The 112,069-nt window shown below is 69.3% G+C and carries 122 protein-coding genes and 1 tRNA gene (1 of these 123 running past the window's edge); 55 read left to right on the top strand and 68 right to left on the bottom strand.

The features are described from left to right. The 3 genes in view from ABT324_RS01185 to ABT324_RS01175 are tightly spaced (at most 27 nt apart) and all read right to left on the bottom strand, a layout consistent with a single transcriptional unit that may run on beyond the window. Positions 1-1,635: the 5' portion of a helix-turn-helix domain-containing protein gene (locus ABT324_RS01185; protein WP_351169602.1), read on the bottom strand. 147 nt of this gene lie to the left of the window's left edge; only the first 1,635 of its 1,782 coding nucleotides appear in the window; it begins with the start codon at positions 1,633-1,635; the stop codon falls past the left edge of the window. Positions 1,636-1,639: 4 nt separating this feature from the next. Next, complete coding sequence (locus ABT324_RS01180; RefSeq protein ID WP_351169599.1) at positions 1,640-2,977, bottom strand: MFS transporter; 1,338 nt, start codon at positions 2,975-2,977, stop codon at positions 1,640-1,642. A gap of 27 nt (positions 2,978-3,004) precedes the next feature. Beyond that, a complete protein-coding gene (locus ABT324_RS01175; RefSeq protein ID WP_351169596.1) occupies positions 3,005-3,769 on the bottom strand; it encodes a 3-hydroxybutyrate dehydrogenase in 765 nt (254 codons plus the stop codon). Between the two features lie 175 nt (positions 3,770-3,944). Here ABT324_RS01175 and ABT324_RS01170 point away from each other — a divergent pair, with 175 nt between their 5' ends. Next, a complete protein-coding gene (locus ABT324_RS01170; RefSeq protein ID WP_351169593.1) occupies positions 3,945-4,466 on the top strand; it encodes a GNAT family N-acetyltransferase in 522 nt (173 codons plus the stop codon). A gap of 74 nt (positions 4,467-4,540) precedes the next feature. Continuing rightward, on the top strand, positions 4,541-5,050 hold the full coding sequence (locus ABT324_RS01165) for a GNAT family N-acetyltransferase (protein WP_351169590.1): 510 nt from the start codon (positions 4,541-4,543) through the stop codon (positions 5,048-5,050). A gap of 42 nt (positions 5,051-5,092) precedes the next feature. Here ABT324_RS01165 and ABT324_RS01160 read toward each other — a convergent pair whose 3' ends face one another. From ABT324_RS01160 to ABT324_RS01115, 10 genes are all read right to left on the bottom strand, one after another. Then, positions 5,093-5,842, bottom strand: coding sequence for an alpha/beta hydrolase (locus ABT324_RS01160; protein ID WP_351169587.1), 750 nt, complete (start codon positions 5,840-5,842; stop codon positions 5,093-5,095). A gap of 46 nt (positions 5,843-5,888) precedes the next feature. Beyond that, the gene (locus ABT324_RS01155; RefSeq protein ID WP_351169584.1) at positions 5,889-6,197 is read right to left on the bottom strand and encodes an Rv1322 family protein; all 309 of its coding nucleotides are present in this window, start codon (positions 6,195-6,197) and stop codon (positions 5,889-5,891) included. A gap of 22 nt (positions 6,198-6,219) precedes the next feature. Further along, entirely contained in the window at positions 6,220-7,191 is a 972-nt protein-coding gene (locus ABT324_RS01150) for a DUF3558 domain-containing protein (protein WP_351169581.1), read from the bottom strand. A gap of 135 nt (positions 7,192-7,326) precedes the next feature. Beyond that, positions 7,327-8,004 carry a dihydroxyacetone kinase phosphoryl donor subunit DhaM gene (gene dhaM, locus ABT324_RS01145; protein ID WP_351169578.1) on the bottom strand — a complete coding sequence of 226 codons (678 nt, stop codon included), beginning with the start codon at positions 8,002-8,004 and terminating at the stop codon, positions 7,327-7,329. Further along, complete coding sequence (dhaL, locus tag ABT324_RS01140) at positions 8,001-8,639, bottom strand: dihydroxyacetone kinase subunit DhaL (RefSeq protein WP_351169575.1); 639 nt, start codon at positions 8,637-8,639, stop codon at positions 8,001-8,003. Before dhaL ends, dhaM begins: the two co-directional genes overlap by 4 nt. Before the next feature lie 14 nt (positions 8,640-8,653). Further along, positions 8,654-9,649: a dihydroxyacetone kinase subunit DhaK gene (dhaK, locus tag ABT324_RS01135; protein ID WP_351169572.1), complete on the bottom strand. Its 996-nt coding sequence runs from the start codon at positions 9,647-9,649 to the stop codon at positions 8,654-8,656. A 137-nt stretch (positions 9,650-9,786) separates the two neighbouring features. Then, positions 9,787-11,301 carry an aldehyde dehydrogenase family protein gene (locus ABT324_RS01130; protein WP_351169569.1) on the bottom strand — a complete coding sequence of 505 codons (1,515 nt, stop codon included), beginning with the start codon at positions 11,299-11,301 and terminating at the stop codon, positions 9,787-9,789. A gap of 72 nt (positions 11,302-11,373) precedes the next feature. Then, entirely contained in the window at positions 11,374-12,363 is a 990-nt protein-coding gene (locus tag ABT324_RS01125) for a hypothetical protein (RefSeq protein ID WP_351169566.1), read from the bottom strand. Between the two features lie 64 nt (positions 12,364-12,427). Then, positions 12,428-12,685 (bottom strand): hypothetical protein, encoded by a 258-nt coding sequence (locus ABT324_RS01120; RefSeq protein WP_351169563.1) that lies wholly within the window; start codon positions 12,683-12,685, stop codon positions 12,428-12,430. 18 nt (positions 12,686-12,703) lie between these two features. Beyond that, entirely contained in the window at positions 12,704-14,386 is a 1,683-nt protein-coding gene (locus tag ABT324_RS01115) for a sodium:solute symporter family protein (RefSeq protein WP_351170031.1), read from the bottom strand. A gap of 253 nt (positions 14,387-14,639) precedes the next feature. On the opposite strand from ABT324_RS01115, the gene ABT324_RS01110 reads away from it, so the two are divergent. Continuing rightward, a complete protein-coding gene (locus ABT324_RS01110) occupies positions 14,640-14,828 on the top strand; it encodes a hypothetical protein (RefSeq protein WP_351169560.1) in 189 nt (62 codons plus the stop codon). Positions 14,829-14,830: 2 nt separating this feature from the next. On the opposite strand, the gene ABT324_RS01105 is transcribed toward ABT324_RS01110, so the two are convergent. After that, positions 14,831-15,382, bottom strand: coding sequence for a TetR/AcrR family transcriptional regulator (locus tag ABT324_RS01105; protein WP_351169557.1), 552 nt, complete (start codon positions 15,380-15,382; stop codon positions 14,831-14,833). A gap of 105 nt (positions 15,383-15,487) precedes the next feature. On the opposite strand from ABT324_RS01105, the gene ABT324_RS01100 reads away from it, so the two are divergent. After that, on the top strand, positions 15,488-16,270 hold the full coding sequence (locus ABT324_RS01100) for an SDR family NAD(P)-dependent oxidoreductase (protein WP_351169554.1): 783 nt from the start codon (positions 15,488-15,490) through the stop codon (positions 16,268-16,270). 65 nt (positions 16,271-16,335) lie between these two features. On the opposite strand, the gene nucS is transcribed toward ABT324_RS01100, so the two are convergent. Further along, on the bottom strand, positions 16,336-16,995 hold the full coding sequence (gene nucS, locus ABT324_RS01095) for an endonuclease NucS (RefSeq protein ID WP_351169551.1): 660 nt from the start codon (positions 16,993-16,995) through the stop codon (positions 16,336-16,338). A gap of 110 nt (positions 16,996-17,105) precedes the next feature. Here nucS and ABT324_RS01090 point away from each other — a divergent pair, with 110 nt between their 5' ends. After that, positions 17,106-18,506, top strand: coding sequence for an amino acid permease (locus tag ABT324_RS01090; RefSeq protein WP_351169548.1), 1,401 nt, complete (start codon positions 17,106-17,108; stop codon positions 18,504-18,506). A 59-nt stretch (positions 18,507-18,565) separates the two neighbouring features. Here the strand turns inward: ABT324_RS01090 and ABT324_RS01085 are convergent, their stop codons facing one another. Beyond that, positions 18,566-20,188, bottom strand: a complete 1,623-nt coding sequence (locus ABT324_RS01085; RefSeq protein ID WP_351169546.1) for a glycoside hydrolase family 13 protein — start codon at positions 20,186-20,188, stop codon at positions 18,566-18,568. Between the two features lie 172 nt (positions 20,189-20,360). On the opposite strand from ABT324_RS01085, the gene ABT324_RS01080 reads away from it, so the two are divergent. Then, a complete protein-coding gene (locus ABT324_RS01080) occupies positions 20,361-21,725 on the top strand; it encodes an HNH endonuclease signature motif containing protein (protein WP_351169543.1) in 1,365 nt (454 codons plus the stop codon). A gap of 47 nt (positions 21,726-21,772) precedes the next feature. Beyond that, positions 21,773-22,309, top strand: a complete 537-nt coding sequence (locus tag ABT324_RS01075; RefSeq protein WP_351169540.1) for an NUDIX domain-containing protein — start codon at positions 21,773-21,775, stop codon at positions 22,307-22,309. Positions 22,310-22,312: 3 nt separating this feature from the next. Here the strand turns inward: ABT324_RS01075 and ehuA are convergent, their stop codons facing one another. From ehuA to murA, 5 genes are all read right to left on the bottom strand, one after another. After that, positions 22,313-23,077, bottom strand: coding sequence for an ectoine/hydroxyectoine ABC transporter ATP-binding protein EhuA (gene ehuA / locus ABT324_RS01070; RefSeq protein ID WP_351170028.1), 765 nt, complete (start codon positions 23,075-23,077; stop codon positions 22,313-22,315). Positions 23,078-23,081: 4 nt separating this feature from the next. Continuing rightward, positions 23,082-23,732, bottom strand: a complete 651-nt coding sequence (gene ehuD, locus ABT324_RS01065; protein WP_351169537.1) for an ectoine/hydroxyectoine ABC transporter permease subunit EhuD — start codon at positions 23,730-23,732, stop codon at positions 23,082-23,084. Further along, a complete protein-coding gene (gene ehuC / locus ABT324_RS01060) occupies positions 23,733-24,446 on the bottom strand; it encodes an ectoine/hydroxyectoine ABC transporter permease subunit EhuC (protein ID WP_351169534.1) in 714 nt (237 codons plus the stop codon). A gap of 12 nt (positions 24,447-24,458) precedes the next feature. Then, positions 24,459-25,349: an ectoine/hydroxyectoine ABC transporter substrate-binding protein EhuB gene (gene ehuB / locus ABT324_RS01055; RefSeq protein ID WP_351169531.1), complete on the bottom strand. Its 891-nt coding sequence runs from the start codon at positions 25,347-25,349 to the stop codon at positions 24,459-24,461. Between the two features lie 96 nt (positions 25,350-25,445). Beyond that, complete coding sequence (gene murA / locus ABT324_RS01050; RefSeq protein WP_351169528.1) at positions 25,446-26,702, bottom strand: UDP-N-acetylglucosamine 1-carboxyvinyltransferase; 1,257 nt, start codon at positions 26,700-26,702, stop codon at positions 25,446-25,448. A gap of 135 nt (positions 26,703-26,837) precedes the next feature. Between murA and ABT324_RS01045 the strand changes: the two genes are divergently transcribed. Further along, positions 26,838-27,410, top strand: coding sequence for a cob(I)yrinic acid a,c-diamide adenosyltransferase (locus ABT324_RS01045; RefSeq protein WP_351169525.1), 573 nt, complete (start codon positions 26,838-26,840; stop codon positions 27,408-27,410). Positions 27,411-27,414: 4 nt separating this feature from the next. Here ABT324_RS01045 and ABT324_RS01040 read toward each other — a convergent pair whose 3' ends face one another. The 13 genes from ABT324_RS01040 to ABT324_RS00980 form a co-directional block, all read right to left on the bottom strand. Next, the gene (locus tag ABT324_RS01040; RefSeq protein WP_351169522.1) at positions 27,415-27,891 is read right to left on the bottom strand and encodes a GNAT family N-acetyltransferase; all 477 of its coding nucleotides are present in this window, start codon (positions 27,889-27,891) and stop codon (positions 27,415-27,417) included. Positions 27,892-28,050: 159 nt separating this feature from the next. Then, positions 28,051-28,485: a DUF2550 domain-containing protein gene (locus ABT324_RS01035; RefSeq protein WP_351169519.1), complete on the bottom strand. Its 435-nt coding sequence runs from the start codon at positions 28,483-28,485 to the stop codon at positions 28,051-28,053. 12 nt (positions 28,486-28,497) lie between these two features. Beyond that, positions 28,498-28,863, bottom strand: coding sequence for a F0F1 ATP synthase subunit epsilon (locus tag ABT324_RS01030; protein ID WP_351169517.1), 366 nt, complete (start codon positions 28,861-28,863; stop codon positions 28,498-28,500). 163 nt (positions 28,864-29,026) lie between these two features. Further along, positions 29,027-30,457, bottom strand: coding sequence for a F0F1 ATP synthase subunit beta (gene atpD / locus ABT324_RS01025; protein ID WP_351169514.1), 1,431 nt, complete (start codon positions 30,455-30,457; stop codon positions 29,027-29,029). A 1-nt stretch (position 30,458) separates the two neighbouring features. Continuing rightward, positions 30,459-31,388, bottom strand: coding sequence for a F0F1 ATP synthase subunit gamma (locus ABT324_RS01020; RefSeq protein WP_351169511.1), 930 nt, complete (start codon positions 31,386-31,388; stop codon positions 30,459-30,461). Between the two features lie 4 nt (positions 31,389-31,392). Then, complete coding sequence (atpA, locus tag ABT324_RS01015; protein WP_351169508.1) at positions 31,393-33,039, bottom strand: F0F1 ATP synthase subunit alpha; 1,647 nt, start codon at positions 33,037-33,039, stop codon at positions 31,393-31,395. A gap of 72 nt (positions 33,040-33,111) precedes the next feature. Beyond that, a complete protein-coding gene (locus ABT324_RS01010) occupies positions 33,112-33,942 on the bottom strand; it encodes a F0F1 ATP synthase subunit delta (protein WP_351169505.1) in 831 nt (276 codons plus the stop codon). A gap of 21 nt (positions 33,943-33,963) precedes the next feature. Further along, entirely contained in the window at positions 33,964-34,521 is a 558-nt protein-coding gene (locus ABT324_RS01005) for a F0F1 ATP synthase subunit B (protein ID WP_351169502.1), read from the bottom strand. Between the two features lie 32 nt (positions 34,522-34,553). Beyond that, positions 34,554-34,811 carry an ATP synthase subunit C-like protein gene (locus ABT324_RS01000; protein WP_150067739.1) on the bottom strand — a complete coding sequence of 86 codons (258 nt, stop codon included), beginning with the start codon at positions 34,809-34,811 and terminating at the stop codon, positions 34,554-34,556. 73 nt (positions 34,812-34,884) lie between these two features. Beyond that, positions 34,885-35,664 (bottom strand): F0F1 ATP synthase subunit A, encoded by a 780-nt coding sequence (gene atpB, locus ABT324_RS00995; RefSeq protein ID WP_351169499.1) that lies wholly within the window; start codon positions 35,662-35,664, stop codon positions 34,885-34,887. 260 nt (positions 35,665-35,924) lie between these two features. Next, on the bottom strand, positions 35,925-36,371 hold the full coding sequence (locus tag ABT324_RS00990) for a Cg1360 family ATP-synthase-associated protein (RefSeq protein ID WP_351169496.1): 447 nt from the start codon (positions 36,369-36,371) through the stop codon (positions 35,925-35,927). Next, positions 36,371-37,537 carry a glycosyltransferase family 4 protein gene (locus tag ABT324_RS00985; RefSeq protein WP_351169493.1) on the bottom strand — a complete coding sequence of 389 codons (1,167 nt, stop codon included), beginning with the start codon at positions 37,535-37,537 and terminating at the stop codon, positions 36,371-36,373. The genes ABT324_RS00990 and ABT324_RS00985 overlap by 1 nt, the downstream gene beginning before the upstream one ends. 151 nt (positions 37,538-37,688) lie before the next feature. Further along, complete coding sequence (locus tag ABT324_RS00980; RefSeq protein WP_351169490.1) at positions 37,689-38,339, bottom strand: L-threonylcarbamoyladenylate synthase; 651 nt, start codon at positions 38,337-38,339, stop codon at positions 37,689-37,691. Positions 38,340-38,551: 212 nt separating this feature from the next. Between ABT324_RS00980 and ABT324_RS00975 the strand changes: the two genes are divergently transcribed. Beyond that, positions 38,552-39,421 (top strand): alpha/beta fold hydrolase, encoded by an 870-nt coding sequence (locus ABT324_RS00975; RefSeq protein ID WP_351169487.1) that lies wholly within the window; start codon positions 38,552-38,554, stop codon positions 39,419-39,421. Positions 39,422-39,484: 63 nt separating this feature from the next. Here the strand turns inward: ABT324_RS00975 and prmC are convergent, their stop codons facing one another. The 3 genes from prmC to rpmE all read right to left on the bottom strand — a co-directional run bounded on the left by prmC (position 39,485) and on the right by rpmE (position 41,790). After that, a complete protein-coding gene (prmC, locus tag ABT324_RS00970; RefSeq protein WP_351169484.1) occupies positions 39,485-40,357 on the bottom strand; it encodes a peptide chain release factor N(5)-glutamine methyltransferase in 873 nt (290 codons plus the stop codon). A gap of 62 nt (positions 40,358-40,419) precedes the next feature. Next, the gene (gene prfA, locus ABT324_RS00965) at positions 40,420-41,487 is read right to left on the bottom strand and encodes a peptide chain release factor 1 (RefSeq protein ID WP_351169481.1); all 1,068 of its coding nucleotides are present in this window, start codon (positions 41,485-41,487) and stop codon (positions 40,420-40,422) included. Positions 41,488-41,577: 90 nt separating this feature from the next. Next, positions 41,578-41,790, bottom strand: a complete 213-nt coding sequence (rpmE, locus tag ABT324_RS00960; RefSeq protein ID WP_150067747.1) for a 50S ribosomal protein L31 — start codon at positions 41,788-41,790, stop codon at positions 41,578-41,580. A gap of 267 nt (positions 41,791-42,057) precedes the next feature. Here rpmE and ABT324_RS00955 point away from each other — a divergent pair, with 267 nt between their 5' ends. After that, the gene (locus ABT324_RS00955) at positions 42,058-42,459 is read left to right on the top strand and encodes a hypothetical protein (protein ID WP_351169478.1); all 402 of its coding nucleotides are present in this window, start codon (positions 42,058-42,060) and stop codon (positions 42,457-42,459) included. 141 nt (positions 42,460-42,600) lie between these two features. Here ABT324_RS00955 and rho read toward each other — a convergent pair whose 3' ends face one another. From rho to argS, 6 genes are all read right to left on the bottom strand, one after another. Then, a complete protein-coding gene (gene rho / locus ABT324_RS00950) occupies positions 42,601-44,454 on the bottom strand; it encodes a transcription termination factor Rho (RefSeq protein WP_351169475.1) in 1,854 nt (617 codons plus the stop codon). 735 nt (positions 44,455-45,189) lie between these two features. Next, positions 45,190-46,104: a homoserine kinase gene (gene thrB, locus ABT324_RS00945; RefSeq protein ID WP_351169472.1), complete on the bottom strand. Its 915-nt coding sequence runs from the start codon at positions 46,102-46,104 to the stop codon at positions 45,190-45,192. Next, positions 46,101-47,183 carry a threonine synthase gene (thrC, locus tag ABT324_RS00940; RefSeq protein WP_351169469.1) on the bottom strand — a complete coding sequence of 361 codons (1,083 nt, stop codon included), beginning with the start codon at positions 47,181-47,183 and terminating at the stop codon, positions 46,101-46,103. Before thrC ends, thrB begins: the two co-directional genes overlap by 4 nt. After that, entirely contained in the window at positions 47,180-48,484 is a 1,305-nt protein-coding gene (locus ABT324_RS00935) for a homoserine dehydrogenase (RefSeq protein WP_351169466.1), read from the bottom strand. The genes thrC and ABT324_RS00935 overlap by 4 nt, the downstream gene beginning before the upstream one ends. Continuing rightward, positions 48,485-49,903, bottom strand: a complete 1,419-nt coding sequence (lysA, locus tag ABT324_RS00930) for a diaminopimelate decarboxylase (RefSeq protein ID WP_351169463.1) — start codon at positions 49,901-49,903, stop codon at positions 48,485-48,487. It lies immediately after the preceding gene. Between the two features lie 69 nt (positions 49,904-49,972). Then, positions 49,973-51,634, bottom strand: a complete 1,662-nt coding sequence (gene argS / locus ABT324_RS00925) for an arginine--tRNA ligase (protein WP_351169460.1) — start codon at positions 51,632-51,634, stop codon at positions 49,973-49,975. A gap of 210 nt (positions 51,635-51,844) precedes the next feature. On the opposite strand from argS, the gene ABT324_RS00920 reads away from it, so the two are divergent. Both ABT324_RS00920 and ABT324_RS00915 read left to right on the top strand, forming a co-directional pair. Beyond that, positions 51,845-52,633, top strand: a complete 789-nt coding sequence (locus ABT324_RS00920; protein WP_351169457.1) for a thioredoxin-like domain-containing protein — start codon at positions 51,845-51,847, stop codon at positions 52,631-52,633. Beyond that, positions 52,630-53,280, top strand: coding sequence for a DUF305 domain-containing protein (locus ABT324_RS00915; protein WP_351169454.1), 651 nt, complete (start codon positions 52,630-52,632; stop codon positions 53,278-53,280). Before ABT324_RS00920 ends, ABT324_RS00915 begins: the two co-directional genes overlap by 4 nt. Before the next feature lie 39 nt (positions 53,281-53,319). On the opposite strand, the gene ABT324_RS00910 is transcribed toward ABT324_RS00915, so the two are convergent. Next, positions 53,320-54,237 carry a cation diffusion facilitator family transporter gene (locus ABT324_RS00910; RefSeq protein WP_351169451.1) on the bottom strand — a complete coding sequence of 306 codons (918 nt, stop codon included), beginning with the start codon at positions 54,235-54,237 and terminating at the stop codon, positions 53,320-53,322. A 194-nt stretch (positions 54,238-54,431) separates the two neighbouring features. On the opposite strand from ABT324_RS00910, the gene ABT324_RS00905 reads away from it, so the two are divergent. Further along, a tRNA-Arg gene (locus ABT324_RS00905) sits at positions 54,432-54,504 on the top strand. A gap of 148 nt (positions 54,505-54,652) precedes the next feature. Here ABT324_RS00905 and ABT324_RS00900 read toward each other — a convergent pair. The 3 genes from ABT324_RS00900 to ABT324_RS00890 all read right to left on the bottom strand — a co-directional run bounded on the left by ABT324_RS00900 (position 54,653) and on the right by ABT324_RS00890 (position 59,016). After that, entirely contained in the window at positions 54,653-56,773 is a 2,121-nt protein-coding gene (locus ABT324_RS00900) for an NACHT domain-containing protein (protein ID WP_351169448.1), read from the bottom strand. Between the two features lie 264 nt (positions 56,774-57,037). Continuing rightward, the gene (locus ABT324_RS00895) at positions 57,038-58,606 is read right to left on the bottom strand and encodes a monocarboxylic acid transporter (protein WP_351169445.1); all 1,569 of its coding nucleotides are present in this window, start codon (positions 58,604-58,606) and stop codon (positions 57,038-57,040) included. Further along, on the bottom strand, positions 58,603-59,016 hold the full coding sequence (locus tag ABT324_RS00890) for a DUF485 domain-containing protein (protein ID WP_351169442.1): 414 nt from the start codon (positions 59,014-59,016) through the stop codon (positions 58,603-58,605). Before ABT324_RS00890 ends, ABT324_RS00895 begins: the two co-directional genes overlap by 4 nt. Before the next feature lie 803 nt (positions 59,017-59,819). On the opposite strand from ABT324_RS00890, the gene ABT324_RS00885 reads away from it, so the two are divergent. The 4 genes from ABT324_RS00885 to ABT324_RS00870 all read left to right on the top strand — a co-directional run bounded on the left by ABT324_RS00885 (position 59,820) and on the right by ABT324_RS00870 (position 64,491). Next, positions 59,820-62,753 (top strand): sensor histidine kinase, encoded by a 2,934-nt coding sequence (locus ABT324_RS00885; RefSeq protein WP_351169439.1) that lies wholly within the window; start codon positions 59,820-59,822, stop codon positions 62,751-62,753. Between the two features lie 34 nt (positions 62,754-62,787). Beyond that, positions 62,788-63,228 (top strand): roadblock/LC7 domain-containing protein, encoded by a 441-nt coding sequence (locus ABT324_RS00880; RefSeq protein WP_351169436.1) that lies wholly within the window; start codon positions 62,788-62,790, stop codon positions 63,226-63,228. A gap of 76 nt (positions 63,229-63,304) precedes the next feature. Beyond that, positions 63,305-63,817, top strand: coding sequence for a DUF742 domain-containing protein (locus ABT324_RS00875; RefSeq protein ID WP_351169433.1), 513 nt, complete (start codon positions 63,305-63,307; stop codon positions 63,815-63,817). 68 nt (positions 63,818-63,885) lie between these two features. Beyond that, positions 63,886-64,491, top strand: coding sequence for a GTP-binding protein (locus ABT324_RS00870; RefSeq protein WP_351169430.1), 606 nt, complete (start codon positions 63,886-63,888; stop codon positions 64,489-64,491). A 62-nt stretch (positions 64,492-64,553) separates the two neighbouring features. Here ABT324_RS00870 and ABT324_RS00865 read toward each other — a convergent pair whose 3' ends face one another. After that, complete coding sequence (locus tag ABT324_RS00865; protein ID WP_351169427.1) at positions 64,554-65,849, bottom strand: S1C family serine protease; 1,296 nt, start codon at positions 65,847-65,849, stop codon at positions 64,554-64,556. A 232-nt stretch (positions 65,850-66,081) separates the two neighbouring features. Here ABT324_RS00865 and ABT324_RS00860 point away from each other — a divergent pair, with 232 nt between their 5' ends. From ABT324_RS00860 to ABT324_RS00850, 3 genes are all read left to right on the top strand, one after another. Beyond that, the gene (locus ABT324_RS00860) at positions 66,082-66,738 is read left to right on the top strand and encodes a hypothetical protein (RefSeq protein WP_351169424.1); all 657 of its coding nucleotides are present in this window, start codon (positions 66,082-66,084) and stop codon (positions 66,736-66,738) included. A 474-nt stretch (positions 66,739-67,212) separates the two neighbouring features. Beyond that, the gene (locus ABT324_RS00855; RefSeq protein WP_351169421.1) at positions 67,213-67,440 is read left to right on the top strand and encodes a DUF3311 domain-containing protein; all 228 of its coding nucleotides are present in this window, start codon (positions 67,213-67,215) and stop codon (positions 67,438-67,440) included. Beyond that, positions 67,437-68,915: a sodium:solute symporter family protein gene (locus tag ABT324_RS00850; protein ID WP_351169418.1), complete on the top strand. Its 1,479-nt coding sequence runs from the start codon at positions 67,437-67,439 to the stop codon at positions 68,913-68,915. Before ABT324_RS00855 ends, ABT324_RS00850 begins: the two co-directional genes overlap by 4 nt. A 68-nt stretch (positions 68,916-68,983) precedes the next feature. On the opposite strand, the gene ABT324_RS00845 is transcribed toward ABT324_RS00850, so the two are convergent. The 5 genes from ABT324_RS00845 to ABT324_RS00825 all read right to left on the bottom strand — a co-directional run bounded on the left by ABT324_RS00845 (position 68,984) and on the right by ABT324_RS00825 (position 75,478). Beyond that, on the bottom strand, positions 68,984-69,928 hold the full coding sequence (locus ABT324_RS00845) for a patatin-like phospholipase family protein (protein ID WP_351169415.1): 945 nt from the start codon (positions 69,926-69,928) through the stop codon (positions 68,984-68,986). 63 nt (positions 69,929-69,991) lie between these two features. Beyond that, positions 69,992-70,426 carry an alternative ribosome rescue aminoacyl-tRNA hydrolase ArfB gene (gene arfB, locus ABT324_RS00840; protein WP_351169412.1) on the bottom strand — a complete coding sequence of 145 codons (435 nt, stop codon included), beginning with the start codon at positions 70,424-70,426 and terminating at the stop codon, positions 69,992-69,994. Positions 70,427-70,550: 124 nt separating this feature from the next. Continuing rightward, positions 70,551-71,912, bottom strand: coding sequence for a serine hydrolase domain-containing protein (locus ABT324_RS00835; protein WP_351169409.1), 1,362 nt, complete (start codon positions 71,910-71,912; stop codon positions 70,551-70,553). Between the two features lie 81 nt (positions 71,913-71,993). Then, positions 71,994-72,950, bottom strand: a complete 957-nt coding sequence (locus ABT324_RS00830) for a CPBP family intramembrane glutamic endopeptidase (RefSeq protein ID WP_351169406.1) — start codon at positions 72,948-72,950, stop codon at positions 71,994-71,996. Between the two features lie 422 nt (positions 72,951-73,372). Then, positions 73,373-75,478, bottom strand: coding sequence for a transglycosylase domain-containing protein (locus ABT324_RS00825; protein WP_351169403.1), 2,106 nt, complete (start codon positions 75,476-75,478; stop codon positions 73,373-73,375). A 277-nt stretch (positions 75,479-75,755) separates the two neighbouring features. Here ABT324_RS00825 and ABT324_RS00820 point away from each other — a divergent pair, with 277 nt between their 5' ends. Then, complete coding sequence (locus ABT324_RS00820) at positions 75,756-76,136, top strand: hypothetical protein (protein ID WP_351169400.1); 381 nt, start codon at positions 75,756-75,758, stop codon at positions 76,134-76,136. Here ABT324_RS00820 and ABT324_RS00815 read toward each other — a convergent pair. Together ABT324_RS00815 and ABT324_RS00810 are read right to left on the bottom strand one after the other, a co-directional pair. Then, a complete protein-coding gene (locus tag ABT324_RS00815) occupies positions 76,129-76,545 on the bottom strand; it encodes a hypothetical protein (protein WP_502949663.1) in 417 nt (138 codons plus the stop codon). The genes ABT324_RS00820 and ABT324_RS00815 overlap by 8 nt on opposite strands. Positions 76,546-76,830: 285 nt before the next feature. Beyond that, positions 76,831-77,979 (bottom strand): MFS transporter, encoded by a 1,149-nt coding sequence (locus tag ABT324_RS00810; RefSeq protein WP_351169398.1) that lies wholly within the window; start codon positions 77,977-77,979, stop codon positions 76,831-76,833. A 133-nt stretch (positions 77,980-78,112) separates the two neighbouring features. Here ABT324_RS00810 and ABT324_RS00805 point away from each other — a divergent pair, with 133 nt between their 5' ends. Then, positions 78,113-79,357 carry a M14 family zinc carboxypeptidase gene (locus ABT324_RS00805; protein WP_351169395.1) on the top strand — a complete coding sequence of 415 codons (1,245 nt, stop codon included), beginning with the start codon at positions 78,113-78,115 and terminating at the stop codon, positions 79,355-79,357. Positions 79,358-79,547: 190 nt separating this feature from the next. On the opposite strand, the gene ABT324_RS00800 is transcribed toward ABT324_RS00805, so the two are convergent. Both ABT324_RS00800 and ABT324_RS00795 read right to left on the bottom strand, forming a co-directional pair. Continuing rightward, positions 79,548-80,273, bottom strand: a complete 726-nt coding sequence (locus ABT324_RS00800; RefSeq protein ID WP_351169392.1) for a DUF6319 family protein — start codon at positions 80,271-80,273, stop codon at positions 79,548-79,550. 82 nt (positions 80,274-80,355) lie between these two features. Then, a complete protein-coding gene (locus tag ABT324_RS00795) occupies positions 80,356-81,852 on the bottom strand; it encodes a flavin-containing monooxygenase (RefSeq protein WP_351169389.1) in 1,497 nt (498 codons plus the stop codon). 82 nt (positions 81,853-81,934) lie between these two features. On the opposite strand from ABT324_RS00795, the gene ABT324_RS00790 reads away from it, so the two are divergent. The 19 genes from ABT324_RS00790 (at position 81,935) to ABT324_RS00700 (ending at position 93,793) form a co-directional block, all read left to right on the top strand. Continuing rightward, a complete protein-coding gene (locus tag ABT324_RS00790) occupies positions 81,935-82,546 on the top strand; it encodes a TetR/AcrR family transcriptional regulator (RefSeq protein WP_351169386.1) in 612 nt (203 codons plus the stop codon). 116 nt (positions 82,547-82,662) lie between these two features. Beyond that, the gene (locus ABT324_RS00785; RefSeq protein ID WP_351169383.1) at positions 82,663-83,502 is read left to right on the top strand and encodes a hypothetical protein; all 840 of its coding nucleotides are present in this window, start codon (positions 82,663-82,665) and stop codon (positions 83,500-83,502) included. Between the two features lie 437 nt (positions 83,503-83,939). After that, positions 83,940-85,136 carry a tyrosine-type recombinase/integrase gene (locus tag ABT324_RS00780; protein WP_351169380.1) on the top strand — a complete coding sequence of 399 codons (1,197 nt, stop codon included), beginning with the start codon at positions 83,940-83,942 and terminating at the stop codon, positions 85,134-85,136. 411 nt (positions 85,137-85,547) lie between these two features. Next, positions 85,548-85,883, top strand: a complete 336-nt coding sequence (locus tag ABT324_RS00775) for a helix-turn-helix domain-containing protein (RefSeq protein WP_351169377.1) — start codon at positions 85,548-85,550, stop codon at positions 85,881-85,883. A 108-nt stretch (positions 85,884-85,991) separates the two neighbouring features. Beyond that, positions 85,992-86,150 (top strand): hypothetical protein, encoded by a 159-nt coding sequence (locus ABT324_RS00770; RefSeq protein ID WP_351169374.1) that lies wholly within the window; start codon positions 85,992-85,994, stop codon positions 86,148-86,150. Positions 86,151-86,158: 8 nt separating this feature from the next. Beyond that, entirely contained in the window at positions 86,159-86,764 is a 606-nt protein-coding gene (locus ABT324_RS00765) for a hypothetical protein (protein ID WP_351169371.1), read from the top strand. Next, a complete protein-coding gene (locus ABT324_RS00760; protein WP_351169368.1) occupies positions 86,761-87,258 on the top strand; it encodes a hypothetical protein in 498 nt (165 codons plus the stop codon). The genes ABT324_RS00765 and ABT324_RS00760 overlap by 4 nt, the downstream gene beginning before the upstream one ends. Next, complete coding sequence (locus ABT324_RS00755; RefSeq protein WP_351169365.1) at positions 87,255-87,779, top strand: hypothetical protein; 525 nt, start codon at positions 87,255-87,257, stop codon at positions 87,777-87,779. The genes ABT324_RS00760 and ABT324_RS00755 overlap by 4 nt, the downstream gene beginning before the upstream one ends. Continuing rightward, positions 87,776-88,132, top strand: a complete 357-nt coding sequence (locus tag ABT324_RS00750) for a hypothetical protein (RefSeq protein ID WP_351169362.1) — start codon at positions 87,776-87,778, stop codon at positions 88,130-88,132. Before ABT324_RS00755 ends, ABT324_RS00750 begins: the two co-directional genes overlap by 4 nt. Continuing rightward, positions 88,129-88,473: a hypothetical protein gene (locus ABT324_RS00745; protein WP_351169359.1), complete on the top strand. Its 345-nt coding sequence runs from the start codon at positions 88,129-88,131 to the stop codon at positions 88,471-88,473. Before ABT324_RS00750 ends, ABT324_RS00745 begins: the two co-directional genes overlap by 4 nt. Next, positions 88,458-88,838 (top strand): hypothetical protein, encoded by a 381-nt coding sequence (locus ABT324_RS00740; RefSeq protein WP_351169356.1) that lies wholly within the window; start codon positions 88,458-88,460, stop codon positions 88,836-88,838. The genes ABT324_RS00745 and ABT324_RS00740 overlap by 16 nt, the downstream gene beginning before the upstream one ends. Further along, positions 88,831-89,157 (top strand): hypothetical protein, encoded by a 327-nt coding sequence (locus ABT324_RS00735; RefSeq protein WP_351169353.1) that lies wholly within the window; start codon positions 88,831-88,833, stop codon positions 89,155-89,157. Before ABT324_RS00740 ends, ABT324_RS00735 begins: the two co-directional genes overlap by 8 nt. Continuing rightward, the gene (locus tag ABT324_RS00730) at positions 89,154-89,333 is read left to right on the top strand and encodes a hypothetical protein (RefSeq protein WP_351169350.1); all 180 of its coding nucleotides are present in this window, start codon (positions 89,154-89,156) and stop codon (positions 89,331-89,333) included. The genes ABT324_RS00735 and ABT324_RS00730 overlap by 4 nt, the downstream gene beginning before the upstream one ends. Continuing rightward, positions 89,330-89,599, top strand: coding sequence for a hypothetical protein (locus tag ABT324_RS00725; protein WP_351169347.1), 270 nt, complete (start codon positions 89,330-89,332; stop codon positions 89,597-89,599). Before ABT324_RS00730 ends, ABT324_RS00725 begins: the two co-directional genes overlap by 4 nt. After that, complete coding sequence (locus tag ABT324_RS00720) at positions 89,596-90,327, top strand: hypothetical protein (protein ID WP_351169344.1); 732 nt, start codon at positions 89,596-89,598, stop codon at positions 90,325-90,327. Before ABT324_RS00725 ends, ABT324_RS00720 begins: the two co-directional genes overlap by 4 nt. A gap of 135 nt (positions 90,328-90,462) precedes the next feature. Beyond that, positions 90,463-91,650, top strand: a complete 1,188-nt coding sequence (locus ABT324_RS00715; protein WP_351169341.1) for an AAA family ATPase — start codon at positions 90,463-90,465, stop codon at positions 91,648-91,650. Between the two features lies 1 nt (position 91,651). Then, positions 91,652-92,110, top strand: coding sequence for a single-stranded DNA-binding protein (locus tag ABT324_RS00710; protein WP_351169338.1), 459 nt, complete (start codon positions 91,652-91,654; stop codon positions 92,108-92,110). A 275-nt stretch (positions 92,111-92,385) separates the two neighbouring features. Continuing rightward, entirely contained in the window at positions 92,386-92,898 is a 513-nt protein-coding gene (locus ABT324_RS00705; RefSeq protein WP_351169335.1) for a hypothetical protein, read from the top strand. 79 nt (positions 92,899-92,977) lie between these two features. Beyond that, positions 92,978-93,793 (top strand): hypothetical protein, encoded by an 816-nt coding sequence (locus ABT324_RS00700; protein ID WP_351169332.1) that lies wholly within the window; start codon positions 92,978-92,980, stop codon positions 93,791-93,793. Between the two features lie 97 nt (positions 93,794-93,890). On the opposite strand, the gene ABT324_RS00695 is transcribed toward ABT324_RS00700, so the two are convergent. Genes ABT324_RS00695 through ABT324_RS00665 form a run of 7 tightly spaced genes read right to left on the bottom strand, consistent with a single transcriptional unit; the run spans position 93,891 to position 96,185 of the window. Continuing rightward, complete coding sequence (locus tag ABT324_RS00695; protein ID WP_351169329.1) at positions 93,891-94,361, bottom strand: helix-turn-helix domain-containing protein; 471 nt, start codon at positions 94,359-94,361, stop codon at positions 93,891-93,893. An 11-nt stretch (positions 94,362-94,372) separates the two neighbouring features. Further along, a complete protein-coding gene (locus ABT324_RS00690) occupies positions 94,373-94,783 on the bottom strand; it encodes a hypothetical protein (RefSeq protein ID WP_351169326.1) in 411 nt (136 codons plus the stop codon). Continuing rightward, positions 94,780-95,238 carry a hypothetical protein gene (locus ABT324_RS00685; protein WP_351169323.1) on the bottom strand — a complete coding sequence of 153 codons (459 nt, stop codon included), beginning with the start codon at positions 95,236-95,238 and terminating at the stop codon, positions 94,780-94,782. The genes ABT324_RS00690 and ABT324_RS00685 overlap by 4 nt, the downstream gene beginning before the upstream one ends. After that, the gene (locus ABT324_RS00680) at positions 95,235-95,459 is read right to left on the bottom strand and encodes a M14 family metallopeptidase (RefSeq protein WP_351169320.1); all 225 of its coding nucleotides are present in this window, start codon (positions 95,457-95,459) and stop codon (positions 95,235-95,237) included. Before ABT324_RS00680 ends, ABT324_RS00685 begins: the two co-directional genes overlap by 4 nt. Further along, positions 95,456-95,629, bottom strand: coding sequence for a hypothetical protein (locus tag ABT324_RS00675; protein ID WP_351169317.1), 174 nt, complete (start codon positions 95,627-95,629; stop codon positions 95,456-95,458). The genes ABT324_RS00680 and ABT324_RS00675 overlap by 4 nt, the downstream gene beginning before the upstream one ends. An 8-nt stretch (positions 95,630-95,637) precedes the next feature. Next, positions 95,638-95,904 (bottom strand): hypothetical protein, encoded by a 267-nt coding sequence (locus ABT324_RS00670; protein WP_351169314.1) that lies wholly within the window; start codon positions 95,902-95,904, stop codon positions 95,638-95,640. Positions 95,905-95,930: 26 nt separating this feature from the next. Further along, complete coding sequence (locus ABT324_RS00665; protein WP_351169311.1) at positions 95,931-96,185, bottom strand: hypothetical protein; 255 nt, start codon at positions 96,183-96,185, stop codon at positions 95,931-95,933. Between the two features lie 176 nt (positions 96,186-96,361). Here ABT324_RS00665 and ABT324_RS00660 point away from each other — a divergent pair, with 176 nt between their 5' ends. From ABT324_RS00660 to ABT324_RS00645, 4 genes are all read left to right on the top strand, one after another. Continuing rightward, the gene (locus ABT324_RS00660; protein WP_351169308.1) at positions 96,362-97,498 is read left to right on the top strand and encodes a DUF932 domain-containing protein; all 1,137 of its coding nucleotides are present in this window, start codon (positions 96,362-96,364) and stop codon (positions 97,496-97,498) included. 748 nt (positions 97,499-98,246) lie between these two features. After that, the gene (locus tag ABT324_RS00655; RefSeq protein ID WP_351169305.1) at positions 98,247-98,501 is read left to right on the top strand and encodes a hypothetical protein; all 255 of its coding nucleotides are present in this window, start codon (positions 98,247-98,249) and stop codon (positions 98,499-98,501) included. A 98-nt stretch (positions 98,502-98,599) separates the two neighbouring features. Continuing rightward, the gene (locus tag ABT324_RS00650; RefSeq protein WP_351169302.1) at positions 98,600-99,217 is read left to right on the top strand and encodes a hypothetical protein; all 618 of its coding nucleotides are present in this window, start codon (positions 98,600-98,602) and stop codon (positions 99,215-99,217) included. After that, positions 99,201-99,587, top strand: a complete 387-nt coding sequence (locus ABT324_RS00645) for a hypothetical protein (protein ID WP_351169299.1) — start codon at positions 99,201-99,203, stop codon at positions 99,585-99,587. The genes ABT324_RS00650 and ABT324_RS00645 overlap by 17 nt, the downstream gene beginning before the upstream one ends. Before the next feature lie 353 nt (positions 99,588-99,940). On the opposite strand, the gene ABT324_RS00640 is transcribed toward ABT324_RS00645, so the two are convergent. Next, positions 99,941-100,489: a hypothetical protein gene (locus ABT324_RS00640; protein WP_351169296.1), complete on the bottom strand. Its 549-nt coding sequence runs from the start codon at positions 100,487-100,489 to the stop codon at positions 99,941-99,943. 28 nt (positions 100,490-100,517) lie between these two features. Here ABT324_RS00640 and ABT324_RS00635 point away from each other — a divergent pair, with 28 nt between their 5' ends. From ABT324_RS00635 to ABT324_RS00600, 8 genes are all read left to right on the top strand, one after another. After that, on the top strand, positions 100,518-100,976 hold the full coding sequence (locus ABT324_RS00635; protein WP_351169293.1) for a phage terminase small subunit P27 family: 459 nt from the start codon (positions 100,518-100,520) through the stop codon (positions 100,974-100,976). After that, entirely contained in the window at positions 100,954-102,621 is a 1,668-nt protein-coding gene (locus ABT324_RS00630; protein WP_351169290.1) for a terminase large subunit, read from the top strand. The genes ABT324_RS00635 and ABT324_RS00630 overlap by 23 nt, the downstream gene beginning before the upstream one ends. 162 nt (positions 102,622-102,783) lie before the next feature. Continuing rightward, complete coding sequence (locus ABT324_RS00625) at positions 102,784-103,293, top strand: hypothetical protein (RefSeq protein WP_351169287.1); 510 nt, start codon at positions 102,784-102,786, stop codon at positions 103,291-103,293. A 166-nt stretch (positions 103,294-103,459) separates the two neighbouring features. Beyond that, positions 103,460-103,990, top strand: coding sequence for a hypothetical protein (locus ABT324_RS00620; RefSeq protein ID WP_351169284.1), 531 nt, complete (start codon positions 103,460-103,462; stop codon positions 103,988-103,990). Between the two features lie 504 nt (positions 103,991-104,494). After that, positions 104,495-104,890 (top strand): hypothetical protein, encoded by a 396-nt coding sequence (locus tag ABT324_RS00615; RefSeq protein ID WP_351169281.1) that lies wholly within the window; start codon positions 104,495-104,497, stop codon positions 104,888-104,890. Further along, entirely contained in the window at positions 104,883-105,500 is a 618-nt protein-coding gene (locus ABT324_RS00610; protein WP_351169278.1) for a 3'-5' exonuclease, read from the top strand. Before ABT324_RS00615 ends, ABT324_RS00610 begins: the two co-directional genes overlap by 8 nt. 10 nt (positions 105,501-105,510) lie before the next feature. Continuing rightward, positions 105,511-106,155, top strand: a complete 645-nt coding sequence (locus ABT324_RS00605; RefSeq protein WP_351169275.1) for a dTMP kinase — start codon at positions 105,511-105,513, stop codon at positions 106,153-106,155. Further along, positions 106,152-106,943, top strand: a complete 792-nt coding sequence (locus tag ABT324_RS00600; protein ID WP_351169272.1) for an aldo/keto reductase — start codon at positions 106,152-106,154, stop codon at positions 106,941-106,943. The genes ABT324_RS00605 and ABT324_RS00600 overlap by 4 nt, the downstream gene beginning before the upstream one ends. 287 nt (positions 106,944-107,230) lie before the next feature. On the opposite strand, the gene ABT324_RS00595 is transcribed toward ABT324_RS00600, so the two are convergent. After that, positions 107,231-109,447: a 3-hydroxyacyl-CoA dehydrogenase NAD-binding domain-containing protein gene (locus tag ABT324_RS00595; protein WP_351169269.1), complete on the bottom strand. Its 2,217-nt coding sequence runs from the start codon at positions 109,445-109,447 to the stop codon at positions 107,231-107,233. Positions 109,448-109,462: 15 nt separating this feature from the next. Then, a complete protein-coding gene (locus ABT324_RS00590) occupies positions 109,463-110,677 on the bottom strand; it encodes an acetyl-CoA C-acetyltransferase (protein WP_351169266.1) in 1,215 nt (404 codons plus the stop codon). 279 nt (positions 110,678-110,956) lie between these two features. Here ABT324_RS00590 and ABT324_RS00585 point away from each other — a divergent pair, with 279 nt between their 5' ends. Next, entirely contained in the window at positions 110,957-111,172 is a 216-nt protein-coding gene (locus ABT324_RS00585; RefSeq protein ID WP_351169263.1) for a hypothetical protein, read from the top strand. Positions 111,173-111,237: 65 nt separating this feature from the next. Then, the gene (locus tag ABT324_RS00580; RefSeq protein WP_351169262.1) at positions 111,238-111,372 is read left to right on the top strand and encodes a hypothetical protein; all 135 of its coding nucleotides are present in this window, start codon (positions 111,238-111,240) and stop codon (positions 111,370-111,372) included. Between the two features lie 144 nt (positions 111,373-111,516). On the opposite strand, the gene ABT324_RS00575 is transcribed toward ABT324_RS00580, so the two are convergent. Continuing rightward, positions 111,517-111,987: an HIT family protein gene (locus tag ABT324_RS00575; RefSeq protein ID WP_351169260.1), complete on the bottom strand. Its 471-nt coding sequence runs from the start codon at positions 111,985-111,987 to the stop codon at positions 111,517-111,519. Between the last annotated feature and the right edge of the window lie 82 nt (positions 111,988-112,069).

Here is a 112,069-nt window from a genome sequence, read left to right as displayed (position 1 = left end):
GGAGAGGTTCGCGCCGGAGCCGAAGTACGCGTGCAGCGTGGCGAGCAGTTCGGTGCCCCGGCGGGCGTCGTAGTCGAGCACGGGACCGATCGTGCGCTGCACGAACCCGTGCAGGTCGGTCTGCTCGCCGAGCAGCACCCCCAGGAAGCCCAAGCCGTCCATCGACGCGCCCTCGCCGATCCGCCCCAACGCGAGCAGCGCGCGCAGGCACCGAGCGGCTTCAGCGTGCGCCGACGCGATCTCCGGTGGGCCGTGCGCGGGGCCCGAGGCGCCCACCGTGACCGGACCGTCCACTGCGGACCGCAAGGTTTCGGCGATGCGAGCGGCGAGCGGTCCGGGGTCGGTGGCCGGGACCAGGAGGACGACTTCCTCGGCGTGGATCCCGGCGAGCGCCGCGCAGCGACCAGCCGCCACGACCAGCCGGGTGCGCGGGACCCGCTCGGCGTGGGCGACGAGCACGGCGTGCGGTTGAGCCAGGTCCAGGCCCAGCCGCTCGGCCCTGGCCAGCAGCGCACCGGGGTTGCGCTCGGGCGCGGTGAGCAAGTCGGTGAGCAGCTCGCCACGCACCTCGTCCTCGGCCTTGGCGACCGAGCGGCGCAGCATCAGCAGCAGCGCCGTGACCACCGCGGCGCGCTCGAAGAGTCGGCGGTCGGCGTCCACCAGGTCGCCGCGACCGGACAGCACCATGCTGCCGAGCAGTTCCGGCCCGGCCTGCACCGCGCACACCCATCCGTCCGCTGTGGACATGGCACGGCCGCTGGCCCGGGAGGCGGCGACCGCCTCCGCCGCCGGAACCGGGGGCACCGGGTCGGCGTTGGTCAGCTCCGCGCCGTCAGCGTCGAACAAGTTGATCTCGCCGCGCAGGACGTCGGCGACCGCGGCCGCCACCTCCGGCACGTCAGCACCCCGCAGCACCAGGTCCATCAGCCGGTCGTGGGCTTCCTCCGCGCGGTGCAGGGCCTCGCTCTGCTCGCTGACCTCCTCCAGCAGCGCGGCGTTGTCCAGCGCGATCGCGGCGTGGTCGGCCAGCGAGGACAGCAGCGCGATCTCGTCCGGGGTGAACTCGCGGCGGGTGCGGTCCGAGGCGTAGAGCACGCCGATGACCTGGTCGCCGAGCGCCAGCGGCACCCCCAGGATCGCGGTCAGGCCCTCGTCGCGGACCGCCGAGTCGATCGGACCGGTGTGCCGGAACCGCTCGTCACCGAAGTAGTCCCGGGTCGCGTACGGCTGGGCGGTCTGCGCCACCAGCCCGCCCAGCCCCTCCCCCATGCCCAGCGTGACCTTCTGGAACAGCGCCGACACCGAACCGTCGGTGACCCGCATGTAGGTGCGGCCCGCGGCTTCGTCGTTGAGGCTCAGGTACGACACGTCCGCGCCGAGCAACGTGCGGGCCCGGCGCACGATCGACCGCAGCACCGCGTCGGTGTCGCGCAACCGGGCCAGGTCGCTGGCGGTGTCGAACAGCGCGCTGAGCTCGGCCTCCCGGCGGCGGTGCGCGCTGAGCGTGCTGTGGATCCGCAGCGCCAGCGCGCTCGCCCGGCCCAGCTCCGGGTTCTCGACCGCGACGTGCGCCAGCTGCTCGCTGCCCGCGCCGGTGGCGAGCAGTTCGAGCAGCCGGACCACGTCGTCGTTCATCCGCTCATCTTGGCACCGCGGCCTGCTCGCGCGAGGCACCGTCGTGCAACGAACTGCCCGCGGTCTCCCGCGAGACCAGCACCGCCACCACGGTCAGCGCGCACATCGCCAGCACGTACACCGACACCGCCACGGTGCTGCCGGTGGCCTGCAGCAGCGCCACCGCGATGATCGGCGCCAACCCACCCGCCGCGATCGAGGACAGCTGCCCGCCGACCGACAGCCCGGTGTAGCGGACCCAGGTGGCGAACTGCTCGGCGAAAAACGCCGCCTGCGGCCCGTACATCGCGCCGTGCAGCAGCAGGCCGACGGTGGTGGCCAGCGTGATCACCCACGGCGACCGGCTGTCCAGCAGCGCGAAGAACGCGAAGCCCCAGCCCGCCATCACCACCGCGCCGAACAGGTACACCGGTTTGCGGCCCAGCCGGTCCGACAGCGCACCCCACAGCGGGATGGCCACGAAGTGCAGCGCGGAACCGATCAGCACCGCGTTCAGGCCGACCGACTTCGGCATCTCCAGCGGGCCGGTCACGTAGACCAGGATGAACGCGGTCAGCACGTAGTAGGAGACGTTCTCCGCCATCCGCGCCCCGATGGTGATCAGCACCTCGCGCCAGTGGTTCCGGAACACTCCCACCACCGGCACGTGCTCGCTGCGCTGCTCGGCCTTGCGCTGGGCGTCGAGGAACACCGGCGACTCGCTGACCGCGATGCGGATCCACAACCCGATCACCACCAGCACCCCGGACAGCAGGAACGGGATGCGCCAACCCCAGGCCAGGAACTGCTCGTCGGACTGCGTCGCGGCCAGCACCGCGAGCACCGCGGTGGCCAGCAGGTTGCCGCCCGGCGCACCGCACTGCGGCCACGACGCCCACAACCCGCGGCGGCGGTCGTCGCCGTGCTCGGACACGATCAGCACCGCACCACCCCACTCGCCGCCGAGCGCGAAGCCCTGCACCAGGCGCAGCAGCGTGAGCAGGATCGGCGCGAAGACGCCCACCGCGGCGTAGGTGGGCAGCAGCCCCATCGCGCAGGTGGCACCGCCCATCATCAGCAGGCTCACCACCAGCAGCTTCTTGCGCCCCACCCGGTCGCCGAAGTGGCCGAACACCAGCCCGCCCAGCGGCCGGGCCAGGAACCCGATCGCGTAGGTGGTGAAGGCCAGCAGGGTGCCGGTGAGCGGATCGGCCTCCGGGAAGAACAGCTGGTTGAACACCAGCGCGGCGGCCGAGCCGTAGAGGAAGAAGTCGTACCACTCGACCGTGGTGCCGATCAGGCTGGCGCCGACGACCCTCGCGATCGAACCGCCCCGCGAGTTGCCGGGTCTGTTGCTGGCCAAGGCGAACACTCCTTCGTGTCAGGCCGTTCAGGCGGCGGTCCAGCCGCCGTCCATCGGAAGCGAAACTCCGGTGATGTGGTCCGCGTGATCCCCGCACAGCCAGCGCACGAGCTCAGCGACCCGCGCGGGGTCGATCAGCTCCTTGAGCGCGGCGCGCCGCAGCAGCACGTCCGAGACCACTTCGGACTCCTCGATGCCGTGCGCGTCCGCCTGGTCGGCGATCTGCGCCCGCACCAGCGGCGTGTCGACGTACCCAGGGTTGACGCAGTTGCTCGTCACGCCGTGCGCCGCCCCCTCCAGGGCGACCACTTTGGACAGCCCTTCGAGGGCGTGCTTGGCGGTCACGTACCCGGCCTTGTACGCACTGGCGCGCAGCCCGTGCACGCTGGAGACGTGCACGACGCGCCCCCAACCCCGCTGGTACATGTGCGGCAGCGCGTTGCGCACGAGCTGGAACGGGGCGGTCACCATCACCTGCTGCATGCGGGTGAAGGTGTCCAGCGGGAACTCCGGCAACGGCGCGACGTGCTGGAACCCGGCGTTGTTGACCAGGACGTCGACCTGCGCGGGCAGCGCGGCGACAGCCTCGAGGTCAGCGAGGTCCACCGCGTGCGCCCGCCCACCGACCTCCGCGGCGACCCGCTCGGCCGACGCCGCGTCGAGGTCGACGACGTGCACCTCAGCCCCATCGGCCGCGAGCGCCCGGGCGCAGGCCCGGCCGATCCCGCTGCCCGCACCGGTCACCATGGCCACCCGCCCGCCCAGCGCCCCGTCGTGCCCGTTGTCACTCATGCCGTAGGACGTTAAGCCGCAGCACGCCGTTGGCCTATGTGCACAAGCACCACAAGTCCGCACCATCCAGTGGTGCTGTCGCCCATCCGCCGGGTTGCGAGGAAGGGAACCTTCCTGTCACCGAACACCGGAAAGGAGCTGATCAGCGACGGCGGGTCGGACTACCGTCCACGTCATGGTCGAGCCGGAAGAAATTCGCACCGAGCGCCTCGTGCTGAGCCGCGTCCAACCCACCGACGCCGACGCCTACCTGGCCCTGAACGCCACCGCGGACGCCTACCCCCACGACAGCCGGTTCCAGCGCCCGCCGGAGCAGGCGCGCGAAGAGCTGGACTGGTACTGCGCGAAGTGGGAGGCGGACGGAATCGGCTACTGGACGATCCGGCTCGCCGGCACCGGCGAGGTGATCGGCTTCGGCGGCCTCCAGGCCAAGGAGGCGGACGACGACCCGGTGCTCAACCTCTTCTACCGCTTCTTCCCCACCGCCTGGGGCAACGGCTACGCGACGGAGATGACCCGGGCCGCGCTCAGCTGGGCACGCGACCACCGGCCCGACCACACCGTGGTGATCACAACCGACGTCGGCAACACCGCGTCGATCCGGCTCGCCGAGAAGCTCGGCTTCGCCCCGCACGGGCAGCGCGAGCGCGACGGCCACCCCGAGCTGGTGTTCCGGCTCGCACCCGCGGCGACGTGAGCATGGGAACCTTCCTGTCACCCCCGCCGCAGAACAGCTGCTCAGCGGCGGGGCGGTGCAGTACCGTCCACGGGATGGTCGAGCCAGCAGAAATTCACACCGACCGGCTGGTGATGAGCCGCCTGACGACCGCCGACTCGGACGCCTTCATCGCGGTGCACAGCGCGCCGGAGGCCTACCCGCACGACGACTGGTCGCGGCGGTCCCCGGAGCAGGCCCGCGAGCTGCTCGACTGGTTCCTGGACGACTGGAGCACCGACGGCATCGGGTACTGGACGATCCGGCTCGCCGACACCGGTGAGGTGATCGGCTTCGGCGGCATGCGGCACGCGTGGGAGGTCGGCGAGCACGTACTGAACCTCGCCTACCGGCTCTGGCCGAGCGCGTGGGGCAACGGCTACGCGCCGGAAATGGCCCGAGCGGCGCTGCACTGGGCTCGCCAGCACCGCCCCGAGCGCCCCGTGGTGATCGTGACGGACACCGGCAACGCGCCCTCGGCGCGCGTCGCCGAGAAGCTCGGCTTCACGCTGCACCGGGAGCGGCACCGCGACGGCCGACCGGAGCTGGTGTTCCGCTCGACGTGAGCATGGGAACCTTCCTGTCACCCGCCGCGCCCGGCGACCGGGTCAGGAGTTGACGATGGTGACCTGCCGGGTCTCCGACGGCCCGTCCCAGGTGCGCGGCAGCGGGGTCGCGACGTCCGGGGCGACCGTGCGCACGATCGCGTCGAGCGCTTCCTCGGCCTTGCCGACCCACAGGTGCTTGGTGTCCGGGAACCCGGTCACCTCCGCCTGCGGGATGGCGGCGAAGCGCTCGCGGGCCTCTTCGGGGCGCAGGTAGTCGTCGAACTCCGGGATCAGCGCGTGCACCGGCTTGCCCGAGTCCGCCCAGGCGCGCAGGTGCTCCTCGGTGCTCCAGCGCAGCGGCGGGGAGATCAGCACCGCACCCTCCACCAGCGGGTCCAGGCCGTGCACCAGGGTCAGGTCGGTGCCGAACGACCAGCCCACCAGCCACACGTTCGGCAGATCGTGGAACTCGGCGTACTCCAGGGCCGCCGCCACGTCGAACCGCTCGGCGTCGCCGCTGTCGAAGCTGCCCTCGCTGCGGCCCGCCTCGCTGGCCGTGCCGCGCGTGTTGAACCGGAGCACCGCGAGGTCGGCCAGCGCGGGCAGCCGGAACGCCGCCTTGCGGTAGATGTGCGAGTCCATCATGCCGCCGTGGGTGGGCAGCGGGTGCAGGCAGACCAGCGTGGCCCGCGGCGGCCGCGATTCCGGCAGCGCGAGCTCGCCGACCAGCCGCAGGTCGTCGGCGGTGTGCAGGGTGATCTGCTCGCGGCGGGCAGGCAGCATCGTGTTGGCGCGGATCTCGGTGCTCATCGCCCCCGATCCTGCCACGAACGGGTGGTGGGCACGGTGTGACGTGCTACGACCAGCGTCGCGTCGGCCCGCGGCGGGACCGCGCGTTCCAGCAGCCGTTGTGCCAGTGGCGCCGCTCCTCGACGCCGCCGTGCGCCGCGCTCGGCCACGCCACCACGTGCGCGACGCCGGGCCGGATCTCGTGGTCGCAGCCGGGGCACCGGTAGACCTTGGTGGCCTGCGCGGCGGGCACGGTGCGCACCATCCACTCACCGTCCGGACCGTGCTCGACGCGGGACGCGCCGAAAGCAGTGCCCATCGCGCGGTGGCTGGTGTCAGCCGTGGGGCGGCGCTGCGGGCGATTGCGTCTGGGCACGCCAACAACCGTAACGGTCCGGCTACGGGGCGGGCGGTGGCAGGTGCGGCCAAGCCTGCCCGGCCAGGCCGCGGGCGAACTCGCAGGCGTCGATCCCGGTCATCCCCGGCACGGCCACCACCAGCTGCGCGACCTCGACCTGCCCGCCGCGGCCGAACGGCAGGTGGGCGGTCTCGGCCGAGCACAGCGGGACCTGCGGGTCGCCGCCGACCACGCTGATGACGGTGCGGCGCCCCGCGACCTCCTCCTCGACGGCCGCCCCGTGCAGCACCCTCGGCGGCTCGCCCGCGGTGTGGGTGAGCTGCACGCGCGGCGACTCGACGACCGGCTCACCCCAGGAGCACTGGTGCCCGGCGGGGCTCGGCTGCCCTTCGGCCCCCTCCAGCCCCGGGACCTGCTGCACCGCGGCGGAGTCCAAGACGTTGCACGGGTCGACCAGGGCCAGCGAATCCGCCGGGAACTCGCGGTGCCCGACCCGATGCTGCTCGATCGCGGCGGCGGCCGCGTCCGCGCCGGCCTCGGCGATGCCGCACAGCCCGGACGCCGGATCACCCGCCAGCAGGGTGGCGCTGACCCGCAGCGCGATGTCGTCGGCGAACAGGACCTGCCGGGTGCAGTGCCCGGGCAGCGGCGCGTTCCGCACGATCCGCAGCGAACCGCGCGGCACGACCGGATCGCCCTGCGGCCCCTGGGCCCGGCCCAGCTCACCGACCGCGAGCTGCACCAGCGAGCCGTTCGCCAGCTCGACGTGCAGCAGGCAGTAGTCGAGCGAAACGGTGCCGGCGTCCGCGGCGGAACCGAACTCCCGCAGCGCGGCGGGGTCGGTCAGCGTGCAGGGGTCCACTGTGCGCAGGTCGCCGAGCAGGGCCCGCGCGGTGCCGTCCAGCTGCGACGCGGCGGGCGCGTGCGGTGCACCGCCCGGAGTGCACCCCGCCACCAGCAGCACCCAGAACAACAGCAGCGGCAGGCCTCGGTGGCGGAGACGCGGCGACATCGATCCACCCTAACCCGGCGCGGCGGCCAGGAGCCGCGAGCAAGGGAACCTTCCTGTCACCCACACCCGCCAGGTGCTGCGAGCAAGGGAACCTTCCTGTCACCGAAGGCCGGAAGGCTCCCACCGCTCGTCGAGCTATTCGTCGAAGTTGCGCTTGGCCAGGTCGAAGATGCGGTCGATCGCCTGGGCCGCGTCGGGGCCGGTGGCGTGCAGGACGACCCGGTCGCCCTTCCGGGCGCCCAGCCCCATCAGGCCCAGGACGCTGGCCGCGTCGGCCTCGTGGTCGCCGAGGGTGATCCTGACGTTGGCCTGCAGGCCGGTCAGGCTGCGCGCCAGCAGCGCCGCCGGGCGCGCGTGCAGGCCGACCTCGTTGGTCAGCTCCAGCTCCTCGCGGATCTCCTGCTCAGCCTCCGCCGCACCCGCTTCGGCGGGTTCGCCGCCTTCGGCCGCCGCTTCCGCGGCCCGGGCGACCGCCGCCATCGGTTCGCCGCCCTGGGCGGCGACGGCCGCGGCGACCGCGCCTTCGACCAGCGGCGCGTCCGCGACCAGGGCCGTGCTCGGGTCGCCGAGCGATTCCACCGCGAGCTCGGCGATCATCTGGGCGCTGCCCAGGTCGTAGAGCACCACCGCGCCCGAGCCGGTGTTGGCGTCCGACAGGGCCGCCGAGACCTTCTCGAAGTCCGTGCCGACGTTGCCGTCCGGCAGCCCGCCAGCCGCGACCACCCGCACGTCGGGTGCCATCTGCTGGGCGAGCTCCACGACCCCTTCGGCGAGCCGGGTGCTGTGCGAGACGATGACCAGTCCGACGCTCATGAGCGGGCTCCCGAGGCTTCAGCGAATGCGGACAGCAGCAGCGCGGTCGAGCGCGCGCCCGGGTCGATGTGCCCGGCGCTGCGCTCCCCGAGGTAGGAGGCGCGGCCCTTGCGGGCCACCAGCGGTTCGGTGGCCTGCGCACCTCGGTGGGCGGCTTCGGCGGCCGCGGCCAGCACCTTCGCCGGGCTCTCCCCGGACTCCGCGGCGCTCTTGGCCGCCTCCACCGCCGGGGTCAGCGCGTCGACCATGGTCTTGTCCCCGGCCGCCGCGCGCCCGCGGGCGACCACGCCTTCCAGCCCGGCCTGCACCGCCTTGGCGACCGCCGCCCCGTCCAGCTCCGAGGCGTCGCCGACGGCGGCCGCCGCGCGCAGGAACGCCGTGCCGTACAGCGGGCCCGAGGCGCCGCCGACGGTGGAGATCAGGACGGTGGCGCACAACTTCAGCACCCCGCCGGGCGTCTCCGGGGCGGCGGTCTCCGCCTTGGCCACCACCGCGCGGAAGCCGCGGTCCATGTTCTCCCCGTGGTCGGCGTCGCCGATCACGCGGTCCAGCTCGATCAGTTCGTCCCGGTGCTCGGCGACGGTGGCCGCCCCCGCCCGCAGCGCCGCGATCACGTCTTGTGCAGTGCAACCCATCCGGTGCTTCCCCCTCACCAGTGCAGCGCGGCGGTGTGCACCGGCGCGTCCCAGAGCTCGGTGAGCTCGTCGTCCAGCTTCAGCAGGGTCAGGCTCATGCCCTGCATCTCCAGGCTCGTGATGTACGGGCCGACCAGGCGCCGGCGCACGCGGATGCCGCGCTCGGCCAGCAGCCGCTCCGCGATGCCGTGCGCCAAGTAGAGCTCCAGCAGCGGGGTTCCGCCCATCGAGTTGGTGAACAGCAGCACCTCGTCGCCGGAGCTGAACGGCAGGTCCTCCAGGATCGGCTCCAGCAGCTGCCGCACGATCTCGTCCGCCGAGGTCAGCGGCACCCGGGCCCGGCCGGGTTCGCCGTGGATGCCGATGCCGACCTCCACCTCGTCGGGGCCGAGGTCGAAGCTGGGCTGCCCGGCGTGCGGCACGGTCGGCGCGGTCAGCGCCATGCCCATCGACCGCGCCCGGGCCACCACCCGCCGGGCCAGCTCCTCGCAGCGGTCCAGGTCGGCGCCCTGCTCGGCGGCCGCGCCGACGATCTTCTCCAGCAGCACCGTGCCGCCCACCCCGCGCCGACCGGCGGTGTGGGTGGAGTCCTTGACCGCCACGTCGTCGTCCACGATGACGCTGCGCACCGGGACGCCGTCGAGCCCGGCCAGCTCCGCGGCGGTCTCGAAGTTGAGCACGTCGCCGGTGTAGTTCTTGACCACCAGCAGCACGCCAGCCCCGGCGTTGGTCTCCTCGATCGCCGCCTGCACCGCGTCCGGGGTCGGCGAGGTGAACACCGCGCCCGGCACGGCGGCGGCCAGCATCCCGGGCCCGACGAACCCGCTGTGCAGCGGTTCGTGCCCGGAACCGCCGCCGGACACCACCGCGACCTTGCCCGGCACGGGCGCGTCCGCGCGCACCACGACCGCCGGGTCGGTGCGGACCCGCAGCAGGTCGGGGTGCGCCGCGGCCATGCCCTGCAGCGACTCCGCGACCACCGCCGCCGGATCGTTGATGATCTTCTTCACCCGCTGGCCTCCTTGCCTGCGCCGCTCACCGCCGCGCCGTGTGCTCTCCGGAGCGCCCCCGAGCCCGGCCGGGGGTGCGAGAGCAAGGGAACCTTCCTGTCACCCACGGCGCAAGCCCAGCGGAAACGGCGAGTCGATCAGCGCCCGCGCACCAACTTGATCAGCCGCACCATGCGCCGGATGGTGCCCTTGGAGCGGCCGAAGTTCATCGGGTTCAGCGGGATCCGGTACCGGAGGCGGGTGACCGACTGGGGGCGGGTGAACTCGCGCAGCCCGTCGGCGCCGTGGATCCGGCCGAAGCCGGAGTCGCCGACCCCGCCGAACGGCAGCGCGGGCACCCCGGCGAAGGCGACGACCGAGTTCACCGCGACCATGCCGGTGCGCAGCCGCCGCGCCAGCTCCGCGCCCCGGGAGCGGGAGAACACCGTCGCGCCCAGCCCGTAGCGGGTGCTGTTGGTGCGGGTCACCGCCTCGTCGACGTCGCGGACCCGCTGCACCACGATGGTGGGCCCGAAGGTCTCCTCGGTGATCGCGAGGGAGTCCTCCGGCACGTCGGCGAGCACCACCGGCTCCACGAACGGCGGGCGCACCGAGTGCTGGCCGCCGACCAGCGCGCGGCCGCCGCGCTCCAGCGCGTCGTCGATGTGCCGGCGGATCACGTCCACCTGCGCGGGCATCGTGATGGGCCCGAAGTTCGCGCTCGGCTCGCCGCCCGGCCGCAGCTTCTCGGCGCGTTCCCGGACCATCTCGGTGAACCGGTCGGCGACCGCGTCCACCACGTAGACCCGCTCCACGCCGATGCAGGTCTGCCCGGCGTTGGACATCGCGCCCCACACCGCGGCGTCGGCGGCCGCGGCCAGGTCCGCGTCGGCGTCGACGATCAGCGCGTCCTTGCCGCCGCACTCGACCAGCACCGGGACCAAATCCTGCGCGCAGGAGGCCATCACCCGCTTGCCGGTGGCGGTGGAACCGGTGAAGGCGACCTTGTCGACGCCGGACCGGCACAGCGCCGCCCCGGTCTCCCCGAAGCCGGTCACCAACCGCAGGACCGGGTGCTCCGGGACCGCCTCGGCAAAGCTGTCGACCAGCCACTGCCCGACGCCTGGGGTGAGCTCGCTGGGCTTGAACACGACCGAGTTGCCCGCGGCCAGCGCGTAGGCGATGGAACCCATCGGCGTGAACGCCGGGTAGTTCCACGGGCCGATCACGCCGACCACGCCGAACGGCAGGTATTCGACGGTGGCGGTCTGGTTGGCCATGAGCACGCCGGAGGAGACCTTTCGGCGCTTGAGCACCTTCTCCGCGTTGCTGGCTGCCCAGTGCAGGTGGTCGATCACCAGCACCAGTTCCAGCCGGGCGTCGTCGAGCGGTTTGCCGGTCTCCGCGCAGATCACCCCGGCCAGCTCGTCCACGCGCTTGGCCAGCAGCTTGCGCCACGCGTCGAGCCGCTGCTTGCGGCCGGTGAAACCGAGTTCGGCCCAGGCCTCCTGGGCCTCGCGGGCGGCCGCTGCGCTGGCCTCGACCTCGGCCGCGGAGTGGATCGGATGGCTCCCCACGACCTCACCGGTGCGGGGGTCGATCGAGTCGAACGTCGTGGTCTCCGCGCTGGTCGCGGGCGGAACTGCGACGTCTCCTCGGGCGGTCTGGGTCATGGCCGGCCTCCCACCTCTACATCGGTCGTTGTCATCGTGCAGCCTACGGAATCCGGGGGCCGACCGGGACCGTCAAGCTGCGGGCAGCTTGCCCCGCACCTGCCGGGCCAGGTTCGCCGCGCTGACGCAGGGGTCCATCGGGATGCGCCGTAGGTTGGCGGTCTCGACCTGCACGTACTCGGTGCCCTCCACGGTCCTGCGGTGCTGCCACTGGACCGCGCAGGCCGGTGGGTCGGTGCGGACCTGGACCGTGGTCGGGACGCCGCCGAGGTCGATCGGCGGCAGCGGCGGCGCACCCGGCGGGATGTCGGTGCGGTCCATCTGGCCGAGTTCGAACTTGACCTTCGCCACGACACCGTTCTCCGCGACCCACGAGCACTCGTACAGGCCGCGGCCGCCCTCGTCGTCCGGGACGCCGCCCGCCATGGCGTCGCGCAGCACGGCGGGGTCGGCGATCTGGCACGGGTCGAAACCGGCCAGCCCGCCCGAGGTCCGCGCGTTGACCGGCGGCGCGGTCCGCACCACCTCGATCGCGTCGGTGAGCATCTGCACCGCTGGCGAGCAGACGTCGGCCTGGGTGCCGGAGAGCTGGATCGCCACGCCGCGCGCGATGCCGAAGGACTTCAGGTCGGCACCGGTGTGGGCGGCGCTGGCGAAGCAGGTGCCGGAGCTCTCGCTGAGCTGCGCGGGCAGCCCGCCGATCCGGTGACGGCTCGGGTCCTGCACCCCGTGGTCGAAGTGCAGCGTGACGCTGAAATCCTCGCCGTCGTGGTCCTTCATGTAGTTCGAGCAGGTCCCGAGCCCGCTCGGGCTGAACTCCGGGCTCGGCTGGCCGTACTGCTCCAGGCCGGTGGCCCGCAGCGTGCCGCACACGTCGACCCCGCGCAGCCGCTCCGGCGCGAACGCCGGGTCCAGTAGGGCTCCCGCGCGGTCCACCGGGAGCTCGGGCAGGTCGACGGTCCGCCGCTCGGAGGCGGTCGGCTCGATCCCGGGCGCCGCAGCGCAGCCGGCCACGGCCAGCACGCTGAGCAGCGCGGCGATCAGGGGCGCGGGTCGGAACACGCCGATCACACTAGCGATCGACCTGCGGGCCCGGGACGGGAACCGGTCGTTCGACCGGCGGTCCTCACTGCTCGGCGGTCTCCGCGGGTTCGTCGGGGACCCTGATCGGGCGCAGCCGGGCCCAGGCGATGAACACCGCGGCGAACACGAGCATGCCGACGCCCGCCCACAGGTTGATGTTCACCCCCGCGGACTTGTCGACCTCGGTGTGCGGCTGCACCAGGCTGACGACGACGAGCACCGCGCCGTAGATGACGAACAGCAGCGCGATGACGGTGCGGATGTCGAAGGCACCCGCGGTGTGGCCGGAACGACCTGACATCTCAAGGACCTCCTGGGCTCAGGCGAAGATGATGTTGAGGACGATGACCAGCAGCAGGGCGATGCCGGCCAGCAGGCCCGGACGCCGGTACCAGCCCGCGTCCTCACCGCTGGTGGCCGCCTGCCGCGCCGACCGCGGGGTCAACCCGTACACCAGCCCGGTCAGCTCGGCTTCCGGCTTGGGCCGGGTGACCAGGCTGACCACGACGCTGACGATGATGTCGACCACGAAGGCCACCCCGGCGCCGACGAAGCTCGCGCCCTGGCCCGGCAGGTCCAGCACCCCGGTCTCCGACATCGCGAACACCACCACCGCCGAGATGGTGCCCAGCACCAGGCCCGCCCACCCGGCGTGCGGGGTCATCCGCTTCCAGAACATGCCCAGGATGAACGTGGCGAACAGCGGCGCGTTGAAGAACGAGAACAGCTGCTGCAGGTAGTCCATCAGGTTCGAGTAGCCCGACGCGATGAACGCGGTGCCCACCGCGGCGAGGGTCGCCCCGACGGTCACCCACCGGCCCATGTTCAGGTAGTAGCGGTCCGCCCGGTCCCGCACCACGTAGGCCTGCCAGATGTCGTAGGTGAACACCGTGTTGAACGACGACAGGTTCGCCGCCATGCCCGCCATGAACGACGCCAGCAACCCGGCGAGCGCGATTCCCAGGATCCCGTTGGGCAGCAGGTCCCGCATCAGCAGCAGGATCGCGTCGTTGTAGTCGACCGGGGCGCCTTCCGGCCCGCCCGCTTCCTTGAACGCCCCGAGTTCCGGGATCACCACGGCCGCGATCATGCCGGGGATGATCACGATGAACGGGATGAACATCTTCGGGAAAGCACCGATGATCGGGGTGCGCTGCGCGGCCGACATGCTCTTGGACGCCATTGCCCGCTGCACCTCGACGAAGTTCGTCGTCCAGTACCCGAACGAGAGCACGAAGCCCAGGCCGAACACCAACCCCACGACGCTCCACACCGGGTTGGCGAAGCCGGTCAGCTCGGTGCCCGGCCACGTCGACAGCTGCTCAGCGCCCCCGGGACCACCCGAGACCTTCTCGACCAGGCCCTGCACGCCGCCGACCTTCACCAGGCCCACGATGGTCAGCGGCAACAGCGCCGCCACGATCACAAAGAACTGCAGCACCTCGTTGTAGATCGCCGCCGACAAGCCGCCCAGCGCCGTGTAGGAAAGCACGATCGCCGCCGCCACCAACACCGAAATCCACAACGGCCAACCCAACAACGCATTCACGATGCTGGCCAGCAAATACAAATTGACCCCGGCGATGAGCACCTGCGCCACCGCGAACGAAATGCCGTTCACCAAATGCGCGGCCTTGCCGAACCGCCGCAGCATGAATTCCGGAACACTGCGCACCTTCGAGCCGTAGTAGAACGGCATCATGACCACGCCCAGGAACAGCATGGCGGGCACCGCACCGACCCAGAAGTAATGCATCGTCGGCATCCCGTACTGCGCGCCGTTCGCCGACATGCCGATGATCTCGATCGCGCCCAGGTTCGCCGAGATGAACGCCAACCCCGTCACCCACGCGGGCAGTGCCCGGCCGGACAGGAAGAAGTCCAGGCTCGTCGACACCGCGCGCCGCGCCAAATACCCGATCCCCAGCACGAACGCGAAGTACAGCGCCAACAGCGCGTAATCGACGGCATTCGCGTCCAACAACCGTCCCTGGGCTAGCAGCACCGCTGCCCCACCTCCAGACCCAACAAAGTCCAACGACAACCACCACTGGACAACCGCAGCCGGACAGTACCGCACAGTGCCCCAGCTCACACCGGGCCGATATCAATTCGTTGGATCCGCAGCTGAATCGATCACCCGCGGCCCCGCGCGCGGCCATGCGAGTGATATTGCGGAGCGCGACACCCGTGCAACGGATTGTGACCGGTACCGTCGGAGCAGGCACACGCGCAGCGGCCGAGGGGGAGGAGCTGTGAACGCCCGAATCGACCTGGCGATCGCGACCTGTCTCACCGACGACTCGATCGACCCCACCGCCGAGTCCGACCCGGGAGCCGAGCGGCCAACCGGATTCCTGCGGCACCTGAGCGACCTGGTCGCCCCGTGGTCGGCGTTCCACCTGAACACCTGCCGCGCCCACCACGGCCCCGACCACACCTGAGCTCAGGCGCCGACACCCTCCAGCAGGGTGCCGACGACGCGCGCCGCCAGCTCGTCGACGTCGCCACCGGCCCGCCCGACCTCGGCAGCCTCGGAGATCAGCGCGTAGTAGACCCGTCGCGCCCATTCCACGTCCACGTCCGGGCGCAGCGCACCTGAATCCTTGGCGCGCTGGAAGAGCCGCACGCACGCCTGGCGCACCTCGTCATGGATGCGGGCGACCTCGCCGGTGGCGGCCCGGCTCATCGCGAACCCCCAGTCGACCTTCACCCGCAGCACGTTGGCGGCGGCCTGGTGCAGCGCGACCAGCGGCGGGGCGGCGTCCGGACGGGCCGCCGCGACCGCGTCGCGGAACTGCTCGGCGGCCCAGGCGGCCATCGCCTCCACCAGCGCTTCCCGGCTGGCGAACCTGCGGTGCACCGTGGTGCGCGCGACCCCCGCGGCTTCGGCGATCCGCCCCATGGACGCGGCTGGGTCCGCCCGCAGCACTCGCTCAGCGGCCTCCAGGATCACCTGGATCGTCCGCTCCGAGTCAACCCGCATCGCTCGCGTCACGGCCGCGAACACTACCTCAGCGTCCCAACTCTCCGCTCAGTTGCCACAATTGTGTCGCATCTATATCGTCTGATGCATCAACCAAGATGCAACAGGGAGGCAGGCGTGGACCTGCAACTGTCCGGGAAGACCGCTCTCGTGACCGGCGCCAGCCGCGGGATCGGCCTGGCCACCACCGCCGCGCTCACCGCAGAAGGCATGCGCGTGATCGCCGCGGCGCGCACCACCTCGCCGGAACTGGCGGCCACCGGCGCCACCGTGGTCCCCGCGGACCTGTCCAGCCCAGGCGCACCGCAGCGCCTGGTCGACCAGGCGGTCGCCGAAGTCGGGCCGCTCGACCTGCTCGTGAACAACGTCGGCGGGGGCGACGACGACCTGGTCGCCGGATTCGCCGACCTCACCGACGAGCAGTGGCAGCGCACCTTCGAGCTGAACTTCTTCAGCGCGGTCCGCACCACCCGCGCGGCGCTGCCGAGCCTGCTGAGCCGCGGCGGCACCATCATCACCATCTCGTCGAACGGAGCGCGGCAGCCGCACACCGGACCGATGCCCTACACCACCGCCAAAGCAGCGCTGACCGCCTTCAGCAAAGCGCTGGCCACCGAGGTCGGACCGCACGGCGTCCGGGTCAACACCATCTCCCCCGGCCCGACCCGCACCGCGCTCTGGGAGAGCCCCGACGGGCACGGCGCGAAGGTCGCGCAGGCCCTCGGCATCCCGCAGCAGGAACTGCTCGCCCGGCTCCCGGCCGAAGCGGGCATGACCACCGGGCGACTGGTCGAGCCGACCGAAGTCGCGGCGCTGGTGGCCTTCCTCGCCTCACCGCACGCCGCGAGCACCGCGGGCGCCGACCATCTCGTCGACGGCAACGCCGTCAAGACGGCCTGACGTGAGCATGGGAACCTTCCTGTCACCGACGGCCGGGAGGTTCCCGCTCAGCCAGGCCGGGAAGCTCAGAACAGCCGGTACTCGTCCGGCTCGATGCCCCGCAGCTGGTCGTAGTCCAGGACCACGCAGCGGATGCCGCGGTCCTCGGCCAGGGTGCGGGCCTGCGGCTTGATCTGCTGCGCCGCGAACACCCCGGTGACCGGCGCCAGCAGCGGGTCCCGGTTGAGCAGCTCCAGGTAGCGGGTCAGCTGCTCGACGCCGTCGATCTCGCCGCGCCGCTTGATCTCCACCGCCACGCTCGCGCCGTCGGAGTCCCGGCACATCAGGTCGACCGGGCCGATCGCCGTCGGGTACTCGCGGCGCACCAGCGACCAGCCCTCGCCCAAGGTCGTCACGTGCTCGGCCAGCAGCTCCTGCAGGTGCGCCTCGACGCCGTCCTTGACCAACCCCGGTTCGACACCCAGTTCGTGCTTGGAGTCGTGCAGGACCTCTTCGATGCTGATCACCAGCTTCTCGCCGGCCTTGTTCTGCACCGTCCACACGCCGGGGTCCTCGATCAGCCAGCACGGCGGGCTCATCCAGTTCAACGGCTTGTAGGCCCGGTCGTCGGAGTGCACCGACACCGAACCATCGGCCTTCACCAGCAGCAGGCGCTGCGCCATGGGCAGGTGCGCGGTGAGTCGGCCGACGTAGTCCACCTGGCAGCGGGCAATGACGAGTCGCACCCGGCACAGCGTACGGGCGTCGATCGACGAGCCGAGCACCCCGGGGCAACCCGCCGGTAGGGCAAGGGCGGACCTCGCGGTTCCCACTGGCCGAGATACCGTTACCGCTCGTGTCATTCGCCCGAACGCTGCTGCGCGTCAAACCCGCTGAGCAAATCGCCGACGAGGGCTCGCACACCCAGCTGCGCCGCACCCTCGGCCTGGTGCCCCTGGTGGCCCTCTCGGTCGGTGCGACGCTCGGAACCGGAATCTTCGTGGTGCTGGCCGAAGCCGCCCCGGCCGCCGGTCCCGCAGTGGTCGTGTCGTTCGTGCTCGCCGGGCTGGCGGCGCTGTGCTCGGCCCTGTCCTACGCCGAACTCGCGGGCAGCGTCCCGGTCTCCGGCTCGGCCTACTCCTACACCTACGCCACCCTCGGCGAACTAGTCGCCTGGATCTGCGGCTGGTGCCTGCTGCTGGAGTACGGCGTGTCGGTCGCAGCGGTCGCGGTCGGCTGGGGCGGCTACCTCAACGAGTTCCTGCAGGGCACCATCGGGGTCACCATCCCGGACGTGCTGTCCGCGCCGCCCGGCGAAGGCGGCATCATCAACATCCCGGCAGCGCTGATCGTGCTGCTGGCCATGTCCGTGCTGCTGCGGGGCGTGCGGGAGAGCGCGCGGGCCACCACGATCACCACGCTGCTCAAAATCGCGGTGCTGGTGTTCTTCGTCGCCGTGGCGATCACCGCGTTCAACTCCGAGAACATGACGCCGTTCGCCCCGTACGGGTTCGCCGGGATCTCAGTGGGCGCCTCGGCCGTCTTCTTCTCCTTCATCGGCTTCGACGCGGCCTCCACCGCGGGTGAGGAAGCCCGCAACCCGAAGCGGGACCTGCCGCGCGCGATCATCCTGTCGCTGGCCATCGTGACCGCGATCTACGTGCTGGTCGCCTTCGCCGCGGTGGGCGCGGTCGGCGTCGACGTGCTCTCCGGCTCCAACGCGTCGTTGGCCACCGCGCTGCGCATCGTCACCGGCCAGGGTTGGGCGTCGGTGGTGCTCGCCTTCGGCGCGGTGATCGCCATCGCCTCGGTGGTCCTCACCGTGCTGTACGGGCAGACCCGAATCCTGGTCTCGATGTCCCGCGACGGCCTGATGCCGAGCATGCTGTCGAAGGTCAACCAGCGCGCGGTCCCGGCCCGCAACACGCTCGTCGTCGGGGTCGTGGTGGCGCTGCTGGCCGCGGTGGTGCCGCTCAACCAGCTCGCCGAGGCGACCAGCATCGGCACCCTGGTCGCGTTCAGCCTGGTCAACGTCGGTGTCCTGGTGCTGCGGCGGACCCGGCCGGAGCTGCCGCGCAGCTTCCGGACGCCGCTGATGCCGTGGATCCCACTGCTGGGCCTGGCGCTGTGCGTGTACCTGATCTTCGGCTTGGACGCGATCACCTGGCTGACCTTCGCGGTCTGGACGGTCATCGGCCTGGTGGTGTACTTCGGCTACGGCCGCCGCAGGTCCAAGCTGAACGGCTCCGCGGGCTGAGCGGAAGGGAACCTTCCTGCCACTGCCACGCGCCCGGGGTGACAGGAAGGTTCCCATCCTCACGTCCCCGAGGGGCGCAACCAGACCGCGGCGTCGCCGGGCAGCGCGCCGCCCTCCAGCGGGCAGCTGGCCAGCAGCACCGGGCCGGGTGGCAGCGGCACGGCGGCGGGACCGGTGTTCACCACGACCAGCACGTCGCCCCGCCAGAACGCGAGCACGTCGCCGGTGTTGCGGTCGGTGTCCCAGCAGAACGCCTCGTCACCGCCGAGCCCCCGGCGCAGCCGCAGCGCGGAGCGGTACAGCTCCAGCACCGAGCCCGGATCTCCGCGCTGGGCTTCGACCGAGTAGTCGCCCCAGCCAGCGGGCTGGGGGAGCCACGGCGAGCCGCTGCTGAACCCGAAGGAGGCACCGCCCCGGGTCCACGGCAGCGGTACCCGGCAACCCTCCCGGCCCCGGTCCTTGCCACCGTTGCGCTTGGGGTCCCGCAGCACCGCCGCCGGCAGGTCGGCCACCTCCGGCAGCCCCAGCTCCTCACCCTGGTACAGGTACGCGGAGCCGGGCAGCGCGAGCGCCAGCATGATCAACGCCCGCGCCCGCCGGGTGCCCAGCGCCAGGTCGGTGGCCGGTTCGGTACCGCCGGTGGCCAGCCAGACCCCGGTGTCGACGTCGCGGGGCAGGCCGAGCACCGACACCTGCCGCACCGAGTCGTGGTTGGCCAGCACCCACGTCGCCGCCCGCCCCACCGACCGCGCCGCCGCGGTGGACTCCGACACCACCCGCCGGTAGTCCGCGGCGCGCCAGCGCACCCGCAGGAACTCGAACTCGAACGCCTGCTGCAGCTCGCCGGGCCGCAGGTAGCGAGCCCGCTGCTCGCCGCGCACCCACGTCTCGGCGACGCCGATCAGCGGCGGGTCGAACTCGTGGAACACCCGGTTCCAGCCGCGGTAGACGTCGTGCACCTCGGGCCGGTCCAGGAACGGGTGGTCCGGGTTGGCCGCGAAGTCGTCCAGCCCCGTGCTGCCCTCCCCGCCCACCACGTCGCGCAGCGGTTCCCGCAGGTCCTTGACCAGCGCGGCGGCCACGTCGATCCGGAACCCGTCGACGCCCCGGCGCCCCCAGAAGCGCAGGATCTCGGCGAACTCCGCGCGCACCCGCGGGTCGCGCCAGTTCAGGTCGGGCTGCTCGGGCGCGAACAGGTGCAGGTACCACTGCCCGTCCGGGACCTGGCTCCAGGCCGGCCCGCCGAAGCGGGACTCCCAGTTGCTCGGCGGGCGTCCCGGGGCCCGCCCGGCGCGGAAGACGTAGCGCTCGCGCTCGGCTGAGCCCGGACCGGCCGCCAGTGCTCGCTGGAACCATTCGTGCTGGTCGGAGGTGTGGTTCGGGACCACGTCGAGCAGGACGCGGAGCCTGCGGTCGTGCGCGGCGGAGACCATCCGGTCGAAGTCGGCCAGCGTGCCCAGCTCCGGGTCGATGGCGCGGTGGTCGGTGATGTCGTAGCCCGCGTCGCGCCACGGCGACCGGTAGCAGGGGGTGAGCCAGAGCGCGTCCACGCCGAGGTCGACGAGGTGGTCCAGCCTGGCGGTCAGGCCCGGGAGGTCGCCGAGGCCGTCGCCGTCGGAGTCGGCGAAGCTGCGCGGCAGGACCTGGTAGACGACCGCGTTGCGCCACCACGGGGTTGGCACGGTTCCCCCCTTCGACTCCGCGTCCGGTGCAGCCACAGGATGGCCCGGGATCGCCGGGGTGGCTCGTTCAGCGTTGTCGTGCAGTGTTTTTCGCGTTCCACTCCGGAGTTTCACCTGATCAAGCGACCCCGAAACACGTGCGAACGGGTGTTCGACCCTGGATCATGGAGACATGGCACCGCTGATCAGCACCTACGACGCAGCCGAGGGCACCGCCGCCAGTGCCCGGTCGGCAGCGGTGTCCTGGACCGATGCCGACGTGGTCGCCCGGATCCAGGCCCTGGAGGAGTCCATGCGGGCGGACATGTTCGAGCAGCTCCAGCTGATCGCCGAAGCCGAGCACCGGGGCCTCTTCGGCGCCGAGGGCGCGCGGTCGATGCCCGCCTGGCTGCAGGGGTTGCTCAACATCGACCACCGCGACGCCAAGGGGCGCGTCACCGTGGCGCGCGCCGTCGAGGACCGCATGACGCTGTACGGCGAGCCGGTCAGCGCCGACCTGCCCGCCACCGCGGCCGCCATGGCCGAGGGCGCAATCGGCCTGGACCACGCGAGGGTGATCGTCACCGGCGCCAAGAAGCTCCCGGAGCACGCGCGGGGCACCATGCTGGCCGAGGTCGACCAGGCGCTGGCCGGGTGGGCCAGGGAAATGCCGCCGCGCGAGCTGGCGGTCCTCGCCGAGCGCCTCCGCTACCTGCTGGACCAGGACGGCGCCTACCGGGACGAGGAGGTCCAGCACGAGGCGCGCGAACTGCACCACGCCACCGCGCGCGACGGCATGCTGGTCATCAAGGCACGCCTGGACCGCGAAACCGGCGCGAAGTTCACCGCGCTCATGGAGCCGCTGGCCGCGCCCCGCCCGGAAGCCGACGGGGAGAAGGACCCCCGCACCGCGGGCCAGCGCAACGCCGACGCGCTCGCCGCGATCCTGGACCTGGCCGCGGGTTCCGAAGCGGTGCCACGCGCTGGCGGCCAGCGCCCCCACCTGTCGATCACCATCGACTTCGACGACCTCAGGCGCGGCCTCGACCGCGCCGACGAGGACGGCATGCCGGGCACCCTGGACGCCACCGACCAGCCGATCACCGCCGAGAACATCCGCCGGATCGCCTGCGACTGCGAGGTGCTGCCGATGGTCCTCGGCGGCGACGGCCTCCCCCTCGACGTTGGCCGGACCAAGCGAACCGCGCCCACCCACATCCGCGCCGCGCTGCTGCAGCGGGACGGCGTCTGCGCCTTTCCCGGTTGCGACCGCCCACCCGGCACGCCCGACGCGCACCACATCGTCTCCTGGGTGGACGGCGGCCCGACCGAACTGTCCAACCTGGTCATGCTGTGCGGGCACCACCACCGCACGGTGCACTCCCAGCGCTGGGGAGTCGCGGTGCAGGACGGCCGCCCCACCTTCACCCCACCATCCACAGTGGACCTCTCACGCACCCCGCGACCAGGTGGCCGCGCAACACCGGTCGAGCACCGCGCGCTCATCGAGCGGCAGCTGCGAAGACCGCGGGGTGGGGCGAACGCGCTCGCGTGCTGAGCGAGCGCGTCGCCCCCGCGCGCCCGCGGTCCGGCACCATGGGCCACATGGAGCAGACGAGCAGCCACGAGGTGTACGCGAATCCCTGGATGTCGGTGCGCGAGGACGGGGTGCGCCGGGCCGACGGGACCGAAGGGATCTACGGGGTCGTCGACAAACCCCACTACGCGCTGGTGATCCCGCTGGACGGGGACCGGCTCCACCTGGTCGAGCAGTTCCGCTACCCGCTGGGCCTGCGGCGCTGGGAGTTCCCGCAGGGCACCGCACCGGACCGGCTGGAGGTCGAGCCCACCGAACTCGCCGCCCGCGAACTGCGGGAGGAAACCGGCCTGCGGGCGGCGAACCTCGTCGAGCTCGGCACCCTCGACGTGGCACCGGGCATGTCCAGCCAGCGCGGGCGGGTGTTCCTGGCGACCGGCCTGACCCCCGGCGAGCACGAGCGCGAGCTCGAGGAGCAGGACATGCGCACCGCCTGGTTCCCGCGCGTGGAGTTCGAGAAGATGATCGCCACCTCGGAGATCACCGATGCGCAGACCATCGCCGCCTACACCCTCCTGCTCCTGCACGAGCGCCAACAGGCGTGAGCCTCAGGTCTCGTCCAGCACCGACCGCAGGAACCGGCGGGTCCGCTCGTGCTCCGGGCGCTCGAAGAGCTCCTGCGGCGGCTTGTCCTCCAAGATCCGCCCCCGGTCGAACATCAGCACCCGGTGCGAGACGTCGCGGGCGAACTTCATCGCGTGCGTCACGCACAACATCGTGATGTCGCTGGACCGGGCCACATCGCGCAGCACGTCGAGCACCTCGGCGGCCAACTCCGGGTCCAGCGCCGAGGTGATCTCGTCCAGCAGCAGCACATCTGGGCGCATCGCCAACGCGCGGGCGATCGCCACCCGCTGCTGCTGGCCGCCGGACAACTGCGTCGGGTAGGCCTCCAGCTTGTCCGCCAGGCCCACCAGCTCCAACAGCTCCCGTGCCCGCTGCTGCGCTTCCTCCACCGGCACGCCCAGCACGTGCACCGGCGCCTCCGTGACGTTGCGCAGCACCCGCATGTTCGGGAACAGGTTGTACTGCTGGAACACCATGCCGATGTGCTTGCGCACCTCGCGCAGGTGCTTCTCGTCCGCGGGCACCAGGCGGTCGCCCCGACGCACGTGCGTCAGGCATTCGTCCCCGACGTGGATGGTGCCGCCATCGACCCGTTCCAGCGTCATCAGCAGCCGCAGGATCGTCGTCTTGCCCGACCCGCTCGGCCCGATCAGGGTGACGCGCTCCCCGGGCCGGACCGCGAAGTCGAGCTCGTCGAGCACCACGTTGTCGCCGAACCGCTTGACCACCCGGTCGAAGCGGATCATCTCCTCAGCTCCCGACACGGCGTTCCAACCTCCGCACCAGCAACGACGCCGGATAGCTCACCAGCAGGAAGCAGATGCCGGCCAGCGTCAGCGGCTCGACGTAGCGGTAGGCGTCGGACCCGGCTTCCTGCGCCGCACCCACCAGGTCGAGCACGCCGATCGCCAGCAGCAGCGGTGTTTCCTTGAACATCGAGATCGTGTAGTTGCCCAGCGCGGGCAGCACACGCGGAATCGCTTGCGGGAGCACCACGCTCATCCACACCCGGTGGGTCGGCAGGCTCAGCGCCGTCGCCGCCTCCCACTGCCCGCGCGGCACCCCGTCGATGCCCGCTCGGTAGACCTCGGCCGTGTAGCAGGCGTAGTGCACGCCCAGACCGATCACCCCGGTGACCAGCGACGAGAACCGCAGACCGATGCCCGGCAGCACGTTGAACAGGAAGTACAGCTGGACCAGCAGTGGGGTGCTGCGCACGAACTCGATGAACAGCCAGGTCGCGCCGCGCACCGCCCGGATCCGCGAGCGCCGCAGCAGGGCCAGCAGCAGGCCCAGCGCGAACGCCACGACCGAACCGAGCACGGTGGCCTCGAAGGTCACCAGCAGACCGCGCAGAACGTCCGGGACCACCCGGCCGGTGAACTCCCAGTCCCAGATCATCTACGCCGCCCCACCCGTGCCCCGGCCGAGCGCTTGCCCCGGTTCGACGGGCTGACGCCCGACACCGGCCGCCGCCCACCGCTCCAGCACCCGCATCACCGCAGTGATCAGCACTGAAAGCACCAGGTACAGCGCCAGCATCATCGAGTAGATCAGCGCGGTCTGGCCGGTGAAGTTGGGTTCCAGGACATCGCGGCCCTGGTAGGTGATGTCGTGCACGAAGATCAGCGACAGCAGGGCGCTGCTCTTCAGCAGCTGGATGAACAGGTTGTTGAACGGCGGGATCATTTCCACCACCGCCTGCGGCAGGACCACCCGCCACATCCGCTGGGCCGGGGTGAAGCTCAACGCGACCGCGCACTCGTGCTGCTCCCGCGGCACCGCCTGCACCGCACCCCGCACGATCTCGCCGCCGTACGCGCCGTGGTTGAGGCCGAGCACCAAGATCCCCGCCCACAACGGCAGCAGCTCGAACCCGACCAGCAGCGGCAGCGCGAAGAAGATCCAGAAAAGCTGCACCACTTCCGAGGTGCCACGCCAGACCTCGACGTAGCAGCGCGCGACCGCCCGCACCCACCGCCGCCGCGAGAGCATCCCGAGCCCCGCTACCACCGACAGCACGATGCACAGGGCGACGCCACCCAACGTCGCGATCACCGTCGCCGGGACGCCCTGCACCAGCACCCGCAGGAAGTGCGAGGAGTTCTCGAACATGGCGCCTCCCGGTCAGCTACCGGCGCACAACGCCTCCGTGGTGACCCCGGGCGGCGGCACGTTCTCCTGGGTGAACCCGAACGGGCTCGCGATGCGCACCCATTCGCCGCTGTCGTGCAGCTTCTTGAGCTCGACGTTGAACGCGTCGCGCAACCCGGTGTCGGCCGAACGGAACACGAACGCCCCGGCCTGCACCTCCGGCTTCCCGTCGACCACCGGCGTGAAGCCCTTGGTGACCTCGACCGGGGCCTCGGGGTTCTTCCGCACCAGGTCGTTGAGCGAGATGTTGGTCAGCGCGGCGCAGTAGGCGCGCTGGTTGACCACGGCCTGCAACAGCGAGTTCTGCGAGTCGAAGGACTGCACCTGCGAGTCGGGCACGCCCAAGCGCTGGGCGTAGTCCTTCTCCACGGCACCGCTGAGGACCGCGACGTTGAGCTTCTCGCGCACGACGTCCTCGAAGGTGGCGACACCTTCCGGGTTCCCGCGCGGCACCAGAAACGCCGTGGGCGCGATGTAGTCGGGGATGGAGAACGCCGCGTTCTTGCAGCGCTCCGGGGTGATGAACATGCCAGCGGCGACCACGCTGAACTTGTTCGCGTTCAGCGCCGGGATCAGCTGGTTGAAGTCGACCTGCGTGGCCTGCACGTCACCGACGCCGAGGTTGCCGAACACGGCGCGGGCGACCTCGGGAGCCTCCCCGGTGACCCGGCCGGTGGCGTCGGTGAAACCGTACGGCGCTTCCCCCGCGATGCCGACCTGGACGGTGCCCGAGCGGCGAGCCTCCTCGAGCGGATCACCTCCCCCGCCCCCGCCGGTCCGGGTGCAGCCGCCCAGCACCAGCGCACCGGCGGCCAGGCCGGCCCCCTTCAGAAACTCGCGACGCGTCCACCCGCTGCTCGCCATGACCATCGCCCCTTCAAGCCGGGAGCAGGGCTACTGCGACCCATGGTCAGGCCAACACCTGTGGTTTGCATCACATGACGGGCCGTGAGGGGCAGCTCAGTCGGTCACGCGTTCGATTTCCGCGCCCAAGCCGCGCAGGTTCTCCACGAAGTTCGGGTAGCCGCGGTCGATGTGGAAGACGTCCCACACCTCGGTCACCCCGTCCGCGCACAACCCCGCCAGCACCAGGCCCACGCCAGCGCGGATGTCCGTCGCCCACACCGGGGCGCTGGACAGCCGGTCCAGGCCGCGCACGACCGCGTGGTGGCCGTCGGTGCGCCCATCGGCGCCCATCCGCACCAGCTCCTCGATGAACCGGAACCGGGACTCGAACAGGTTCTCGGTGATCATCGACGTGCCGTCGGCCACTGCGGACAGCGCCAACGCCATCGGCTGCAGGTCCGTCGGGAAACCCGGGTAGGGCAGCGTCACGAAGTCCACCGCCTGCGGGCGCCCCCGCATCACCACCCGGAAGCTCTCCTCCTCGGTGGTCACCTCGGCACCAGCGCTGCGCAACTTCTCCAGCACCAGGTTGACGTGCCGCGGGTCGACCCCGCGCACCGTGATGTCACCACGGGTGGCCGCAGCGGCGAATGCCCAGGTCGCGCCCACGATCCGGTCGCCGATCACGCGGTGCTCGACCGCCTTGAGCGAGGACACCCCGTGCACGGTCAGCGTGGAGGTGCCCGCGCCCTCGATCTTGGCGCCCATCTGCTGCAGCATCACGCACAGGTCGACGATCTCGGGCTCGCGCGCCGCGTTGTCGATCACCGTGGTGCCCTCCGCCAGCACCGCGGCCATCAGGATGTTCTCCGTCGCCCCCACGCTCGGGAAGTCCAACCAGATCTGCGCCCCGCGCAGGTTCTCCGCCTCCGCCACCACCGCGCCGTGCTCGATGTGGCTGGTCGCGCCGAGCTGCCGCAGCCCGTTCTGATGCATGTCCAGCGGCCGCGAACCGATCGCGTCCCCACCGGGCAGCGTCACGACCGCGCGGCGGCAACGCGCCACCAGCGGCCCCAGCACGCACACCGAAGCGCGCAGCTTGCCCATCGACGGCGACACCGCCTCGTGGCTGATCTCCGCCGGAGTCGTGATGCGCACCGTGCCGCCGTTGATCGACACCTCGCACCCGAGGCTGCGCAGCACATCGGCCATCAGCGGAACGTCGAGGATCTCCGGGCAGTTGACGATCGTCGTCGTGCCCTCCGCCAGCAGCGCGGCCGCCATCAGCTTCAGCACGCTGTTCTTCGCCCCGACCACGTCGACCTCGCCGACGAGACGCGCTCCGCCGTGTACCCGGAAGTGCTCACTCACGAGCATCGAGGTTACGGCCCGGCCACCACCGCCATCGGAGCGGGTACGGCACCGATCCAGTCGAGCATGGGAACCTTCCTGTCACCGGACGCGAGCATGGGAACCTTCCTGTCACCTCCGCCTAGGCTGTCGGGCATGGCAGTCCACCTCACGAAGATCTACACGCGGGCCGGTGACGCGGGCACGACCCGGCTGTCCGACAACTCCAAGGTGCACAAGACCGACCCGCGCCTGGTCGCCTACGCCGACGTGGACGAGACCAACTCGGTGCTCGGCGTGGCGCTGGCCACCGCGCAGCTCGACGAGGACGTCGTCGCGGTGCTGCGAGCGGTGCAGAACGACCTGTTCGACGTGGGCGCCGACCTGTCCACGCCGATCGCGGAAGCCCCGAAGTACCCGCCGCTGCGGATCACCCAGGACTACGTCGACCGGCTCGAGGGCTGGTGCGACGAGTACAACGCGCGGCTGGGCAAGCTGGACTCGTTCATCCTGCCCGGCGGCACCCCTGGTGGCGCCCTGCTGCACCAGGCGCGGTGCGTGGCCCGCCGGGCGGAGCGGTCGGCCTGGGCGCTCCAGGAGGCCGACGGGGAGCGCACCTCGCCGCTGCCCGCGAAGTACCTGAACCGGCTGTCCGACCTACTGTTCATCCTGGCGCGGGTGGCCAACCCGGACGGCGACGTGCTCTGGAAGCCCGGCGGCAACGCCTAGCCGGTCAGACCAGGGCCTTCTCGTACCAGTGCCGCGCGTACTCGTTGTCGTTGTAGGCCGGGATCTCCCGGTAGCCGGCCGAGTCGTACAGGCCACGCGCCTCCCGGAGCTCGGCAGCGGTGTCCAACCGGACCCGCTCGCAGCCGAGCTGCCGGGCCTGCGCCTCCAGCTCGGCGAGCAGCGCGCGCCCAGCACCCCGCCCCCGCAGCTCCGGGGAGATCCACATGCGCCGGATCTCCCCGGTGGCCCCCGGCCCGGTGCGCAGCGCGCCGCAGCCGAGGACGCGGTCGTCGACCCGCACCACCAGGAACACCCCGGCGGGCGGGACGAAGTCGGCCTTGGCCGGGGGCGCGGCGCGGGAGGTGTCGAACCCGTCCGGGAAGCGCCGGTCCAGCTCGGCGACGTACTGGCGGAGCGCCTCCTGCGCGTCCGGGCTGTCGATGGGTTCTGGGTCGATCGTGAAAATGGCCTGCTCGGTCACGCCCCCAGTCTTCCCCCACCCACCCGTTCGAATCCAGTCACGGCTTCGTCAGGCGACCTGGGCCGCTGCCGTGAGCATGGGAACCTTCCTGTCACCCCAGGCACGAAGAAGCGGGGCCCGGAAACCCGAACCCCGCTGCGAACGCTCGTCAGCCCACCCTCAGGACGCCCACGGCACCGACCGCCCCGGCGGGGCCGACTCCAGCCAGGACAGGAACCCGGTCAGCGCATCGCGGCCCATCGCCAGCTCCAGGTCCGGACCGGTCAGGTCCAGCACCGTCGAACCGGCGGGCATCGCGTACGCCTCGGCCGTCGTCGGCTCGCGGCGCCGGGCGATCTCCACCTCCCGGCGGTTGATCACCCAGTTCGGCCCCGACCGCAGGCTCAGCACGCGGTACCAGGCGAACTCCTCGCCCCGGTAGTGGGCCACCCCCAGGTGCCAGCCCCGACCGCCGTCCTTGCTGGCGCGCAACGCGACGTCGATGCCCCCGACGCGCAGTTCCCGCAGCCGCCGCCAGGCCAGCGCCGCAACGAGCAGGGCTGCCACCAGCAGCAGCCCCAACGCCACCACGAACCACACGACCGGGGAACCCATCCGAGGCCCGGATCAGGCCGAGTGGCCGGCTGCTCGCAATCGGCTCATCGCCCGTGCTCGGGCCTGTTCATCGTCACTCTTGGCCTCCGCCTTGGCCTGCTCCACGTTGATCTCGTGGGCCAGCTCCGCGGACTCGGCCAGCACGCTCACGCCGTCCGCGGTGACCGACAGGAACCCGCCGTGGACCGCAGCGGTCACGGTCTCCTTCTCGGTGGTGGTGATGCGCACCACGCCACCCTCGATCAGCTCGCCGAGCAGCGGCTCGTGCCCCGGCAGGACACCGATTTCCCCCTCGGTGGTCTGCGCGACAACGGTGGTCGCTTCCCCGGACCACAGGCGGCGCTCGACGGCGACCAGTTGGACGGACATGTTGGCCACGCGCGTCTCCTTTGTCGGGTGTGTGCCCGCAGTCTATCCGGTGCCACCAGGGCGATCGCGACTGGCCGGGCGGGAGTGCCTTGCTGGCAAACGGGGCCGAGGCCTCGCGGACCTCGACCCCGTCGCCGGTTGTTCGTGCCGACCCCCAGGCGGGGGTCGCCGCTCACTTCTCGGTGAGCTTCTTGTAAGCCGCCTCGAGGTCGTCCAGACCACCGATGGACAGGAACGCCTGCTCCGGGTAGTGGTCGAAGTCGCCCTTGCACAGCTTGTCGAACGCCTCGATGGTCTCCTTCAGCGGCACGAAGGAGCCCTCCTGGCCGGTGAACTGCTTGGCCACGAAGAAGTTCTGCGACAGGTAGCGCTCGATGCGACGCGCCCGCTGCACCGTCACCTTGTCCTCTTCGGACAGCTCGTCCATACCGAGGATGGCGATGATGTCCTGCAGCTCCTTGTACTTCTGCAGGATCCGCTTGACCTCCTGCGCCACCCGGTAGTGCTCGTCGCCGACGATCGCCGGGTCGAGGATGGTGGAGGTGGAGGCCAGCGGGTCCACCGCCGGGTAGATGCCCTTCTGCGAGATCGCACGGGAGAGCTCCGTGGTCGCGTCCAGGTGGGCGAAGGTGGTCGCCGGGGCCGGGTCGGTGTAGTCGTCCGCCGGCACGTAGATCGCCTGCATCGAGGTGATCGAACGGCCCCGGGTGGAGGTGATGCGCTCCTGCAGCTCACCCATCTCGTCGGCCAGCGTCGGCTGGTAACCCACCGCGGACGGCATGCGGCCCAGCAGGGTCGACACCTCCTGACCCGCCTGGGTGAACCGGAAGATGTTGTCGATGAACAGCAGCACGTCCTGGTTCTGCACGTCGCGGAAGTACTCCGCCATCGTCAGCGCGGACAGCGCCACCCGCATGCGGGTGCCCGGCGGCTCGTCCATCTGGCCGAACACCAGCGCGGTGTCCGCCAGCACGCCGGACTCGTCCATCTCGACCCAGAGGTCGTTGCCCTCACGGGTGCGCTCACCGACACCGGCGAACACCGAGGTACCACCGAAGTTCTTCGCGACTCGGCGGATCATCTCCTGGATGAGCACCGTCTTGCCCACACCGGCGCCACCGAACAGGCCGATCTTGCCACCCTGCACGTACGGGGTGAGCAGGTCGATCACCTTGATGCCGGTCTCCAGCATCTCGGTCTTGCCCTCGAGCTGGTCGAAGCTCGGCGCCTTGCGGTGGATGGTCCACTTCTCGGCGTCGGAGGCGTAGCCCGGCTCGTCCAGGCAGTGGCCGAGCGCGTTGAACACGTGGCCCTTGACCACGTCACCGACCGGCACCGAGATGCCCGCGCCGGTGTCGGTCACGGTCACGCCGCGCACCAGGCCCTGGGTGGGCTGCATCGAGATCGTCCGCACGACGCTGTCACCCAGGTGCTGGGCGACCTCCAGCGTCAGGGTCTTGGCCATGCCCTCGGCGGTGATGTCCACCGTGAGGGCGTTGAGCAGGTCCGGCACCTGGTCGCGCGGGAACTCGACGTCCACGACCGGGCCGAGCACCCGGACGACGCGGCCGGTGCCAGTGCTGGTGGCAGTAGCAGCAGTCATGTCACTCACTTCCTGCGGACGAGAGCGCCTCGACACCGCCGACGATCTCGCTGATTTCCTGGGTGATCTGGGCCTGGCGGGCCTGGTTGGCCTCGCGGCTGAGGTTGCGGATCAACTCGTCCGCGTTGTCCGTCGCCGACTTCATCGCCGTGCGCCGGGCCGCGTGCTCCGCCGCCGCCGAGTCCAGCAGACCCGCGTACAGCCGGGTCTTGATGTACTTCGGCAGGAGCGCGGCGAACAGCGTCTCGGCGTCCGGCTCGAACTCGTAGGCGGACTTGAGCGCCTTCTGCGCCGGTTCCTCGGAGTACTCCACCTCGAGCGGAGCGATCCGCCGAACCGCCGGTCGCTGGGTGAGCATCGAGACGAACTCGGTGTGCACCAGGTGCAGCTCATCCACGCCCAGCTTACCGTCCGCACCACCATCGTCGAGGTAGTCGTCAGCACCCGCCAGGAAGGCCTTGACCAGCGTCTCGCCGATCTCGGCCGCATCGGTGTACTCGGGGCGGTCGCTGAACCCGGTCCAGCTCGCCTCGATCTTGCGCTGCCGGAACCGGTAGTACGCCTCACCCTTGCGGCCGACGACGTACAGCACCGGGTCCTTGCCCTGCTCGCGCAGCAGCGACTGCAGCTCCTCGGCCGCCTTGATCACGTTGGCGTTGTAGCCACCGCAGAAACCCCGGTCGCTGGTCACGACCAGCACGCCGGCGCGCTTCGGGTTGGTGCGCTCGGTCAGCAGCGGGTGGTCCAACGTGCTCACGTCGGCCAGCGCGGTCAGGACGTTGGTGATCTCCGTGGCGTAGGGCCGCGAAGCCTCCACCCTGGCCTGCGCCTTCATGATGCGCGAGGTAGCGATCAGCTCCTGCGCCTTGGTGATCTTCCGGGTCGACTTGATCGACCGGATCCGGTTCCGGAGTTCCCGAAGTTGAGCCATAACGTCACTTCTTCGGCGCGGGGCGGTTGACCTTCACGGTCTCCTGCCCCACCTCGTCGGCGGCCAGCGCCTCGGCGTCCGGCTCGCTCGGCACCACCGAGCCGCCGTCGGAGGCGGTGAACTGCTTCTTGAATTCCTCGACCGCGTCCACGATGACCTTCTCACCGTCGTCGGAGAGCTTGCCGCTCTCGACGATGTCCTTGAGGGTGGTCGCGTGGCTGCGGCGCATGTGCGCCAGGAACTCGGTCTCGAAGCGGCGCACGTCGGCGACCGGCACCGAGTCCAGGTGGCCCTTGGTGGAGATGAAGAGGGAGACGACCTCCTCCTCGACCGGCAGCGGCTCGCCCTGGCCCTGCTTGAGGATCTCCATCAGGCGGGCACCGCGGTCCAGCTGGGCCTTCGACGCGGCGTCCAGGTCGGAGGCGAAGGCCGAGAAGGCCTCCAGCTCGCGGTACTGGGCCAGGTCCAGACGCAGCGAACCGGTGACGCCCTTCATCGCCTTGATCTGCGCGGAACCACCGACTCGGGACACCGAGATGCCGACGTCGATGGCCGGGCGCTGACCGGCGTTGAACAGGTCGGACTGCAGGAAGCACTGGCCGTCGGTGATCGAGATGACGTTGGTCGGGATGTAGGCCGACACGTCGTTGGCCTTGGTCTCGATGATCGGCAGACCCGTCATCGAACCCTTGCCCATCTCGTCGGACAGCTTCGCGCAGCGCTCCAGCAGGCGGGAGTGCAGGTAGAAGACATCACCCGGGTAGGCCTCGCGGCCCGGCGGACGACGCAGCAGCAGCGAGATCGCGCGGTAGGCCTCGGCCTGCTTGGTCAGGTCGTCGAACACGATCAGGACGTGCTTGCCCTGGTACATCCAGTGCTGGCCGATGGCCGAGCCCGCGTAGGGGGCCAGCCACTTCAGACCCGGCGAGTCGGAGGCCGGCGCGGCGACGATGGTGGTGTACTCCATCGCCCCGGCGTCCTCCAGGGACCGCTTCACGCCGGCGATCGTGGAGCCCTTCTGGCCGATCGCGACGTAGATGCAGCGGACCTGCTTGTCCGGGTCGCCGCTGGCCCACGCCTGCTTCTGGTTGATGATCGTGTCGACCGCGACGGTGGTCTTGCCGGTCTTGCGGTCACCGATGATCAGCTGCCGCTGACCGCGGCCGATCGGGGTCATCGAGTCGATGGCCTTGATGCCGGTCTGCATCGGCTCGTGCACGCCCTTGCGCTGCACGACCGTGGCGGCCTGCAGCTCCAGCGGGCGGTGCTCCTCGGCCACGATGTCGCCGAGACCGTCGATCGGGTCGCCGAGCGGGTTGACGACGCGGCCCAGGAAGCCGTCGCCGACCGGGATCGAGAGGACCTTGCCGGTCCGCTTGACCTCCTGGCCCTCCTCGATCTTCTCGGACTCGCCCAGGATGACCGCACCGATCTCCTGAGCTTCCAGGTTCATCGCGACACCGTAGATGCCGCCGGGGAACTCCAGCAGTTCCTCGGTCATCACCGAAGGCAGACCCTCGACATGGGCGATGCCGTCACCGGTATCGGTGACGACCCCGACCTCCTCGCGGCTGACCTCCGGGGAGTAGCTGGAGACGTACTTCTCGATCGCACTGCGGATCTCGTCCGACGAGATCGTCAGCTCCGCCATGTCTCGTTCCTGCCCTCGGTTCGTTCTTGGAAGGGAGTGGGTGTACGACGCCTGGCCGCCACGTGCCCTCGGCTAGTTGGCCAGATCGCGTCGCAGGGACTGCAGGCGTCCCGTGATGCTGCCGTCGATGACCTCGTCGCCGACCTGGATCAGCAGCCCGCCCTCGACCCCGGGGTCGACCTCGAGGTGCAGGGCGATCGGGCGTGCGTAGATCCGCTGCAGGGTGCGCGCCAGCCGCTGCTGCTGCTCCTCGCTGAGCGGGATCGCGGAGCGGATGTGCGCGACCGAGCGTTCCCGGCGCTTGGCCGACAGCTCGGCGAGCTCTTCCAGCCCCTCGCTGACCCGCCGACCACGCGGCCGGGCGACCAGCTGCCGGACCAGGCTCAGGGTGACCGGCTCGACCTTGCCCGAGACGAGCTGGTCGACGACCGCGTCCTTGCCCGCCGGGTCCCCGGTCGGGTCCGACAGCAACCGCTCCAGGTCGACCTGGGAACCGACGATCCGCCCCAGGCGGAACAGCTCGTCCTCGACGGCATCGAGCCGCCCAGCCCGCTCGGCCTGCACCAGCAGCGCCGTGCGCGCCAACCGCTCCACGCCGTTGACCAGGTCGCTCGCCCCGGACCAGCGGGAGCGGACGGCCTCGACGACCACCGGCAGCGAGCGCGCACCGAGCTTGTCCGCCAGCAGCCCGCGGGCCAGGTCCTCCCTGGACCGCGGGTCGATGGAGGCGTCGGCGAGCGCCCGCCGCAGCGTCCTTTCCCGGCCCAGCAGCTCGGCCACCCCGAACAGCTCGTCGGCGAGCTCGGTGATCTCCGCGGCCGAGGCACCGTCGGTGGCCTGAAGCAGCTGCAGCTCGGTGGCTGCCAGCGCCTCACGGCTCGCGGCGTTCACGAGGGTGCTCAACTCTCAGCGCCTTTCACTCGGTTAGGCCTTGGAAGATTCAGCCGGGGCCGAGGTGGCCTCCAGCTCGTCCAGGAACCGGTCGACGGTCCCCCGGCGACGGGCCTCGTCCTCCAAGGACTCGCCGACGACCCGGCTGGCCAGCTCGACCGCCTGGCGGCCGAGGTCCGACCGCAGCTCGGCGACGATCTGCGCCCGCTGGTGCGCCAGCGCGGACTGGCCCTGGCTGACGATCCGCTCGGACTCGGCCTGCGCCTGGGCCCGCATCTCTTCCAGGATCTGCTGGCCTTCAGCGCGGGCGTCGTCGCGGATCCGGGCCGCTTCCGCACGGGCCTCGGCCAGCTGCGCCTTGTACTGCTCCAGCGTGCGCTGGGCCTCGGCCTGCGCGGCCTCGGCCTTGGCGATACCGCCCTCGATCCGCTCGCTGCGCTCCGCGTAGATCTTCTCGAAGCGCGGAACCGCGAACTTCCAGAGCGCGAACAGCAGCAGCCCGAACGCGATCAGACCGACCACGATCTCCGCCGGCTCGGGGATGATCGGGTTGTGCTCGCCTTCCGCGGCCAGCAGCATCTGCGTCTTCACCACAACGTCTCCCAACGCGTTGAGCCGTCAGATCAAGCGGCGGAGGCGATGAAGTAGACGACCAGACCGATCAGCGCCAGCACCTCGACCAGGACGAAGGAGATCCAGGCGATGCCCTGCAGCTGGCCCTGGGCCTCCGGCTGGCGGGCGGTGCCGTTGATGACCGCGGCCCAGATCAGGCCGACGCCGACGCCCGGGCCGATGGCGCCCAGGCCGTAGCCGATCGCGGCCAGACCCGGGTTGATGGAGCCCGCGGCCTCAGCTGCCTGCGCGAGAACGATGTTGCTCACTGTCACTACCTTTCACTCGGTCCGCTTCTCGGCGCGGATCGACAGGTCCTTTTTCGGGGAACGAAATCTTTTGTCAGTGGCCTTCGGACAGCGCCGCGCCGATGAAGCTCGCGGTCAGCAGCGCGAAGATGTACGCCTGCAGCACCTGGATCAGGGCTTCGACGAAGGTCAGCGCGATCGCGAAGGCGAAGCCGACGATGGAGACCGGCTTGAGCATCGCGCTGGCCTCCAGCAGCAGGAACTCACCGCCGAGGGTGAACACCAGCAGGATCAGGTGACCGGCGAACATCGCGGCGAACACTCGGATCGCCAGCGCGGCGGGCTGCGCGATGAACTTCTGGAAGAGTTCGATCGGCGACAGCAGCACGTAGATCGGTTTCGGCACGCCAGGCGGGAACATGATGTGCTTGAAGTAACCCAGGAAGCCGTGCCGGGCGAACCCGACCCCGTGCATCACCAGGTACACCATGAGGGCCAGCGCGATCGGGAAGCCGATTCGCGACATGGTCGGGAACTGGATGATCGGGATGATGCCGAAGATGTTGTTCACCAGGATGAAGGTGAACAGGGTGAAGATCAACGGCACGAACGGACGGAAGTCCTTGGCCCCGATGTGTTCCCGCGCGATCTTGTTGCGGCTGAACTCGTAGATGAACTCCGCGACGAACTGCCCCTTGCCCGGGACCAGCTTCATGTTCCGGGTGGCGATCACGAAGTAGGCGCCCACGATGATCGCCGAGAGCACGACGAGGAGCATCGGCTTGGTGACTCCGCCGAAGATCGGCGGAAGGACAAAGCTATCGGCACCCGGCGGCTGGAATGTTCCGCCCTCGGCCAGCATCAGCGCGCCCAACTGGGCTCCTTCCGGTTCTCCCGGTGAACTTCACTCTGCCGGGGGAATCGTCACGTTTTGCACTTAACGTACCTGATACGCGATCGGGCACGCGGAGGGGCCCTCCCCGCCGCGCCTCGACGGCTCCGACGAGCCCCGACGACGCTGCGCAGGGAAGGATTCTGCGCGGCAGACGATACCAGCGGGTAGGTAGGCACCCGACATGTGGTCCTGAATACGCCATACCCCCCACCGGCGGGGCACCGCAACCGGTCGAGAGCTCAGCTCCCCGGCACGATCGTGGGAATCTTGGTGCGCTTGAAGGCGACCACCTCAGCACCGGCCCACACCATCACCGTGGCCAGCATGGTGAACGCCAGCGACTCCCGGTGGATCGCTTCCACACCACCGAGCAACGTCATCACCACCAGCAGCACCAGCATCTTGCCGACGTAGCCGCCGAGCGCGGCGACCATGACGAAGTGCGGGCTCATCCCGCCGGTGAAGCGCATCAGCCAGATCGTCAGCAGCGACGAGGCGAACGCCACGGCACCGCCGACCACGGCGCCGACCAGGCCCGGCACACCGACCAGCGCGGTGGCCACGACAGCCCCGACCACCACCGTCGCGACGCCCGGCCAGATCGCGGTCCGCAGCATCGCCGAGGCGAGCCGCCGCACGGTCACGGCGTGCGGGTTCTCGCGCTGCGGATCAGTGGCTTCGCTCATCAGGACTCTCGTTCAGCTCGGGCTCTTATCCGGGGAATCACCGAAATGATAGCCGCCACCAGCACGACGAGGCCTACGACCCACGCCACGACCACGACGTTGAACAGCGTCAACGACACTGCGCCGAACGCGAGGACCGCCGCCCACAGGTAGATGAGCAGCACCGCGCGGCGCTGCGAGTGCCCGATCTCCAGCAGCCGGTGGTGCAGGTGCATCTTGTCGGCGTGGAACGGGCTCTTGCCCGCCTTGGTGCGCCGCACCACCGCCATGATCAGGTCCAGCATCGGCACGAACAGCACCGCCGCGACCACCAGCAGCGGCGACAGCAGCGCGATGGTGTCAGCCGAGTCCACATCGGGGTTGAACATCCGGCCCGAGGCGGAGGTGCTGGCGGTGGCCAGCATCAACCCGATCAGCATCGACCCGGAGTCGCCCATGAACAGCCGGGCGGGCTGGAAGTTGTGCGGCAGGAACCCCAGGCAGGCACCGGCGATCGCGGCGGCGATCAGCGCCGGCGGGTAGGCGTTGACGTCGCCGTTCTGCCGGTCCAGCACGCCCAGGCAGAACACGAACGTCGCGGCCGCCGAAATCAGCCCGATCCCGGAGGCCAGCCCGTCGAGCCCGTCGACGAAGTTCATCGCGTTGATCATCGCCACGGTGAGCAGCACGGTCAGCAGCTGGCCCTGGTTGCTGCTGAAGATCAGCACCTGGCCCACCGAGTCCTCGGTGCCGCCCCACGGCACCCACAGCACGAACCACTGCACCCCGGCGATCACCAGGATCCCGGCCGCGGTGACCTGCCCGGCCAGCTTGGTCAGCGAATCCAGCTCGAAACGGTCGTCCAGCGCGCCGACCAGCACGATCAGCCCGCCCGCGGCGACCGCCGCCCAGGCGTCGTTGGAGTAGGCGAAGCCGCGGGAGAGCACCGGCAGGTTCGCGGCGAGGAAGATCGCCGCCAGCACCCCGCCGTACATCGCCACGCCGCCCATCCGCGGCATCGGCTGGACGTGCACGTCGCGCTGCCGCGGGTAGGCCACCGCACCGACCCGGAACGCCAGCAGGCGCACCAGCCCGGTCAGCAGGAACGTGGTCGCCGCCGCGGTGAGCAGGACGAGCAGGTACTCACGGGCGGGCACCCCGGCTGGAGCCCAGTATTCACTGTCCATACCGGCGGCTCACGCACCCGATCGCGGGTCGTCGACGTCCAGCCCCCAGAACGGAGTTCTCAAGCCCAGCGCTCCTCATCGCTCTTCCACGTGGCGGATCGGGCTCCAACGCTATCGGCCACCGCCACGCCGCCGACCACCGGTCCGGGCGTCAGTCCCCCGCCGCCAAGTCCACCCCGAGCACCTCGGACAGCTCCGCCAGGGTCACCGCGCCCTCGCGCAGCACCCGGGGCGCGCCCTGGGTGAGGTCGACGATGGTGGAGGCCACCGGCTCCCCCGACGGCCCGCCGTCCAGGTACACCTGCACCGAGTCGCCGAGCTGGTCGCGCGCCTCGGTGGCGGTGGACGCCGGCGGCTGGCCGCTGCGGTTCGCGCTGGACACCGCCATCGGGCCGACCTCGCGCAGCAGGTCCAGGGCCACCGGGTGCAGCGGCATCCGCAGGTTCACCGTGCCCCGCGTCTCCCCCAGGTCCCAGTTCAGCGACGGCGCCTGCGGCAGCACCAGCGACAACCCGCCCGGCCAGAACGCCTCGATCAGCGCCCGCGCCTGCTGCGGAACCGACATCACCAGCCCATCCACAGTGGACCAGGACCCGACCAGCACCGGGACCGGCATGTCCGGGCCGCGGCCCTTCGCCGCCAGCAGCGCGCGGACCGCGTTGGCGTCGAACGCGTCCGCGCCGATGCCGTAGACGGTGTCGGTGGGCAGCACGCAGAGCCCACCGGCGCGAACGATGTTGGCCGCGGCGGCCAGGCCCTGCTCGCGGCTCTCCGGAGTCGTGCAGTCGTAGACGGTGCTCACACCACGATCCTGGCACGCCCCCATCCGGCCCCTGCACGCGCAGCCCGTTCGAGTGGTGCAGCAGATCACGGTCCGGGACGATGCGCAGCGAGTAACGCCGCGGTGCCGGAGCGAGATCCGTCCAGTGTGCTCGCGAACACGGCAACGTCGGACGGCGCCCGCACGTCTGCTGGAGCGGGCAGGACGCAGATCGAACACGAGGAGAGCAGAAGATGACCGCCCCACCCCAGGGTGTCGAGGTCGACCACATCGAGTTCCCGGCGGGCCGGATCCGGTTCTACCGGGCTGGCAGCAGCGGCCCGGCGATCATCCTGCTGCACGGCGGCGGGCCGGACAACGCGATGATCAGCTGGCGACACGCCATCGGGGTGCTGGCAGCCGACCACCGGGTCTTCGTGCCCGACCTGCCCGGCCAGGGCGGCAGCATGCCGTGGCGCGGCAGCGCCAACCAGCGCACCTTCGAAGAGGTCCTGCGCTGGTTGCTGGACGCCTGGCAGGTGCCGCAGGCGGTGCTGGTCGGCCTGTCGATGGGCGGCAGCGTCGCGGCCGGGTTCGCGCTGCGCAACCCGCAGCGAGTGCGCGGACTGGTGCTCGTGGACAGCACCGGGTTGCAGCACCGGATGCACCGGCACCTGCTCGCCCATTTGGCGCTGCGCTCCCGGTTCGCCGGTCCGCTGGCGGCGAAGCTGCTGCGGCTCAACCGCACCCTGGTGCGCCACGCGCTGACCAAGATCTTCTTCACCGGTGGGCAACCGGTCCCCGACCTGGAGTCCATCGTCGACGAGGTGGGCGCGGAGGCCGGTGCCCGCGGCTCCGTCTTCGCCGACTGGCACGCCGACGCGGTCGCCCGCAAGGCGATGCGCATCAACCACCTGCCCCACCTCGGCCAGCTGCGGTGCCCGGTGATGCTGATCCACGGCGAGCGCGACACCCTCGTGCCGGTCCAAGCCGCCCGCGACGCGGCGGGCGCCATCCCCGGCTCGATGCTGCGGGTGCTCCCCGACGCGGGCCACTGGCCCAACCGCGAGCGGCCGACGGAGTTCAACGCCCTGCTCCGCGAGTTCGTCAACACCCACCGCTGAGGTGAGCATGGGAACCTTCCTGTCACCCGGCGCCGCGTCGACCTGAGGAAGGGAACCTTCCTGTCACTCGGGGCGGGTGCGGCGCGCGGTGGCGAAGCGCGGGCGACCGGCCAGGTCGGTGTGGTCCTCGACGTCGGTGAGGACGCGGCGGGCGCGCAGCAGCGCGGGCACCGAGCCGCCGTGGGTGTCGTCGTGCTCGATCGCCACCCCACCGCCTGGCCGGAGCAGGCGGGCCGCGCAGCTGACCACGTGGCGCACCACGTCCAGCCCGTCGCGGCCGCCGAACACCGCCTCGTGCGGGTCGTGGTCGCGGACCTCCGGCGGCACCGGGGTGCCCTCCGGCACGTACGGCGGGTTGCACAGGACCAGGTCGACCAGGCCCTCCAGCTCCATGAAGAGCAACGGGTCGGTGACATCCCCCGCGTAGAGCCGGATCGGGGTGTCACCGGCCTGCGCCCGCTGGTCTGCGTTGCGGCGGGCCCAGGACAGCGCGGTCGGGTCCTTCTCCACCGCGTGCACCGCGGCGTCCGGGCGCAGGTGGGCCGCCGCCAGCGCCAGCGCCCCGGAGCCCGTGCACAGGTCCACCACGACCGGCTGGTCGACCCCGTCGAGGACGCTCTCGCCCCAGGCCAGCAGCAGCTCGGTCTCCGGGCGCGGCACGAACACGCCGGGCCCGACGGCCAGCGTCACTGCGCCGAGCGAAGCGTTGCCGGTGAGGTGCTGCAGCGGCACGCGCGCCGCCCGTTGGCGCACCAGGTCGTGCAGCGCCTGGACCACCGGCGGGTCCACCAGCGGCACCATCATCAGCTTGGTCCGCTCGACCCCCAGCAGGTGCGCGGCCAGCAGCTCGGCGTCGGTGCGCGGGCTCGCCACCCCCGCTGCGGCGAGCATGCGTTCCGCTTCGAGGATGGCCAGGCGCAGGGGCTGTCGGGTCACGTCGCCAGCTTAAAGGCTGCCTTCAGACCTGGTTCCCGGTCGTGAAGTCCGGTGAAGGGTCGTCAGGACGCCAGGCGTTCCTGCCGGTCCGCGGCGACCAGGGCGGCGATCACCGCGTCCAGGTCGCCGTCGAGGACCTGGTCGAGGTTGTAGGCCTTGTAGTTGACCCGGTGGTCGGAGATCCGGTTCTCCGGGAAGTTGTAGGTGCGGATCCGCTCCGAGCGGTCCACCGTGCGCACCTGGCTGCGCCGCGCCTCGGAGGCCTCCCGCTCGGCCTCCTCCTCCGCGAGGGCCTGCAGGCGGGCCTTGAGCACCAGGATGGCGCGCTGCTTGTTCTGCAGCTGCGACTTCTCGTTCTGGCAGGACACCACGATGCCCGTCGGCAGGTGCGTGACCCGCACCGCCGAGTCGGTGGTGTTCACGCTCTGCCCACCGGGCCCGGAGGACCGGTAGACGTCGATGCGCAGGTCCTTCTCGTCGACCTCGACCTCCACCTCCTCCGGCTCCGGGTACACCAGCACCCCGGCCGCGGAGGTGTGCACGCGGCCCTGCGACTCGGTCACCGGCACCCGCTGCACCCGGTGCACGCCGCCCTCGAACTTCAGCTGCGACCACACTCCGTCGGGGCTGGTGTCGCCCGCCTTGGCCTTGATGGCGACCGTGGCGTCCTTGTAGCCGCCCAGGTCGGACTCGGTGGCGTCGAGCACCTCGGCCCGCCAGCCCTGGCGCTCGGCGAACCGCAGGTACATGCGCAGCAGGTCACCGGCGAACAGCGCGGACTCCTCGCCGCCCTCCCCGGACTTGACCTCCAGCAGCACGTCGGAGCCGTCGTGCGGGTCGCGCGGCAGCAGCAGCTCGGTGAGCTTGGCCTCCAGCGCGGGCAGCTGCTCGGCCAGCCGCTCGGCCTCCTCGGCGAACGCGGCGTCCTCCGCGGCGAACTCCCGGGCGGCCTCCAGGTCGGAGCGCGCCTGGTCGAGCTCCCGCGCGGTGCGCACGACCGGGGTCAGCTCCGCGTAGCGGCGGCCGAGCTTGCGAGCCGTGGACTGGTCGGCGTGCACGCCGGGATCGGCCAGCCGCTGCTCCAGCTCCTGGTACTCGGCGAGCAGCGATTCGAGCTTGGACGTCTCCACTGGCGGACCCTCTTCACTGGCGGTGCGGACAACCGAACAAGAGACGGCGCCCGCCCCACGCGGTTCGCGGGGCGGGCGCCGTCGCAGCAGCTACTTCTTGCGCTTGCCGTAGCGGGCCTCGAAGCGGGCCACGCGACCGCCGGTGTCCAGGATCTTCTGCTTGCCCGTGTAGAACGGGTGGCAGTTGGAGCAGACCTCAACGGTGATCTGGCCACTGGTGCGGGTGCTGTGGGTGGTGAAGCTGTTGCCACAACCGCAGTTGACCTGCGTCACCACGTACTCGGGGTGAATGCCACTCTTCAACGGCTCGTCCTCTCTACTTGGCCGCCGGGTCCACGCGGCCGCTGCCACGCGGTGAACCGGAGCCGGAATCAGCCTTGCATTCTGCCAGACCGCAGCTCGTGACCTGCACCGCAGGGCGGTCCGGCTGCTGCAACGCGGTCGACCACCCGGGTATTCCAAGCACCGTTCGGCGCGTTCCGCAACCGCCCAACGCACGAAACGCGCCGCCCGGCGAGTGGACGCGGCGAGGGGGTGCCGGCGGTGGCGGGCGCCGTTCATCCTCTACGCGTGCTGCTGTGCTCGGTGTTGGGGAGGCTCGCGGTCCGGTCGTGGCTGCTGCTCCCGGTGCTGTTCCTCGGCAGCGCCAGCCTGGTGGCGGCGCTGCTGAGCCTGCTGCTCCAGCAGCACCCGGTGCTGGACCACCACCTGGACCTCTCCGCGCCGCTGCTGTTCGGCTTCGCCGCCGCGCGGGCCGCGGTCAGCGCGGGCCACGTCCGCTGGCGGGCCCGGTGGCAGCGCCGCGTCCTGCGGTTCGGCTACCCGCTGCTGATGGTGGGCTGCGCGCTGGCCGTCGACGGGCTGCGGGTGCCGCTGCTGGCCGCGCTGGTGGTGGGCCCGGTCTCCGTCGCGCTGCTGGCCACCATGCTGGTCCGCGCCTACCGCGAGCACGCGGAGTGCTCGCACCCCTGACCCCGGTTGCGAGCATGGGAACCTTCCTGTCATCCAGGTGGCAGGAAGGTTCCCATGCTCACGTCGGCGCCCACGCACGCGGAAGGGCCCGCACCCGGGTGTGGGTGCGGGCCCTTGCCTCGAACGGGGGCGGCGACCAGGTCAGTCGTCGTCCTTGCCCGGCGTGGTCTTGGCGACCTGCATCAAAAATTCGATGTTGGTGCGCGACTTGCGCAGCCGGTCCTGCAGGAGTTCCAGCGCCTGCTGCGAGTCGAGCGCGGCGAGCACTCGGCGCAGCTTGTGGGTGACCGCCAGCTCGTCGGGCGAGAGCAGAATCTCGTCCTTCCGGGTGCTGGAGGAGTCCACGTCGACCGCCGGGAACAGGCGCTTGTCGGCCAGCTTGCGGTCCAGCTTGAGCTCGGCGTTGCCGGTGCCCTTGAACTCCTCGAAGATCACCGTGTCCATGGTGGAACCGGTCTCCACCAGGGCGGTGGCGAAGATGGTCAGCGAGCCGCCGTTCTCGATGTTGCGGGCCGCGCCGAGGAACCGCTTCGGCGGGTACAGCGCGGTCGAGTCCACACCACCGGACAGGATGCGCCCGGACGCCGGGGCCGCCAGGTTGTAGGCGCGGCCCAGCCGGGTGATCGAGTCCAGCAGGACGACCACGTCGTGGCCCATCTCGACGAGCCGCTTGGCCCGCTCGATGGACAGCTCGGCGACCGTGGTGTGGTCCGACGGCGGCCGGTCGAAGGTCGAGGCGATGACCTCGCCCTTCACCGAGCGCTGCATGTCGGTGACCTCTTCCGGCCGCTCGTCGGCGAGGACGACCATCAGGTGGCACTCGGGGTTGTTGGTGGTGATCGCGTTGGCGATCGCCTGCAGCACCATCGTCTTGCCGGCCTTCGGCGGCGAGACGATGAGCGCGCGCTGCCCCTTGCCGACCGGCATCACCAGGTCGATGATGCGCCCGGTCAGGTTCTGCGGCTCGGTCTCGAGGCGCAGCCGCTCGTTCGGGTAGAGCGGGGTCAGCTTGTGGAACTCGGGGCGGTTCTTGGCCGCGTCCGGCTCCAGGCCGTTGATCGAGTCCACCCGCACCAGCGGGTTGAACTTCTGCCGCTGCTGCTCGCCCTCCCGCGGCTGCCGGATGACGCCCTTGATCGCGTCACCGCGCCGCAGGCCGTACTTGCGGACCAGCGACAGCGAGACGTAGACGTCGTTCGGTCCGGCGAGGTAGCCGGAGGTGCGCACGAACGCGTAGTTCTCCAGCACGTCCAGGATGCCCGCGACGGGCAGCAGCACGTCGTCCTCGCGGACCTCGGGCTCGCCGCCCTCACCGCGGCCGCGGTTGCGGCGGCGGTCCCGGAACCGGCGGCCACGACCCCGACGACCACCCTCGTCGTCGTCGTCCTGGCGGTTGTCCCGGTCCTGGCGGTTGTCCTGGCGCTGGTCCTGCCGGTTGCCGTCGCGGTCCTGGCGGTTGTCCTGCTTGCGCTCGCCGCGCTGTTCCTCGCCACCACCCGACTCGGCGCCGGAGCGGCTGGACGAGCGGCGGCGGCGGTTGCCGCCGCGCCGGTTGTCGTCGCCCTCGCCGCTGGTCTCGGCGGCCTGCTGCCGCCGGGAGCGGGTGCGGGTCGGCGCGGCACCGTTGGTGCCCTGCTCAGCGCTGGCCTCGCGGGTCTCGCGCGCCGCTGGCGCGGAGTCGGCCTCATCGAGGGCAGGCTGGTGCGCCTTGGCCGCGGGGGCCTCCTCGGTGCTGCGGGTCGACGCCTTCTTGGTGGAGCGGCTGCGCGGCGCGGTGGTGCCGCCCTGCTTCTCCTTGATGGCGGCGATCAGGTCGCCCTTGCGCAGGCCGCCGGTCTCGATCCCCAGTTCCCCCGCGAGTTGGCGCAGTTCTGCGAGAACCATGCCGGAAAGCCCACCACGTCGACGCGGGGTGCCGTTGGCCTCGGAATCCTGCTGGCCAGCGGGAGAGGCGCCGTTGGCCGCCTCGCTGCTCAACAGTTCGGTGTTGCTCACGAATGTCCTTCCTGACCGGACCGCGCCTCCTACGCGACCCAGCGGATTGCCCGCCCGCTCTGGAGTGCGGGCGGCCGGTGTGTGCTACCAGCTCTCTCGCCGATCGGCAACCTTCCGCGCACGTGGCACGACCGAATTCGGCGTTGGCTCGGGAACCAGCAGCACCGGGCAGTGGGAGGCACCCGGCTCGCGTGGTCCATGTGCGACGCATCCACTCCGATCCACACGTGCCGATGCACGCCCTGCCGCCTTATTCCAGGAATCCCCGACTCAGGTTGGCGCCCCGGATGCTTGCTCGGGGACCACGTCCTGGAACTTGAGGCCCCCACCCCGACAACGGCAACGACGCGCACCGTCGATCGCCCCGAAGCGAACTCAATTGAGTTGACAACTCCTGCCTCGGTCACCGCGATCGCCGAACCCGCCAAGTTGATCTTCACCCGTGTCGGGTGGAGTTCACTTCACGACGGGAGATGCGCTCCGGAAAACGATGTTCCGGATACGGCACCGGCACCCTGGGCGCGGTGACTGATTGACCTTGAGGGTAGACGCCCCGTAGTCCGGGTGCAACAACCCCCTGGGCGTGTGGCACGCCCTTTCAGATCGCGTCGTCGACGGCCTCCCAGCGAAACCGCTGCTCACCACCGGCGACACCTCCTTTGTACCACTTCTGGGCCAGCCCGCTGCCGCGGGGCGGTTGAACTGGGCGTTCCCGCCCGGTCCACCGCCCGCGCGTCAGGCCTGCGCGGTGATCCGCACGCCCGCGTCGTCGACCGGCAGGTGCAGCACGCGGAACCCGTTCGGCGCAATCCCGGCGGGCAGCCCCCCACCGACCGGCAGCGCGAGCACGGTCGGACCCGCGCCCGAGACCGCGGCCGCCACGCCCGCCTCGCGCAGCTGCCGGACCAGCGCGATGGTGTCCGGCCACGCCGCCTCGCGGTAGTCCTGGTGCAGCCGGTCGTCGGTGGCGGCCAGCAGCAGCTCGGGCGCGCGGGTCACCGCGTGCACCGCCAGCGCCGCGCGACCGGCCGCGAACGCGGCGTCGGCGTGCGGGACGCGCTCCGGCAGCAGGCCGCGGGTGGCGTCGGTGGAGGACTGCGCCTGCGGGACGAGGACGACCGGCGACACGTCCGGGTGCGGTCGCATCCGGACCGCGCGGAACCGGCCGCACTCCTGCCAGGCCACCACGACCCCGCCGAGCAGGCTGGCCGCCGCGTTGTCGGCGTGGCCCTCCCGGGCCGCGGCCACGTCCAGCGCCCGGTCGGCGTTCCCCTTGTCCCGCAAGTCGATTCCAGCGAGACCGAAGCCCGCGGCCACCCCGGCGACGATGGCCGCCGCCGAGGAGCCGAGGCCGCGGGCGTGCGGAATGCTGTTCTCGCAGTGCAACCGCAGCGCGGGCGCGGGGAAACCCAGCTCCGCCAAGGTCTTGTGGAGGACTCGCACCACCAGGTGACGCTCGTCGGTGGGAATCGAACCGGCGCCCTCCCCCTCGACCCGCACCTGCGCCGAACCCGGCGGCCCGTCGACGACCTGGACGGACACGGTGTCGTGCAGGGACAACGCCATGCCCAGCGCGTCGAACCCGGAACCGAGGTTCGCGGTGGACGCCGGAACCTTCACCCCAACGGCCGAAACCGGCAAGGCGGTCATGCGAGTTCCAGCGCGGTGGCCACCGCACCCGGGTCGACCGGCAGCGGTTCGACCTCGACCATGCCGGACAGCGCGGTGTCCGGGTCCTTCAGGCCGTGTCCGGTGACGGTGCAGACCACGACCGACCCGGCGGGCAGCCGCCCGTCGGCGGCGGTGGCCAGCAGCCCGGCGACGCTGGAGGCCGAGGCGGGCTCCACGAACACGCCCTCGCGGGCGGCCAGCAGCCGGTAGGCAGCCAGGATCTCCTCGTCGGTGACCGCGGCGAACAGGCCGCCGGAGGCGTCCTTGGCGTCGGCCGCACCGCGCCACGAGGCGGGGCTGCCGACGCGGATCGCGGTCGCGACGGTCTCCGGGTTCGCCACCGGCTGGCCGTGCACCAGCGGCGCGGCCCCAGCCGCCTGGAAGCCGAACATCCGCGGGGTGCGCTCGATGACGCCGTCGCCCGCGTACTCGGTGTAGCCCTTCCAGTAGGCGGTGATGTTGCCGGCGTTGCCAACCGGCAGGCAGTGCACGTCCGGGGCGCGGCCGAGCACGTCGCAGATCTCGAACGCCGCGGTCTTCTGCCCCTCCAGGCGCACCGGGTTGACCGAGTTGACCAGGGTCACCGGGTGCTCCGCGGCGGTCTTGCGGGCCAGCTCCAGGCAGTCGTCGAAGTTGCCCTGCACCTGGAGGATCCGCGCGCCGTGCACCACGGCCTGGGCGAGCTTGCCCAGCGCGATCTTGCCCTGCGGGACCAGCACCGCGGAGGTCAGCCCGGCGCGCGCCGCGTAGGCGGCGGCCGAGGCCGAGGTGTTGCCGGTGGAGGCGCAGATGACCGCCTTGCTGCCCGCGGCCAGCGCGTGCGTGATGGCCACCGTCATGCCGCGGTCCTTGAACGAGCCGGTCGGGTTGGCGCCCTCCACCTTCAGGTAGACGGTGCTGCCGGTCAGCTCGGACAGGTGGTGCGCGGGCACCAGCGGGGTGCCGCCCTCCTGCAGGGTCACGATGCGCGCCCCCTCCGGGACCGGCACCCGGTCCCGGTAGGCCTCGATCAGGCCGGGCCAACCAGCCCGCACCGCAGCACCCTGGATGTTCGTCACGACGGTTCACCTTCCACGCGCATCACGCTGACCACCTCGCGCACCACCGGTAGCTGCGCGATCTTGTCCACTGTGGACCTCAGTGCGGCGTCGGGGGCGGTGTGGGTGACCACCACCAGGCTGGCCTCCTCGCCCCGCCCCTGCTGACGCACCACCGAGATGCTCACATCGTGCTCGTTGAACATGGCCGCGACCTGCGAGAGCACGCCCGCCTTGTCGGCCACGTCGAGGCTGATGTGGTACCGGGTCGGGGTCCTGCCCATCGGGCGCACCGGCAGCTGCGCGTGCGCCGACTCCCGGGGCCCCTTGCCCGCCACGACCAGGTTGCGGGCCACCGCGACCAGGTCGCCCAGCACGGCGCTGGCGGTGGGCGCGCCGCCGGCGCCCTGGCCGTAGAACATCAGCTGCCCGGCCGCCTCGGCCTCCACGAACACCGCGTTGAAGGCGTCGCCGACCCCGGCCAGCGGGTGGCTGCGCGGGATCATCGCCGGGTGCACGCGGGCCGACACCGACTCGGTGCCGTCCTCGTCGACCACCCGCTCGCAGATCGCCAGCAGCTTCACCGCCCGGTCCAGGGTGCGCGCCGCGGCGATGTCGCCGGGCGTGACCCCCGAGATGCCCTCCCGGTGCACGTCGCTGGCGGTGACCCGGGTGTGGAAGGCCAGCGAGGCCAGGATGGCGGCCTTGGCAGCGGCGTCGAAGCCGTCCACGTCCGCGGTCGGGTCCGCCTCGGCGTAGCCCAAACGACCGGCCTCGTCCAGCGTCTCGGCGTACCCGGCCCCGGTGGCGTCCATCGCCGAGAGGATGAAGTTCGTGGTGCCGTTGACGATGCCCATGACCCGGTTGATCCGGTCCCCGGCCAGCGACTCGCGCAGCGGCCGCAGCAGCGGGATGGCCCCGGCCACCGCCGCCTCGAAGTAGATGTCGGCGCCGGAGGCGTCGGCGGCGGCGTAGAGCTCAGAGCCGTGCTCGGCCAGCAGCGCCTTGTTCGCGGTCACCACCGACTTGCCGGACCGCAGCGCGGTCAGCAGCAGCGAGCGGGCCGGTTCGATGCCGCCGATCAGCTCCACCACGACGTCGACGTCACCCTCCACCAGCGCCTGCGCGTCGGTGGTGAGCAGGTGCTCGGGCACCTCGGGGTGCTTGTGCGGGCGGCGCACCGCGACCCCGGTGACCAGCATCGGGGCCCCGGTCCGGGCGGCGAACTCGTCGGGTTGGTCGTGCAGCAGGCGCAGCACCTCGGTACCGACGGTGCCGCACCCCAACAGCGCGACCCGGATCGGTGCACGGTCCTGGTTCACTCACACCTCCAGCCGGAGCAGGTCGTCCTCGGTCTCCCTGCGCAGCAGCAACCGCGCCTGCCCCTCGCGCACCGCCACCACGGGCGGCTTGGGCAGGCGGTTGTAGTTGCTCGCCATCACGTAGCAGTAGGCGCCGGTGGCGGCCACTGCTAGCAGGTCTCCCGGAGCAATGTCCTCCGGGAGCCAGCAGTCGCGCACCACTACGTCACCGGACTCACAGTGCTTGCCCACGATGCGGGACAGCACGGGGGCCGCTTCGGCGCTGCGGGACACCAACCGGCAGTCGTAGACCGCGTCGTAGAGCGAGGTGCGGATGTTGTCGCTCATACCGCCGTCCACGCTGACGTACTTGCGCTGCACCTCGGCGCCGAGCGCGACGTCCTTGATGGTGCCGACCTCGTAGACGGTGACCATGCCGGGGCCGACGATGGCGCGACCGGGCTCCACCGCGATCTTGGGCGTCGGGATGCCCGCGTTGTCGGCCTCCTTGCCGACGATCTCGCGCAGCCGGGTGGCCAGCTGGTCCGGCGGCAGCGGGTCGTCGTCGCCGGTGTAGGCGATGCCCAGGCCGCCACCGAGGTCCACAGTGGATGCGCTGGCCAGCGCGTCGGCGCCGTGCTCGGCGCGCAGGTCGGCCAGCAACCGCACCACCCGGTGCGCGGCCAGCTCGAAGCCGTCCACGTCGAAGATCTGCGACCCGATGTGGCTGTGCAGCCCGACCAGCACCAGCGACCCGGCCTTGAGCACCCGGTGCACGGCCTCCGCGGCCTGCCCGCCCGCCAGCGAGAAGCCGAACTTCTGGTCCTCGTGCGCGGTGGCGATGAACTCGTGGGTGTGCGCCTCCACGCCGACGGTGACGCGCACCAGCACCTGCTGCTGCACCCCCCGCTCGGCGGCGATGTGCTCCAAGCGGGCGATCTCGTGGAACGAGTCCAGCACCACCGACCCGACCCCGGCCTCCACCGCCGCGGTCAGCTCGGCGATCGACTTGTTGTTGCCGTGGAAGGTGATCCGCTCGGCCGGGAACCCGGCGCGCAGCGCCACGGCCAGCTCGCCGCCGCTGCACACGTCCAGGCTCAAGCCCTCCTCGGCGACCCACCGGGCCACCTCGGTGCACAGGAACGCCTTCGAGGCGTAGTGCACCGCGGCCGGGTCGCCGAAGGCCTCGGCGTAGTCGCGGCAGCGGGCTCGGAAGTCGTCCTCGTCCAGCACGAACAGCGGGGTGCCGAAGCGCTCCGCCAGGTCTCGGACGTCGAGGCCGGCGACCCGCACGGCGCCGTCGGAGCCGCGCTCGCTGTTGCGCGGCCAGACCAGCGGGTGCAGCCGGTCGACGTCGTCGGCGGTGGCCGGAACCGGTCCCGCGGTGTTGCCGGGTGGCACGACATCGGCGTGCCGGGGCCCGGCGGGATGGGCGCGCATCTAGAGCTCCTTCGCGCAGCCTGCCGCTGGACAGGCGATTCGTGTGCGGCGGGAGGGCCCGCCGCGTTGTCACATCTGCTCGGGTGCGCTGACGCCCAGCAGCCCCAAGCCGTTGGCGATGACCTGGCGGGTCGCCTCGCACAGCTGCAGCCGCGCCACGGTCAGCGCGCTGGCCTGGTCGTCACCGGGCTGCAGCACGCGGCAAGCGTCGTAGAACTTGTGGTACGCGCTGGCCACGTCCTCGAGGTAGCGGGCCACCCGGTGCGGTTCGCGCAGCTGGGCGGCCGAGTTCACCACGCGCGGGAACTCGCCGAGGGTGCGGATCAGGTCGCCCTCGCGTTCGTGGGTGAGCAGCGACAGGTCGGCATTGTCCACCGGACCGCGCTCGATGCCCAAGGAGGCCGCGTTGCGCTGCAGCGACGACAGCCGGGCGTGCGCGTACTGGACGTAGAACACCGGGTTCTCGTTGGTGCGCTTGCTGATCAGGTCCAGGTCGATGTCGACGGCGGAGTCCACCGAGGAGCGGATCAGCGAGTAGCGGGCGGCGTCCACACCGACCGCCTCCACCAAATCCTCCAGGGTGACCACGGTGCCCGCGCGCTTACTCATCCGCACCGGTTTGCCCTCGCGCACCAGGTTCACCAGCTGCCCGATGAGCACCTCCACCACCGCCGGGTCGTCGCCCAGCGCCGCGGCGGCGGCCTTGAGCCGGGCGATGTAGCCGTGGTGGTCGGCGCCCAGCATGTAGATGCACAGCTCGAAGCCGCGGTTGCGCTTGTCCAGCAGGTAGGCGACGTCCCCGGCGATGTAGGCGGGCGCGCCGTCGCTCTTGATGACGACCCGGTCCTTGTCGTCGCCGAACTCGGTGGAGCGCAGCCACCAGGCGCCGTCGGCGAAGTACACGTGACCGGACTTCTTCAACGTCTCCAGCGCCTCGGCCACCGCACCGGAGGTGTGCAGCGAGTCCTCGTGGAAGAACACGTCGAAGTCGGTGCCGAACTCGTGCAGGCTCTGCTTGATCTCGGCGAACATCAACCCGACGCCGATCCGGCGGAACGTCTCGTGCCGCTCCGCCTCCGGCTGCTCCAGCGCGGTCGGCTCGGCCTTGAGCACCTCGGCGGCGATGTCGGCGATGTAGGCGCCGCCGTAGCCGTCCTCCGGGGCGGGCTCGCCCTTCGCGGCGGCGACCAGCGACCGCACGAACCGGTCGATCTGCGCCCCGGCGTCGTTGAAGTAGTACTCGCGGGTCACCTCGGCGCCCTGCGCGGTCAGCACCCGGCCGAGCGCGTCACCGACCGCCGCCCACCGGGTGCCGCCCAGGTGGATCGGGCCGGTCGGGTTGGCCGAGACGAACTCCAGGTTGACCTTCAGCCCGGCGTAGCGGTCACCGTTGCCGTACTCGGCGGCGCGGGTGATGACCTCGCGCACGATCTGGCCCTGCGCGTCGGCGGCCAGCCGCAGGTTCAGGAAGCCCGGACCGGCCACGTCGACCGCGTCGATGCCGTCCTTGCCGGTCAGCGCCTCGGCCAGCCAGGTCGCCAGGTCGCGCGGCGCCACCCCGGCCTTCTTCGCCACCTGCATCGCCAGGTTCGTGGCGTAGTCGCCGTGCTCCGGGTTGCGGGGTCGCTCGACCGTCACCACCTCGGGGAGCACGGCGGTGTCCAGCTGCTTGGCGGACAGCACCTCGACGGCGGTGTTGCGGACCAGTTCTGCGAGCGCGGCGGGAGTCACCTTATGCAGTCTAAGGAAGCGTCCGCGCTGCTCAGCCAACGGGTTGGCCACGTCCCAGCAGGCAAGACCACGGCGCGTGATCACCCGGTCACAGCGGTGTGAGAACGTGTGGTGGCGAGCATTGGCCGAGAGGCTCCTCGCAGCGTCAGCAATCTCTACACTGGCGGGCCGGATCCCCCGGTGGTTCTTGAGACGAGGTTTGCGAACAGCATGGCGAACAGGAAGAGCAAAGCGGTGCGCGGCGCCGTGGTGCACCAGCGGCAGGTCCCCTGGATGCTGATCTCGGGCGTCACCGTGGTCGCGGTGTTCGCGGCCGTGGTCTTCGGCTTCGCGTTCTTCAGGTACTCGGAGACCGCCGACATGCGGCAGGCGCAGGCCGAGGCGGAGAAGGCGGCGGAGCCGTTCAAGCCCTCGCCGGAGAACCCCGACCCGTCCAAGAACATCCCCGGCGTCACGATCGTCGACTACCCGGGCCAGATGCACGTCACCCCGCTGCAGCGGGTGGCCTACGACCAATCCCCGCCGTTCGGCGGCCCGCACGACGGCATCTGGGCCGACTGCACCGGCGTGGTCTACCCGGAGCCGGTGCGCACCGAGAACATGGTCCACTCGCTGGAGCACGGCGCGGTGTGGATCGCCTACAACCCGGACAAGGTCGACGAGGCGGGCGTGGAGCGGCTCAAGGTCCGCGCCGAGGGCAAGCAGTACACGATGATGTCGCCGTACCCGGGCCTGGACAGCCCGATCTCGCTGCAGTCGTGGGGCCACCAGCTCAAGGTGGACAGCGTCGACGACCCACGCATCGACCAGTTCATCACCGCGCTGCGGCTGAACAACAACGGCGTCTACCCGGAGATCGGCGGCGCCTGCCAGTCGAACCCGAGCACGTTCGACACCAACAACCCGCCGAAGTTCGACCCGACCCCGCCCGGCCCGGACGCGGTCACCATGGACGGCCGCGGCTCGGCCCAGGCCACCGGCGAGATGGGCCAGCCGTGACGGCACGGCCCATGGCCGCGCGGATCTTCGTGGCAGTCGCAGCCGCCTTGGCGCTGCTGCTGCTCGGGGCGGCGCTCGGACTGCTGATCCGGGTGCCGTCCTTCGACCGCGCCGAACCGGCGCCGACACCGGTCGACATCGGCTTCGCGCAGGACATGAGCGCGCACCACCAGCAGGCGGTGACCATGGCCACGCTCGCCCGCGAGCACGCCACCGACCCCGCGGTGCAGCAGCTGGCCTTCGACATCGAGACCAACCAGCGCGACCAGATCGGCCGCATGCAGGGCTGGCTGGGCCTGTGGAACCAGCCAGCCCAGGCCACCGGCCCGCTGATGGAGTGGATGACCGCCGAGGGCCACGACCACGGCGGCGCCGGTCCGGCCCGCAGCGGCGGCCTGATGCCCGGCATGGCCAGCAGCGCGGAGATGGCGCGCCTGCAAGGCCTGCGCGGCCCGGACTTCGACGTCTACTTCCTCCAGCTGATGCTGCGCCACCACGAGGGCGGCGCCCCGATGGCCGACTACGGCGCCCGCCACGCGACCATCCCGGCGGTGCGCGAGCTGGCCAGGAACATGCTGGGCTCGCAGACCACCGAGAGCGAGCTCATGCGCAGCATGCTCGTCCAGCGCGGCGCCCAGCCGCTCTGACGTGAGCATGGGAACCTTCCTGTCACCCGGCGCGGCGGATCACCAGGTCAGGGCCTGACAGCGCTTGGCGCACTCGGCTGGCTCGACCTGCAGGGTCGCGTGGTCGATGCGGTAGCGCTCGGAGAGCAGGCGCTGCGCGGCGACCAACACCCCGCCGTGGTCCGCGTCGGGTCCGGTGGTCAGGTGGGCCGAGGCGACCTCCATGCCGGAGGTGAGGGTCCACACGTGCAGGTCGTGGACCTCGGTGACCGACGGCAGCGCGGTCAGGTCCGCGCGCAGCTCGCGCACGTCGACGCCTTCCGGCGCCTGCTGCACGAGGATCCGCAGCGCCTGCCGGGCCAGCTTCCAGGTGCGCGGCAGCACGAACAGGCCGACTCCGACGGCCACGATCGGGTCCGCCAGGTACCAGCCGAACAGCCAGGTGAGCAGCCCGCCGACCAGCACCCCGACCGAACCGAGGGTGTCGGCGAGGACCTCCAGGTAGGCGCCGCGCACGTTGAGGCTCTCGTTGGCGCCCTTGCGCAGCAGGGCGAACACCGCGATGTTGGCGCCCAGCCCCGCCGCAGCGGTGAGCATCATCGGCAGCCCCGCGACCTCCGGCGGGTCCTGGAAACGCGAGATCGACTCGTAGAGGATGTAGCCCGCGACGCCGAACAGCAGCACGGCGTTGGCCAGCGCGGCCAGCACCTCCATCCGGTAGAGCCCGAAGGTCCGCTTGTCCCCCACCGGGCGGCGCGCGGCGGTGATCGCGGCGAGCGCCATGCCCACGCCGAGGACGTCGGTGAGCATGTGCCCGGCGTCGGACAGCAGCGCCAGCGAGGACGTCAGGAACCCGACGACGGCTTCCAGCACGAGGAACGCGAGCAAGATCCCGAACGAGATGCCGAGCCGCCGCACGTAGCGCCCAGATGCGCTGACCGCGTCGGCTGCGGAACCGTGCCCGTGGCCCTGACCCATCAACCCTCCTATGACCGGCGACCTCGATACATAGTGAAGTACGCATGTGTTGTTGTGTCAAGCCGCCGCCGGGCGGAGGATGACAGGAAGGTTCCCATGCTCACCTCCCCACGTACCCGCCCCGCAACGTTCGACACCCCCCGCCGAGGGCCGTGCGGCGGGTGCGCTAAGCTAACGATCGTCCGCAGCGACAAGCCCTCGTAGCTCAGCGGATAGAGCACTGCCCTCCGGAGGCAGGTGTCGCAGGTTCGAGTCCTGCCGAGGGCGCACAGCCAGACCAGTCAGATCCGCCCCTGAGCAGCAGAGATGCCGCCAGGGGCGGATCTGTTCGCACGGCACTGCTGCAACAGGCGGGCATGATTCTGCCTTGGATCGCGGACAATGCGCGGACAAGGCCTCCTGATTGCACCGATCATCAAGCAACATCAATGCTGGATGGTGAAATCCGCAGGCTCCAGGTCCGATGGTGGTCGGCGAGGTGGTCACGTAGTTGGGCGTGGCGGAACTGGTAGGACGCGCCTGCTTGGCGCAGTATGCCGCGGTCGTGAGCGTCTTCGAAGAAGCGTTGCGGGCGCCACGGCAGGCGACCGGTCAGCGGCAGCCACAGGCGAGCGAACAGCAGCCAGCTCCCCCACGCCGAGAGCGCCACGCGGAGCAGGGCGGCCAGCGCCCCGAAGAGGAGTGCGGTCAGGGCAGGGATCCCAAGTGTCCAGATTGCGATTGAGATCACGAGACCAGCCGCAGGTACCGTCCGGACCAGTGTGATCGTGCGGTCGGTGGTCAGCAGCCGCCACGGGGCGCTGTCGTGCGGATCATGCCTCTCCCCGAGAGCGGACACGACGACGTTCACAACCCCGAATGCGGTCCCGATCGCAACCCCTTCCGCGAACCCTTTCGCGAGCAGGTCCGCGGCGCCCTCGAAGGGGGCCACACGCCTGTCCATGAGGGCGCCCGCGAGAACGTTCGCGAGTCTGAGCGCGAGACTGACCGCGAGCCCGACCAGGAGCCCGACCAAGAGCCCTTTGGTTAGTTCGGAGGCGGCCCTGGTGAGGTGCGGCCACCCGGCGTGCCGCTGGGGTCGGCGAGATCTCCGCCAGTACAGGCGTAGGCGTTCTGGTTCGCGCCCATCCTGCCTGCGGGAGAAACGTAGTTCGTTGAGGAATCCAGCGGGGAGGCCGAACGTGAGCCAGGTTGCAGCCCCGAGCAGGAGCGCGTCCGGGAGCACGGCCGCGAACCCGTAGGTGGGCCCGTTGGTGAGCACGGACGTGAGTACGTACATGAGCCCAAGTACGAGCCCGCTGGTGACGGAGGTGGCGAGGATGCGGGTGCGACGTGGCAGGAGAGCGGGTAGCTGCCACCAGGTGAAGCCGTGGATGCTGCGGTTTCGCAGGCCGTTGGCGAGGGAGCCGAGCCAGTGGCGGGCTTGGTCGGGACTCCAGGCCTTGTGGGTGGCCCCAGCCGGTACTCCGGTGCGTCGGCGATCGTAGACGGTGTCCACGTAGCCGCTGAGCAGGTGCCGCTCCAAGTCCGTGCTCTCGGGAAAACGTGTCGTGTCGAGCAGTTCGCCCGGTACGCGTTCGTTGGTGTCGTTGTAGAGGGTGCGGGCGAGCATGACCATCAACGGTGTGGTCAGCACCGAGGTGAGGTTCCGGCTCGTTGCCTTGTTCGGCGTCAGTTGCAGCTGCTCGAACACGGCCGCCCACTCCGAGGCGCGAGACTGGTTGGTGCTCCGGCACAAGTACCGTTCGGCCTGGTCAAGAGCGAGGTCTTCGATCTCGATCGCAGCAGCTCTGCCAACTGCCTTGGCCGATCGAGCAGCCGAGGCGTACTCATCCGGGCGGCTGGTGAGAACCAACGGCAACCGGACCTGGCTGACCTGCTGGACCGCGGAATGGTGGTGCCGGTGGGGAATCTCGTCGAAACCGTCCAGCACCGGAAGGATCCAGTCGCGGTCGACGAGCACCTCGGCGCCGCGTTTACCCGTTGAGTCACGTTGTTCCAGGAACGGGTGGTCGTGCAGGAGCCGGTCGATCATCCAGTCCCGCAACCCGGTCGCCGCTGGGTTCCAGTCGTTGAGGCTGAACAGCACCGGCACCGAACCACGGTGATCCCGGTGGTCGAGCAGGTCGAGGATCAGGCGGTGGGCCAGCACCGTCTTGCCCGCACCGGCCCTCCCGAGGATCACCAGCCGTTGCGTACCGGTGGCCTGGAAGGTCGAGCGGATGGTGGTGAACTGCCCCGACAGCGGAGCAGGCTCGTGTCCTCCCAGGGGCCGATGAATGTTGTCCGCGGGGTCGAACAGGCCATCTTCGGCCTCGTGCCAGCGCACGAGCAACGCATCCGGATCATCGATCCGCCATTGCTCCTCTTCCTTGCGGCTGCGTTCCCCCACCACACTGGCGAGGTCCCCGGCCAACGACTCATCTGCGGGCACCTTCCGCCACAACATGACATCGCCATGCAGGTTGCCGACCTGCAGGAAGTTTCCGCCGACCGGGCCGCTGTTCTCGTTGTGGATCTGGTCACCTCCAGGCACGCCCTGCAGTGTGCAGCACACGAACCGAGTCTCGCTTCTGCCTGCCGGGTAGGCAGCCAGCCGCACGGCAAGTAGCAGCTGCGACTGGAACGCCCTCCGGATGCAGGTGCCGCAGGTTCGAGTCCCGCCGAGGGGCGCACAGCCAGACCAGTCAGATCCGCCCCAAGGCAGCGGAGATGCCGCCGGCAGCGGATTCGCGTGCACCAAGCCCGGTCGGTTGCGAACATGGGAACCTTCCTGTCACCCAGCGCCCGCAACCGCAGGTCAGGTGGACCCGATGCCGGTGAGGGAGCGGACCTCCATCTCCGCGGTGCGCCGCGGGTTGCTCGGCGGGCCGCCGAGGAAGGTGCCGATGACGCCGCACAGGAACGAGATCGGGATCGACACGACACCCGGGTTGCTCAGCGGGAACCACGCGAAGTCCACGTTCGGCAGGATCGAGTCCGGCGCCCCGGACAGCACCGGCGAGAAGACGACCAGCACCAGGCAGGACGACAGGCCGCCGTAGATGCCCCACAGCGTGCCGCGGGTGTTGAACCGCCGCCAGAACAGCGAGAAAAGCAGCGTCGACAGGTTCGCCGAGGCGGCGAAGGCGAACGCCAGGCCGACCAGGAAGGCGATGTTCTGGCCGTTGACCAGGATGCCGCCGATGATCGAAGCGGCTCCGATCACCAGCGCGGTCCACCGGGCCACCCGGACCTCCGAGTCGGGGTCCGCGGCCCCGCGCTTCACGACGTTGGCGTAGACGTCGTGGGCGAACGAGGCCGATGCGGTCAGCGTCAAACCCGCCACCACGGCGAGGATGGTCGCGAAAGCCACCGCCGCGACGATGCCGAGCAACACCGTGCCACCGACCCGGAAGGCCAGCAGCGGCGCCGCGGAGTTCTCCCCGCCCGGAGCCGCGAGGATCGCCTCGGTGCCGTTGACCGCCCCCGCGCCGAACCCGATCACCAGGGTGCACAGGTAGAAGCCGGCCATCGTCACGGTCGCCCACACCACCGAACGCCGCGCCTGGATCGCGTTCGGCACCGTGTAGAAGCGCATCAGCACGTGCGGCAGACCGGCGGTGCCCAGCACCAAGGCCAGCGACAGCGACACGAAGTCCAGTTTGGTCAGCGCGTTCTCGCCGTACTTGGCCCCTGGCGCGAAGATCTGCTCACCCAGCGGGTTGCGCTGCGCCGCCTGCTGCATCAGCGAGGTCATGCTGTAGCCGAACTTGCCCAGCAGGAACAGGGTCAGCATCGCCGCGCAGAGGATCAGCATGCCGGCCTTGATGATCTGCACCCAGGTGGTGCCCTTCATCCCGCCGACCAGCACGTACACCACGATGACCAGGCCGACGGCGGCGATCACGAGTGCTTGCCCGCTGGCGCTGTGCACGTCCAGCAGCAGCGCGACGAGGCTGCCCGCCCCAGCCATCTGGGCGATCATGTAGACGAACGAGATCATCAGCGTGGACACCGCCGCAGCGGCGCGCACCGGGCGCTGCCGCATCCGGAAGCTGAGCACGTCGCCCATGGTGAAGCGACCGGTGTTGCGCAGGAGTTCGGCGACCAGCAGCAGGTTCACCAACCACCCCACCAGGAAGCCGATGGAGTACAGGAAGCCGTCGTAGCCGTAGACCGCGATGGCCCCGGCGATGCCCAGGAAGGACGCCGCCGACAGGTAGTCCCCGGACAGCGCGATGCCGTTCTGCGCACCGGTGAACCTGCCACCCGCGGCGAAGTAGTCGGAGGCGGTGCCGCTGCTGCTCACGCGGTACACCACGTACAGCGTGATCAGCACGAACACGCCGAAGATGCTCATGTTGAGCACCGGGTTGGCGCCGATCATCGAGGTTCCTCCCCGGTGACGTCCTCGTGCAGCGCGCGCACCCGCGGGTCGACGTGGCGCGCGGCGTAGCGCAGGTACAGGACGATGATCAGGATCGTGGTGGCGAACTGGCCGATGCCCAGCACCAGGCCGATGTTGATCGCACCGACCAGGCGGATGGCCATGAACTCCGGCGCGTAGGCGGCCAGCACGACGTAGCCGAGGTACCAGGCCAGGAACGCCGCGCTCATCGGGAAGACGAAGCGGCGGAGTCGGGACCGCACCTCGTGGAACTCGGGGCGCTGCGCGATCTCGAGGTAGTCGGGCGGACCGGCGGGCCGGGTGGGCCGGGCGGCGGACTTGTCGATCTGACCGAAGGTGGCCGCCGGCGGAGCGGGCGACACCTGCGGCAGGTGGGTTGCGTTGCGCATTCGTCCTTCCAATGAAGATCCGCGCGTGGGAATGGTCTTTCCCCCGACTTCTCGAAGTCACCCCACGCTCGTCGACCGCGTCCGCTAGTTCGCGAAGTCCGCGAAACCGGGGCGCGGCGACCGCACTGCCCGCAATGCCAACCGGCCCGGAAGTCTAGCCAGCGAATCGATGACCGCAGCCCCTCACAACGACACAGCACACACATTGATGAATTCTTCGATCACGTTGCGTGGCCAGAATTTCGCTCACGATGAAGATCGATCAGGCTCATGCGAGTTGATGATCACGCAAAGTTCGCAGCGGTGTTGGTGTTTCAGCAGGAAAACAGCGCATCTCCGACCGCAGGGCCGGAACCGTCCTCGTCGGAGCGGCGCAGCAGGCCACTTGACCTGCATCTTCTACCTATCGGGTGACTAAAGCACTTGAGCGCACCACTGAAGTGAACACGATCAGTGTTCACAATCCGCGCCAGCGCCGGAAAATGATCTTGGATTGCTCGTATTCGCTGGTCAGGCAACCAAATTCGCGCAAGACGGAGAGGCGTACGAATGCGGTAGTGTGCTGCCACCGACGATCGGCGCCACCACACCCCGATACCAGCCGCGACACCCCGGAACCATCGCAGGCTGCCCAGACGCCGACGTCGAAGACCGCACCGGCCACCCGCGAAAACCCCGAACGCAGGCAGCGCCGCCAGCCATCGAGAACCCGCCGCACACCCCCACCGACGGCGCAGCCTGCCCACCACACGAACGCGCAGTCGGCTGACGATGCACCCGACGGCGCGGGAAAGGACTGCGTCGTGAGCAGCGGACTCGAGGACACGCCCACGCACGTGTCACGGGCGTCCACGTGGCCGCGCGCCACCACGAAGGCCGCCGCCCGGATCACCGGATGGCGCGACTGGAAGCTCCCGATCAAGATCGGCGCCGTCGTGCTCGTCCCGGTGATCTTCGCACTCGTGCTGGGGGTGCTGCAGATCCGCGATCAGATCACCCGAGCCGACGAGTACGCCGCGATGGACCGCATCGTCGCCGCGGGCACCGCGGTGCGCGCCGCAGTGGAGGACCTGCAGTGGGAACGCACCGCGTCCACCGACTTCCTGGTGCGCGGGCGGACCTCCGAGCACCAGGTCCGCGACCGGATCGCCACCACCGACCGCGCCCTCCAAGACGCCCGCAACGCCCTGGGCGCCGCCCCCGACAGCGACGCGGTGCGCCTGGCCCGCCAGGAGACGGCCCGGCAGGTCGCCGAGCTCGCGCCGACGCGGAACCTGGTGCTCCGGAGCCAGATCGATCCCGACGAGGCAATCCAGGACTACACCGAGGTCAGCAGCGACCTGCTCGCCCTGGACCGCACCCTGCTCAGCCAGATCTCGTCCGCGGAACTGGTGTCACCCGCGACCAGCGCGCACGAGCTCGCCAAGATCCGGGAGGAGGTCCAGCTCCAGCAGGCGCTGGTGCTCACCGGCCTGACCCGCGGCCAGTTCAGCGAGGACAACCTCAGCCAGCTGGACTCCAGCGAATCCCGGCGCAGCGCGGCCGCCAGGGAGTTCCGCGCCGCGGCCTCCCTGCCGAACCGCATCTCCTACGACCAGCTCTACGCCGACCCCCGCTTCCCGGCGCGGGAAACCTCGGTGCAGCTGGCGATGGCCGAACGGAACAACGCGCGGGCCCAGCTCTCCTCCGCCCTGGTCTCGCCGGCGACCTGGCACGACCAGTCGCACAACGCGCTGAACGCGCTCGGCGACCTGGGAACCCAGCTGGACCGGCAACTGCACGAGACCGCGTTCACCCTGCAGGACACCGCCAGCAACCTCGCCGGGTTCGTGTCCGTGATCCTGCTGACCGCGCTGCTGGTCGCCGGCGCGATCGTGGTGGTCGTCGCCCGCCACCTGCTCGGATCCCTCGATCTGCTGCGGCGCAGCGCGCTGGACACCGCCAACCACCAGCTGCCGAGCGCGGTCGCCGACATCCGCGCCGGGCACGCCCCGCGAACCCCGGTGGAGCAGGTCCCGGTGAGCACCGCCGACGAGATCGGTGACGTGGCGCGCGCCTTCGACGACGTGCACACCCAGGCGGTCAACCTCGCCACCGAGCAGGCCGAACTGCGCCGCACCTACAGCGACTCCTTCGTCAACGTCTCGCGCCGCAGCCAGGGCCTGCTGGAACGGCAGCTCCGCCTGTTCGAGCAGCTCGAACGGGACGAGGAGGACCCAGACCAGCTCGCCACCCTGTTCCAGCTCGACCACCTGGCCACCCGGATGCGCCGCAACAACGAGAACCTGATGGTGCTCTCCGGAACCGACCTGGCCCGCCGCTTCACCCAACCGACCAGCCCGGCCAACCTGGTGCGCGCCGCGATCTCCGAGATCGAGCACTACCCGCGGGTGATCGTCCAACCGCTGCCCGACGTCAAGGTCGTCGGCTACGCGGCCAGCGACCTGGTGCGGCTGCTCGCCGAACTCCTGGACAACGCGGCGAACTTCTCCGCACCCCACACCCAGGTGACCGTCTCCGGGCACCGGCGCGGTGACGCAGCCCTGGTCATCGACATCGTCGACCAGGGCATCGGCATGAGCGAAGCGGACCGAACGGCCGCCAACGACCGACTGACCTCCGACAGCGAGCTCACCCTCTCGACGTCCCGACGCATGGGCCTGTTCGTGGTCGGCCGCCTCGCGGCCCGCCACGGCATCCACGTGCAGCTGCACCCGGGCGCCGAAGGAACGGGCGTGCGGGCAGCGGTGACGATCGGGCCGGAGCTGCTCGCGGAGGCGGTGAACCTGCCCAAGCCGAGGACCAACGGGGCGGCCAACCACCACGACCGCACGAACGACCCCCTCGTCGAGGAATTCGACTGGGAAGCGGCGGAACAGGACGCGGCAAGCCCCGTCCGCAACGGCTACCACCTGCTCCGCCCCCCGCAAACCCCCACCACACCGGTCCCGGAACAGCGCAACCTGCCCAAACCCCAGCAAACCCCCCAACCAGACACCCCCACCAACGGCGCCGGGGCCCCCACCCCGATCTTCGACAACCTAGCCTCGGCCTGGTTCCAGGCCACCCCCACCAACGACCACACCACCCCCCACTGGCCCCCACCCGGGGAGGGGAGCATGGGAACCTTCCTGTCACCCAACCTGACAGGAAGGTTTCCTTCCTCCACGTCAACGCACAACGGTCGCAGCAACGGGCGGGTCTGGTCCTTCGCCAGTGACGAAGCCCGGCAGCGCGCGCAAAAAGTCGCGGCCGCGGAACCGACCAGCCACACCTCCGCCGGGCTTCCGCTGCGGGTGCCGCTGGCGAACCTCATCGCAGGCAGCGCCGAGACCTCCGGCGAGGAACGGCCGCGCCCGGCCCGCGACCCAGAAGTCGCACGTGGTCGGTTGTCCAGCTTCCAGGCCGGGCTCCGCCGCGGTCGGCACCGCCAACAGGCGGGGTCCCAGAACTCTGCGGCGCGCGCTCCTGCTCCGGATGACCAGGCCACCACTTCGGTCAACGATGTGGAGCCCCCGGTGCCGACGAGCGACCAGGAGGCCCCCGACTACACGCCCGCCGGGCTCCCCCGGCGAGTCCCCAGAACTCAAGTACTACCGGGATCAGTCACCGAGGCGGCCCAGCCTCGCCGCGACGCCGACTTGATGCGCGGCCGACTGGCCAGCTTCCAGCGCGGACTCCGCGAGGGGAAGCACAGCCTCCGCGACCCGCAGCGTTCGGCCGACGAACGGCTGTGACACCCCGCGTCAGTGAGGAGGACAGGAAACGCCAATGAATGCGAACAACTCCCAACCGAGCCAGTTCGGCTGGCTGGTCACCGACTTCACCGAGCGAGTCCCCGGCGTGGCACACGCCGTGGTCGTGTCAGCGGACGGACTGCTGCTGACCGCCTCGGCGAAACTGCCCACCGACCGCGCCGACCAGCTCGCCGCAGTCGCATCCGGGCTGCTCAGCCTCACCCAAGGAGCGGCGCGGTGCTTCGAAGCTGGCACGGTGAGCGAGACCGTGGTCGAGATGGAACGCGGCCTCATGCTGCAGATGGCGATCAGCGACGGCTCATGTCTCACCGTGCTCGCCGCACCGCACTGCGACATGGGCCTCATCGCCTACGAGATGGCGTTGTTGGTCGAACGAGTCGGACAGATCCTGACCCCCGAGCTGCGGTCCCAGCTGCAAGGAACAAGTCGGGTGATGACCGGCCAGTCGATGTGAGGACGGCATGAGCACAGGTCCGGAATCATCCGGGCGACACCACTGGGGCGACCACGAGTCACCCGAGGCGGACGCCTTGGCCGAGGTCTTCAACCGGTTCACCCTCGACAGCGGGCGACGAGGCCGCCGGCGCAAGCGCGCGCGTGAGCAAGCGGAGCAACAAGACTCGACCCAGCTGCCCGTGTCGGACCCGCATTGGCCACGGGAAGCCGACGACGCACCGGAAGCAGCAGAACCCGTCCAGGAAGAAAGCACCGCGACCTACATCCGGCCCTACGCCTGGACAGGTGGGCGGACCCACTCCAACCACACGTTGGAGCTGGAAACGCTCGTGTCGGCCAGCGAGTTCTGCCACCCGAGCCGGTTGCAGCGGATCGAGCACCACTCGATCGCTGAGATCTGCCACCACCCCCGATCGGTGGCCGAGGTCGGAGCGTTGCTCGGTGTGCCCCTGGGTGTGGCGAAAGTCCTGCTCGGTGACATGGCCGACTTGGGGCTGGTCACGGTCCACCACACGGTCAGCGAATCCGGCACCACATCGCACTTCATGTTGATGGAGAGGGTTCTGAGCGGTCTCCGTCGCCTCTGACCCTCCAGCGCGGGCCTCGCGCCGCAGCGCAGGACACCAGCTCGACTCGACAACTGAGGTTGGCAGAAATGACCCCCGAAACGCGATCTCGACCTGGGCACCCGACCACCAGGCCCACAACCGCGACCTCGGCGAAGATCGTCGTCGCGGGAGGATTCGGCGTCGGCAAGACGACGTTCGTCGGGTCGGTGTCGGAAATCGTGCCCCTGACGACCGAGGCCGTGATGACCGAGGCGAGCAGCGGCATCGACGACCTGCAGGCCACCCCAAACAAGAACACCACCACGGTGGCGATGGACTTCGGTCGGGTCTCCCTGGACGCCGACCTGATCCTCTACCTGTTCGGAACACCCGGCCAGCAGCGGTTCTGGTTCATGTGGGACGACCTGGTGCGCGGCGCGATCGGTGCCGTGGTGCTCGTGGACACGCGGCGGCTCGCGGACTGCTTCTCGGCCATCGACTTCTTCGAAGACCGCCAGCTGCCCTACATCGTTGGTCTGAACTGCTTCGACGGCATGTTGCGTCACCGCATCGAAGAGGTCCGCGAGGCGATCGCGATCCCAGCGGACGTGCCGATCGTCACCTGCGACGCCCGCAACCGCGCTTCCACCAAGCAGTCGCTCATCACCCTCGTCGAGTACGCGATGAAGTGGTGGCTCCGACGCACCGCTTGACCGGCCTGCAGCATGGGAACCTTCCTGTCACTTGCTAGGAAGGTTCCCATGTCCGCCCGTGTTCAGCGTCCGCCCGGAAGTGAGCCGTACGGCAGGCCGAACGGGTCCTGCTGCCCGTAGCCGGAGTCGAACTGCCCTGTGGTTTGCGGCGCCTTGTCCTGCTGGCTGCCCAGGGTGACCTCGACTTCTCGCGGATTGTTGCCCTGCGCGTCGGTCACGGTGAGTGTGACCTTCGAGCCAGGTGCGTTGGCGCTGATCTGGGCCACGAGGTCGGCGAAGCTGCTGACGTTCCGTCCGTTGACCTTCGCGATCGCCTCACCGGTCTTGATGCCGGCTTGCTCGGCTGCCGAGCCAGGGACGACCGTGTGGACCACCGCCCCACCTGTGCCGCTGTCGGTGCCCGTGATCCCCAGCTGGGGTTTGGTCGCCACGCCGTTGTTGATGAGCTCGTTGGCGACGCGGCTGGCGGTGTCGATGGGGATCGCGAAGCCCAGGCCGATGTTTCCCGAGTTCTGGCCGCTGGAAAGGATCGCGGAGTTGATGCCGATCACCTGGCCGTCCAGGTTGACCAGCGGCCCGCCCGAGTTCCCCGAGTTGATCGACGCATCGGTCTGGATGCCGTTGTAGATGATGGACTGGCCGTTGTCGCCCTTCGACGCCACTGTGCGGTTCAAGGCGCTGACGATGCCCGACGTCACGGTTCCCTCGAGCCCGAGCGGGGACCCGATGGCGACCACCTGCTGCCCGACGACCAAGGCGGAGGACTTGCCGAGCTCGGCGGGCGTGAGGTCAGCAGCCCCGTCCAACTTGATCACAGCCAGGTCGTAGGACGGCGATGTCCCGACGACCTGCGCGCTCTTGACCGCGCCATCCGGAAGCGTGACGCTGATCTGACCACCACTTTCAACCACGTGGTTGTTGGTCAACACGTACCCGTCCGGAGACAGGACAACACCCGTCCCCTCAGCGCCACTGCGACCTGAGCGGACAGCGATGTCGACCGTGCTCGCCGAAGTCTTGCTCGCAGCGAACTGCACAGAGCCCGCCTGAGCGTTCACCTGGGTTCCGGTCACAGGATCCCGTTGGGACAGCACCGGGGCTGGACTGCCGGAATCCGTGAGCAGCATGCCCCCACCCAACCCGACACCGCCTCCGACCACACCGGCAACGAGCGCGACCGCCACCAGCCCACCCCAGCGTCGACGTCCAGCTCCCTGCGGCTGTTCCCTGGGGGCGTAGCCGCCCGGACCAGTTGCCTGGTTGTCCGCGAAACCAGCATTGGGCTCAGTCCACTGGGCGGAGTTGTGCTCAGCACCGCCGTATCCCGGCACGTCGCCGGTGCCTCTGCTCATCGTCATGCACCGAGCGTGCTCCGCGAACCTGAGAACCACCTTGGCTTCAGCTGTTGATTGCCAACAGAAAACCCACAGACGGCAACCACGAACATGGGAGCCTTCCTGTCAATCTTGCGCGAGGAAGGTTCCCATACTCGCCCCCTACCCCACCGAACGCGGATTCAAGTGCCCGACACACGGCCGAAAACTGTGAACCTACCGGGCCATAAGCCGTGGATGTCGGATAGTGCAACGCATGCAGAAAACGATCAACACCTCCGAATCACGGTTCCAGCGACGCGTCTACCGGGCCCGGGAGATCGAGCAGCTGGGGATCTCCCAGTCGACGACCTACCGGCGCGCACGAGCCGACGGGCCCTGGACTCGCCTCGCCCCAGGTGTGGTGCTCGTCGCCCCAGGACCTCCGACGGTCCACGATCGGATCCAAGCTGCCCTACTTCGCGCTGGTCCAGGCGCCGTGGTTACGGGCCTTGTCGCAGCACACCTGCATGGGATCACCACGACGTCGGACGATGTGGAAGTCCACGTGCTGATCCCGCACGGCCGGAAGATCCAGGGCTACCCCGGCACGAAGTTCGAGCGCACCACCAGGCTTCCGAAACCCGTCTACGTGAACGGGGTTCCGACGGCTCCGCCGGTTCGAGCGGTGATGGACGGTGCCCGGACGTTCCGCACCTGGGCGTTTACCCAACAGCTGCTCCGGAACGCGATCCAGCAAGAGAGGTGCTGCAAGCTGAATGACCTGATCACCGAGATGGAGCTAGGCAGCCGACGCGGTACTGCTGTTCCACGCGCGATCCTGCGCACCCTTCAGAACGGCCCGACACCGCTGCACGGCCTACCCCGCCGCTCGACACGACCAGCCGAGGAGGTGCAACGTTCGGCGGCGTGAAGATGTGGACGCCGCGGGCTGGTGCTCGGCGGTAGCAGCAGGCACCATGCCAAGCATCGACAGCTGTCGCTGGAGGTGCCGTGAAGAACACCGGACGAAGGCAGACACTGACCACAGCTGAGCGGATAACAACGGCGGTCGACCAGCTGCACGCCGAGCTCCCACGACCGGCTCTCGCTGTCCAAACCCAGTCAGTGGTCGATCCCGGTGACATGGGCGACCTCTGCCACCGCATGCCCGAACACAGGCTTGTCGACGTCGTTGGCGGTGACCTCCGCCGGCTTTTCGTCAGCGTTGTCGAGACCAGGCACGGTCGTTGCATCACCGAAGACGACCCACTTTGATCAGTGGGAACGCAAGACGCGTGACGAACCCGACGTTCAACGCCCTGGTGCGATGGGATGCGAGCAAGGGAACCTTCCTGTCACCGTCGGAGACTTCTCGCCGTGTCGGATGCGGCCATCGGAGGGACTAGTGCTCAAAGAACGCAAATCGCTGTGGTGGCTCATGGGGCCGGTCCTGCTCTACCTGGTGGCGCTTCCGCTGTACAACAGGGTTGAGCCCGTTGTCCTGGGCCTTCCCTTCTTCATGTTCTGGATGTTGTTGGCGACCCTGCTCACTCCTGCCTGCATCTGGCTCGCGGCGCGCAAGGACCCGCTGTGGCGGGCTGATCGGGACATCGAGCGAGGGGGTGCTGAATGAACTCGAACGCGGTGGTCTCCATCGGCTTGTTCGCCGTGTTCATGGTCGGCACGATCGTCCTTGGCCTGCTCTCGCTGCGCGGTCGCGATCGGGCGAACCTGGCGGAGTGGTCCGTCGGCGGTCGCAGCATGGGCGTGGTGCTGATCTTCGTCCTGATGGCTGGCGAGACCTACACGAGTTTCAGCTACCTCGGGGCGGCTGGCTGGTCCTACGACTACGGGATGCCCGTGTTCTACCTGCCCGCGTACCTGGCGATCGGTTTCGCTGTGGGTTACGTCATCGGGCCGATCCTGTGGCACTACGCTCACCGCAACAACCTCCACAACATCACCGACATCACGGCCTTCCGTTTCAACTCACCGTGGTTCGGTGCGGCTGTGGCGATCCTGACCACCATCTTCCTGCTGCCTTACATCCAGCTCCAGATCACCGGGATGGGTGTGGTGGTCTCGACGATCAGCTACGGAACCATCGGGTTGGGGACGGGCTACGTGATCGCGTTCGTGGTGACCGAGGCGTTCCTCATCTTCTCGGGTCTGCGGGGCAGCGCTTGGGTGTCGATCCTCAAGGACAGCCTTGTGATCATCACGTTGCTGGCCGTGTTCGTCTACGTGCCAGTGCACTACTTCGGTGGGATTGGACCGATGCTGGACCGCTTGGTCGCGGAGCGGCCACAGTGGCTCGTGCTACCGGGCCAGGGCAAGGAGTCGTTGGGGATGTTGTGGTTCGCCACGACGGGTCTGCTCAACGGCGTGGTCTACACGATCTTCCCGACAACCGTCGCCGGTTACCTCGGCGCCAAGAACCCCGGTGTCCTGCGGCGCAACGCCATCATCATGCCGTTCTACCAGGTCTTGCTGTTCGTACCCATCCTCCTCGGCCTGGCTGCGGTGTTCGTGGTGCCGGGGCTGAGCGATTCGAACCTCGCCATGTTCGAGCTGGTGGTGGACTCCATGCCAGCGTGGATGGTGGGGCTGATCGGTGTCGCTGGCGCACTTTCCTCGATCGTCCCCATGGCCGTCTTCATGCTTGTGATCGGGACGATGTGGGGCCGTTCCGTGCTGGGGGTGCACCCGCGGACGGCTCCCCGGCAGAAGCAGCTCTCGCAGCTCGTCACGTTCCTCGTCGGGTTGGTCGCCCTGCTGTTCACCTTCATCTCGCCCAGCACGCTCGTGCAGCTCTCGGTGCTCTCGTACCAGGGCTTGGCTCAACTGCTGCCGGTGGTGTTGATCAGCCTGCTGTGGAAGCGGATGACGGTCGCTGGTGCGGCGAGTGGTCTAGCACTGGGTGTGATCATCGTTGCTGCGCTCGTCGGCACCGGAAACGACCCGTGGTTCGGCATCAACGCCGGTCTCATCGGGCTCGCGGTGAACATCGCGGCCAACGTGGTGGTCAGCCTGCTGCAACCCACAACGGCGCCCGCTGAAAGGTTGGCGGTCGACGAACTGGCCGAAGCTCGGACCGCTCGAGGCTGACCTTTTGGAGAAGCATGGGAACCTTCCTGTCACTCAGGCGGCAGGCAGGTTCCCATGCCCACCTCGGCTCATGGTGTCGCCGGGGCAACTGCGGAGACACCGAAGTGGCCATCCTCGATCGGGTTGCCACCGATGTCGACTGGCCCCTCAGGCACGGGCTTCGCGGACGGGTACCAGCGGCGTGCGATCTCCCAAGCCGCATCGATCAACGCGCTGGCGTGTGCGAAGGAGTACGGCGAAAGCCCCACCACCGACGGGGCGGGAACGATGTAGAGCTCGCAGCGCGTCGCGTTCAACTGCATGTCCAGCCTCGCTGCAGACACCATGGCCGCTCCCAGCGCCGCACCGTTGACCCCACCCACTGACCGTGGGGGCACCTTCGGCGTCGGCCAGGTCGCGATCGAACCGATCCCACGCTTTGGCTGGTTGTACTCGAAGCGCTCCGTCCCACCGCACGGCAGCACGAAAACGCGCTCCGCCCCGCGCTCGACTGCGCGGCTGATGGGCATGAATGCCGCCGGGCCGCCGTCGACGAGCCATCGGTCACCGATCTTCACCGGCGGGAACATCCCCGGGATCGAGCAGGACGCGACCAGTGGTGGGAGGGCGGGCCCCGACTCGTAGTACACGGGGTCGCCGCTGTCGAGGTCGGTCGCGGTCACAGTCACCGGGATCTGCGCGTCTTCCAGCCGCCGGAACGGGAGGTTGTTGTGCAGCCAGCGAGCCAGGCCGTGATTGCCCATCACGTGGTTGGACAGGCCCAGCTTCCCGGCCAGGATCCGCGACGGCTGGATCGGGAACACATCTGTTCGCCGCATCGAAGCCCATATCTCACGCAACTTCTCCGCGCCGTGCGGTGTGGGGTTGCCCGCCAGCCAGGCAGCGTTGAGCGAGCCCGCCGAAGTACCGACGAGCAAGTCCGGTTCCACACCTGCTTCGAAAAGCGCGGTGACCAGTCCAGCCTGGATCGCTCCGAAAGTGGAACCTCCCGGCAAAACCCACGCTGTGCGCATCAGCAGTGCCCTTCCGCTCTCGTCCCTGCTGTTGAGGCTAGTCGTTGGTGGCTGATCAGCAGCTCATCCGTCGCCTGGATCACCCCGACGACGTTGGCGCTTCACTTCGGAACGCTGCTTCTTGCTGGTGAGCCGACGCTGCTGGGAGCCCCTGGTCGGCTTGGTGCGCCGTCGTGCGGCCCTCGGTGGGGCGACCGCATCTGCCAGCAGCCCGGCCAGCCTCTGTCGAGCTGCCTGCCGGTTGGCCAGCTGCGCGCGGTGTTCCGATGCCACGACTGTGATCACACCATCGACGAGCCGCTTCGCAAGTCGGTCCGCAGCGCGTTGCCGAAGGGGCTCGGGTATCGAGTTCGAGCGGACGAGGTCGAAGGACAGTTCGACTCGGGAGTCGGTCGTGTTCACGCCCTGCCCACCCGGCCCTGACGATCGCGAGAAGCGCTCGGAGAGCTCGGCCGCGGGGATCTGCCAACGGCTGGTGATGGGGAGGTCTCCGGACATACCGAAAGCATGCCTCACCTTGCAGCTCCGCTCACCGCAGCCCATCGACCAGGCACGGAGCATGGGAACCTTCCTGCCACGGGTGACAGGAAGGTTCCCATGCCTCACGCCCCACGGGCGGTGATCACTCGCCGGGGCGCCACCCCGCGACGCCGCCCGGGACAGGGGCGTCGCTGGCGTACGGCGTGCGGGTGAAGATGAAGGTGTTCAGGTCGAGGTAGGCGGGAGTGCCCTCCGCATCTCGCCCGATCCGCAGTGTTTCCCCTGCGTAGTAGCCGTCCAGGCCGGTCCAGGTGCCGTCGGGGTTGGGCCGGAACCGCGATGCCCGGCCCCTCCCCTTCGACGGGGAGAGGTCGAGCAGACCGTCGGGGCGGACACGCAGCACGTACGGGCTCGGGCCCCAGTACCACTGGCCGGTGAGCTCGAGCAGCCGCATGTCCACGTCGGCGCGGGGCTCCCAGGCCTCAGGGATTCGCGGTTCGTGCTGGGCGAGCAGGTCAAGCAGGTCCGTGGAGAACGTTCCGCTCATCCCCGCGGTCGTGTTCGCCATGAAGATCACACCGGTGGCGTCATCCGGGTCCGACCAGAGGTTCGCGACGAAACCAGGCATCGACCCGGTGTGTCCGGCCAGGCGTCGCCCGCGGTACCGCATGAGCTGCAGGCCGAGTCCGTAGCCGCCCCGCCATTCCGGTCCGTCGTCCACCGAGCCGGGGGTGCGCATTTCGAGGACCGTGTCGGGGTGCAGCACTTCGCCGGTGTCGCCACCCACGAACCGAACCCACCGAACCATGTCGTCGAACGTCGACCACAGCTGGCCAGCCGGGGCCATGGCTCCAGCGTCTTCCGCTGGTTCAGGCAGCACGACGTCCGCCCACGGGTGAACGGCCAATCCCTCGGCGTGGGGTGCGACCGGCTCCAGCGTCGTGCGCTTCATGCCCAGCGGAGCCAAGATCTCGCGTTGCATGACCTCGTGCCACGGGGCACCGCGCAGCCGCGCCACAAGCTCCCCCAGCACTCCGAAGCCAACGTTGGAGTAGTGGAAACCGTGGTTCGGCGTGGGGCGCAGTGCGCTTGCGTCGATCCCGGCGAGCAGCTCCTCAGCGCTGCCACCCGGCGTCCGCTCCCACCACTGGCCAGCCGGTTCGGCCGTCAGGCCGCTGGACTGCGAAAGGAGCGAGCCGATGCTGCGCTTGCCGATCGAAGTGCCCGGCACGTAGTCGTCGAGCCTGTCGGCCAAGTCGAGCCGACCTTCGTCGCGCAGGCGCATCACCAGCACCGCGACGAACGTCTTCGTGATTGAACCGATCCGGTACTGGGTGTCGGTGCTCGACGGCTGACCGCCGACCTTGCCTCGGGAATCGACCCAGATCGTTTCACCATCCCGGACCAGTCCCGCGATCAGCGAGGGGATCCGGTTCTCACTCTGCTCCACCGCCAGGCGCCGCAGCAGCGCACGCTGGGTGGAGGGCAGCAGACTCGTCACCATGAGCCCCATGCTTTCACTTCCCGCCGCCGCGCATCGAGGTGTGCGGCAAGTGACAGGAAGGTTCCCATGCTCACGGCCCCGTCACGGACGGCTGCGGCGGTTGACGCCGCGGGAGATCCCGGACTTCTGCACTTGGAAGCGCACCGGGAGCTTGCCGAGCAGTATGAGCACCAGGATCAGCAGGGCGAGGACGAGCCAGCCGGTCCAACCGAGTAGCCCGACTGATGCGTTGTCGACCGGGTGCCCGGCTTGGCTGAAGACGATGGTCAGGCCTGCCGCGGCGTTGAGGAAGCCGTGTGCGATCGCCGCTGGCCAGACGCTTCCGGAGGTGAGCCTCAGCCAGCCGAGCAGCGTGCCGACCAGGGTGCAGAAGCACATCATCATCAGGAACGCGACGACGATCGGGACCGTCGGGTAGTTGAACCCGAGGACCAGCACGGGGCCGTGCCAGAGCCCCCAGAGCACACCGGTGGTGAGGAACGCGCCCGGCTGCCCGAGAGGCAGCAGGGCTTTCACCAGGTAGCCGCGCCAGCCCAGCTCCTCGCCCAGCGCCGGGATGACCTGCAGCCATCCCAGCCCGAATACCTGGGCGATCTGGATGAGCGCCAGCGTGCCCGGTGAGGTCTGCGGCTCGGCGCCGATCGGGCCATGTCCGATCTGCTCGGCCAGCCCGGAGAAGCCGGTCCAGTCGGCCTGGTAGATGCCGAGGAGGTAGCCAACCATGAGGGCGAACACCATGACCAGTGGTGGCCCGAGCCACCCGACCAGTATGTGCGGCCACCACTTCCTGATCCCGCCGGGGTTGGTCAGCCCGATGCTGCGCAGCGGTTTGGGCTGCGGGCTTATCCACTTGCCGACCACCAGCGCTGCTACCGCGGGCATGAACATCATGGCGATGAGCACGAGAGGTGCCCAGGTCCACGACAGTCCTTCGCCGGTGAGCCACAGCGGCAAGGTCAACAGCCATGCCGGTAAGTAGGCGATCATGACAAAGCTGACCACGCCGCGAACATCGACTCGATCTCGCTCGGTGCTCACGGAGGCATTCTGCCAGCCCTTCCTTAGCGCCAGCTGAGGCTCGGCGTCGGCGAGCATGGGAACCTTCCTGTCACCGAACTGACAGGAAGGTTCCCATGCTCGCGTGCTGAGGGCGGGCCACCAGCGAGACCGGGCTGTTCTCATTCCCTGCAGGTGATGGTCCGCGCGAGCCGGGATGCGACGAAAGGGGAAGAGCGCGAGTCACCCCACCTGCGGGCAGGGTTTTCCTGACATCGGGATCAATCGAACGCGCCGGGTCTATTCCGGACGAACCCAAACCGAGTTCCAGAGAACGTGAACACCCGAACTCCAGCAACTCGGGAAGTCGCTGGAACTGCCTCTCGCGGACAAGCCCTTCTCATGCAACTGCCCGCACCCACCGTTTCGGAGGGCGCGGGCAGTTGGTGTTCAGATCCCCTGGATCAGCCTGGCAGTGGTGCGACGGGGAGGCCTTCGTGGATCCGGTTCATCGCTGCGAACCAGGTCCGCGCCGGCACCTTGCCGCCGTAGATGTTGCCGCCGTTCTTGCCGCAGAGGTGCGGGGGCGCGTCACCACCGCTGTCGCAGATGCCCTGGGGGCTGCGACCATCGGAGTAGGTCAGGACCGCACCCGACATCTGCGGGGTGGCGGCGAGGAAAGCAGCCGACTGGTGCGCCTGGGTGGTTCCGGTCTTGCCGATCATCGGCCGGTTCCAGCCCGCCGCCTGAGCGGCTGCGCGCGAGGTGCCGTCGGTGTCGTCCTTGCTCATGCCCTGCGCCAGCGCCGCGGCCACCTGCGGGGAGACCGCCTGCTCGCACTTCGGTTCGTTGAGCTGGACCGGGTTGCCGTGCCGGTCCAGGACCTCCTCGATCGGCGTCGGCGGGCAGTACACGCCCTCGCTCATGATCGTGGCGCCGACGTTCGACAGCTCCAGGACGCTGGTCGGGCTGTAGCCGAGCGTGAACGCCCCGCGGTTGCCCTTCTTGATGGCTTCTGCCTGGGAAGGTCCGTTCGAGCCGTCCGCCTTGAGGTTCTGGCCGCTGGTGTTGACCCGGTTCATCCCGTTGCGCAGGCCGAGCCGTGAGGCCATGTCGACCACGTTGTTGAGGCCAACCCGTTCGGAGAGCGCCACGAACGCCGTGTTCGGCGATGTCGCGAGCGCCATCTGCAGCGTCCTCGGCCCCGGCGTCACGCCGTCGGCGTTGCTGACCGTGTAGGGCGCGTTGCCGTTCCGGTAGACGCGGGAGGTGTACGAGGCGGGCACGTCGATCACGTCGTGGATGCCCATGCCCTGTTCGATCGCGGCAGCAGCGGTGAAGATCTTGTACACCGAACCCGCACCGAACGGTTGCACGCGGCTGACGATGTCGTAGGCCGTCTGCCCCTTGCTCGCGTCGTTGCCGTAGTCGCGGTTGGCGACCAGCGCCCGCACCTTGTGCTTGTCCTTGCCCGGTTCGACGACCGCCATGGCGTTGGCGATGCCTTCGGTCTGGGTGGGCACCTGGGCCTCCGCCGCCTCCTTGGCGGCGTCGGTGGCCTTGCGGTCGAGCGTCGTGCGGATGGTGTAGCCACCGGTCTTCAACGCGTCGGAGTCGATGCCGGCCCGCTTGAGGTAGTCCCTGACGTACTCGCAGAAGAAGCCGTCGGTGGTGCCGTCACCGAGGCCGACGCAGCCGTTCGGCGGACGGCCCAGCGGGGACAGGGTGCCGAGCGGCTCCTGCTTGGCCCGCTCGGCGTCCTCCTTGGTGATGAACTTGTTGTTGGTGGGGTCCGTCATCAGGTCGATGACGAGGTCGCGCCGCACCTTCGCGTCCTCCGGGTTGCTGTTGGGGTTCAGCGATCCCGGCTGGTTGACGATCGCGGCGAGCAGCGCGGACTGGGCGATGGTGAGCTTGTCCGGCGTGGTGCCGAAGTAGGTCTGCGCGGCCGCGCCGACGCCGAAGGTCTGGTTACCGAACGGCACCACGTTGAGGTACCCGGTGAGGATCTCCTCCTTGGTCATGGTGCGCTCGAGCTCGACGGCGATCTTGGCCTCGCGCAGCTTTCGGGCAATCGTGGTCTCCTTGGCCTTCTCGGCCTCGATCGGGTTGTCCGCCCCGGCGACCACGTGCACGAGGTAGTTCTTCACGTACTGCTGCGTGATGGTGGATGCGCCCTGCGCCGCTTCACCGCTGCTGAGGTTGGTGGCCAGCGCGCGCATCGTGCCGTGCCAGTCGACGCCCCCGTGGTCCCAGAAGCGCTTGTCCTCGACGGCGGTGATCGCCGCCTTCATGTACTCGGAGATCTCGTCGGGGCGGGTTTCGACGCGGTAGTCCTGGAAGAAGTACGCGATCGGTTGGCCGTCCTTGTCGGTGACGGTCGACACCTGCGGCATGTCCTGCCGAGCGAGCGAGCCCGACATCTTGGACATGGCGTCGGTCGTCTGGTTGACCATCGCCCCGGCACCGGTCGCCATCGGCAGCAGCAATGCCGCCACCAGCACGCCAGCCAGGACGCACAGCCCGAACATCTTCAACAGCACGCCGCTGCGCACGCCCGCCCCAATCATCAAGTGTCCACCCGGCTCGACCACTTACCGCCGGTCGAAGCGCCCACCTGGAACCCGTCTCACCGGTTCACCGACCGGCCGGGGAGCATCCCGTCGACATCCGCCTCAGCAGCACCAGACGGCACCTGCTCCTCTTACGACGCCAGTCAATTCTTGATATCACATCGACCGGTCCAGCCGACGATGCGCCGAATGGTCCAGCACCCCGATCACGCCCACTCCAGCGGTCCGGATCACTACACTTGGTGACCGATCAATTCGACCGCGTGGAGGAGAAATGACCGATCCTTTCCTGGATTCGCTGGCCACCGCACTCGCCGGGCAAGCGGCGACAGCGCTGGGTGCCGCGGGGAAGGCCGCGCTGGAGAAGGTTCGCGAGCTCCTCCGGCGGAGGTCGGAACGCGACCCTGAGACGAAGGCCGCACTCGAAGCCGCCGAGCGCCCGGACGCGGACCGGCCGCAGATCACCGCTCTCGCCGAGCGGCTCGACCAGGTCTGCGCGGAGGACGCCGATTTCGCCGAGCAGCTGCGTGCGGAGGGCGCCGAGGTGCACAACGCGATCTCGGCCGCCGACGACAGCGTGGTCAACATCAACCACGGGCAGGTCAAGAACCTGGTTCAGACCCGCGAGTTCAACGGCAACATCACGTTCAACTAGCGCGCCGGTCTGATTCGTTGAGCTCGGCCAGGTACTTGTTGTAGGCGGCGAGCTCCGGATCGTCCTCTTCCGCGACGCGCGGCGCCGGAGGCGGTACCAGGGGCCGCTTCCGGCGCACCGCGGGCTGCTCCGCTGGCGTTTCAGGCGCGCTGTCCGCCTCGGCGGGCGGGGCGGATTCCTGCTCTTCCCGCTCCCGGCTCAGGTCCATGCGCATCACGCGGATCCACAGGAAGATCGTGAACGCCCCGAACAGCGGCCACTGCAGCGCATAGCCGAGGTTCTGGAAGCTCCCGCCGGCTTCGTGCGCACGGTCCCACTGCCACACGGCCAGGAAGCCGGTGGTGATCGTGGCCGCGATGAACAGCACGTGCAGAAGCAGCCAGCGCGGGGTCAAGAGGCTGCGGAACACACTTCGCATTCTAGGCGCATCCACCCGGTCGGGAATTCCGGCTTCATCACGCACCGCGCACAGCGCCGGACTGGGCTTCCGCGCCGGGGGTTCGACACGGATACGCGAAGTGTGTTCGCAATCACAGCAGCTCGGCTGGTTCGGACACCTACGGCCGGGGCGTGGTGACAAGAAGGTTCCCATGCTCCCGAAGCCACCCGCCCCCGTGGATGACAGGAAGGTTCCCATGCTCGAGGTGCCGGACACGGCTGGTCGGGGCGTGATGACAGGAAGGTTCCCTTCCTCTCAACTGCGGCGGCGGCTGAGGGCCAGCGGGGCGCAGGCGGCGATGAGGACGGCCGTGATCACGAAGGTGGACGGGTAGCCGGACAGGGCGATCAGGACGCCGAAGCCGAGGGAGCCGAGGCCCTGGCCCGCGTCGTAGGCGATGTTCCAAGCCGTGCTGGCCACCCTCGACTCGGTCCGGTCAAACATCAAGACGAGGGTCGCGTTCTGCACCGCGCCGAAGCCAGCGCCGAACGCGGCCGCGCCGAGCAGGGAAGCCGGGTCCGCGCCCCACGAGGCCACCGCGAGCACCCCGGCGCCGAGCGCGGACAGCAGCACCGCCGGGATCACGATGCGGCTCTGGCCGACGCGATCACCGAGCTGTCCCGCTCCCCAGCGGCCGAGCATCGTGGCGGCACCGAAGATCATCAGCGCTGCTGGGGCCACCGATCCGCCGACGGCCAGGGGCAGGAAGGCGATGATCCCGCCAGCTCCAACGGCCAGGACCGTCATGACCGCCCAAGACGGCAGCAACGCGAGCGGGAAGGTCGTGGTGCTCTGCTTGTCCGCAGGTTGCCGGGTCGGCACGCGGGCCATGCCGACCAGCGCGGCCGTGGCGGCGACCGGCAGGGCGCCAGCGATCCAGAACAGCGGGGCGAACCCGACCTGCTGGGTCAGCCACACCCCCACCGGCAGGAGCGCCATGTTCGGCAGCCCCACCGAGAGCCCGTACAGCCCCGCGGCGCGACCACGCTGCTCGATCGGCACGAGTTCGGCCACCAGGGCGGCACCGGTCACGGTGAGCAGCCCGAAGCCGATGCCGCGCACGCTCGACACGCCGAGCAGCAGCCACAGGTCGCCGGACAGGGCGTACAGCGGCGTCGGCGCGCCGATCAGGATCGTGCCGAGCCCGAAGGAGACCCGGTGGTCGATGCGCTTGAGCAGCCACGGCATGCAGAGCTGTGTGATGACCGTCACCAGCATGAAGACGGCGTTCGTCGCGCCCGCCGCGACCTCGCCAGCACCGCCGGCCACCGCCCACAGCGGCAGCACCGGCATCAGCAGGATGTACCCGGCGAAACCACCGACCGTGGCCACCAGCAGCCGCCGGAACGAGCCGTGCCGCAGTGGTGACCTGTTCCGCTCGCGTGGTTCGACCGAGACTCGCACTGGTAATTGATAGGCCCGAACCGCGCCCCCTGTCCATCCCTGCCTTCGCCCGAGATGTCCCCTGCTGGTCGATTGTGGCTTTGATCGCGATCGGTTTGGCTGGGTCCGTCCCAGCAACGGCAAGGAGTCCTGCATGCATCGGATGCGAGTACTGGCACTGGCCGCCGTGGTCGCGGGTTCGGCGTTCATCCCCGCGACGGCCACCGCACCGCTGACGTCGGCCGCGCCGCCGCCGTGCAGCGAGGAGCCGCGCGAGAACCCGATCTCGGAGTTCACCAGCTACGACGAGCTCCTGGTCGAGCTCGACCGGATCGAGCGCGTCAGTGCGGGCCGGGTCGCAGTGGAGAAGGTCGGCGAGTCCAACCGGGGACGCGACATGCTGCTGGCACGGGTCGGCAGCGGCCCGAAGGTGGTGTTGATCACCGCCGAGATCCACGGCAACGAGAAGACCGGTCCGGACGCGGCCCTGGACCTCCTGGACTACCTGGGCACGTCGAACTCCGCGCACGCCCGGAAGATCCGCGAGCAGCTGACCGTGGTGGCGATGCCGAAGATCAACCCCGATGCCGGGGCGCTGGACCGGCGCGGCAACGACATGACGTGGGAGGAAGCGCAGGCACGCTTCCCGCAGCTGGTGACCGCGCAGGCGCCGTGGAACTACTACACCGAGCAGCGGCAGGGCGACGACTACTCGCAGCGCCCCGGTTTCGACGTCAACCGCGACTACAACCCGAACCTCGACTACCAGCCGCAGCCGCAGGACTTCCCCGGCGCCAGCGACGAGCCGGGCTGGTTCCTCAGCCCGGAGACCCAGGCGGTGCGCGACGTGTACAAGTCGCTGCGGGACGAGTTCGGCGCGGTCGACACCTACATCGACCTGCACCACCAGGGTGCCTGCTACACGGTTCCGGGCACCGACCGCTTCGTGACGATGAGCCTCTCCGGCAGGTTCGTCGCCGACCCGGCCACCCCGGAGGGCTCCGCGTACGCCGAGTTCGCCGACACCTACCGACCGGACTACTCCAAGCAGCTCAACGTGGCCGCCTACAACGCGCTGCAGGCCGCGGCCAACCAGAACCCCGACTTCGGCAACATCACGCTGTACCCGCAGGACACCAACCTGCCCGGCACCGGCCTGGGCTCGTTCCAGCTCAACGGCAGCGGCGCGGTGCTGTTCGAGGTGCGCGGCCAGACCCAGACCCTCGGTGAGCAGCACCGGAAGATGCTCACCCGCGCGGTCTACATCGGCCTCGACGGGATTCTCTCGTCGATCGCCAGCGGCCAGGTGGGCAACCTCGACCCGGCCGACTACGACCGGATCCCGCCCACCGACCGCGGCCCGCAGGCCAAGAGCACGATCACCGAGATCGAGAACTGACGCCCTGAACTGAGCGGAGTTCGCACCACCTCGCGCGGTGCGGGCTCCGCCCGTCGGGTCCACCCAGCCCACCGGAGCGGCCGACGGCTGCGGTGGGTGACAGGAAGGTTCCCATCCTCACGTCACCGCACGGCTGCTCCGGGCACGGATGACAGGAAGGTTCCCATGCTCACGTCACCGCGCGGGACGGTCAGGAGCGGAGGTCGTCCAGGGCTGCTTCGGCTGCCGCCAGCTCCGCGCGCAGTTGCTCTACGCGGGCTCGCTGCTGTTCCCGGGCCGCTTCGATCAGGGGCTCGACTGCTGCTGCGACGTCTTCGTGCAGCACCTTCGCGGCTTGCGCCACCGAGCCAGCTGGGACCTGCGTCGGCTTCAGCACCCGCTTCTTCGGGGTGCTGACCTCCACGCTCCACTGGCCCTCGTCGTCGGCCGTCAGCGTCACCGTCGCGCCGCCGACCGCCTTCGGCGGGCGCGGTTTGCGCCGGGCTGCCGCCCCGGCTGCCGACTTGTCCGCGGCGCTCGGCTTCGCCGCTTCCGCGGCGGGCTTCGCCGGGCTCGTCTGCTTCGCCGCGGTCGACGCGGGCTTCGCCGACGTGGTGGTCGAGCTGCGCGGCAGCGTCGCTCCCACCGCCTTGGGCTTGGGCTCGCTGGGGGCGGGCTTCGGTGGCTCGGGCGCAGCGCGCTTGCGGGGTGGTTTCACCTTCGTGACCTCCGCCGCGGAGAAGGACAGGACGTCCTTCGAACCGGCCGGGCGGACCTGGATGAAGTCGCCCTCGGCCGGTTCGCTGAGCGAGATCACCTTTCCCGATCGCCCTTCTGGCACACCGACGGCCGAGCTGGTGAACCACACCGTCGGCGTGGTCCCGGCGTTCAGCTCGTCGCGGATCTCGCGGACTTCGTCGGACGACAGCGGTGACATGGCCACACCTTGCTCAAGGGTGAGCCCCGGAGGGGCTGCTCGGCAGTGACCCCACGACTATATCGAACGTCCGTGCGAAGCTTCAACGACCCCGGGCCGCGGTGATCTCGTAGTCGGCCGGGTCCGCCTTGCGCGTGCGCAGCCAGTACTTCCAGGTGAAACCGGGCCAGATGGTGCGGTTGACACCGTTCTCGTCGAGGTACCAGCTGCGGCAGCCGCCCGCCGACCACACCGCGTCGCCGAGTTCGGACTGGATCTCGCTGTTGAAGTCGTCCTGCACCGACTGGCGGACGTCGACCTGCCCCACCTCGCCGCGGCAGATCGGCCGCAGGCAGCCCAGCACGTAGTTGAGCTGCGACTCGATCATGAACACCACGGAGTTGTGGCCGAGCCCGGTGTTCGGCCCCAGCAGGAAGAAGAGGTTCGGGAAGCCGGAGACGGTGATGCCCAGGTAGGCCTCCATCCCGTTGCGCCACGTGTCCTGGAGCTTGCGCCCGTCGCGGCCGACGATGCTCAGGTGGTCGAAGGCGTCGGTGACGTGGAAGCCGGTGCCGTAGATGATCGCGTCCACCGGGTGCTCCTGGCCGTCGCCGGTGACCACGGAGTTCTTCCGGACCTCGGCGACCCCGCTGGTCACCAGATCCACGTTGGCCCGGTTCAGCGCCGGGTAGTAGTCGCTGGAGAGCAGGATCCGCTTGCAACCCATGGAGTAGTCCGGGGTGACCGCGGCGCGCACCGCCGGGTCCTTGACCGCCTTGCGGATGTAGCGCTTCGACAGGTGCTCGGCAAGCTTGCCGAGGCGCTTGTTGAACACCGCGAAGTAGCGCGCTTCCAACGTCCAGTAGAGCGCGGCGCGGGCTGCTCGTTGGACCAGCGGCACCCGACGGAAGAGCCGCTGCACGGACTCGGGGACGGGGCGGTCGGGTTTGGGCTGGATCCACGGTGGCGTGCGCTGGAACAGGTGCAGCTTGGCGACCTGCTTGGCGATCTGCGGCACGAACTGGATCGCGCTGGCGCCGGTGCCGATGACCGCGACGCGCTTGCCGCTCAGCTCGTAGTCGTGGTTCCACTCCGCGGAGTGGAACACCTCGCCCTCGAAGTCCTGGACGCCCGGCAGTTCCGGGTAGCTCGGGATGTGCAGCGCACCTACCCCGGAGACCAGCGCCTTGCCGAAGTACTCGGTGCCGTCCTTGGTGGTCACGCGCCAGGTCTGGGCGTCCTCGTCGTACTCGGCGCCGGTGAACTCCACGCCGTGGTGGATGTGGTCGCGCACCCGGTACTTGTCCGCGCAGCGCTGCAGGTAGTCGGAGATCTCGCCCTGCCGGGCGAACATCCGCGACCAGTTCGGGTTCTGCTCGAAGGAGAAGGAGTACATCAGCGACGGCACGTCGCAGGCGCAGCCCGGGTAGGTGTTGTCGCGCCAGGTCCCGCCGAGGTCCTCGGCCTTCTCCAGGACGATGAAGTCCTCGATCCCGGCCTGCTTGAGCTTGATGGCCATGCCCAGACCGGAGAACCCGGTGCCCACGATGACCACCGAGGTCCGGTAGCTGCGCTGGGCCTTCGACTGCCGTTGCACCATCAGGGCCTCCTCGGACACCGGCACGACTGATCTACTCGGCAGTAGGCTACTACGAGTAGGTTACTTGCGGTAGGGTGATCTCGTGCGGACCCAGCAAGCATCGACCGGCCGGCGCAAGCGGATGTCGCGGGCCGAGCGGGAGCAGCAGATCCTCGGCGTGGCCGAGGAGGTGTTCGCCGCCGACGGCTACCAGGCGACCTCCATGGACGACATCGCGGCGCGGGTCGGCCTGTCCAAACCGATGCTCTACGAGTACTTCGGTTCCAAGGAAGGCCTGCTGCTGGCCTGCCTGCAGCGGTGCAAGCGGGAGCTCATCGAGGCCAGCACCGTCGCGGCCGCCGGGGCGGAGAACCCAGAGCAGCTCATGCACGACTGCCTGCTGGCGTTCTTCAAGTTCGGCGACGAGCACGCGCAGGCCTGGGCGCTGCTGCGCAACGAGTCCGCCGTGCCCAACGCCTCGGTGAGCTCGGAACTCGAGGCCATCCGGTTGCAGCAGCGGGACTTCACCGCCGGACTGCTCGAGGCCGCCCGCCCCGACCTGGACCGCGAGCAGCTGGAGGCATTCGCGGAGGCGATCATCGGCGCCTGCGAGCGGCTCGCCCTGTGGCGGGAGCAACGGCCTGAAGTCACCCCGGAGAAGGCGACCGAGCACCTGATGGCGCTGTTCGCGCCGAGCTTGGCGCAGAACCTCTGACGACGACCTTATTCACTCGTTCAGGTTGTCCCTGGTCCGCCGGGGTCAAGATCTTTCCAGGGTCCTCCGATACCGAGTCAGCTGTACCAACGCATCCGACCCTAGGAGAACAGATCTTGCGCCCCTGGACCACGCGCACAGTACAGGCAGCCGTTGTGGCCGCGGGGTTCGCCGCAGTCGGTACCGGTGCCGCCTCCGCCGCGGAGACCACCGAACTGCCGAAGCCGGACCTGTCGTCGATTCCGGACCAGATCGGGTTCACCGTCCCGGTCAACGCCTGCCAGACCCAGAACGGGCCCGGGTTCAGCCCGGTCAAGGCCCCGTGCGCGGACGCGCAGCTGCACGCGAACTCCCCGAACCTGGTCAAGCAGGTCGGTGTGGACATCACCACCACCGGCCACGGGGTGGCCAACGAGCTGCGCGACGGCCGCCCGCTGTTGGCGCCCGGCAAGCCGAACCAGGTGCTGGGCCACGTCTTCGCCGAGGGCAACCGGCTGACCGGCATGACCAAGACCCGCCCGACCATCGGCGCTTCGGCCACCCCCGAGCACCTCGGCCTGCTCCACGAGCGGACCCCGAACGCCACCCTGCTCGACGCCGAGGTCGGGCCCCGCAAGCCCGACCACCAGGGTGTGTCCGCGGCGGACACCGCGGTCGCCGTGACCGCCGCGCAGGGGTTCGAGGCGGAGCCGGTGGCCAGCCCGGTCGGCGTGGTCGCGCCGACGCTGGAGCGCAACCCGCTCAACGCCCCCGGTCAGGCGATGCCGCTGCCCAAGCCTGACGAGCTGGTGCCGGCGGTGCGCGAGATCCCGCCGCTGGCCGAACTCGACAAGGGCCTGGGCGGTGGTGCCGACGAGCTCTCCACCCAGCTCACCAGCCGCGTCCCGGCGAAGCCGGTGCACCAGATCACCGGCGTGCTGCACCCGACCGTGGAGAAGGTCGCGAACACCCTGTAACACGGTTCTGCTGCGCGAAGCGGCTCCGGATCCCCGATCCGGAGCCGCTTTTCTTCTTGCCGGAGAACAATTGCGTGATCTTGATTGGCTGCTTCCTGATCACGCCGCAGAAACATGGCGAACCAATCTCCCAGCAGCCGCCATCCGTTCTCCCTCGACCGAGCCGCCCGGCAGCCGGTTGCTCCGCGCGGGCTCTGACGTGAGGAAGGGAACTTCTCACCGGCAAATCGGACAGCAAGTGTTCCCCCAGGTCAGGCCCGGTGTTGTCGATCTCGATACGGCCGCTGCTACTCGTAGCGCTACACAAGATCATCACCGGGCCTGATCCTGAGTTAGGCATCGCCGATGCGCTGTGCTCATGACCGAAAGGGACATGAGCAGTGGGTTACGCACGACAACTCGCCTCGGGCAGCTGGGCTGCCTACTACAGGGAGCCGGTGGCCGATGCGTCCGGCCGACGGCTGTGCGCTCGGGTGCCGGAGTCGCCGGACTACCCGGCGAAGGCCACGGCTAAGGCGGCTGCGGATGCGTACGAGCTACATCTGAGGGCGATCTCCGCCGACCTGGACGCCGAGGTCGCTCCCCGGCGCGGGACGGTGACGCTGGACGCCTACGCGCCTGGTGCCATCGACCGGACTCCCGATCTTGCCCCCAGCGCCCGCAAGACCTACAAGAAGGCGGTGCGCAGCGCCGGGCAGCAGCACTTCGGTGAAGGCTTCCCGGTGGACCGGCTGACCGCCGACGCGGTCGAGCGCTACTACTCCACCATCGGGCACCTCCGAGCGAAGACGAGGCAGACCCGGATCATCGCACTGAAGACTGTGGCCCGGCGGGCTGTCAAGGACGGCCTGCTGGCTCCTGAGCACCACCCGGCGCACTGGGACATCATGGTGCGCGGGGACCAGTCCATCCGCCGACGCCTGCTGACTGACGACGAGCTGGACCGGCTTGCCGCCGCGATGCCGCCGCACCTGTGGGCCGCAGTGATCATCGGCCATGACACGGGATTGCGAGTTTCGGAACTTGCGGCCCTTACGCTGACCTCTATCGAGTACGCCGACGATGGGCGAGCGTACTTGTGGATTACGCGAACAACGAACTGCGGCGGAAACGAACTGATTCCGCATGTGAAAAACATGGTGATCCGCCGCGTGTCGCTCAGCCCTCGGGCTTTGGCGGCGTGGGAATACCACGTCAGCCACTTTGTCCCCGAGGGGCATACAAGGATGTTCTGGAAAGGTTCGAATGGAAAGCGTCGTCTTGCCCCGGCGGGCACGGGATACCTCACCCGCGCAATGCAGAAATGTCGCGAACGCGCACAAATTGACCGCATGTCCGACTCGGGGCGGAACCCCCTCGTTGGATGGCACGATCTGCGTCGCGCCTTTGCCACGAAAATCTACCGAGTCACCTATGACGTTCGGAAAGTGCAGAAAATGATGGGGCACGCCACCGTCGCGATGACGATGCGGTACATCCAGGACTTCGAGCACGAGCAGGAGCAGCGGGAGGCGGTCGACCTGGCCTTCGGCGAGGCCCTGCCGACACCCCCGCTATACCTCGCCGCCGCGCCCGCGGGTGATGCTCCAGACGGGCGAGCGGACGCACACCCAATCACAGAGTGTGCCGCCTGACCAGGGGCTATCCACATCGCCTCATGGCGATGCACCCGGCGTGGCGCTGCTCCGACCGGGTGGCGTTGCGAAAAAATTTCGCGCAGTCCGACGGGCTCGGCGGGTTGGTCGAGGTGTTGATCAACCCGCCGACTCTTTGCGCTGGTCTTGGGGTGTCAAGGCGCAGTTTTCTCACTATCTGAACGGTGTTTTGTGGTCGCCTTGTGGTGTCTTTGTGGTGTCCCCGCGTGGCTGATGTTGTGCTCTCGCGTGTGCGCGATGAAGATCGCCGCTCGTTGACGTTCCCGCGACGCGAGGTTAAAGATCGGAGACGCAACCGGGGACCGAGCACAGCGCAAACACCGTGCAAGGAGATGCAAGATCACTACGCCCCCAGGAAGGGGACCTGGGGATAGTCGCAAGGAGCACCACATGCCCAAGGGGAAGAGTCATCCAGTGGGGGTCAGGGCAGTCGAGACTCCGACTAGCGAAATTGTGCTGCCGGGTACGACCGTCTATTTGTACTTGGGGCAAGAGGTCGTAAACCGGCAGGGCGCGCAGGAGATTCTTGGCATTGGCCCGAAGACGATGCGGGAATTGGTCACCAACGGAGAAATCGCTCTCCTGCGAAAAGGCGTGGGACGGCAGTGCGATCTCATCGAGGTGGCCGAACTGGAGCGCTACCGCGATCGGCTGCGTGCGAGAGGTTTGCAGGAACGTGACCGCCGGGCGCGCAACGCCAAGCGGCTCCAGCACTCCGGGCGCTGATTATCGAACTGACTATCGATAACAGTCGTTCAGGTCGGTTAATCGCCAGGTCAAGGACGGTCCAAATTGTCTAGTGCGACAGGAATCTCAACTGAAATCGGCACGGGCGTGCCGGAATCTAGCCCGACGCCGATCCTGGACGAGTTGATGGCCGAGGTGGACGTCGACCCGTTCGCTCTGTGCGCCGACGTCCAGGCCACGTTGGACGAGCGGCAGCCGGAGTTCCTCGCCGAGCTGCTGGCGACCGCCGAGGCCGACGGGCCATGAGTGCGCACATGCTGCTGCGCTGCGACGACCCCGACTGCACGGCCCTCTACCTCGATGACACCACCACCTGCTGGGTGCTGCGCCTGCGTGCCCGCGAGGACGGCTGGTGCATCGACGAGCGAGGCGACTTCTGCCCAAACCACGCTGACGAGGTGAAACCACATGGACCAGACGCAGCAGGAAGCCAGATCAAGACCGAGATGGACGCAGCTCTGACGACCTTCCGGGGCCTGGTCATGGATCGGCTGCTCGACCAGCCCACGCTGCCCCGGCTTAAGGAGTACATCGAGGACGGCGACCCGTCGCGGAAGATGTGGATGCTGACCGTCGGTGGCGCGTTGTCGACCGCTGATCTCACCTACCAGATCACCGGGTTCAGCAATGAGGAGGCGTTCTACTTCCTCGACGCCGGGCAACTTCCCTCCGATGCCGACGCCAACGAGGTCGCCGCTACCCAGCTGTGGGCGGCTGCCCTCAACGATGACCCGGCACTCGGCAGCGACATCCTCAGCGCGCACCATGCGGTCGAAGGCGATCAGGGAATCGTCGCTGTCATCCAGGTCCTGATGGAGATCTACCGGCAGCTCCTGCTCGTCGCGGCGGTGATGGCATGAGCCTGACCGATCACGCCAACCGTGCCGCCGTGCTGCACCTGATGGCCGAGGCGTTCACCACCGCCGCCAAGAACGAGAAGACCGCGACGCTGGCGGAGATGACGGGTCGTGGCACGCTGTACCCGACGCTGCCGGACGGCACCGAGATCGCCGCCGTCACGGTCCCACGCTCGGCGACCAAGGTGGTCATCACCGACGAACGCGCCCTCGCGGATTGGGTCGCCGAGCGCTACCCGACCGAGGTCGAGACCGTGCCGGTGGTGCGCCCGGCGTTCCTGGAACAGCTGAAGAACTTCTCGAAGGCAGCGGGCGAGCCCTGCGCGCCGGACGGGACGCTGGACATCCCCGGCATGGAAGTCGTCACCGCGCCGCCCGCGGCTGCCCGGGTGACTCCGACTGAGCACGGCCGCCAGCTCGCGGAACAGATCGTCGCGCAGGCCCAGAGCAACGCGGTGGGCTACCTGGCCGGGCGGGAGATCGGAGGCCAGTCGTGAGTCTGGAGGACTACGAGCCGGTCCAGGATCGCCTCGCGATGTTCTGGCAGGACCATCCGCAGGGACGGGTGGCGACCGAGCTGTTCCACCGGGACGAGTCGCAGTTCATCTTCCGCGCCGAGCTCTTCCGCCACGAGGAGGACGAACGGCCCTCCGCGACAGGCTGGGCCGGGGAGGTCGTCGGGTCAAGCAAGGTCAATCAGACCTCCGCGCTAGAGAACTGCGAGACCTCCGCACTCGGCCGGGGCCTGGCGAACTTGGGCTACGCCTCCAAGGGAGTCCGTCCGTCACGGGAGGAGATGCGCCGGGTCGAATCAGCCGCCGAACCGCCTCCGCAGGCCCCGGCGATGCGCGCCGAAATCGCGGCGCTGGCGCAGGAGAAGGGCTACAGCCTGGAGACGATCGAGTCCGACTTCCGGCGCGTGATGAACGGCGCGGACATCCGCACCGCAGGGGTCGCCGAGCTGGCTGAGTACAAGCAGCGGCTCGGCGACTACAAGGCGGCCGAGGAGCGGTCATGACCGCGCCGCTGAACCCGGTGCAGATCGAGAACAACATCAGGACCTGCGCCGACCGCATCCACGAGGGAGTCACGGTCTGCACCGAGCGCGAGAGGTCCGCCCGCAAGGCCCGCCGCGACTACGACGCCGCCTACGCGCAGGCGTACCTCGAAGCTCCTGGCCCGGCGCACGAGAAGAAGTACCGGGCCGAGCTGGCGACTCGGGAGCAGCGTGAACAGGCCGAGGAGGCCGAGGTGCTGTTCAAGTACGCCGAGCGCACCGCCAAGGCCGTCGACTCGGAATTGAGGTCCTGGCAATCAGTCGGCGCGAGCGTGCGGCTGATGTACGGCGTCGAAACGGGGGTGGGGCGATGAGCCAGCGCCGCGCCCGCGACCTGGTGGCGGCCCGCTCCGGGTGGATCTGCGAGGTCTGCGGCTCCGCCGCCGCCACCAACTTCCACCACCGCAAGAACGCCTCGCAGGGCGGCCTGTGGCTGCCCTCCAACGGGTTGCACTTGTGCGGTTCGGGCACGACCGGATGCCACGGCCGCATCACCCAGAACCCGGCGGATTCCTACCGGCTGGGCTGGTCCGTTCCGTCCTGGCAGGACCCGAAGGAGGTCCCCGTGTTCGTGTTCAGCCACGGCATGGTCCTGCTCGATGACGCGGGCCGGTACCTGCACACCGACCTGGAGGTCCCATGCCGCGCGTCGTGAACGGCCGCACCGTCATCGCCGACGAGCCCACCCTCGCCCCGATCGCCGCGAAGAACGGCACCCCGATCTACTGGCAGCAGATCCGCACGCTGACCTTGACCGACGGCTCGGTGATCTACGGGTGCAAGCACTGCGACTACACCAGCCCGAACCCCAACAGCGTCCGCCCGCATCTGAACCAGCACCGCAAGGACAAGCTGGCGAGTTTCGGCACCAACGGCGAGGACAACGTGGCCCAGGTGCTCGCGCAGCTGGCCAAGCTGCAGGAAATCACCGAGGACCGCGATGAGTGGAAGCGCCGTGCCCAGAAGGCCGACCGCGACCTGCGGGCGATCCGCCGGGCGATCGGAGGCGGCGATGCCTGAGCCCGGCGAGCAGCTGCAGCTGCTCGGCACCGAATCCGTGCTCGCGGCCGAGGTCGCGGTCCACCGCAGCACCTTCCTGGAGCACGCCGAAGCCGCCTTGGCCGAGCTGATCCGGGAGCGCTGCGAGTTCACCGCGGATGCGCTTCGCGAGCGCGTGCCGCCCGAGGTGCAGCCGCACCATCCGAACGTCTTGCCCGCGATCATCCAGGCCGCCGCCCGGCGGGGCGAGATCGTGCCGGTCCGATGGGAGCCCTCGTCGCGCCCGTCCCGGCACGCCTCGGTCAACCGCGTCTGGATCGCCGCCGGAGAGCAGCCGTGACCGGCGAGCACTCAAACGTCCTCCCCCTGAACGCCCCGGCGCGAGCGGAGCTGTGGCGGCGCAACCAGCTTGCGCTGTCCCTGCTCGCGCACCGTCCCTACACCCGCGCCACCGCCGACCTCCTCGGCCGTGTGCTGCGGGGCGAACCGATCGAAGACCTGGAGGTGACCCGATGAGCGGGGACGCCCTGGTGGCCGCGCTCAAAAGCCGGGTCGGCCCGGCTGAGAAGCGGCTCGTGCTGCTGTGCCTGGCCGACTGCGCGGGAATCCACAACGAGGTGCTGATCAACTACCCGACTCTTCGGCGTTGGACGGCGCTTCCGGATGAGGACATCGAGGACGCCGTGCGGGCGCTCATTGTCGACGGGGTGCTGGTGGACACCAACGAACACGTCGGCCGAAAGCCCTTGTACGTACTGGACTTTGGTGGTGTGCGGCAATGAGCGTGGAGCTGTTGAACGTGGTGCTGCGCTCGGACCTCGCGCCGCTGGCCAAGAGGATGGTCGCCACCGCGCTGGCCAGCGTCGCGCCGCCGGAGGCGCTGACCGTGTACCCGTCGGTGGCCCACATCGCCGACCTGGCGGGCGTGGGCCGCTCCACGGTGCGCAAGTACCTCGCCGAGCTGGAGCGAGACGGGGTGATCACCCGTACCCCGCGCAGCAACTCCTCGAACATCTACAAGTTCCATCCCGAGCGTTTCCGCCCGGCGACACGGAGCGCCACGAGTCGGGAGGTTCCGCCGGAGTCCGAGCAGGCCCCGGAACCGGCCACAGAGGACACCGCACCCCGCCAGGAGCCGGAGGAGCAAGCCCCGGCTACCCCTCCACCGCATGGACCCCACCCCTCCAGCTCGTGGACCCAGAAGGGGAATAGAAGGGGAACTGAAAGGTCATTGGATGGGGACGCGCCCGCGCCGAAGCCGACGCGGCACAAACCCCGGTCCCGGCTCCCGTACGACTGGCGCCCCACCGACGCCCACCGCGCCTTCGCCGCCGAACACCACCTCGACATCGACCGCGAGGCGTTCCGGTTCCGGCATCACGCCGACGCCACCGGGCGACTGATGGCCAACTGGAACGCCGCGTTCACGACCTGGCTGGACAAGGCTCGGGACCTTCGCCCGGCCGGCTCACCGCGGACCGAGGACTGGCGGAGGTTCTGCGAGCAATGAGCACGATCTGCGACGTCGCCGCCGAGGAGGCCCTGCTCGGCGCGGTGCTGTGGAAACGCCGAGGCAGCGGGTCCCGCGCTGCGGGCCGTCCCGCCGGATGCGTGGTGGCGGCCGATCAACCAGCTGCTGGCCACGGTGCTGACCAACATGCTGGTGCGCGGCGAGCCGATCGACCCGACCACGGTGCTGTCCCAGCTCATCGCCGACGGCCTGTTAACCCAGATCGACGGCTCCTACCTGGCCCGGCTCTACACCGGGTTCGTCGTCGTCGACCACGCACCGACCTACGCCGCGAGGATCACCGAGCTGGCCGCACAGCGGAACCTGGTGATGACCATGCAGCGCAACGTCGAGATGCTGGAGGGCGAGTTCGCCGCCGACGACCGGATCGACACCCACACCGCGGTCGCCCGGCTGCGCACTGCCTGCGACGAAGCCGAGCGCAGTGCCCAGGCCACCACCTACGACCCGACCTCGCTGAGCGACCTGCTCGCGGGCGAGGACCAGTACCACTGGCTGGTGCCCGGCCTGCTGGAACGCGGCGACCGGATGGTGCTCACCGGGGCCGAAGGCAGCGGCAAGTCCGTGTTGGTCTCCCAGATCGCGAGCGCTTTGTGCGGCGGCCTGCACCCGTTCACCGGCACCCTGCTCGGCGACGGCAGCCAGCAGATCCGCGTGCTGGTGGTCGACACCGAGAACAGCGAGGCGCAGACCCGCCGTCGCTACCGCCGCCTGGTCCGCAGCGTCGATGGCCTGCGTTTCCACGCCGACCGGCCGCCCGTGGACTGGGCGCACCAGTTCTTCGTGGAGATCCGCCCGCAGGGCCTCGACCTCACCCGGGGAGCCGACGTCGCGTGGCTGGAACGGGCGATGTCAGCGACCGCGCCGGATCTGCTGGTCATCGGCCCGCTGTACCGGCTGCACCACGGCGACCCCAACGACGAGCGCCTGGCCCGCGAGCTGGTGCACGTCCTGGACTCGGTTCGGGTGCGGCACAACTGCGCGCTGATCACCGAGGCGCATGCCGGGCACGCCACCGACGCCAACGGCGACCGCCGGATGCGGCCCTCCGGCTCGTCGCTGTGGCTGCGCTGGCCGGAGTACGGCTACGGGCTGCGGCGCGCCAAGGACCAGGGCGATCTCGGCACCGGGGAGCTGGCCCGCCGCAACCGGGAGCGCCCTGTGAAGGTCGACGTCGTGGCCTGGCGCGGCTCCCGCGAAGAACGCAGCTGGCCCACCTCGCTGCAGCACGGGCAGACGCTGCCGTGGACGCCAGCCGACCCCGACTACTACCTCTACGCCGACAGGTTGAAGGAGTTCTGACGTGGCAGGCGAAACCACCATCACCGTGGTCGGCAACCTCACCGCCGACCCGGAGCTGCGCTTCACCCCGTCCGGCGCGGCCGTCGCGAACTTCACCGTGGCCTCCACACCCCGCGCCTACGACCGCCAGTCCGCCGAGTGGAAGGACGGCGAGCCGCTGTTCCTGCGCTGCAGCATCTGGCGACAGGCCGCGGAGAACGTCACCGAATCGCTGACGCGCGGCATGCGAGTCATCGTGCTGGGCCGTCTGCGGCAGCGCTCGTTCCAGACCAAGGAGGGCGAGAAGCGGACCGTGGTCGAGCTGGACGTGGACGAGATCGGCCCGTCGCTGCGCTACGCCACCGCCACCGTGAACAAGCCCGACCGCCAGGGCGCGAAGACGAACCCACCGCCGACAGATCCGTGGGGAGCCGCGCCCGCCGGCCAGCCCAGCGGATTCGCCGACGAGCCCCCGTTCTGAGATGCGCGAACGCTGCTACGACGAGGACGGAAACCCCGAATGGCTCGCCGTGGGGCCAGCAGAACCGTACTGCGGCGACTGCCACGACCAGGGCTGCCGTTCCTGCGAACCAACGCAACTGCATGAGTTCACCAACCGTCTGCGGTGGCGACTCCACCGCCTGCGGACACGGCTCGAACGACTCCTCCACCCCGACCGATTCACCGACGACCAGCCGCCGTTCTGAAGCCAGCTCAGCATCGAACGCCGCTGATCAACCCGAGCAGGAGCACATCGTGACCACGACGACCCGCAGCCGCTCCGAGATCGGACGCGCCAACAACCGCAAGGGCAAGAACACCGAGCGGCGCGTCGTCGCTGGATATCTACGTGAGAGCGGCTGGCCAGACGCCGAGCGCAAGCCCGATCCCGGCTGGCGCAGCACCGACCGGGCCTGCCCGGACCTCGGGGACATCCGGGGCACCGACCGGCTGGTGTGGCAGGTCAAGGACCGCACCGACCTGTCCGGCCTGGACATCGTCCGGATTCTTGCCGAGACCGCCGAGCAGGCGATCGCAGCCGGAGCGGACTACGGGATCGTCATCCAACGCTGTGCGGGCAAGGCCGACCCTGGCAGGTGGTGGGCCTGGCTCCCCGTCGGCGACCTCGCCGCCCTGGTGGCCGCCGGGCAGCACGACTGGCCAGCGGTGCTCGACCCCCAGCTGCAGGTTCCGGCCCGCGTCGAACTCGCCGACCTGGTGCCGCTGCTGCACGCCGCTGGCTACGGAACACCGGAGGCTGCCGCATGACGACCTGGGCACGCCTCGTCCTCTTCACCGCCTCCGTCGCCGCGTTCGCCCTCGTCACCGCGCTGTGGGTGATCTACCGATGAGCACCTGCACCACCGGCTGCGGCCGCCCCACCGCCGACATGCTCGGCCAGAGCTGCCTCGGCGAACTCCTCGCCGCGCTCCGCGAGCTGATCAGCGATGGCAACGGCGGACGCGGGCTGATCGCCGAACTCGGCATCACGCTGTCCCGCCAGCACGTCATGGCCTCCGGCGCAGGCGTGGTCGCGCACTCGGCGACCACCCCGGTGCCGTTCCACGAAGCCGCCAGCGAGGTCGGCTGGGTGCTGGCCAACACCATCTCGACCTGGGCTCGGGAGGTCCACGAACGCAACCCGCACCTGCTGCCGCCCGCCGGGTCCACCGCGGCTGCGGTCGCGTGGCTGGTCGGCCTGCCCAACCTGCTCGCCCTGCACCCCGCCGCCGACGAGCTGCACGACGAGATCACCAGCATCGTCGCACGGGTGCGCCAGGTCATCGACCGACCGCCCGACCGGATCTACGCCGGACCGTGCGACGCGCACGTGGACGGCGAGCGGTGCCCGGACCACCTCTACGCCCGGCCCGGCTCCCGAGCAGTCCGCTGCGCGACCTGCGGCACCGACCACGACGTGGACGAACGCCGCCGCTGGATGATCGACTACGCCGCCGACCTCCGAGTCACCGCCACGGTCGCGCTCGGCTGGACCCGACTGCTGCTGGACAAAACCATCCCACGCGGCACCTGGGACTCTTGGGTCAGCCGGGGCCGGATCGTCCCGCACGGCACCGACGCCAGCGGACGCCCGGTCTTCCGGTTCGGCGACGTCCGCGACCTCGCGTTAGCGCACGTGAGTAAGCCTCGACACGCCGCCTGAGCTTGCGAAACGGCCGATCGACATGCAAGATCGGGGTTATCAGGTTCGAGGAGTATGGCTCCGCCCCCTCACCTGACAACCCCGATCTCCAAGTCGATCAGCCGACCTTGCCCACTCCGAGCGTCTTGCCCTCGTTGTCCAGCAACTCCACGCGGTAGCTCACGCCCGGCTCCCCGTCGATCTCGTCCAGCCCGAACGAATCGGGCAAGGCGTAGTCCGGCTCTACCGCCTGGCGCTTGACCTCAACCCAGCCATCGGTGGCCTCGTCGTATGCGTGGATCACCAGCACGGTCGGGAAGCTGAAACGCTCGCCCGCCTTGTAGCGGAGAACCGTCTCTTCGGCGAGTACCACGGTGCTGCCCGCATAACCAGCAGGCAGCTTGCCTTCATTGATCAGCTGGTGCACGTGAGACCGGTTGTACCCAAGGATGTCGGCCGCCTCGGTCACGGAGACGAGCTTGGGCAGAAGCGGGTCACGTACCATCCGGGTGTCTCCCTGTCTTGCCGACAACATGCAGGAAGACACGATAGCCCCGGCCGCTGCGCGACCGGGGCTGTCGTCTGTCACGGGTTCACCTCCTAAATGAAGATCGGGATACGGCAGGCCCGCTCGGTCTCGTTGCTGAGCAGGTAGGTCGGCAGGTGCACGCGGCCCTCCCAGAGCGCCCGGAACACCCGGTGCCAGCCGTCGACCACGACCACACCGCAATCCTCGCCAGCCTCCGACACCAACCGCGCGGCGATGATCGGCTTGCTCAGGTCGGTGGTCATCGCGTAGTCGATGTCGACGTGCACTCGGATCAGCGGCACGACGCCGGGCGGGTCCGGATGAAAAGGAAGCAGCTTCCCGAGACCGCTGATGTCACCTTCGGCGACCAACGTGGCAGCGCTTGGATCGTCCCTGATCAGCTCCTCGGCCGTGTCGACGCACCACTGCCAGGTCCCGAACCGGAAGGTCTGGCAGTCCTCGTGCATCGGTGAGTGCGTCATGTGCTCTCACCTCCCTCGATCGGCCGGATCGGGCCGGTGATGTTCTCGGCGAGCTTGCGGTACAGCTCCCAGAGGGACGTCCGCATCACCAGCGGCATCGGGAACCCCATACGCCTCTTGAAACTGTTGACGGCCCGCTTGACGACGCCCTGCCAGCGGTTCGCCTCAATCAGCAGCGCGCACCACTCGCAGGCCGCCCAATCACCGGAGCTGAACGACATCGGGGTGTTCGGCGGGGTGAAGGCGCGAGCAGGCACGACGAACCCGGCCACTCCGTCGGTGCAGAAGTCGCACCGTCCGCGCCACTCCGGCGGGGCCGCGACCGGCACCGGGTCGTGCCCGACACCGGAGCCGTCCATGAGATCGGACAGCGTGTGCTGGTAGGTCGCGCCGTCCTCGTTGGTGAAGGTGTCCAGGGCACGTTCGCACACCTTGCAGATAATCGGCCTGCTCACGACCAGCCCTCCTCATCGCCGATCTCGAACAGCAGGGCGGCCAGGCTGCCGTCGCCCTCGTTCCAGTCCTTGACCAGTTCGGCGGCCGTGACGTTGGCCAGGGCAACGACCTCCGGCACGGTGTAGTCCACTCGGGAGTGCGGGTTCTCCTTCACTGCGTGATGCCCGAACAGGATGGCGATCTTGCGCCGGACCTCCTGCGGGGCTGCGGATTCGCTCATCGATCGTCCTCGTTCTGAAGTGCGGCGAGCGCCGAGGACAGTGCGCGCAGCGCGTCCTCGGCAGCTTCGATCTGGTCCTTGGTGCCGCCCCACTGGAGGTAGACCTCGGAGGCGACACGGAAGAGGTGGGTGCGCCCGTCGGCGCACACCACCACTCCCTCGAATCGCACCGGGGGCCTCACGGGACCTCCTCGATCCAGTTCGGGTCGTGCGCCCCGTCCTTCTGGCGGTGCAGGTTCTCCAGGTGCTCGTCGAACTCCTCGCGGGAGTCGGACTCGTCGGACTCGTACCGTTCGAACAGCTCGCGCGGCGGCTCGTAGCCGCACGTGAAGCACCAGACTGGAACCGGGGCCGGGTGCCGGGCGGCGGCCCGTTCAGCCGCCGCCCGCACCTGGTGCTCGTCGTTCCAACCGCAAGGGCAGTACGCCACGTACGTTCCGCCCATGCGATCCACCGTGGGATAGCAGGACATCAGGACTCCTCGCGGGACGTGCCGTCCGCCCACTGGCTCCGCTGGAATCGGTCGATGCCCTCGCGGTAACCGGCCTCGAAGTCTGGGCCGGAGTACGAGTGCGCGCCGATGCCGTCCATCGGATTGCCGCCGTACGCCTCGGCGTAGTTCGCGGCATCCCAACCGCGGTCGACTCCGGCTGCGTACGCCTCGTCGTCTACCGCCTTCCGAAACTCCGGTCGTGGCCGGATGTTCCGACCCCGTCGCAACTTCATCCGTAATGCCTCCCTGCCTTGCTGGGTTTGCCTTGCCGACAAACCCAGATTGCAGATCAATCCGATGATTATATAGATAATGTAATGTGAATCACAACAAGCAGACAATCATCGGGTTTGCATCTAGTGTTTGTGGTGTCGGTAAGACAGCAACCACACCCCGGGGAGAACCCCTCATGGCTCATGAACTGGAAAAACTCGCCGATGGCAGTACCGCCTTCGCTGCTGCCCGGACCCCGGCATGGCACCGGTTGGGCACCGTGGTCGACAAGGATGGGATGACCGCCCAGGAAGTCTTGGATCTTGCCCACCTGTCCGGCTGGAATGTCCGCAAGTCGCTGGGGATCGCTGCCGTGGTCCCCGGTGGCCGCTGCCCGGAGTGCAAGAGGGCCATTGGTGCCAAGCACACCCGCAAGTGCTCAGTGCCGCAGGAGCCCGACCGACCGGAAGGGCAAGACCTGGAAGTGTCCGAAGAGGACACCGCCGAACCGCTGGAGATCCCTGGGTGGGTGGCCACCTACAGGACCGTCCCCGTGTCCGGTGAGCTGCAGGCCCTCGGCATCGTGTCCGGTGAGTACCCGGTGATCCAGCCGGAAGAGTTCGCCGAGTTCATGCAAGCCCTTGTGGACACCTCCGATGCCGTGTTCGACACCGGAGGATCGCTCCGGGATGGTCGGGACATCTTCCTGACCATGCAGCTGCCGCAGGCCGTGACCATCGGTGGTGTGGATGAGATCGGCATCTACATCGCCGGTTTCAACAACTACTCCGGGCAGGGTGCCGCCAAGGTGGTGACCACCCCGATCCGGGTGGTGTGTGGCAACACCGAAAGGGCTGCACTCCGCAACCACTACAGTGCTTACACCTTCCGGCACACTTCCGGACTGGCTGGAAGGCTGCAGCAGGCTCGGGAAGCACTGAGGATCAACTTCGAGTGGACCGAGGTCTTTAAGGCCGAGGCCGAAAGCATGATCAACACCAAGATGAGTGCCGATGAGTTCGGCCAGTTGATCAAGGCCGTGTGGCCGGAGAAGTTCGACAAGCCGCTCGATGACTGGAGGGGCCCCGAAGAGGCCCACTGGGAAGCCCTGCAAGGGCTGTTCAAGTCGGCCGACACCCAGGAGAACATCCGGGGCACCGCATGGGCCGGGTACAACACCGTCACCGAGTACCTGGACTGGTTCGTACCGGTGCCGGGCAAGGGTGGGGAGTCCGCCCAGGTCGCCCGTGCCAACAAGAGTTTTATCGGGGCAACCGACCAGCTGAAGCACCGGGCATTCAAGAAGGCCCTCGACTTTGTGGCTGCCGCATGACCCGCAACCACCAGTGCCCCTCTACCTTCCGGGTGGAGGGGCACTGCCCGTTGGTGGGTTCCGGTGCCCCTGGTGCATTTCCGGGGTCCGGGTGGCCCGTGCAGGGGTGTAATTCGGTCTCCGCTGCTTCGGTGGCAGGGGTGTATTTCCGGGGGTCTGCAAGGCAGTTAGGGGGTAGGGCATGCCGTACCGTGCCGCTGCCCCGTGCACTGTCCCGGGGTGTGGTGAGCCTGCCCCCGGTGGTGGCCGGTGCCCCCGGCATGCCGGGCAGGCTGCAGCCCGCCGCAGGGCCGATCCTGCCCAGCAGGGTTACCGGACTGCAGGACATCGCAGGTTCCGGGCCGCAGTGCTGGCCCGTGATCCCGTGTGCCGCTGCTCCGACCCGCAGTGCCTGCAGCATCCGGGCCGCTCATGTGGCCAGCCTTCGACCGTTGCTGATCACTGGCCGATCACTCGCCGGTCGCTGGTTCGGCAGGGACTCAACCCGGATGCACCCGAGCATGGCCGGGGACTGTGCCAGCACTGCCACAACCGCCACACCGCCCAGGACCCAGCCACCCGAGGAGGAGCCGCCCAGTGATCCCGGCCGCGCCGGACGAGGGCCGCACCGACCCCGCCGGGCATCGCGCCGCCGAGGCACCCAGGGGGATACCCCTCCCCCCGGTGGGGCAGCCGAATCGTCGGGCAGGCCCGAAGGTGTGCCGACAGGTTTCCGCCCGCCGGGTGGCACGGCCACCGGGAGGTCGCCGTGGACCTGGCAATGATCTGGCGGGTGCGGATGATGGCGCTGGCTTCGGAGATGTCGTCTCACCGCACCGGGGCGGTGCCGATGCCGGAGTACGCCGACCTGGTCGGCTCGATGTGCGACCTCCGGGCGGCGGTGAACATCGCCCAGGGTGTCCCGGTCGAGCACATCACCAGCCAGGGCTATCCGGACATGGCCTACCTCCGGCACCGGGCACGACGGAGGGAGGCTCAGCGTGGCGATCAACCCGTCTGCTGACCAGACCGCGCCGATCGTGATCGACGGCGTGCAGCCCTCGGCCGAGGTCCGAGCGGAGCTGGCTCGGGCCAGCCGACCAGTCCTGCTCGCGTTCAGTCGTGGGAAGGACAGCTTGGCCGCGTGGCTGGCGCTGCGGGACGCCGGGGTGGAGGTGCGCCCGTTCCACCTGTACCTGGTGCCGGGGCTGGAGTTCGTGGACAAGTCGCTGGCGGACTACGCGCTTCTTCGGCGTCCCGATCCCGCAGCTGCCGCACCCGTCGCTGTACCGGTGGCTGAACAACCTGACCTTCCAGGCCCCGGAGAACATCCGGGTGATCGAGGCGGCGGCGCTGCCGGAGCCGGACTACACCGACATCTCGCGACTGCTGTGCGAGGACGTCTACGGGCTCGACCCGGCGGCGACCTTCACCGCGGACGGGGTGCGGGCGGCGGACTCGCCGAACCGGCGCACCGCGATGAAGGGCCACGGGCCGATCCGGGAGCACGTGATGAAGGTGTCCCCGGTGTGGGACTGGCGCATCCGGCACGTCCGGGAGGCGCTGGCCCAGCACCGGTGCCCGTTGCCGGTGGACTACGAGCTGTTCAACCGAACCTTCGACGGGCTGGACCTCCGGTTCCTCGCCCCGATCAAGGAGCGCTTCCCTCGGGACTACGAGCGCATCTTGGAGTGGTTCCCGCTGGCGGATTTGGAGTTGTTCCGTGCCGGACTCGAATGACGACCTGCTCTCGCAGCTCTCGGCCCAGGCCGCACCGTCCGATCAGCAGTCCAACGACGACCTGCTGGCGATGCTCAACGCCGAGCCGGACCCCGACCCGCTGGCCGACGTGGAGTACACGGGCGACCTCGCCGAGGACTCGCGCCGGGAGCTGAACGCGGTGCAGCAGGGATTCCGGGACCGGGCCAAGCGGGAGGCCGAGCGGTTCCGGCTGGCCACCGACTCGGAGTACTGGGTCGCGGTGTGCTTCAAGTCCCGAGAGGACAAGGAGAAGTTCCTCCGCAACGCCGGGCTGCTGGCCATCGGTGACAAGTACATGGACGGCTACGCCGTAGCCCGCGTGCTCGGCGTGGAGATGGACGACGAGTAAGGGAAGGAGGAGGCCATGCGGTTCCGACTTGGAGGTGGAGCGGTCCGCCGGGTTGCGGGCAGCATGTTCCGCAGCCGTCGGGCGGCGGGCGCTGCTGGCGGACGCAGCTCCGGCACCTGATTGCCCCTGACCCGCGACTGCCCCTGACCCGCGACGAAGCCCCCGTTACCCCTACCCCCGGCCGACGGGGCTTCGTCGCGCCCACCAAGACCATCACCAAATTCGTGTCTGACGGGCTGGCGGCCAGTCCTTCTGACCCACCCAGCTGAGGAGTAGTGGGCGCTGGCGGCGGTCGCAGCTCCGGCGCCTGATCATTTCCATGGACGAGGCCAGCCCTTAGATGGTCTCGCCAACTAAATTAGGATCTCGTCGGAATCAGGACCCATTTCGTCGCGGATCGCTTGGAGGAGGAAGTTCGCCCGTTCACGCCGCTCTTCTCGCAATCGGTTTTCGACTTTCATGTACTCGTCGTAGCCGAGGCCCAATGCCTTGATCAACGATTCGCAGCTCTCGCCAAATCTCTGAACGCCATCAATGACGTCTTCACCACTTAGCACGAAAAGTCTGGTCCCTGCCTGGCGGATCCTCTTTGTGACATCCCGCAGCTCATCGCATTTTATCGGCTCGCGATGCTCTCGACCATCGGCGTAGACCTCTGGTCGCATCGGCGGAATGGACCGATCTGCCTCGAAAATCAAGCCTACCATTTCAACATACAGCGGCAGTCGATGTTCGTAATGCAGCTTTTCGCGCTCCAGTCGAATTTGATGTGCAATTTCCGCACCTTGTCGACGCTTTGCGTGAAAATTCGTAAAGACCGTCGTGAGCACAGCGGCGAGGATGGCGAGCAGGCCACCGATCGAGGTTGCAGCAATTTGGCTCCACCAGGGAGAACTTGACATGTAGGGATCCTACAAACGAGGAGTAATCGTGGGAGCACGTGGCACCAAGCCGAAGCCGACAGCGCTGAAGGTGCTGCACGGTGATCGTTCCGACCGGATCAACGACGCCGAGCCGGTCCCGCCCGAAGGCGAGGTCGTGCCGCCGGAGGATCTGTCCGACGATGCCCGCGCCGCGTGGGATCGTCTGGCGCCCAGCTTGATCGCGGTCGGCGTGCTCACCCCGTGGGACGTGGATGCGTTCGTGGTGGTGTGCGAGGCGCTGGCCCGGTACAAGCAGGCGACCAAGTTGGTCAACGGCTCCGCGCTGCTGGTGCAGGGGCCGAACGGGTTCGTGAAGAACCCCGCGCTGACGGTCCAGCGCGAGGCCGAGGCCACCTTTGCGCAGTACGGCGCGAGGTTCGGGCTCACCCCGTCGGACCGCACGCAGCTGAAGGTGGACGTCGGCGGTTCCGTCAAGGGGCCTGGTGCCGAGCGCCTGCTCTCCTGAGCTGCCCGAGTGCGGGTTCACCTTCGACGGCGAGACCTGCCGCGAGCGCGGCGATCACTTCTGCCGACCGCGGTCTGCGCACGCGGTGGCGTTCTGCGCCGAGCTGTGCGTGCACACCAAGGACAAGTGGGCGCGGCGGCCGTTCATCCTGGCCGACTGGCAACGCGAGGACATCATCGAGCCGCTGTTCGGCGAGGTCGTGTGGGATCCGGAGTGGGAGTCCTACGTCCGCCGGTACCAGATCGGCTGGATCGAGCTGGCGCGCAAGAACGGCAAGTCCGAGCTGCTGGCGTTCATCGCGCTCTACCTGCTGGTCGGCGACGGCGTGGAAGGCGCGGAGATCTACGGCTGCGCGATGGACCGGGGCCAGGCCGCCAAGGTCTTCGATGTCGCCGCTCGGATGGTCAAGCTCTCCCCGGTGCTGTCGTCGCGCCTGGTGGTGAAGGACCACATCAAGCGGATCATCGATGAGCGCACCGGCTCCTACTACGAAGTCGTCGCCGCCGACGCGGCCGGGAACCTCGGGCACAACCCGCACGGCGTGGTCTTCGATGAGGTGCTGACCCAGCGCGACGCCCGGCTGTGGGATGCGATGCGCACCGGCATGGGCACGCGCATGCAGCCGATGATGATCGCCGCCACGACTGCCGGGGACGACCCGGCCAGCTTCGCTCGCAGCGAGCACGACGAGTGCGTGCGCATCCAGGACGACCCGGACCGGGCGCGGCACCGCTTCGCCTACGTCCGCAACGTCCCCGAAGACGCCGACCCATGGGACGAGAAGAACTGGCCGCTGGCCAACCCCGCGCTCGGCGACTTCCTGTCGATCCGGTCCTTGCGCCAGGAGGCCGAGGAGGCCAAGAACGACCCGAGCAAGGAGAACGCGTTCCGGCAGTACCGGCTCAACCAGTGGGTGCAGCAGTCCCACCGGTGGATGCCGATGCACCTCTACCGCCAGTGTGCGGGCACCGTCGCCCCGGCTCCGGATTGGCTGCGCGCTGAGCTGGCCGGGCGTCGGGCCTACGGAGGGCTCGACCTCGCCGCCAAGCTGGACATGACCGCGTGGGCGCTGCTGATCCCTAACGGCCTGGACGGGATGCCGTCGATGCTGTGGCGGTTCTGGCTGCCGGAGTCCGCGGTGCAGTTCCTCGACGGCCGGACCAACGGGCGGGTCTCGCAGTGGGCCGACGGCGGCTGGATCACCGTCACGCCGGGCGATGTCATCGACTACGACGTCGTCTACGCCGACATCGCCGCCGACTGCCGCGACTTCAGGGTGATGGCCGCCGGATACGACGAATGGTCCGGGGAACCGGTTCGGCAGGAGATCCAGAAGAAGACCCGGCTCGACCTCGCGCCGATCCCGCAGACCTACCGCGGCCTCACCTACGGCATGACCGAGCTGATGGCGCTGACCAAGTCGCGCGGCTGGACCCACCACGCCAACCCCGTCGCCGAATGGTGCTTCGACGCCGTCGAAGTCCGCCACCCGCCTGGCGACGCCGACCAGCTCCGCCCCGACAAACCCGACCGCGCCGCCGTAGGCAAACGGATCGACGCCGTGCCGACGGCCGCGATGGCGGTCACGCGCTGGCGCGAGCTGGCGAGCAAACACGCCCGACCAGGCCGTCTGATTGTGCGGTAATTCGGTTGTTGCAAGAGCTCTCGATCAAGGTCATCTGAGCAGAATCCCTCAGCGACGCTGAGTGAACCACCGGTTATACCGGCCTCCATGGAGGCACAAAGATCCTTAACGTCCAGCGGAAGACACCGCCGGAGTCGCAAACTCACGTTGGAGGATGAGGCGATGGTGCCCGTCAAGCTACATCGAGGTTTGGCTCTCGTGACTGTTACGGGAGGGCTAGTTGCCGCTCTGGCTGGCAACGCAGGAGCTGCACCCCGGGGCTACGTCGACTCTGCCGAAATTTTCCCGAAAGACCCAGCAGTCCGGGAGCAGCTGATTGACGACTGCTTGCGGAATCCGGGTGTCCCCGCGGAAAACGAGGTGCTCGCGCTCAACAACGCCCCGGGCGGTCGAGTGAATTTGCTCTGCGGAAACGAAGCGTTCGGCGCTCGTCACATTCACGCAGGTCACCCCATCAACAATTCTGATGCCTTCACTGATTGCTGGCTGACTACCATTGCCACCAACAATACTCGGCCGGGAAATGATCCCAATGGTAGCACTGAGTGGCATTTGGCTTACGCTCCCGGCAAGGAAGCAGTAGTCGTCACCGCCGATGCAGACCGCGACACCATTACTGCATACACAACGGGGCCGAACAGCGCAGACTGGGAAGGATGCGCCGCCCTGTAAACAGGGCGTGTATGGCACACCCAGCGACCACTGGGTGTGCCATACTCGCAGGATGATGGATCACGGTAGCCAGGCTGGTCAGCCGTCTGAGGCCCAGGTAGAAAGACTAGCGGACGAGCTTGTAGTCCGCCCGCACGCCATACCGGAGGACGGCTCGGTGGCCAGGATGGTCGAGTGGTTCCGGTCTGAACGACACAAAGGCGGAGCCGAGCTTGCTGGCTTTCATGTTGCGGAGCACCCAGTATTCGATTCGCTTGCTAGTCGAAATGCCTTGAATAGTCCTAATGTGATCGAGTCTGTGCTTGCCCATGAATCCGTGCGTGATTCGTTGCCGCACTTTCAAATTTCTAGCCCCATTGAGTACAGGGATTTTGGGCGCCGTCTGCGCGGGTGGGATGTGGTCTGGCCCTACCAAGTCGCAGGCGATTGGGCGACATACCTGGATTCAGGTGGCTTCTACGCGCATCCCGATCATGCCAGCAAGGAGGACCGGGAGAAGCGTGGCACTGCCGCTATGAACACGGCGATGTCTGCATACAAGGCACTCACCGGTGATCGCTACCTTCCCGACGTTTGCGCCTATCGCACCTCGGATGCTTGGTGTGGATGGTTCCCCGGTGTTTCTAACGGCACATGGGTCGTGTACGACTCCGGGCTCCGTCTGTTGTGGATTCTGGCGATCACTGACATGGATTGACGTAGGTCTCGTCAGCAAGGGATAGCTCTGGCCGAGGCAGTCACGGTCGAAGACGAGGGGCACGGCTAAGCAGTCAGCCACTCGTACGACTGAGACTCAACTGCATTACGGGACGTACGGCCTGGATTTGGCGGGTTAGGTCCGTACGCAGTCGCCTTGGCGGGTAGTGGCGACACACACGGCAGATCGCCGCGACCGTTGCGCCCACCCCTTCGTACCGAACGGACTGAGGGGGTGAGTTGGTGGCGATCGGTGACGCCCCGACGCAGTTCGAGCAGCAGTGGCTGACTCGGTTGGTCCTGCAGCACAACGCCGAGCTGCCGGAGCTGCACGAGCTGTTGGCCTACTACGAGGGCCGCCAGCGGCTGTCCTACATGCACCCGGAGCTGATGGAGACGCTGGACGAGCGGGTCCGCCAGGTGGTGATCAACTGGCCGCGTCTGGTGGTCGACGCGCTGGAGGAGCGGATCGACCTGCAGGCTTCCCGAGAGCCTGGAAGATCGCGTGCTGGAAGCGTTCCAGAACGGCGATGGCGGGCCGCTGTTCCGCAAGACCTCGTGCGGCGTCTCCTACAGCCACGAAGTCCCGGACTGGAACGGGCACTACGGCATCCGCGAGCTGTGCGACATCTGCCCGGCCAAGCAGCTCGCGCTCTGCGCCGGAGCGCACAAGATTCCCACGGAAGAGGTCATCCGATCGACGGTCGCGCACCTGCCGAACACGAGAGACTTCGACGTCGTGGAGATCACCGAGCGCGCCGCCATCCTGGCCGGGCTGGAAGAGCCTGCGCGGCTCTTCGCCCAGAACACGCTCGGCTTCCAGATGCACGACGAAAAGCGCCCGCACAAGTACCGCAGGCACGGACGGGCGGATATCGGATGGGACGAGAACGATGACTGAGATCGACCTGTGGGACGGACGCCCCTTCGCCGTGATCGACGTGGAGGGCAACGGACAGCGCCCGCCGGACCTCGTGGAACTGGGCGTCGTCCCGGTCGAGGCAGGAACCGTTGGCGAGACAGTGTCCTGGCTCGTTCGGCCCATCGAGCCGATCACGGGCTTCGCTCGCCGAATCCACGGCATCTCGAACGACGACGTCGCAGACAAGCCAGCATTTGACGAGATCGGCGACGTGGTCGGCAAAGCCCTGGGCGACGCGGTGCCGGTCGGGCACAACGTCCGGATCGACCTCGACGTGATGGGGCGGAAGATGCCGCAGTGGTCGCCTGCGGTTGCCATCGACACGCTGCGGATGGCCCGGAAGGCGTGGCCCGACCAGAAGACTCACAAGCTCACCGCGCTGGTGGAGCACTTCGGGCTCGACAAGGAGATGCCCTCCGGGCTACGGCCACACCGAGTCGACTTCGACGTGCTGGTGACCGCGAAGCTCTTCCTGAAGCTCATCGAAGACCTCCGCATCACCACCTGGGATCAACTCCTCGACGCCGGAGGCATCCACCTCGCCCCGGCCTCCATTCCAGAACCCGACGCCGAACCCAGGCTCTTCTAGAGGAGGGGCGATGAAACGCGGGCTTCACATCTCGGTCGACGGCCCGTCCGGCGTGGGCAAGTCCACGCTCTTACGCGGGCTCGACGCAGCCCTTCGGACGGCGGGCCACACGATCCACACGACCTGTTCCCCCAGCATGAGCGACATCGGCGCATTCGCCAGGAAGCAGGTCGACACCGCACGAGGCGTCGTGCTGGCGTGCCTGATGGCCGCCGACCTCTACCGCAACCAAGCCGACGTGATCCAACCGCAGCTCGCCCAGGGCACGACCGTCCTCGCGGACCGGGGCCTGGCATCGAGCTTGGTCATGCAGCGTCTGGATGGCGTTGACGTGGAATTTCTCCAGGCCCTCTCCATCTACGCCGTGCCAGCCGACCTGACGGTCATCCTCACCGCGGACGTTCCTGTCGTGCGCGACCGCTTGCTCTCCAGGGGCACGCACAACCGGTACCAGGACCAAGACGACTCCAGCCTCCGCGAGTGCCGCTACTTCAACGACGCGGCCACGTACCTGGCCGACGTCCGCGGACTCAACGTCCTACGGCTCGACACGACCTGCCTCAAACCGGACGACGTGCTCAACGCCGTCCTGGACGAGCTGCAGGACCTCTCGAACGCCAAACCGCTGATCACCACCGCTGGGGAGAGCCGATGACAGCCACCCACACCGACGTCTTCCGCGTCGGCGGTGAACTGCCCGTCCGCCGAATCGGGCTCGGCACGATGCAGCTCACCGGTCCAGGACATTGGTCCCGTCCGGCAGACCCGGAAGAAGCCAAGGCCCTGCTCCGACGGGCAGTCGAACTCGGTGTCAACCACATCGACACGGCCGACGCCTATGGTCCCCACACCGCCGAGAACCTGATCCGCAAGGCACTGCACCCATATGCCGACGACCTGGTGATCGCCACGAAAGGCGGGATGACCCGCCACGGCCCCAACCAGTGGGCACCGCTGGGACGCCCGGAGTACCTCCGCCAATGCGTCGGAATGAGCCTGCGGCGTCTGCAGCTGGAGCAGATCCCGCTGTACTACCTGCACCGCGTCGACCCGCAGGTGCCGCTCGCTGATCAGCTCGGGGTGCTCGCTGACATGCGTGACGAAGGCAAGATCCGCTTCATCGGCGTCTCCAAGGTCACGCTGACGCAGTTCAAGCAAGCCCGCGAGATCACTCCGATCGCGGCCGTGCAGAACCGCTTCAATCCTTACGAGGGTGAGATCTCGGTACTGAACGAGTGCACGACCAGCGGGACAGCGTTCGTTCCCTACTCGCCCCTGCGGCAAGGGCGAGTCCTGAAGTCGGGTTGGCCAGCACCGCAAGCACTGGCCTACCTGCTGGACCTCTCGCCCGTGACGCTGCCGATCCCAGGCACCGCATCAATCGCGCACCTGGAGGAAAACCTCAGCACCTCCAGCTCACTGGGGACTGGATCTTGCACGTAGCACTCCTGTAGCAGAACAGCACTTGCAGGGCCTTGACCAGGCAATACCTAGAGCACCACAAGACCCTGCAAGTGATATCCTGGAACAGGCCTAACAGCCGCATTGACCAGGGAAAACAGCAACAGCACAGCTCATCAGGTTGTAGTTCTGCGAAAAGGGAACCTTCCTGTCACCCACGCCCCCGCTGAGGTGAACATGGGAACCTTCCTGTCACCTGACGCGAGCACGCAGCGATGGCGGCTCCGCTGCGCGGGTGGGCGCCGGGGTCGGCGCCCACCCGGCACGGGTCACGCCGCCGTGGCGGAGACGATCCCCTCGTCGGGTTCGCCGATGTCGAACGGTTCGCCCGCTTCCGCGCGCTTCACCAGGGAAGCGGGCGGGTCGAAGCGGTCGCCGTAGCGGTCGGCCAGTTCTCGGGCGCGGGCCACGAACCCGGCCAAACCTCCTGGGTATCCGTTCATGTACTGCACGACTCCGCCGGTCCAGGCGGGGAAGCCGATGCCGAAGATCGAGCCGATGTTGGCGTCCGGGACCGATCGCAGCACTCCCTCGTCGAAGCACTTGACGGTTTCCAGCGCCTCCACGAACAGCATCCGCTCCCGCAGGTCGGCCAGGTCCACTTGGGACTGGTCGCGGTCGGCGCTGCCGAAGTGCTCGACCAGCCCCGGCCAGAGGCCGGTGCGCTTGCCGTCGACGTAGTCGTAGAAGCCGGCGCCGCTGGAGCGGCCCTTGCGGTCGAACTCGTCGATCATCCGGTCCAGCACCTGCTCGGCCGGGTGCGGCGTCCAGGTGCCACCCGCTTCCTCCACCGCGCGCCGCGTCTCGTCGCGGATCTTGCGCGGCAGGGTGAAGGTGAGCTCGTCGAACAGCTGCAGCACCGGTGCCGGGAACCCGGCCTGGGCCGAGGCCTGCTCGATCGAGGCCGGGTGGATGCCCTCGGCGAGCATCGACACCCCCTCGTTGAGGAAGGTGCCGATGACCCGGCTGGTGAAGAAGCCGCGGCTGTCGTTGACCACGATCGGCGTCTTCTTGATCTGCTGCACCACGTCGAAGGCGCGGGCCAGCGCCTTGTCGCTGGTGTGCTCGCCGCAGATGATCTCCACCAGCGGCATCTTGTCCACCGGCGAGAAGAAGTGCAGGCCGATGAAGTCCTCGCGGCGGCGCACGCCCTCGGCCAGCCCGGTGATGGGCAGCGTGGAGGTGTTGGAGGCGATCAGCGCGTCGTCGGTGACCACCTCCTCGACCTCGCCGTAGACCTGGTGCTTGAGCTCGGTGTCCTCGAAGACCGCCTCGATCACCAGGTCGCAGCCGGACAGCGGTTCCAGCTGGTCGGTGGGGGTGATGCGGGCCAGCAGCTCGTCGGACGCCTCCTGGGTGGTGCGGCCCTTGGCGACGGCCTTCTCCTCCAGCTTCACCGAGTAGGCCTTGCCCTTCTCGGCTGCTTCAGGGGAGATGTCCTTGAGCACCACCTGCATCCCGGCCTTGGCGCAGACGTAGGCGATGCCGGCGCCCATCATGCCGCCGCCGAGCACCGCGACCTTCTCCGCCTGCCAGGTCGGCTCACCGGCTGGGCGGCTGCCGCCGGAGTTGATGTGCTGCAGGTCGAAGAAGAACGCCTTGCTCATGTTCTTCGCGGTCTGCCCGCACACGAGCTCCACGAAGTAGCGGCCTTCGATGGTCAGCGCGGTGTCGAAGTCGACCTGGGCGCCTTCCACCGCGGCGGCCATGATGTTCTTCGGCGCGGGCAGCGGGGCGCCCTTGAGCTGCTTGCGCAGGTTCGCCGGGAACGCGGGCAGGTTGGCGGCGAACTTCGGGTTCGACGGGGTGCCGCCGGGGATCTTGTGGCCGGGCTTGTCCCACGGCTGGGCCGCCTCGGGGTTGACCTTGATCCACTCCTTGGCGCGGGTCAGCAGCTCCTCGGGCGCATCGACCAGCTCGTCGACGATGCCGATCTTGGCGGCCTTCTCCGGGCGCAGCCGCTGCCCCTGCAGCAGCACGTTGAGCAGCGCGTCGGCGATCCCCAGCATCCGCACCGTGCGGACCACGCCGCCCGCGCCGGGCAGCAGGCCGAGCGTGACCTCGGGGAATCCGAAGCGGGCCTTGGGGTCGTTGAGCGCGATGCGGTGGTGGCAGGCCAGCGCGATCTCCAGGCCGCCGCCGAGGGCGGTGCCGTTGAGCGCGGCCACGACCGGCACGCCGAGGGTTTCCAGGCGGCGCAGCTGCTTCTTGACGGCGGTGGTGGTCTCGGTGACGCGCGCGGCGTCCTCCGGGCGTGCCTGGACGAGTTCGCGCAGGTCACCACCGGCGAAGAAGGTGCTCTTCGCGGAGGTGATGACCACACCGGTGATGTTCTCGCGCTCGTCCTCCAGGCGCTGCACGGCCTCGGCCATGCTGCGCTGGTAGCGCTCGTTCATGGTGTTGGCCTGCTGCTGCGGGTCGTCCAGGGTCAGCACGACGATGCCGTCGGCGTCGGACTCCCAGCGGATGGTGTTCTGCTCGCTCATGTGCAATGTCGTCCTTCAGCCGATGCGTTCCACGATCGTCGCGATCCCCATGCCGCCGCCGATGCACAGCGTGGCCAGGCCGTAGCGCAGGTTGCGGCGCTCCAACTCGTCGATCAGGGTGCCCAGGATCATCGCCCCGGTGGCGCCCAACGGGTGCCCCATCGCGATGGCGCCGCCGTTGACGTTGACCTTGTCGTGGCTGACGCCGAACTCCTTCATGAACTTCAGCGGGACGGCGGCGAACGCCTCGTTGATCTCCACCAGGTCGATCTGGTCGATGCTCAGCTCTGCCTTGGCCAGGGCCTTGCGCACGGCGGGGCCGGGGCCGGTCAGCATGATCGTCGGGTCCGCGCCGGAGAGCGCGGCGGAGACGATGCGGGCGCGCGGGCGCAGGCCGGTCCGCTCGCCGAGCGACTCACCGCCGATCAGGGCCAGGGCCGCGCCGTCCACGATGCCGGAGGAGTTGCCCGCGGTGTGCACGTGGTCGATGCGCTCGACCCAGTGGTACTTCTGCAACGCCACGGCGTCGAACCCGCCGAGCTCGCCGATGTCGGCGAAGGACGACTTCAAGCCGCCGAGGCTGTCGGCCGTGGTGTTCGCGCGGATGTGCTCGTCGCGGTCCAGGACGACCTGCCCGTTGCGGTCGACCACCGGCACCACGGAGCGGGCGAAGCGGCCGTCGGCCCAGGCCTTGGCGGCGCGGGTCTGCGACTCGGCCGCGTAGGAGTCCACAGTGGTCCGGTCGAAGCCCTCGAGGGTGGCGATCAGGTCGGCGCCGATGCCCTGCGGCACGAACGAGGTGTCGAAGTTCGTCTCCGGGTCCAGCGCCCAGGCACCGCCGTCGGAGCCCATCGGCACCCGCGACATGGACTCGACGCCACCGGCCAGCACGGCGTCCTCCCAGCCGGAGCGCACCTTCTGCGCGGCGATGTTGACGGCCTCCAGCCCCGAGGCGCAGAAGCGGTTGAGCTGCACACCGCTGACCGTCTCCGGCAGCCCGGCGGCCAGCGCGGCGGTCTTGGCGATGTCGCCGCCCTGGTCGGACACCGGCGAGACCACGCCGAGCACGACGTCGTCGATCAGCGCGGGATCCAACTGGGGGTGGCGGCGCTGCAGCTCCTGGATGAGGCCCACGACCAGGCTGATCGGTTTGACCCCGTGCAGCGACCCGGTTTTCTTGCCGCGACCGCGCGGTGTGCGGATCGCGTCGTAGACGAACGCCTCGGACATGTGCGGCGTGCCTCCTCGTTGCGGCAGGTACTCCACCCAGAGTGTGACACCAGCGCTGTCACAGTCAAGGTGCTCTTGACCTGACCGCAGGTCCCGCGCATGGGCGAACGTGCGCGTGGTCGGCCCCACCGCTCCGCGTCGCGGTGGGGGCTGGGGGCCCTCGGGGTTGGTGGCCCACAGCTCGGCAGCGGCCACAGGCTTCGGAAGGACTGAACATCAACGTGCGGCCAGCTCTGTTGGTTGCAAGGCTGGGGATTCCGGTTACGAGAGGGGCTGAACATGTTGACGAAGCTTCGCGACGCGGGTCTGACCTCCGATCACCTTTTCACCGCGGGATTCGTGTCCATCGGGCTCAGCCTGGTGAGCTGGGTCATCTCCACCAAGGCCGAGCACGTGGAGCGCGCCGACCGCTGGGGGATCTTCGTCGGCGAGTGGGCTCCGACGTTCTTCGCGCTCGGCGTGGCGCTGCGACTGGAGGAGAAATCCCGCCGGTAGTGCCGCGCGCGGCGGCGCAGGTCGAACCCGCGCCGCCGATCCGCGCCTCGGGACCGAGGCCAGCGGTGCGAGCACGGGAACCTTCCTGTCATCCAGGGCTCGTCGACGCCTACCCGGCCGCGACCGGCCGCACCGCGGCAGAAGCCCTGCTGGCGGACAGCCGGGAGGTCATCGACACCGCGCTCGTGCAGCTCCGGTAGCGGCGGCTGGGCGAGGCTGCGCTGACAGGAAGGTTCCCATGCTCACACCAGTAGATCGGGGCCGAGGCTGGCGGCGGGCACCGCGATCCGGACCCACCGGGCGGTCGGCGCGCGCTCCGAGGGCATGGGAACCTTTCTGACATATCAGCAGGCGCCCAAGACCGCTCGGTACGGGTCGCAGGTCGCCGCCACTGCTGCTTCGCCCGGCAGCTCGCCTTCGGCGAACATCGCCACCTGCAGCGCCGGGCCGTAGGTACTGAAGTGGTCCATCAGCTCACGGGTGGCGGGCTGCACGACGAAGTGGATGTGCCCCGGCACACCGCCCGAGTGCGACCACAGGCACGCGTAGACCTGCTCGGGGCGCATGACCTCGTCAACCGCCGCGGTCACCCGCTGCAGGAGCGGCCCTAGTTCGGCGCTCTCCCCCGCGGACAGGTCCGCGATGTGCAGGACGTGGCGGAACGGCTTGACCACCAGCGTTCCGATCCCGAGCGGGCCGATGCAGTGCTCCACCACCCAGGACCGGGTCTCGTGCACTCGCCCACCCGGGAGGTGCGCCGCGCCGGAGGTGAGGTCGCAGGCCAGGCAGCCGGACTGCCCCTCCGGGTCGGTCAAGGGTCGCTCCTCGTCGTCCGAACCAGCTCTCGGTTGCGCTGACAGGAAGGTTCCCATGCTCGCACCCGGATGACAGGAAGGT

Origin of the sequence: Saccharopolyspora sp. NPDC000359, assembly GCF_040300525.1 — a bacterium.
GTDB lineage: Bacteria > Actinomycetota > Actinomycetes > Mycobacteriales > Pseudonocardiaceae > Saccharopolyspora.
Note: the sequence above shows the minus strand (reverse complement) of the source record. Positions and strands in the feature narration are given on the sequence as shown.

Bases quoted from the DNA above. Each gene is read 5' to 3' on its own strand.
- ABT324_RS00990 (WP_351169496.1), bottom strand. From the start codon at position 36,371: ATGAGCGAAGCCACTGATCCGCAGCGCGAGAACCCGCACGCCGTGACC.
- ABT324_RS00835 (WP_351169409.1), bottom strand. From the start codon at position 71,912: ATGGTGACGAGTCTGCTGCCCTCCACCCAGCGTGCGCTGCTGCGGCGC.
- ABT324_RS00975 (WP_351169487.1), top strand. From the start codon at position 38,552: ATGACCGCCCCACCCCAGGGTGTCGAGGTCGACCACATCGAGTTCCCG.
- ABT324_RS00670 (WP_351169314.1), bottom strand. From the start codon at position 95,904: ATGGGCGGAACGTACGTGGCGTACTGCCCTTGCGGTTGGAACGACGAG.
- ehuD (WP_351169537.1), bottom strand. From the start codon at position 23,732: ATGATCTGGGACTGGGAGTTCACCGGCCGGGTGGTCCCGGACGTTCTG.
- ABT324_RS01150 (WP_351169581.1), bottom strand. From the start codon at position 7,191: ATGTCGCCGCGTCTCCGCCACCGAGGCCTGCCGCTGCTGTTGTTCTGG.
- ABT324_RS00800 (WP_351169392.1), bottom strand. From the start codon at position 80,273: ATGTCACCGCTGTCGTCCGACGAAGTCCGCGAGATCCGCGACGAGCTG.
- ABT324_RS00585 (WP_351169263.1), top strand. From the start codon at position 110,957: ATGTTGACGAAGCTTCGCGACGCGGGTCTGACCTCCGATCACCTTTTC.
- ABT324_RS00805 (WP_351169395.1), top strand. From the start codon at position 78,113: ATGCATCGGATGCGAGTACTGGCACTGGCCGCCGTGGTCGCGGGTTCG.
- arfB (WP_351169412.1), bottom strand. From the start codon at position 70,426: ATGTCCGGAGACCTCCCCATCACCAGCCGTTGGCAGATCCCCGCGGCC.
- ABT324_RS00610 (WP_351169278.1), top strand. From the start codon at position 104,883: ATGACTGAGATCGACCTGTGGGACGGACGCCCCTTCGCCGTGATCGAC.
- ehuB (WP_351169531.1), bottom strand. From the start codon at position 25,349: ATGGCGAGCAGCGGGTGGACGCGTCGCGAGTTTCTGAAGGGGGCCGGC.
- ABT324_RS00850 (WP_351169418.1), top strand. From the start codon at position 67,437: ATGAACTCGAACGCGGTGGTCTCCATCGGCTTGTTCGCCGTGTTCATG.
- ABT324_RS01120 (WP_351169563.1), bottom strand. From the start codon at position 12,685: ATGTCAGGTCGTTCCGGCCACACCGCGGGTGCCTTCGACATCCGCACC.
- ehuA (WP_351170028.1), bottom strand. From the start codon at position 23,077: ATGATCCGCTTCGACCGGGTGGTCAAGCGGTTCGGCGACAACGTGGTG.
- ABT324_RS00920 (WP_351169457.1), top strand. From the start codon at position 51,845: ATGGCGAACAGGAAGAGCAAAGCGGTGCGCGGCGCCGTGGTGCACCAG.
- ABT324_RS00735 (WP_351169353.1), top strand. From the start codon at position 88,831: ATGCCTGAGCCCGGCGAGCAGCTGCAGCTGCTCGGCACCGAATCCGTG.
- ABT324_RS00795 (WP_351169389.1), bottom strand. From the start codon at position 81,852: ATGGTGCAACGGCAGTCGAAGGCCCAGCGCAGCTACCGGACCTCGGTG.
- thrB (WP_351169472.1), bottom strand. From the start codon at position 46,104: ATGACCGCCTTGCCGGTTTCGGCCGTTGGGGTGAAGGTTCCGGCGTCC.
- ABT324_RS00725 (WP_351169347.1), top strand. From the start codon at position 89,330: ATGAGCGGGGACGCCCTGGTGGCCGCGCTCAAAAGCCGGGTCGGCCCG.
- ABT324_RS00665 (WP_351169311.1), bottom strand. From the start codon at position 96,185: ATGAAGTTGCGACGGGGTCGGAACATCCGGCCACGACCGGAGTTTCGG.
- ABT324_RS00590 (WP_351169266.1), bottom strand. From the start codon at position 110,677: ATGTCCGAGGCGTTCGTCTACGACGCGATCCGCACACCGCGCGGTCGC.
- atpD (WP_351169514.1), bottom strand. From the start codon at position 30,457: ATGACTGCTGCTACTGCCACCAGCACTGGCACCGGCCGCGTCGTCCGG.
- ABT324_RS00620 (WP_351169284.1), top strand. From the start codon at position 103,460: ATGGTCGAGTGGTTCCGGTCTGAACGACACAAAGGCGGAGCCGAGCTT.
- ABT324_RS00595 (WP_351169269.1), bottom strand. From the start codon at position 109,447: ATGAGCGAGCAGAACACCATCCGCTGGGAGTCCGACGCCGACGGCATC.
- ABT324_RS00820 (WP_351169400.1), top strand. From the start codon at position 75,756: ATGACCGATCCTTTCCTGGATTCGCTGGCCACCGCACTCGCCGGGCAA.
- lysA (WP_351169463.1), bottom strand. From the start codon at position 49,903: ATGCGCGCCCATCCCGCCGGGCCCCGGCACGCCGATGTCGTGCCACCC.
- ABT324_RS00865 (WP_351169427.1), bottom strand. From the start codon at position 65,849: ATGACGATGAGCAGAGGCACCGGCGACGTGCCGGGATACGGCGGTGCT.
- ABT324_RS00760 (WP_351169368.1), top strand. From the start codon at position 86,761: ATGAGCCTGACCGATCACGCCAACCGTGCCGCCGTGCTGCACCTGATG.
- ABT324_RS00700 (WP_351169332.1), top strand. From the start codon at position 92,978: ATGAGCACCTGCACCACCGGCTGCGGCCGCCCCACCGCCGACATGCTC.
- ABT324_RS00640 (WP_351169296.1), bottom strand. From the start codon at position 100,489: ATGTCAAGTTCTCCCTGGTGGAGCCAAATTGCTGCAACCTCGATCGGT.
- ABT324_RS00825 (WP_351169403.1), bottom strand. From the start codon at position 75,478: ATGATTGGGGCGGGCGTGCGCAGCGGCGTGCTGTTGAAGATGTTCGGG.
- ABT324_RS01175 (WP_351169596.1), bottom strand. From the start codon at position 3,769: ATGAGTGACAACGGGCACGACGGGGCGCTGGGCGGGCGGGTGGCCATG.
- ABT324_RS01160 (WP_351169587.1), bottom strand. From the start codon at position 5,842: ATGAGCACCGAGATCCGCGCCAACACGATGCTGCCTGCCCGCCGCGAG.
- dhaL (WP_351169575.1), bottom strand. From the start codon at position 8,639: ATGGGTTGCACTGCACAAGACGTGATCGCGGCGCTGCGGGCGGGGGCG.
- ABT324_RS01045 (WP_351169525.1), top strand. From the start codon at position 26,838: ATGGCAGTCCACCTCACGAAGATCTACACGCGGGCCGGTGACGCGGGC.
- ABT324_RS00605 (WP_351169275.1), top strand. From the start codon at position 105,511: ATGAAACGCGGGCTTCACATCTCGGTCGACGGCCCGTCCGGCGTGGGC.
- atpA (WP_351169508.1), bottom strand. From the start codon at position 33,039: ATGGCGGAGCTGACGATCTCGTCGGACGAGATCCGCAGTGCGATCGAG.
- ABT324_RS01035 (WP_351169519.1), bottom strand. From the start codon at position 28,485: ATGGGTTCCCCGGTCGTGTGGTTCGTGGTGGCGTTGGGGCTGCTGCTG.
- ABT324_RS01080 (WP_351169543.1), top strand. From the start codon at position 20,361: ATGGCACCGCTGATCAGCACCTACGACGCAGCCGAGGGCACCGCCGCC.
- ABT324_RS00895 (WP_351169445.1), bottom strand. From the start codon at position 58,606: ATGATCGGCGCCAACCCGGTGCTCAACATGAGCATCTTCGGCGTGTTC.
- ABT324_RS00880 (WP_351169436.1), top strand. From the start codon at position 62,788: ATGAATGCGAACAACTCCCAACCGAGCCAGTTCGGCTGGCTGGTCACC.
- ehuC (WP_351169534.1), bottom strand. From the start codon at position 24,446: ATGTTCGAGAACTCCTCGCACTTCCTGCGGGTGCTGGTGCAGGGCGTC.
- ABT324_RS00625 (WP_351169287.1), top strand. From the start codon at position 102,784: ATGGTGCCCGTCAAGCTACATCGAGGTTTGGCTCTCGTGACTGTTACG.
- ABT324_RS00750 (WP_351169362.1), top strand. From the start codon at position 87,776: ATGACCGCGCCGCTGAACCCGGTGCAGATCGAGAACAACATCAGGACC.
- ABT324_RS01170 (WP_351169593.1), top strand. From the start codon at position 3,945: ATGGTCGAGCCGGAAGAAATTCGCACCGAGCGCCTCGTGCTGAGCCGC.
- ABT324_RS00720 (WP_351169344.1), top strand. From the start codon at position 89,596: ATGAGCGTGGAGCTGTTGAACGTGGTGCTGCGCTCGGACCTCGCGCCG.
- ABT324_RS00845 (WP_351169415.1), bottom strand. From the start codon at position 69,928: ATGCGCACAGCGTGGGTTTTGCCGGGAGGTTCCACTTTCGGAGCGATC.
- ABT324_RS00680 (WP_351169320.1), bottom strand. From the start codon at position 95,459: ATGAGCGAATCCGCAGCCCCGCAGGAGGTCCGGCGCAAGATCGCCATC.
- ABT324_RS01020 (WP_351169511.1), bottom strand. From the start codon at position 31,388: ATGGCTCAACTTCGGGAACTCCGGAACCGGATCCGGTCGATCAAGTCG.
- ABT324_RS00775 (WP_351169377.1), top strand. From the start codon at position 85,548: ATGCCCAAGGGGAAGAGTCATCCAGTGGGGGTCAGGGCAGTCGAGACT.
- ABT324_RS00740 (WP_351169356.1), top strand. From the start codon at position 88,458: ATGCCGCGCGTCGTGAACGGCCGCACCGTCATCGCCGACGAGCCCACC.
- ABT324_RS00890 (WP_351169442.1), bottom strand. From the start codon at position 59,016: ATGCGCAACGCAACCCACCTGCCGCAGGTGTCGCCCGCTCCGCCGGCG.
- ABT324_RS00860 (WP_351169424.1), top strand. From the start codon at position 66,082: ATGCAGAAAACGATCAACACCTCCGAATCACGGTTCCAGCGACGCGTC.
- ABT324_RS01130 (WP_351169569.1), bottom strand. From the start codon at position 11,301: ATGACCCAGACCGCCCGAGGAGACGTCGCAGTTCCGCCCGCGACCAGC.
- ABT324_RS00745 (WP_351169359.1), top strand. From the start codon at position 88,129: ATGAGCCAGCGCCGCGCCCGCGACCTGGTGGCGGCCCGCTCCGGGTGG.
- dhaM (WP_351169578.1), bottom strand. From the start codon at position 8,004: ATGAGCGTCGGACTGGTCATCGTCTCGCACAGCACCCGGCTCGCCGAA.
- ABT324_RS00765 (WP_351169371.1), top strand. From the start codon at position 86,159: ATGCTGCTGCGCTGCGACGACCCCGACTGCACGGCCCTCTACCTCGAT.
- ABT324_RS00910 (WP_351169451.1), bottom strand. From the start codon at position 54,237: ATGGGTCAGGGCCACGGGCACGGTTCCGCAGCCGACGCGGTCAGCGCA.
- ABT324_RS00870 (WP_351169430.1), top strand. From the start codon at position 63,886: ATGACCCCCGAAACGCGATCTCGACCTGGGCACCCGACCACCAGGCCC.
- ABT324_RS00600 (WP_351169272.1), top strand. From the start codon at position 106,152: ATGACAGCCACCCACACCGACGTCTTCCGCGTCGGCGGTGAACTGCCC.
- ABT324_RS01075 (WP_351169540.1), top strand. From the start codon at position 21,773: ATGGAGCAGACGAGCAGCCACGAGGTGTACGCGAATCCCTGGATGTCG.
- ABT324_RS01165 (WP_351169590.1), top strand. From the start codon at position 4,541: ATGGTCGAGCCAGCAGAAATTCACACCGACCGGCTGGTGATGAGCCGC.
- ABT324_RS00985 (WP_351169493.1), bottom strand. From the start codon at position 37,537: ATGGACAGTGAATACTGGGCTCCAGCCGGGGTGCCCGCCCGTGAGTAC.
- ABT324_RS00660 (WP_351169308.1), top strand. From the start codon at position 96,362: ATGGCTCATGAACTGGAAAAACTCGCCGATGGCAGTACCGCCTTCGCT.
- ABT324_RS00690 (WP_351169326.1), bottom strand. From the start codon at position 94,783: ATGACGCACTCACCGATGCACGAGGACTGCCAGACCTTCCGGTTCGGG.